Source organism: Serratia sp. NA_112.1 (assembly GCF_052691715.1).
In genome coordinates, this window is the sequence record NZ_JBQZFO010000001.1 from 396,817 (window position 1) to 509,446 (window position 112,630).

General features: G+C 55.0%; 113 protein-coding genes, 4 pseudogenes and 1 riboswitch (2 of these 118 running past the window's edge). Of the genes and pseudogenes, 58 read left to right on the forward strand and 59 right to left on the reverse strand.

The window, feature by feature from the left end; translation table 11 throughout:
- Positions 1-545: the 3' portion of a nicotinamide riboside transporter PnuC gene (gene pnuC / locus ACUTQ5_RS01990; RefSeq protein WP_445649847.1), read on the forward strand. Its footprint begins 169 nt before the window's first position; 545 of the gene's 714 nt are visible here — the last part of the coding sequence; the start codon falls outside the window, past its left edge; its stop codon occupies positions 543-545.
- Between the two features lie 37 nt (positions 546-582).
- Here the strand turns inward: pnuC and zitB are convergent, their stop codons facing one another.
- The 3 genes from zitB to ACUTQ5_RS02005 are packed head-to-tail and all read right to left on the reverse strand — an operon-like array spanning position 583 to position 5,347.
- Positions 583-1,533, reverse strand: a complete 951-nt coding sequence (gene zitB, locus ACUTQ5_RS01995; protein WP_445649848.1) for a CDF family zinc transporter ZitB — start codon at positions 1,531-1,533, stop codon at positions 583-585.
- Positions 1,533-4,745, reverse strand: a complete 3,213-nt coding sequence (locus tag ACUTQ5_RS02000; protein WP_445649849.1) for an ATP-binding protein — start codon at positions 4,743-4,745, stop codon at positions 1,533-1,535. The genes zitB and ACUTQ5_RS02000 overlap by 1 nt, the downstream gene beginning before the upstream one ends.
- Complete coding sequence (locus tag ACUTQ5_RS02005) at positions 4,742-5,347, reverse strand: response regulator (RefSeq protein ID WP_445649850.1); 606 nt, start codon at positions 5,345-5,347, stop codon at positions 4,742-4,744. The genes ACUTQ5_RS02000 and ACUTQ5_RS02005 overlap by 4 nt, the downstream gene beginning before the upstream one ends.
- 205 nt (positions 5,348-5,552) lie before the next feature.
- Here ACUTQ5_RS02005 and aroG point away from each other — a divergent pair, with 205 nt between their 5' ends.
- Complete coding sequence (aroG, locus tag ACUTQ5_RS02010) at positions 5,553-6,605, forward strand: 3-deoxy-7-phosphoheptulonate synthase AroG (protein ID WP_445649851.1); 1,053 nt, start codon at positions 5,553-5,555, stop codon at positions 6,603-6,605.
- A 430-nt stretch (positions 6,606-7,035) separates the two neighbouring features.
- Here the strand turns inward: aroG and ACUTQ5_RS02015 are convergent.
- The 13 genes and pseudogenes from ACUTQ5_RS02015 to modE form a co-directional block, all read right to left on the reverse strand.
- A pseudogene (locus ACUTQ5_RS02015) lies at positions 7,036-7,497 on the reverse strand (DUF943 family protein).
- Positions 7,498-7,607: 110 nt separating this feature from the next.
- A complete protein-coding gene (locus tag ACUTQ5_RS02020) occupies positions 7,608-8,072 on the reverse strand; it encodes a DUF943 family protein (protein WP_445649852.1) in 465 nt (154 codons plus the stop codon).
- 111 nt (positions 8,073-8,183) lie between these two features.
- Complete coding sequence (locus tag ACUTQ5_RS02025; protein WP_445649853.1) at positions 8,184-8,648, reverse strand: DUF943 family protein; 465 nt, start codon at positions 8,646-8,648, stop codon at positions 8,184-8,186.
- A pseudogene (locus ACUTQ5_RS02030) lies at positions 8,638-9,482 on the reverse strand (YPO3983 family protein). The gene ACUTQ5_RS02025 and the pseudogene ACUTQ5_RS02030 overlap by 11 nt, the downstream one beginning before the upstream one ends.
- Before the next feature lie 438 nt (positions 9,483-9,920).
- Positions 9,921-10,673: a 2,3-diphosphoglycerate-dependent phosphoglycerate mutase gene (gene gpmA / locus ACUTQ5_RS02035; protein ID WP_012005722.1), complete on the reverse strand. Its 753-nt coding sequence runs from the start codon at positions 10,671-10,673 to the stop codon at positions 9,921-9,923.
- A 214-nt stretch (positions 10,674-10,887) separates the two neighbouring features.
- A complete protein-coding gene (locus ACUTQ5_RS02040) occupies positions 10,888-11,226 on the reverse strand; it encodes a PsiF family protein (RefSeq protein WP_445649854.1) in 339 nt (112 codons plus the stop codon).
- Positions 11,227-11,422: 196 nt separating this feature from the next.
- Entirely contained in the window at positions 11,423-12,466 is a 1,044-nt protein-coding gene (galM, locus tag ACUTQ5_RS02045; protein ID WP_445649855.1) for a galactose-1-epimerase, read from the reverse strand.
- Positions 12,460-13,611, reverse strand: coding sequence for a galactokinase (galK, locus tag ACUTQ5_RS02050; protein WP_445649856.1), 1,152 nt, complete (start codon positions 13,609-13,611; stop codon positions 12,460-12,462). The genes galM and galK overlap by 7 nt, the downstream gene beginning before the upstream one ends.
- A complete protein-coding gene (gene galT / locus ACUTQ5_RS02055) occupies positions 13,608-14,660 on the reverse strand; it encodes a galactose-1-phosphate uridylyltransferase (RefSeq protein WP_445649857.1) in 1,053 nt (350 codons plus the stop codon). Before galT ends, galK begins: the two co-directional genes overlap by 4 nt.
- Positions 14,661-14,935: 275 nt before the next feature.
- Positions 14,936-15,754 (reverse strand): CPBP family intramembrane glutamic endopeptidase, encoded by an 819-nt coding sequence (locus tag ACUTQ5_RS02060; RefSeq protein WP_261090049.1) that lies wholly within the window; start codon positions 15,752-15,754, stop codon positions 14,936-14,938.
- A 329-nt stretch (positions 15,755-16,083) separates the two neighbouring features.
- Positions 16,084-16,656, reverse strand: coding sequence for a cysteine hydrolase family protein (locus ACUTQ5_RS02065; protein ID WP_445649858.1), 573 nt, complete (start codon positions 16,654-16,656; stop codon positions 16,084-16,086).
- 118 nt (positions 16,657-16,774) lie between these two features.
- The gene (gene modF / locus ACUTQ5_RS02070; protein WP_445649859.1) at positions 16,775-18,247 is read right to left on the reverse strand and encodes a molybdate ABC transporter ATP-binding protein ModF; all 1,473 of its coding nucleotides are present in this window, start codon (positions 18,245-18,247) and stop codon (positions 16,775-16,777) included.
- A 90-nt stretch (positions 18,248-18,337) separates the two neighbouring features.
- Complete coding sequence (gene modE / locus ACUTQ5_RS02075) at positions 18,338-19,129, reverse strand: molybdenum-dependent transcriptional regulator (protein WP_445649860.1); 792 nt, start codon at positions 19,127-19,129, stop codon at positions 18,338-18,340.
- Positions 19,130-19,318: 189 nt separating this feature from the next.
- Between modE and ACUTQ5_RS02080 the strand changes: the two genes are divergently transcribed.
- The 4 genes from ACUTQ5_RS02080 to modC all read left to right on the forward strand — a co-directional run bounded on the left by ACUTQ5_RS02080 (position 19,319) and on the right by modC (position 22,272).
- The gene (locus tag ACUTQ5_RS02080) at positions 19,319-19,462 is read left to right on the forward strand and encodes an AcrZ family multidrug efflux pump-associated protein (RefSeq protein ID WP_445649861.1); all 144 of its coding nucleotides are present in this window, start codon (positions 19,319-19,321) and stop codon (positions 19,460-19,462) included.
- 282 nt (positions 19,463-19,744) lie between these two features.
- Complete coding sequence (modA, locus tag ACUTQ5_RS02085) at positions 19,745-20,518, forward strand: molybdate ABC transporter substrate-binding protein (protein WP_445649862.1); 774 nt, start codon at positions 19,745-19,747, stop codon at positions 20,516-20,518.
- A complete protein-coding gene (gene modB / locus ACUTQ5_RS02090) occupies positions 20,515-21,204 on the forward strand; it encodes a molybdate ABC transporter permease subunit (RefSeq protein WP_445649863.1) in 690 nt (229 codons plus the stop codon). The genes modA and modB overlap by 4 nt, the downstream gene beginning before the upstream one ends.
- A complete protein-coding gene (modC, locus tag ACUTQ5_RS02095; RefSeq protein WP_445649864.1) occupies positions 21,205-22,272 on the forward strand; it encodes a molybdenum ABC transporter ATP-binding protein ModC in 1,068 nt (355 codons plus the stop codon). It abuts the gene before it with no gap.
- A 32-nt stretch (positions 22,273-22,304) separates the two neighbouring features.
- Here modC and ACUTQ5_RS02100 read toward each other — a convergent pair whose 3' ends face one another.
- Positions 22,305-23,129 carry a pyridoxal phosphatase gene (locus ACUTQ5_RS02100; RefSeq protein ID WP_445649865.1) on the reverse strand — a complete coding sequence of 275 codons (825 nt, stop codon included), beginning with the start codon at positions 23,127-23,129 and terminating at the stop codon, positions 22,305-22,307.
- Between the two features lie 167 nt (positions 23,130-23,296).
- On the opposite strand from ACUTQ5_RS02100, the gene pgl reads away from it, so the two are divergent.
- A complete protein-coding gene (gene pgl, locus ACUTQ5_RS02105) occupies positions 23,297-24,292 on the forward strand; it encodes a 6-phosphogluconolactonase (protein WP_445649866.1) in 996 nt (331 codons plus the stop codon).
- A 42-nt stretch (positions 24,293-24,334) separates the two neighbouring features.
- Here pgl and ACUTQ5_RS02110 read toward each other — a convergent pair whose 3' ends face one another.
- Entirely contained in the window at positions 24,335-24,817 is a 483-nt protein-coding gene (locus ACUTQ5_RS02110; protein WP_445649867.1) for a kinase inhibitor, read from the reverse strand.
- 167 nt (positions 24,818-24,984) lie between these two features.
- On the opposite strand from ACUTQ5_RS02110, the gene ACUTQ5_RS02115 reads away from it, so the two are divergent.
- Entirely contained in the window at positions 24,985-25,386 is a 402-nt protein-coding gene (locus ACUTQ5_RS02115; protein ID WP_445649868.1) for a YkvA family protein, read from the forward strand.
- Positions 25,387-25,390: 4 nt separating this feature from the next.
- On the opposite strand, the gene bioA is transcribed toward ACUTQ5_RS02115, so the two are convergent.
- Positions 25,391-26,665, reverse strand: a complete 1,275-nt coding sequence (bioA, locus tag ACUTQ5_RS02120; protein WP_445649869.1) for an adenosylmethionine--8-amino-7-oxononanoate transaminase — start codon at positions 26,663-26,665, stop codon at positions 25,391-25,393.
- Positions 26,666-26,755: 90 nt separating this feature from the next.
- Between bioA and bioB the strand changes: the two genes are divergently transcribed.
- From bioB to bioD, 4 genes are read left to right on the forward strand one after another with little or no spacing between them, the layout of a single operon-like run.
- Complete coding sequence (bioB, locus tag ACUTQ5_RS02125) at positions 26,756-27,793, forward strand: biotin synthase BioB (RefSeq protein ID WP_445649870.1); 1,038 nt, start codon at positions 26,756-26,758, stop codon at positions 27,791-27,793.
- Positions 27,793-28,944, forward strand: a complete 1,152-nt coding sequence (gene bioF / locus ACUTQ5_RS02130) for an 8-amino-7-oxononanoate synthase (RefSeq protein WP_445649871.1) — start codon at positions 27,793-27,795, stop codon at positions 28,942-28,944. Before bioB ends, bioF begins: the two co-directional genes overlap by 1 nt.
- A complete protein-coding gene (gene bioC, locus ACUTQ5_RS02135) occupies positions 28,928-29,695 on the forward strand; it encodes a malonyl-ACP O-methyltransferase BioC (protein ID WP_445649872.1) in 768 nt (255 codons plus the stop codon). Before bioF ends, bioC begins: the two co-directional genes overlap by 17 nt.
- On the forward strand, positions 29,688-30,362 hold the full coding sequence (gene bioD / locus ACUTQ5_RS02140; RefSeq protein ID WP_445649873.1) for a dethiobiotin synthase: 675 nt from the start codon (positions 29,688-29,690) through the stop codon (positions 30,360-30,362). The genes bioC and bioD overlap by 8 nt, the downstream gene beginning before the upstream one ends.
- Before the next feature lie 37 nt (positions 30,363-30,399).
- On the opposite strand, the gene ACUTQ5_RS02145 is transcribed toward bioD, so the two are convergent.
- Positions 30,400-31,110 carry an ATP-binding cassette domain-containing protein gene (locus ACUTQ5_RS02145; RefSeq protein WP_261107629.1) on the reverse strand — a complete coding sequence of 237 codons (711 nt, stop codon included), beginning with the start codon at positions 31,108-31,110 and terminating at the stop codon, positions 30,400-30,402.
- Positions 31,111-32,248: 1,138 nt separating this feature from the next.
- Between ACUTQ5_RS02145 and uvrB the strand changes: the two genes are divergently transcribed.
- Positions 32,249-34,261 (forward strand): excinuclease ABC subunit UvrB, encoded by a 2,013-nt coding sequence (gene uvrB / locus ACUTQ5_RS02150; RefSeq protein WP_445649874.1) that lies wholly within the window; start codon positions 32,249-32,251, stop codon positions 34,259-34,261.
- A 157-nt stretch (positions 34,262-34,418) separates the two neighbouring features.
- Positions 34,419-34,676, forward strand: coding sequence for a VF530 family protein (locus ACUTQ5_RS02155; protein ID WP_445649875.1), 258 nt, complete (start codon positions 34,419-34,421; stop codon positions 34,674-34,676).
- Between the two features lie 4 nt (positions 34,677-34,680).
- Here the strand turns inward: ACUTQ5_RS02155 and yvcK are convergent, their stop codons facing one another.
- Positions 34,681-35,598 (reverse strand): uridine diphosphate-N-acetylglucosamine-binding protein YvcK, encoded by a 918-nt coding sequence (gene yvcK / locus ACUTQ5_RS02160; protein WP_445649876.1) that lies wholly within the window; start codon positions 35,596-35,598, stop codon positions 34,681-34,683.
- A gap of 260 nt (positions 35,599-35,858) precedes the next feature.
- A riboswitch (molybdenum cofactor riboswitch) is annotated at positions 35,859-36,001 on the forward strand.
- On the opposite strand from yvcK, the gene moaA reads away from it, so the two are divergent.
- The 6 genes from moaA (at position 35,991) to ACUTQ5_RS02190 (ending at position 39,748) form a co-directional block, all read left to right on the forward strand.
- Entirely contained in the window at positions 35,991-36,974 is a 984-nt protein-coding gene (moaA, locus tag ACUTQ5_RS02165; RefSeq protein ID WP_012005754.1) for a GTP 3',8-cyclase MoaA, read from the forward strand. (Overlaps the previous riboswitch by 11 nt.)
- Before the next feature lie 27 nt (positions 36,975-37,001).
- On the forward strand, positions 37,002-37,514 hold the full coding sequence (gene moaB, locus ACUTQ5_RS02170; protein ID WP_445649877.1) for a molybdenum cofactor biosynthesis protein B: 513 nt from the start codon (positions 37,002-37,004) through the stop codon (positions 37,512-37,514).
- Between the two features lie 5 nt (positions 37,515-37,519).
- Positions 37,520-37,999 carry a cyclic pyranopterin monophosphate synthase MoaC gene (gene moaC / locus ACUTQ5_RS02175; RefSeq protein WP_126481028.1) on the forward strand — a complete coding sequence of 160 codons (480 nt, stop codon included), beginning with the start codon at positions 37,520-37,522 and terminating at the stop codon, positions 37,997-37,999.
- The gene (gene moaD, locus ACUTQ5_RS02180; RefSeq protein ID WP_012005757.1) at positions 37,996-38,241 is read left to right on the forward strand and encodes a molybdopterin synthase sulfur carrier subunit; all 246 of its coding nucleotides are present in this window, start codon (positions 37,996-37,998) and stop codon (positions 38,239-38,241) included. Before moaC ends, moaD begins: the two co-directional genes overlap by 4 nt.
- Before the next feature lie 2 nt (positions 38,242-38,243).
- Complete coding sequence (gene moaE / locus ACUTQ5_RS02185; RefSeq protein WP_174353495.1) at positions 38,244-38,711, forward strand: molybdopterin synthase catalytic subunit MoaE; 468 nt, start codon at positions 38,244-38,246, stop codon at positions 38,709-38,711.
- Positions 38,712-39,037: 326 nt separating this feature from the next.
- Entirely contained in the window at positions 39,038-39,748 is a 711-nt protein-coding gene (locus ACUTQ5_RS02190; RefSeq protein ID WP_445649878.1) for a Bax inhibitor-1/YccA family protein, read from the forward strand.
- A gap of 182 nt (positions 39,749-39,930) precedes the next feature.
- On the opposite strand, the gene ACUTQ5_RS02195 is transcribed toward ACUTQ5_RS02190, so the two are convergent.
- The 5 genes from ACUTQ5_RS02195 to cecR all read right to left on the reverse strand — a co-directional run bounded on the left by ACUTQ5_RS02195 (position 39,931) and on the right by cecR (position 45,761).
- Positions 39,931-41,037: an ABC transporter permease gene (locus tag ACUTQ5_RS02195; protein WP_445649879.1), complete on the reverse strand. Its 1,107-nt coding sequence runs from the start codon at positions 41,035-41,037 to the stop codon at positions 39,931-39,933.
- An 11-nt stretch (positions 41,038-41,048) separates the two neighbouring features.
- Complete coding sequence (locus ACUTQ5_RS02200) at positions 41,049-42,203, reverse strand: ABC transporter permease (protein WP_261412655.1); 1,155 nt, start codon at positions 42,201-42,203, stop codon at positions 41,049-41,051.
- A complete protein-coding gene (locus tag ACUTQ5_RS02205; protein WP_445649880.1) occupies positions 42,200-43,930 on the reverse strand; it encodes an ATP-binding cassette domain-containing protein in 1,731 nt (576 codons plus the stop codon). The genes ACUTQ5_RS02200 and ACUTQ5_RS02205 overlap by 4 nt, the downstream gene beginning before the upstream one ends.
- 9 nt (positions 43,931-43,939) lie before the next feature.
- Complete coding sequence (gene hlyD, locus ACUTQ5_RS02210) at positions 43,940-44,926, reverse strand: secretion protein HlyD (RefSeq protein ID WP_445649881.1); 987 nt, start codon at positions 44,924-44,926, stop codon at positions 43,940-43,942.
- Positions 44,927-45,071: 145 nt separating this feature from the next.
- On the reverse strand, positions 45,072-45,761 hold the full coding sequence (cecR, locus tag ACUTQ5_RS02215; protein WP_445649882.1) for a transcriptional regulator CecR: 690 nt from the start codon (positions 45,759-45,761) through the stop codon (positions 45,072-45,074).
- Between the two features lie 302 nt (positions 45,762-46,063).
- Between cecR and rhlE the strand changes: the two genes are divergently transcribed.
- The 3 genes from rhlE to dusC all read left to right on the forward strand — a co-directional run bounded on the left by rhlE (position 46,064) and on the right by dusC (position 49,491).
- Entirely contained in the window at positions 46,064-47,404 is a 1,341-nt protein-coding gene (rhlE, locus tag ACUTQ5_RS02220) for an ATP-dependent RNA helicase RhlE (protein ID WP_445649883.1), read from the forward strand.
- A gap of 117 nt (positions 47,405-47,521) precedes the next feature.
- The gene (locus ACUTQ5_RS02225) at positions 47,522-48,481 is read left to right on the forward strand and encodes a D-2-hydroxyacid dehydrogenase family protein (RefSeq protein WP_445649884.1); all 960 of its coding nucleotides are present in this window, start codon (positions 47,522-47,524) and stop codon (positions 48,479-48,481) included.
- Between the two features lie 80 nt (positions 48,482-48,561).
- Positions 48,562-49,491: a tRNA dihydrouridine(16) synthase DusC gene (gene dusC / locus ACUTQ5_RS02230; RefSeq protein ID WP_445649885.1), complete on the forward strand. Its 930-nt coding sequence runs from the start codon at positions 48,562-48,564 to the stop codon at positions 49,489-49,491.
- A 65-nt stretch (positions 49,492-49,556) separates the two neighbouring features.
- Here the strand turns inward: dusC and ACUTQ5_RS02235 are convergent, their stop codons facing one another.
- Positions 49,557-50,021, reverse strand: a complete 465-nt coding sequence (locus tag ACUTQ5_RS02235) for a FidL-like protein (RefSeq protein WP_445649886.1) — start codon at positions 50,019-50,021, stop codon at positions 49,557-49,559.
- The gene (locus ACUTQ5_RS02240) at positions 50,018-50,875 is read right to left on the reverse strand and encodes a winged helix-turn-helix domain-containing protein (RefSeq protein ID WP_445649887.1); all 858 of its coding nucleotides are present in this window, start codon (positions 50,873-50,875) and stop codon (positions 50,018-50,020) included. Before ACUTQ5_RS02240 ends, ACUTQ5_RS02235 begins: the two co-directional genes overlap by 4 nt.
- A gap of 402 nt (positions 50,876-51,277) precedes the next feature.
- Between ACUTQ5_RS02240 and ACUTQ5_RS02245 the strand changes: the two genes are divergently transcribed.
- The 14 genes from ACUTQ5_RS02245 (at position 51,278) to ACUTQ5_RS02310 (ending at position 65,480) form a co-directional block, all read left to right on the forward strand.
- Positions 51,278-51,802 (forward strand): fimbrial protein, encoded by a 525-nt coding sequence (locus ACUTQ5_RS02245; protein WP_445649888.1) that lies wholly within the window; start codon positions 51,278-51,280, stop codon positions 51,800-51,802.
- Positions 51,803-52,010: 208 nt separating this feature from the next.
- The gene (locus ACUTQ5_RS02250; protein ID WP_445649889.1) at positions 52,011-52,556 is read left to right on the forward strand and encodes a fimbrial protein; all 546 of its coding nucleotides are present in this window, start codon (positions 52,011-52,013) and stop codon (positions 52,554-52,556) included.
- Between the two features lie 54 nt (positions 52,557-52,610).
- On the forward strand, positions 52,611-55,157 hold the full coding sequence (locus ACUTQ5_RS02255; RefSeq protein WP_445649890.1) for an outer membrane usher protein: 2,547 nt from the start codon (positions 52,611-52,613) through the stop codon (positions 55,155-55,157).
- 6 nt (positions 55,158-55,163) lie between these two features.
- Positions 55,164-55,913, forward strand: coding sequence for a fimbria/pilus periplasmic chaperone (locus ACUTQ5_RS02260; protein ID WP_445649891.1), 750 nt, complete (start codon positions 55,164-55,166; stop codon positions 55,911-55,913).
- 29 nt (positions 55,914-55,942) lie between these two features.
- Positions 55,943-56,599, forward strand: coding sequence for a fimbrial protein (locus ACUTQ5_RS02265; RefSeq protein ID WP_445649892.1), 657 nt, complete (start codon positions 55,943-55,945; stop codon positions 56,597-56,599).
- Positions 56,600-56,609: 10 nt separating this feature from the next.
- The gene (locus ACUTQ5_RS02270) at positions 56,610-57,110 is read left to right on the forward strand and encodes a fimbrial protein (RefSeq protein WP_445649893.1); all 501 of its coding nucleotides are present in this window, start codon (positions 56,610-56,612) and stop codon (positions 57,108-57,110) included.
- Between the two features lie 14 nt (positions 57,111-57,124).
- A complete protein-coding gene (locus tag ACUTQ5_RS02275; protein WP_445649894.1) occupies positions 57,125-57,601 on the forward strand; it encodes a fimbrial protein in 477 nt (158 codons plus the stop codon).
- Positions 57,602-57,615: 14 nt separating this feature from the next.
- A complete protein-coding gene (locus ACUTQ5_RS02280) occupies positions 57,616-58,143 on the forward strand; it encodes a fimbrial protein (protein ID WP_445649895.1) in 528 nt (175 codons plus the stop codon).
- Entirely contained in the window at positions 58,136-59,113 is a 978-nt protein-coding gene (locus tag ACUTQ5_RS02285) for a reverse transcriptase domain-containing protein (RefSeq protein WP_445649896.1), read from the forward strand. The genes ACUTQ5_RS02280 and ACUTQ5_RS02285 overlap by 8 nt, the downstream gene beginning before the upstream one ends.
- 1,742 nt (positions 59,114-60,855) lie before the next feature.
- Positions 60,856-61,389: a hypothetical protein gene (locus ACUTQ5_RS02290; protein ID WP_445649897.1), complete on the forward strand. Its 534-nt coding sequence runs from the start codon at positions 60,856-60,858 to the stop codon at positions 61,387-61,389.
- Positions 61,390-61,691: 302 nt separating this feature from the next.
- Positions 61,692-62,720: a fimbrial protein gene (locus tag ACUTQ5_RS02295; protein WP_445649898.1), complete on the forward strand. Its 1,029-nt coding sequence runs from the start codon at positions 61,692-61,694 to the stop codon at positions 62,718-62,720.
- 81 nt (positions 62,721-62,801) lie between these two features.
- On the forward strand, positions 62,802-64,496 hold the full coding sequence (locus ACUTQ5_RS02300) for a Wzy polymerase domain-containing protein (protein WP_445649899.1): 1,695 nt from the start codon (positions 62,802-62,804) through the stop codon (positions 64,494-64,496).
- Positions 64,465-65,244 carry a LuxR family transcriptional regulator gene (locus ACUTQ5_RS02305; protein WP_445649900.1) on the forward strand — a complete coding sequence of 260 codons (780 nt, stop codon included), beginning with the start codon at positions 64,465-64,467 and terminating at the stop codon, positions 65,242-65,244. The genes ACUTQ5_RS02300 and ACUTQ5_RS02305 overlap by 32 nt, the downstream gene beginning before the upstream one ends.
- Positions 65,245-65,309: 65 nt before the next feature.
- Positions 65,310-65,480, forward strand: coding sequence for a hypothetical protein (locus ACUTQ5_RS02310; protein ID WP_445649901.1), 171 nt, complete (start codon positions 65,310-65,312; stop codon positions 65,478-65,480).
- An 80-nt stretch (positions 65,481-65,560) separates the two neighbouring features.
- Here the strand turns inward: ACUTQ5_RS02310 and ACUTQ5_RS02315 are convergent, their stop codons facing one another.
- Both ACUTQ5_RS02315 and ACUTQ5_RS02320 read right to left on the reverse strand, forming a co-directional pair.
- Positions 65,561-66,322 (reverse strand): arylamine N-acetyltransferase family protein, encoded by a 762-nt coding sequence (locus ACUTQ5_RS02315; RefSeq protein WP_445649902.1) that lies wholly within the window; start codon positions 66,320-66,322, stop codon positions 65,561-65,563.
- Positions 66,323-66,397: 75 nt separating this feature from the next.
- A complete protein-coding gene (locus tag ACUTQ5_RS02320) occupies positions 66,398-67,336 on the reverse strand; it encodes a LysR substrate-binding domain-containing protein (protein WP_445649903.1) in 939 nt (312 codons plus the stop codon).
- 81 nt (positions 67,337-67,417) lie between these two features.
- Here ACUTQ5_RS02320 and ACUTQ5_RS02325 point away from each other — a divergent pair, with 81 nt between their 5' ends.
- Positions 67,418-68,272, forward strand: coding sequence for an EamA family transporter (locus ACUTQ5_RS02325; RefSeq protein WP_445649904.1), 855 nt, complete (start codon positions 67,418-67,420; stop codon positions 68,270-68,272).
- 24 nt (positions 68,273-68,296) lie between these two features.
- On the opposite strand, the gene ACUTQ5_RS02330 is transcribed toward ACUTQ5_RS02325, so the two are convergent.
- Complete coding sequence (locus ACUTQ5_RS02330) at positions 68,297-69,196, reverse strand: LysR substrate-binding domain-containing protein (protein WP_445649905.1); 900 nt, start codon at positions 69,194-69,196, stop codon at positions 68,297-68,299.
- 132 nt (positions 69,197-69,328) lie between these two features.
- Between ACUTQ5_RS02330 and ACUTQ5_RS02335 the strand changes: the two genes are divergently transcribed.
- Positions 69,329-69,910 (forward strand): hypothetical protein, encoded by a 582-nt coding sequence (locus ACUTQ5_RS02335; RefSeq protein WP_445649906.1) that lies wholly within the window; start codon positions 69,329-69,331, stop codon positions 69,908-69,910.
- On the opposite strand, the gene ACUTQ5_RS02340 is transcribed toward ACUTQ5_RS02335, so the two are convergent.
- The gene (locus ACUTQ5_RS02340; RefSeq protein ID WP_445649907.1) at positions 69,907-71,205 is read right to left on the reverse strand and encodes an oligosaccharide flippase family protein; all 1,299 of its coding nucleotides are present in this window, start codon (positions 71,203-71,205) and stop codon (positions 69,907-69,909) included. The genes ACUTQ5_RS02335 and ACUTQ5_RS02340 overlap by 4 nt on opposite strands.
- A gap of 154 nt (positions 71,206-71,359) precedes the next feature.
- On the opposite strand from ACUTQ5_RS02340, the gene ACUTQ5_RS02345 reads away from it, so the two are divergent.
- The gene (locus tag ACUTQ5_RS02345; RefSeq protein WP_445649908.1) at positions 71,360-72,214 is read left to right on the forward strand and encodes an ATP-grasp fold amidoligase family protein; all 855 of its coding nucleotides are present in this window, start codon (positions 71,360-71,362) and stop codon (positions 72,212-72,214) included.
- Between the two features lie 15 nt (positions 72,215-72,229).
- Here the strand turns inward: ACUTQ5_RS02345 and ACUTQ5_RS02350 are convergent, their stop codons facing one another.
- Positions 72,230-73,132 (reverse strand): LysR substrate-binding domain-containing protein, encoded by a 903-nt coding sequence (locus ACUTQ5_RS02350; protein ID WP_445649909.1) that lies wholly within the window; start codon positions 73,130-73,132, stop codon positions 72,230-72,232.
- A 111-nt stretch (positions 73,133-73,243) separates the two neighbouring features.
- Between ACUTQ5_RS02350 and ACUTQ5_RS02355 the strand changes: the two genes are divergently transcribed.
- Positions 73,244-74,023 (forward strand): HalD/BesD family halogenase, encoded by a 780-nt coding sequence (locus ACUTQ5_RS02355; protein ID WP_445649910.1) that lies wholly within the window; start codon positions 73,244-73,246, stop codon positions 74,021-74,023.
- Between the two features lie 198 nt (positions 74,024-74,221).
- On the opposite strand, the gene ansP is transcribed toward ACUTQ5_RS02355, so the two are convergent.
- Entirely contained in the window at positions 74,222-75,685 is a 1,464-nt protein-coding gene (ansP, locus tag ACUTQ5_RS02360) for an L-asparagine permease (RefSeq protein WP_261095487.1), read from the reverse strand.
- A 613-nt stretch (positions 75,686-76,298) separates the two neighbouring features.
- Positions 76,299-76,736: a PACE efflux transporter gene (locus ACUTQ5_RS02365; RefSeq protein WP_445649911.1), complete on the reverse strand. Its 438-nt coding sequence runs from the start codon at positions 76,734-76,736 to the stop codon at positions 76,299-76,301.
- 127 nt (positions 76,737-76,863) lie between these two features.
- Between ACUTQ5_RS02365 and ACUTQ5_RS02370 the strand changes: the two genes are divergently transcribed.
- Positions 76,864-77,757 (forward strand): LysR family transcriptional regulator, encoded by an 894-nt coding sequence (locus tag ACUTQ5_RS02370; protein WP_445649912.1) that lies wholly within the window; start codon positions 76,864-76,866, stop codon positions 77,755-77,757.
- A gap of 24 nt (positions 77,758-77,781) precedes the next feature.
- Here ACUTQ5_RS02370 and ACUTQ5_RS02375 read toward each other — a convergent pair whose 3' ends face one another.
- Positions 77,782-78,345, reverse strand: a complete 564-nt coding sequence (locus tag ACUTQ5_RS02375) for a DedA family protein (RefSeq protein WP_445649913.1) — start codon at positions 78,343-78,345, stop codon at positions 77,782-77,784.
- A 96-nt stretch (positions 78,346-78,441) separates the two neighbouring features.
- Between ACUTQ5_RS02375 and ACUTQ5_RS02380 the strand changes: the two genes are divergently transcribed.
- The 5 genes from ACUTQ5_RS02380 to ACUTQ5_RS02400 all read left to right on the forward strand — a co-directional run bounded on the left by ACUTQ5_RS02380 (position 78,442) and on the right by ACUTQ5_RS02400 (position 84,018).
- The gene (locus ACUTQ5_RS02380; RefSeq protein WP_445649914.1) at positions 78,442-79,545 is read left to right on the forward strand and encodes an adenosylhomocysteinase; all 1,104 of its coding nucleotides are present in this window, start codon (positions 78,442-78,444) and stop codon (positions 79,543-79,545) included.
- A 161-nt stretch (positions 79,546-79,706) separates the two neighbouring features.
- On the forward strand, positions 79,707-80,636 hold the full coding sequence (gene pbpG / locus ACUTQ5_RS02385; protein WP_445650241.1) for a D-alanyl-D-alanine endopeptidase: 930 nt from the start codon (positions 79,707-79,709) through the stop codon (positions 80,634-80,636).
- A 401-nt stretch (positions 80,637-81,037) separates the two neighbouring features.
- A complete protein-coding gene (locus ACUTQ5_RS02390) occupies positions 81,038-82,042 on the forward strand; it encodes a TauD/TfdA family dioxygenase (RefSeq protein WP_445649915.1) in 1,005 nt (334 codons plus the stop codon).
- A 12-nt stretch (positions 82,043-82,054) separates the two neighbouring features.
- Positions 82,055-82,972, forward strand: a complete 918-nt coding sequence (locus ACUTQ5_RS02395; RefSeq protein ID WP_445649916.1) for an AEC family transporter — start codon at positions 82,055-82,057, stop codon at positions 82,970-82,972.
- Between the two features lie 125 nt (positions 82,973-83,097).
- A complete protein-coding gene (locus tag ACUTQ5_RS02400; RefSeq protein WP_445649917.1) occupies positions 83,098-84,018 on the forward strand; it encodes a DUF808 domain-containing protein in 921 nt (306 codons plus the stop codon).
- A gap of 35 nt (positions 84,019-84,053) precedes the next feature.
- Here ACUTQ5_RS02400 and ACUTQ5_RS02405 read toward each other — a convergent pair whose 3' ends face one another.
- The 6 genes from ACUTQ5_RS02405 to ACUTQ5_RS02430 all read right to left on the reverse strand — a co-directional run bounded on the left by ACUTQ5_RS02405 (position 84,054) and on the right by ACUTQ5_RS02430 (position 88,784).
- Positions 84,054-84,596, reverse strand: a complete 543-nt coding sequence (locus tag ACUTQ5_RS02405; RefSeq protein WP_445649918.1) for a GNAT family N-acetyltransferase — start codon at positions 84,594-84,596, stop codon at positions 84,054-84,056.
- Positions 84,597-84,721: 125 nt separating this feature from the next.
- Positions 84,722-85,750, reverse strand: coding sequence for a MerR family transcriptional regulator (locus ACUTQ5_RS02410; protein WP_445649919.1), 1,029 nt, complete (start codon positions 85,748-85,750; stop codon positions 84,722-84,724).
- Positions 85,751-85,887: 137 nt separating this feature from the next.
- Complete coding sequence (locus ACUTQ5_RS02415) at positions 85,888-86,700, reverse strand: MetQ/NlpA family lipoprotein (protein ID WP_445649920.1); 813 nt, start codon at positions 86,698-86,700, stop codon at positions 85,888-85,890.
- Positions 86,701-86,833: 133 nt separating this feature from the next.
- Entirely contained in the window at positions 86,834-87,670 is an 837-nt protein-coding gene (locus ACUTQ5_RS02420; RefSeq protein ID WP_445649921.1) for a DUF1460 domain-containing protein, read from the reverse strand.
- A 104-nt stretch (positions 87,671-87,774) separates the two neighbouring features.
- Entirely contained in the window at positions 87,775-88,317 is a 543-nt protein-coding gene (locus ACUTQ5_RS02425; RefSeq protein ID WP_445649922.1) for a GNAT family N-acetyltransferase, read from the reverse strand.
- On the reverse strand, positions 88,314-88,784 hold the full coding sequence (locus ACUTQ5_RS02430; protein ID WP_445649923.1) for an acyltransferase: 471 nt from the start codon (positions 88,782-88,784) through the stop codon (positions 88,314-88,316). Before ACUTQ5_RS02430 ends, ACUTQ5_RS02425 begins: the two co-directional genes overlap by 4 nt.
- A gap of 204 nt (positions 88,785-88,988) precedes the next feature.
- Between ACUTQ5_RS02430 and ACUTQ5_RS02435 the strand changes: the two genes are divergently transcribed.
- Entirely contained in the window at positions 88,989-89,579 is a 591-nt protein-coding gene (locus ACUTQ5_RS02435) for a Yip1 family protein (RefSeq protein WP_012005797.1), read from the forward strand.
- 54 nt (positions 89,580-89,633) lie between these two features.
- Here the strand turns inward: ACUTQ5_RS02435 and dld are convergent, their stop codons facing one another.
- The 3 genes from dld to ACUTQ5_RS02450 are packed head-to-tail and all read right to left on the reverse strand — an operon-like array spanning position 89,634 to position 92,375.
- Positions 89,634-91,331, reverse strand: coding sequence for a D-lactate dehydrogenase (dld, locus tag ACUTQ5_RS02440; RefSeq protein WP_445649924.1), 1,698 nt, complete (start codon positions 91,329-91,331; stop codon positions 89,634-89,636).
- A 49-nt stretch (positions 91,332-91,380) separates the two neighbouring features.
- Positions 91,381-92,175 carry a type I methionyl aminopeptidase gene (map, locus tag ACUTQ5_RS02445; protein ID WP_445649925.1) on the reverse strand — a complete coding sequence of 265 codons (795 nt, stop codon included), beginning with the start codon at positions 92,173-92,175 and terminating at the stop codon, positions 91,381-91,383.
- Positions 92,172-92,375 (reverse strand): ParD-like family protein, encoded by a 204-nt coding sequence (locus ACUTQ5_RS02450; RefSeq protein WP_006324220.1) that lies wholly within the window; start codon positions 92,373-92,375, stop codon positions 92,172-92,174. The genes map and ACUTQ5_RS02450 overlap by 4 nt, the downstream gene beginning before the upstream one ends.
- A 169-nt stretch (positions 92,376-92,544) precedes the next feature.
- Here ACUTQ5_RS02450 and ddlA point away from each other — a divergent pair, with 169 nt between their 5' ends.
- A complete protein-coding gene (gene ddlA / locus ACUTQ5_RS02455) occupies positions 92,545-93,648 on the forward strand; it encodes a D-alanine--D-alanine ligase (RefSeq protein WP_261089867.1) in 1,104 nt (367 codons plus the stop codon).
- Positions 93,649-93,685: 37 nt separating this feature from the next.
- Here the strand turns inward: ddlA and ACUTQ5_RS02460 are convergent, their stop codons facing one another.
- Positions 93,686-94,465, reverse strand: a complete 780-nt coding sequence (locus ACUTQ5_RS02460) for an ABC transporter substrate-binding protein (protein WP_445649926.1) — start codon at positions 94,463-94,465, stop codon at positions 93,686-93,688.
- 42 nt (positions 94,466-94,507) lie between these two features.
- Entirely contained in the window at positions 94,508-95,662 is a 1,155-nt protein-coding gene (locus ACUTQ5_RS02465; RefSeq protein WP_445649927.1) for a pyridoxal phosphate-dependent aminotransferase, read from the reverse strand.
- A 115-nt stretch (positions 95,663-95,777) separates the two neighbouring features.
- On the opposite strand from ACUTQ5_RS02465, the gene ACUTQ5_RS02470 reads away from it, so the two are divergent.
- Positions 95,778-96,707 carry a LysR substrate-binding domain-containing protein gene (locus ACUTQ5_RS02470; RefSeq protein ID WP_445649928.1) on the forward strand — a complete coding sequence of 310 codons (930 nt, stop codon included), beginning with the start codon at positions 95,778-95,780 and terminating at the stop codon, positions 96,705-96,707.
- Between the two features lie 117 nt (positions 96,708-96,824).
- Positions 96,825-99,122 (forward strand): beta-glucosidase BglX, encoded by a 2,298-nt coding sequence (bglX, locus tag ACUTQ5_RS02475; protein ID WP_445649929.1) that lies wholly within the window; start codon positions 96,825-96,827, stop codon positions 99,120-99,122.
- A 249-nt stretch (positions 99,123-99,371) separates the two neighbouring features.
- Here bglX and ACUTQ5_RS02480 read toward each other — a convergent pair whose 3' ends face one another.
- The 5 genes and pseudogenes from ACUTQ5_RS02480 to lsrK form a co-directional block, all read right to left on the reverse strand.
- Entirely contained in the window at positions 99,372-99,668 is a 297-nt protein-coding gene (locus tag ACUTQ5_RS02480; protein ID WP_445649930.1) for a hypothetical protein, read from the reverse strand.
- The gene (locus ACUTQ5_RS02485) at positions 99,665-100,300 is read right to left on the reverse strand and encodes an AAA family ATPase (RefSeq protein ID WP_153857578.1); all 636 of its coding nucleotides are present in this window, start codon (positions 100,298-100,300) and stop codon (positions 99,665-99,667) included. The genes ACUTQ5_RS02480 and ACUTQ5_RS02485 overlap by 4 nt, the downstream gene beginning before the upstream one ends.
- A gap of 276 nt (positions 100,301-100,576) precedes the next feature.
- Positions 100,577-100,918: an HNH nuclease YajD gene (gene yajD, locus ACUTQ5_RS02490; RefSeq protein WP_004942039.1), complete on the reverse strand. Its 342-nt coding sequence runs from the start codon at positions 100,916-100,918 to the stop codon at positions 100,577-100,579.
- 96 nt (positions 100,919-101,014) lie between these two features.
- Positions 101,015-101,133: pseudogene (locus ACUTQ5_RS02495) on the reverse strand (LysR family transcriptional regulator); the annotation flags it as partial.
- A 353-nt stretch (positions 101,134-101,486) separates the two neighbouring features.
- Positions 101,487-103,052 carry an autoinducer-2 kinase gene (gene lsrK / locus ACUTQ5_RS02500; protein ID WP_445649931.1) on the reverse strand — a complete coding sequence of 522 codons (1,566 nt, stop codon included), beginning with the start codon at positions 103,050-103,052 and terminating at the stop codon, positions 101,487-101,489.
- Between the two features lie 187 nt (positions 103,053-103,239).
- Here lsrK and lsrG point away from each other — a divergent pair, with 187 nt between their 5' ends.
- Entirely contained in the window at positions 103,240-103,533 is a 294-nt protein-coding gene (gene lsrG, locus ACUTQ5_RS02505; RefSeq protein ID WP_012005816.1) for a (4S)-4-hydroxy-5-phosphonooxypentane-2,3-dione isomerase, read from the forward strand.
- An 87-nt stretch (positions 103,534-103,620) separates the two neighbouring features.
- On the forward strand, positions 103,621-104,214 hold the full coding sequence (locus ACUTQ5_RS02510; RefSeq protein WP_445649932.1) for a LysE family translocator: 594 nt from the start codon (positions 103,621-103,623) through the stop codon (positions 104,212-104,214).
- Here the strand turns inward: ACUTQ5_RS02510 and ACUTQ5_RS02515 are convergent.
- Positions 104,211-105,029: an AraC family transcriptional regulator gene (locus ACUTQ5_RS02515; protein ID WP_445649933.1), complete on the reverse strand. Its 819-nt coding sequence runs from the start codon at positions 105,027-105,029 to the stop codon at positions 104,211-104,213. The genes ACUTQ5_RS02510 and ACUTQ5_RS02515 overlap by 4 nt on opposite strands.
- Positions 105,030-105,097: 68 nt before the next feature.
- Between ACUTQ5_RS02515 and ACUTQ5_RS02520 the strand changes: the two genes are divergently transcribed.
- Positions 105,098-105,316, forward strand: coding sequence for a DUF7661 family protein (locus ACUTQ5_RS02520; protein WP_445649934.1), 219 nt, complete (start codon positions 105,098-105,100; stop codon positions 105,314-105,316).
- A gap of 32 nt (positions 105,317-105,348) precedes the next feature.
- Here ACUTQ5_RS02520 and ACUTQ5_RS02525 read toward each other — a convergent pair whose 3' ends face one another.
- From ACUTQ5_RS02525 to bhsA (ACUTQ5_RS02545), 5 genes are all read right to left on the reverse strand, one after another.
- The gene (locus ACUTQ5_RS02525; protein ID WP_445649935.1) at positions 105,349-106,197 is read right to left on the reverse strand and encodes a PA4780 family RIO1-like protein kinase; all 849 of its coding nucleotides are present in this window, start codon (positions 106,195-106,197) and stop codon (positions 105,349-105,351) included.
- A gap of 123 nt (positions 106,198-106,320) precedes the next feature.
- Positions 106,321-107,811, reverse strand: coding sequence for an alpha-amylase (gene amyA, locus ACUTQ5_RS02530; protein ID WP_445649936.1), 1,491 nt, complete (start codon positions 107,809-107,811; stop codon positions 106,321-106,323).
- A 187-nt stretch (positions 107,812-107,998) separates the two neighbouring features.
- Positions 107,999-108,856, reverse strand: coding sequence for a diaminopimelate epimerase (gene dapF, locus ACUTQ5_RS02535; protein WP_445649937.1), 858 nt, complete (start codon positions 108,854-108,856; stop codon positions 107,999-108,001).
- A gap of 115 nt (positions 108,857-108,971) precedes the next feature.
- Positions 108,972-109,229: a multiple stress resistance protein BhsA gene (bhsA, locus tag ACUTQ5_RS02540; protein WP_445649938.1), complete on the reverse strand. Its 258-nt coding sequence runs from the start codon at positions 109,227-109,229 to the stop codon at positions 108,972-108,974.
- A gap of 202 nt (positions 109,230-109,431) precedes the next feature.
- Complete coding sequence (gene bhsA, locus ACUTQ5_RS02545; protein ID WP_445649939.1) at positions 109,432-109,689, reverse strand: multiple stress resistance protein BhsA; 258 nt, start codon at positions 109,687-109,689, stop codon at positions 109,432-109,434.
- A 175-nt stretch (positions 109,690-109,864) separates the two neighbouring features.
- On the opposite strand from bhsA (ACUTQ5_RS02545), the gene ACUTQ5_RS02550 reads away from it, so the two are divergent.
- Entirely contained in the window at positions 109,865-110,509 is a 645-nt protein-coding gene (locus tag ACUTQ5_RS02550; protein ID WP_445649940.1) for a TetR/AcrR family transcriptional regulator, read from the forward strand.
- Positions 110,510-110,600: 91 nt separating this feature from the next.
- On the opposite strand, the gene ACUTQ5_RS02555 is transcribed toward ACUTQ5_RS02550, so the two are convergent.
- Positions 110,601-111,044, reverse strand: coding sequence for an acetyltransferase (locus ACUTQ5_RS02555; protein WP_445649941.1), 444 nt, complete (start codon positions 111,042-111,044; stop codon positions 110,601-110,603).
- Between the two features lie 118 nt (positions 111,045-111,162).
- On the opposite strand from ACUTQ5_RS02555, the pseudogene ACUTQ5_RS02560 reads away from it, so the two are divergent.
- The 3 genes and pseudogenes from ACUTQ5_RS02560 to ACUTQ5_RS02570 all read left to right on the forward strand — a co-directional run.
- Positions 111,163-111,339, forward strand: a pseudogene (locus ACUTQ5_RS02560) (oxygenase MpaB family protein); the annotation flags it as partial.
- A 66-nt stretch (positions 111,340-111,405) separates the two neighbouring features.
- Positions 111,406-111,759: a LysR substrate-binding domain-containing protein gene (locus ACUTQ5_RS02565; RefSeq protein ID WP_445649942.1), complete on the forward strand. Its 354-nt coding sequence runs from the start codon at positions 111,406-111,408 to the stop codon at positions 111,757-111,759.
- A 108-nt stretch (positions 111,760-111,867) separates the two neighbouring features.
- Positions 111,868-112,630, forward strand: partial view of a suppressor of fused domain protein gene (locus ACUTQ5_RS02570; protein ID WP_445649943.1) — the 5' portion only. 341 nt of this gene lie beyond the right edge of the window; only the first 763 of its 1,104 coding nucleotides appear in the window; the start codon lies at positions 111,868-111,870; its stop codon lies beyond the right edge, outside the window.

Consider the following 112,630-nt stretch of genomic DNA (forward strand, 5'->3'; position numbering starts at 1 on the left):
TGTTTGCGGTGATTTTCTTTCAAATCCAGCTTTACGCCAGCCTGCTGCTGCAGCTGTTCTTTTTTGCCGCCAATATTTACGGCTGGTACGCCTGGAGCCGTCAGACTCAGGATAATCAGGCCGAGTTGAAGATACGCTGGCTGCCGCTGCCGAAGGCGCTGAGCTGGGCGGCAGTATGCGTTATCGGCATCGCCTTGATGACGTTCAACATTGACCGCGTGTTTGCCTGGTTGACGCAGGCGGCGGTGACGGTAATGCAGGGGCTGGGCCTGAGCGTGCAAATGCCGCAGCTGCAGCCGGATGCCTTCCCATTCTGGGATTCGACCATGATGGTGTTGTCGATCGTGGCGATGATCTTGATGACGCGCAAGTACGTGGAAAACTGGTTGCTGTGGGTGGTGATTGACGTGATCAGCGTGGCGATATTCGCCTACCAGGGCGTCTATGCCATGGCGCTGGAATACGTGATCCTGACGCTGATTGCGCTGAACGGTTCCTGGCTGTGGATCAAAAGCGCCGGCCGACCATTATCTTCCGCACCATAACAACGCTGGGGCGCCGAATAGGGCGCCCCAATTGATTCTAGTGATGATGTCCCACATGTGAATGCGAGTGGTCACTCGGCTCGGGGGCCCGGTTAATCCCGCAGTCGGGGGTATCACAGTGCTGATATTCCATCTGAATGGTCACGTGACCAATCCGATAGTGCTCCAGCAAATAGGCCTGAATACGGCGCAGCAGGCCATCATGGTCGTGTGGCGGTATCACCTGCGCATGCAGCGTCATCAATTTCTGTTCACCAATCTGCCACACATGGACGTGATGAATATTGCGCACGTCCGGAATATTCAGGCACAGGTCTTTTTGCAGCTTGTTGATGTCCACTTCCTGCGGCGTGCCTTCCAGCAGTTCGTGGAAGCTCTCTTTCAGCAGCCGCCAGGCGCTGCGTATCACCAGACAGGACACCAGTACCGACAATATCGGGTCAATCGGTGTCCAGCCGGTGGTCAGGATCACAATGGCGGCGGCGATGGCACCCACCGACCCCAGCAAATCCCCCAGCACATGCAATGCGGCAGCTCGCACATTGATATTCTTCTCTTCGCTGCCGCGGTGTAGCAGCCAGAAGGCGAACAGGTTAGCCAGCAGACCCGCTATGGCGATAATCAGCATTGGCGTACCCATCACCGGCTGTGGCTCGAAGAAACGCCGTATCGCCTCCCACAGGATGAATACCACGATCACCAACAGCGCCGCGGCGTTGAGGAAGGCCGCCAGGGTGGTCAGGCGCAGATAACCGAAGGTGTGGCGGGCGTTGGGCTTACGCTGTGAGAAGTGGACCGCCATCAAGGCCACCAGCAGCGCGGCGGCATCGGTGAGCATATGGCCGGCATCCGCCAGCAGCGCCAGTGAACCTGAAATTAACCCGCCGGCCACTTCGGCAACCATAAAGACCGCGGTGACTAAAAAAGCGGTCAGTAGGCGTTTACTATTACTGTCTTTTGGCAGGTGTACGTGTGGGGTGTCCGACATTATTCATCCTTATCCATAGCAAAATACGACTTGTCAGTGCTGACCAGATTATCCAGATCTATCAGTATCTGTTCCACTAACTTACTCAATTCAGTATAGGAGGCCTGAATAAATATTCCTTCACGGCCGCTGTCCGCCAGTTGTTGGCACAGGTTGGCCGCTGCAGGCTGTTGCAACATCAGCAGGCTGCCCTTGATGCGATGCGCGGTTTGCGCCAGGGTTGGCCAGTCCTGATTCTGTGCCGCCAACTCAAGCCGTTGCCGGTCTTCCCGCAGCGTCTCCTGCAGCGTTGTGGCCAAACGCAGGATCATCGGTCGCTCATTGCCGGCCATATCGACCAGGGTTTGCTGCAGGTCAGTAAGGACTAACTGCTGCTCCATCGCCTGAGGTTGCTGCGGTAGTGCCTGAGCTATTGCGGCCAGGGAAATTGGCTTGGTTAAAAAGCGATCTATCGCCACCAGCCCCGGTGGGATGCGGGTAAATTCCTGCACGTCGGCCGAGCAGAGAATGATCTGGCAGGCCGGGCGCTGATGGCGTTGTTCGTCGCGGCGTATCAGCCTCGCCAGCGTCAGGCCGTCCGGACGCGGCATATTGTAATCGATAAACAGCAGGTCAAACGGCTGCTGACGGTGGGCCTGCAACAGCTTATAGCCCTGCTCGAACAGCGTTGGCTGCAGGCCGAAGTGGCGCAATTGCCGCTCCATCAACAGCAGGTTGGTGGGGTGATCGTCGATCAGCGCTACGCGCAGGGGGGGCGGCGGCAAATTGGGTGGTGTGTCGGCCTGCTGAGTCGAGGGATCGACAGCGACCTGGCTTACCGGCACGGACAATGTCACCTGGGTGCCGATGCCGAGTTGTGATTGCAACGCGATTTGACCGCCCATTTGTTCGATAATCTCTTTACAGATAGACAGCCCCAACCCGGTCCCCTGAACGGATACACGCTGTGCACCGCGTGCGCGATAGAACGGCCGGAAGAGTTTATCTATCTCATCGGTGGCGATACCACAGCCGCTGTCGGCTACCGTCAGCCACAATTCCCCCTGCGGTGGATCCTGCTCATGCCAACCGATATTCACCTGAATGGTGCCACGCAGCGTGAACTTAATTGCATTGTTTATCAGATTGTTAGCTACCTGAAGTAAACGCTCACCATCAATGAGGACAGCGGCGGGCAGGTTGTCGGCCGCGCTGACGTTTAGCGTCACCGGGCGTTCGCCGATCAGCGGTTGATAAAGGGCGTTGATGTGGGCTATCCAGGGTTGCAGCGCCACGCTCCTGGGCACCAGCGTCAACGAACCGGTTTCCAGCCGCGCGTGATCTTGCAGGTCATTGAGCAGGTTAAGCAAAGACGACGCCGAACTGTAAATCACCGGCAAGCCCTCCGGCGTAGGCTGGCGTTTGAGCTCCAGTTCCAGCAGGCCGAGAATGGCGTGCATTGGCGTGCGCAGTTCATGGCTGACGGTGGCCAGAAACTTGCTCTTCATCCGGTTCTCGGCTTCGGCATGCTGACGAGCCTGTTCGATGACCTCACGCTCACGTTTTTCCCGACGTTGCAGGATGAAGCGGCGCAGGGTCAGCCCCAGCAGCAGCAGGATCGCCGCCGCCAACAGCGCCAGCAGCCAGGTGGTTTGCGGCTGCATGCGGTTTTCATTTACGGCATCAATCAGGTTGCTGCGATCGACAATCCATTCATCACGCAGCGATTGCAGCGTTTCAGACGGGATTTGCATCAGATTTTTATCGAGAATAGCCAACAGCAGCGGCTGATCCTGCCGCACGCCGAATGCCACCGGATAGGCGATGTTATTGGCCGCGAACGCCAGCTTTATCGCGCCGGAATAACGTGACAGGGCGACGAAGTTTGCCGAGATCACATTATCCACCAGCGCATCCAGTTGGCCGTTGGCCAGGGCGTCATACATGGTCTTGCTGTCGGCAAAACGGATCAACTCTTTGTTGGCCGGAACCAGGCTTTGCGCCAGATCACCCTGCAGCACGCCGATGCGTTTACCGGCCAAATCGCTCCAGGTGGAAATGCCGTTGGCCTGCTGACCAACATAAACTCCCCACAGCGAACGGTGGATCGGCATACTGGCGCTGTAGTGTGCTTTAACACTGCGTGCCAACGGCAGGGCGGTTCGGAAACTGGCCTGCCCGGATTGCACCAGTTGGTCGGCCTGCTCGGCGTTGCGTGCCCAAAGTGGCATAAAGCGTAGCCCGGTGTTCTGCGCGACGATATTCAGAATATCGATGGCGTATCCGCGCGCCTGTCCGCCGGAACCGCGGTAGGCGAATGGAAAATTATTCTCGATGGCGGCGTAATAAACGGTGGGATGGGTCGCTACCCAGTTTTTTTCCATCTGGGTCAGATCGGCATTGCCGGTATCGAGATAACTGGGGATCTTTTTGCTCCAGCGGCTCTGAAGGGCGTTCATATACTCCATCGGGGTATCGGCGATGGCCAGGTTGAGCGTCTCGATCAGCGTCGGGTTGGCGGAGGCAAATACGAATGACAAATTTCCGAGGTTAACGGTACTTTCAATCTGATAAAGCTGACCGAGCTGTAACTGGTCAATAATAAAACTGGCGCTGGCTTCGTCGGCAATAAAGTAGTCGCTGCTGCCGTTGAGCAAGGCATACACCGCCTGCAGATTGTTGTCGTACCGCTGCACGTGCGAGGACACCGCCTGCAACGCATGACCAGCCTGCATATCGGTCAGGGTGCTGATCGCCACCCGAGCATTGCTGGAGTTGAGCATCACCTGACGATCGTTGCTGCGGTCCCGCAGCACACGCAAATTACTGACGTAATAAGGCTGCGAAATCTTCAGGCTGTGCAGCGCTTCATTCTGCGGAATGCCATACACCAGATCGATAGTACCGTCATGCAGCGCCTGCTCAAGCTGGGCCAGATCGGCAAAGCCGTAAATCTGAAAGTGAATGCCGGTAACCTGCTGAACGTAAAAAAGATAGTCGGCGTTCAAACCGTACAAATCGTCATCCACAATGATGTTATAGGGACTGGTGTTTTCACTGATAATGCCGACATGCAAGGTGGTATCGCGCCAGGGGTTTTTCTCACTGGCGATCAGCATATCGAGCGGGATATTCAGGTTGCTGACCAACTGATAACGTACCGGCTGCGCCGCCTGTGCGACGTTGCCGAGGCTGAGCAGCAGGGTTAACAGCAACAGCAGCCCACGCATCATGGCGTCAGCTCTTTAAATACCGCCACCAGCTCCAGCAGGTTGCTGGCGCCAGTCTTGCGCAAAATATTCTTTTTGTGGGTGCTGACGGTCTTGTTGCTGATGCTCAGCATCTCGGCAATTTGCAGATTGGATAACCCTTTGCTGAGCAACCCGAGAACCTGCAGTTCTTTTGGCGTCAGCAACGAACCTTCTGTCGGCTGGGTGTCTTCCGCTATCGCCGCAGCAGGAAAGCTCAACTCGCCGCCCAGCACGGTTTCAATGGCCTGCACCAGCTGTTCCAGTCGGTTGCCCTTGTGGACAAAGCCGTTGGCGCCGGCCGCATAGGCCATACGGGCATAAATCTCTTCTTCCTGGGCGGTATAAATCAGGATCGACTGCTGTGGGTAATGGCGGCGAATTTTTTTCAGCAACTGCAGGCCGTCCACTTGCGGCAGGCCGATATCGAGGATCACCAGTGCAAAGTCGGCTGCGGCCAACTGGGTCAACGCCTGTACGTCATCCTGGACCGCCTGCAGGTGGTAAGGGCGGGAGGACTTGATTAGCGCCGCTTCCAGTGCGACATGAACCACCGGGTGGTCATCAACTAATAACAATGAGGGCATGGTTTGGCTCGGGTAACGGATCCTGGCCGCTAGCATAACCAAAAAGGAGCCACTGTGCTCTCCCGATGAAACAGCATAATCTACTGTTAATCCGGACGTTCATTCTGCAGGCGGCAAAGGTGATTTACAGCGTTATCCTCACAGGCTAAATTGGTCTGATCTACGCTCTGCGAAATAACGCCTCTCGATACCGAATGGAAAAGTGATGAACTACCTAAATGACGATTTACGCATTAAAGAAATTAAGGAACTCCTGCCACCGGTGGCCCTGTTAGAAAAGTTTCCAGCCACTGAACGTGCAGCAGAGACGGTGTCACAGGCACGCAATGCCATTCATCAGATCCTACGTGGCAGCGACGATCGCCTGCTGGTGGTGATCGGCCCTTGCTCGATCCACGATACCAAGGCCGCCAAAGAGTACGCTGGTCGTTTACTGGCGTTGCGTCAGGAACTGAGCGGCGAGCTGGAAGTGGTAATGCGCGTTTATTTTGAAAAACCGCGTACTACCGTTGGCTGGAAAGGTCTGATTAACGATCCGCAGATGGATAACAGCTTCCAGATCAACGACGGCCTGCGTTTGGCTCGTAAGCTGCTGCTGGATATCAATGACTCTGGCCTGCCGGCTGCCGGTGAATTCCTCGACATGATCACCCCGCAGTATCTGGCGGATCTGATGAGCTGGGGCGCGATCGGCGCACGTACTACCGAATCCCAGGTGCACCGTGAGCTGTCTTCCGGCCTGTCTTGCCCGGTTGGCTTCAAAAATGGCACCGACGGCACCATCAAGGTGGCGATTGATGCCATCAATGCCGCCAGCGCGCCGCACTGTTTCTTGTCGGTTACCAAATGGGGCCATTCGGCCATTGTTAACACCAGTGGTAACGGCGACTGTCACATCATTCTGCGCGGCGGCAAAGAGCCGAACTACAGTGCGGCACACGTGAAAGAAGTCAAAGAAGGCCTGGTCAAAGCGGGTCTGTCTGCACAGGTGATGATCGACTTCAGCCACGCCAACAGCAGCAAGCAGTTCAAAAAGCAGCTGGAAGTGAACGCAGACGTCTGCCAACAGATTGCCGGTGGTGAGAAGGCGATTATGGGCGTGATGATTGAAAGCCATCTGGTGGAAGGCAACCAGAACCTGGAAAGCGGCGATCCGCTGGTCTACGGCAAGAGCGTCACCGACGCCTGCATCGGCTGGGAAGACACGGAAACCGTTCTGCGCGAACTGGCGGAAGCGGTTAAGGCGCGTCGCGCCTGATAAAACAGGGCTCAGTTTGCGGAATCTCTATGGAATCTATGGGCCACCTGTTTTGCAAGACGAATTTTGAGGGGCCGGCGGTTTTGCTTAAGTCGACCCGATGTCTGTCGGGAAGTGCTTCCTTTATCCGATGAAAGCCGCTTGCGTCATCAATACGCGGTTTTTGCCAAACAGCGTATAATTTGCATATTATTCAAATAAACAGTGGGTTAGCGATTTATGCGTTAACCCACTGTTACTTGATAAACCCGGCGTCGGTAACTTACTACCACCCATGCACTTCTGCAATTTTCCATTGACGGGTTACCGGAAGGAGGTCAGGGGGTAAAGCGTGATAGCCTTCTTGATACTTGGCTATGGGCGCATGGATAATTGACGCAAGTCGGGAGTGAAGGGTATTTTCTTGCTATTACTATGTCAGAGATGGTTTTTATTCAGGTTTGCTCTTTATTATTCCCCCATTTTCTTTTATATGGTATTTTCCGCTATCCAGGATAAAAGACATACCAGTATTTTTATTTTATCTCACCATGATAATAAAATTCTTACCAATACATTTAAATTTTTTCATATCATCAAAACATCGTCCGTCATACTTGCCTTCTTCTTTATAACCTTCACCAAAATCCCAAAAGGTGATAGAAAAGAATCCATCTGATGCAGGTTCTGGGGTTTTATATTTCTCTTTTAACATTTCTTTGTTATTTAACCACCAGTTTATCTTTCCTTTATCGGTAAAAGGGAAGTTTTTAACTAAAACTGAGCTGAATTCCCCATCTTTATGGACAGCCACAATTTTTACAGGACGCAGTGACAACCAGAGGACGTAACCGAGCAATGTGCAGATAATCAGGAGTAGTGTACAAAGAGTTTTCTTATTTTGAACTTTCATTGCGCGCTCCGGTAATATCTACAGTGGTTTCCATATTTATCATACTTGGCTATGGTGGCATTACAGAAGTGAAGGGAATTTCTCCTCCTTCACTTCGGGAGGATAAAAACTTATTTATTATAAGTTTTTTCAATATTTCCATTTTTATTCATACGATATATTCCATCATGTACGGTAAAAAATGTATCATTTTTTTTGTTATTCTCAACTGAGAAGACTCTATTTTTATCAATGCAGTTAAATTTGGTTTTCATATCATCAAAACATCGTCTGTCATACTTGCCTTCTTCTTTATAGCCTTCACCAAAATCCCAAAATGTGATAGCAAAGAATCCATCTGATGCAGGTTCGGGGGTTCTATATTTTTCTTTTAACATTTCTTTGTTGCTTAACCACCAGTTTATCTTTCCTTTGTCGGTAAAAGGGAAGTTTTTAACTAAAACCGAACTAAATTCCCCATCCTTATGGACAGCCACAATTTCTACAGGGCGTAGTGACAACCAGAAGAAGTAACCGAGCAATGTGCAGACAATCAGGAGTAGTGTACAAAGAGTTTTTTTATTTTTAACTTTCATTGCGTGCTCCGGTAATTTCTACAGTGGCTTCCATATTTATCATACTTGGCTATGGTGGCATTACAGAAGTGAAGGGAATTTCTCCTCCTTCACTCCGGGAGGATAACAGACTTATTTATGATAAATTTTCATAATTCTCCCATCTTTTTTCATGCGATATATTCCATCATGTACGGTAAATAAAGTATCATTGCTTAGGTTATTCTCAACTGAGAAGACTCTATTTTTATCAATGCAGTTAAATTTGGTTTTCATATCATCGAAACACATTCGGTCATACTTTCCTTCTTCTTTATAACCTTCGCCGAAGTCCCAAAATACTATAGTGAATAAACCATAAGGTGCTGCTTTTGGTATGTTATACATGGTGTTTAATCTATCTTTATTTTCTATCCACCAGTTTATTTTACCTTTGTCAGTGAAAGGGAAATTTGTTACTAGCACATCACTGTAATTGTTCCTCTGATGGATATCTACTATTTCAATTTTACGATTAGATAACCAGATAAAATAAAAAATCAGAGCGAAGCCGATCAGGAGTAGTGTGCAGATAGTTTTCTTATTTTTAACTTTCATTGCTCGCTCCGGTAATCTCTACAGTGGCTTCCATATTGGTCATAAAGGGTTTAAATCCAAACATATTGTATCGCTGAAGCACAAACCAGATGCGGAAAAAACGAAGCCGGTTAAATTTAGAGTTTGAAATATCGTCACCGTCCAGGCCGAAGTGATCCTGTACTTTGTAATGCACAATCGCACGGTAGCGGTCATTATCAATCTGTAGTGACTTTATGGTGATATGTGTTGCCCAAGTGTCGTGAACAGTGATGCCCATGCCGTTAAAATTATCCTGGAATCTATCAAATTTAGGTAACTTTCCTCCAAGGTAGCATTGTTTAGTTCATTTTTATTTTCTATTGGATAACATTTATTTTCCCAGTCTATATTTTGGCTTAAAGATTTCCCCAATAATAAGCGTGAGCTATTATCTGGCGATCTGTCACTCAAAATATGCTCCTTCAAAGCCGCATCCAGATGCGTACTGGTGAAGGGTGAACCCTTGCCATTCTGCATATGGGTGATCATCTTTTCGATCAGCGGCTTGTAGGGACCGTATACGGAGAAAGGCTGCGAGAGGTGACGGAATTCATCAAACAGAATTTTGGCGCACGCCTCACGGGTAATTTTCTCGTCCTCTCCACGGGAACCACGCGCCAGCGATTGCGGCTGGCTGAACGGGGTGATTTTCGTCAAGGTGAACGGATTAACCCTGGCTGAGATGTCGGCTAGATTAAATGTATTTTTTAACTGTGATTCGCTTAAATCACCGTAGCGCATATCCTCCGCGGCATAGCCGTCCATTCGTTTTTGGGTTTTGAATATAGTGCAGGGAAACTCTAGTGCTGACATGGTGATACATTCCTTGTACGTCGTCCATTGCGGTCCTTTTATCCATGGATAATAGGTCATGACCGACTGCAGTGTAAATGTTGTTCAATTCTCCATGCGTAGATTCGGATTTTTGGCCGTTTCCGAACAGAAGGCCATAACGTTTATAATCGCTATTCTCTTAACCTCTCAGCAGAATGCCATCAAACTTATGTTTTTCATATTGGCTATCTGTGCTTGATACTCTCGATCCGCATGTTTATAGGCTGCGAAACTTGCCGGATTGAATTACTGGTCATTGCTCCGAATAGGGGGCTAGCCCCTGTAACTGCATCGAATTCAGACATAAAAAAATCCGGAGTCAGGGGGCTGACTCCGGATTGTCTTTTACTGCCGGGATCGTTCAAACATTCTTAAGCGATCTGCATTACCGGCCAAACCGGGATCAATGGGCGAAAATTACTTCGCTTTACCCTGGTTTGCCACGGCGGCCGCTTTAGCAGCGATCTCGTCGGCATTGCCCAGATAGTAACGTTTGATTGGCTTGAAGTTCTCGTCGAACTCATACACCAACGGCACGCCGGTTGGGATGTTCAGTTCGAGGATCTCGTCTTCGCTCAGGTTATCCAGGTATTTCACCAGCGCACGCAGGGAGTTGCCGTGAGCAGCAACGATAACGCGCTCGCCACTTTTGATGCGTGGCAGGATTTCTTCATCCCAGTAAGGGATCACGCGATCGATGGTCAGCGCCAGGCTTTCGGTCAGTGGCAGCTCTTGCTCGGTCAGCGCGGAGTAACGTGGGTCGTGGCCTGGGTAGCGCTCGTCATCTTTGGTCAGCTCTGGTGGGGTAACGGCGAAGCCGCGACGCCATTGCTTAACCTGCTCGTCACCGTATTTTTCTGCGGTTTCAGCCTTGTTCAGACCCTGCAACGCGCCGTAGTGACGTTCGTTCAGCTTCCAGGATTTTTCAGTCGGCAGCCAGGCTTGATCCAGTTCGTCCAGAATGTTCCACAGGGTGTGGATAGCACGCTTGAGTACGGAAGTGTAAGCAAAGTCAAAAGCGAAACCTTCGTTTTTCAACAGTTCGCCTGCAGCTTTCGCTTCGGTGCGGCCTTTCTCGGACAAATCAACATCATACCAACCGGTGAAGCGGTTTTCGTTGTTCCACTGGCTTTCGCCGTGACGCACCAGAACCAGCTTAGTTACAGCCATAGCTTAACTCCTTAATAATCTGACATTTCAATGATAACGAAAATCATTATATTGCCGCGGCCGGTGGCTCGGCAATCGATAGTGTTTAACCATAGCCAATTTCTTGCCGCAAAGTAAGTGCTGTGCCGAGGAAAAGCTGAATCGATCAGGCGGACGCCGGTTGGGAGTGCAGCACGGCTAAAGGGAATTCAGCCGTGCCATAGGAGCAGGGGGATCAGGCCGATTTTTTCAGGCAATTGCTCATAAAGGTTTTACGTGCGTCGCCCGTCAGGCTTTTGGTCTTGGCGTCGGCGTTACAGTTTTTCATTTTCTGCTGCTGCGGGGTCAGGGTTTTGGTCGCAGTGGTGCCTTCAGATTTCAGGCAGGTGCTCATAAAGGTAGAGCGGTCTGCACCTTTCAGCGTTTTGCTGGTGGCCTGTTGATTACAATCGGTCATGCGTTTCTGTTGTGCAGCCTGCGCCGGGGATGGCGTTTTTGCCGCAGTGTCGGCAGCCATCAGGTTGGTGCTCAGCAGTAAACCTGCCAGTAATGGAAGTGCAGTAATCAGACGCATAGGTGTTCCTTCAGCTATTGACCGGCCGGGGTGGCCGAAAATTGTGACCTTGCACAAGGTGTTGTGCTTATCACCGTAGCCTGATTCTAGTGCTCACTTTGGAATAAGGAAAGGCAGTCGCCTGTGGGGCGGAAGGGTAAAAAGGTAAGCATTTATAACAAACGGCCCCTGGCCGCGTGGCAAGGGGCGTAGCGGGTCAAATAGGATAAAACTGATAATGGGTGGCACTGAGATATTGCTGCCCTGGCTGCAACCAACAGTTGGGTTGCGGCCACTCCGGATGGTTTGGGCTGTCCGGCAAAAACTCGCTTTCCAGCGCCACACCGGCGTAATTGGCATAGCTGCCGCCGTCACGCGCCGGAGTACCGCCCAGATAATTGCCGCTGTAGAGCTGCAACGCCGGTGCGCTGGTGAACACGCTCATTTGCACCTGGCCATCGGCCGACCACAGGTGGGCTGCCGGGCAATCGAGTGCGCCACAGGTACGGTGTAGCAGATAGGCGTGGTCGTAGCCTTTTACCCGTTGCTGGTCGCGATCGCTCAAAAAATCCTGCAGCAGGGTTTTCGGGCGACGGAAGTCCATACCACTGCCTTCCACCGGAGTAAGGGAGGCGCTGGGGATACCCTCGCTGTCGACCGGCAGATAGCGGTTGGCAAACAGCTGCAGCCGCTGGTGGCGGGCATCGGTGCCGGCACCGTCCAGGTTGAAGTAGGCGTGGTTGGTCAGATTAACCGGACAGGCGCAGTCGGTGCGTGCCTGATAGCTGATTTCCAGGCGATTATCGGCGGTGAGGCGGTAGTTGACCTGCACGTCGAGGTTACCGGGAAAACCCTGGTCGCCGTCTGGCGAATGCAGCGCGTAGCTCACCTGCTGTTCATCCTGTTGAACAATCCGCCAGCGACGGGTGTTGAAGCCTTCCGGCCCGCCGTGTAATTGGTGTTCCCCCTGATTGGCCGCCAGCGGATGCGGCTTGCCATCAATCAACAGGCTGGCGTTAGCTATACGGTTGGCATAGCGGCCGACGGTAGCCCCCAGATAGGCTGCCTGCTGCAGGTAATCCGCCGGTGTCTGGCAACCCAGCAGCAGTTCACGCGTTTTGCCTGATTTCAGCGGTAGCACGGCGGAAAGCCAGGTAGCGCCCCAATCCATCAGCGTGACCGTCATTCCGCCGGCGTTTTTCAATTGGGTCAACTGGTAAGGCTGGCCGTCCGGAGCCAGCGTCTGGCTGTCGCTTAGCATGTTCCGGCCCCTTCTGATGCTTTGCAGACATAAAAGGTTTCTTTCAGCCCGTTGGTCTGCAACGGATATTCGTGCGCCACGGTTTCGCGGACCGACTCCACCAGCGCCAGCGGCATCAAGGCCACGATACAGCCGCCAAAGCCGCCGCCGGTCATGCGTACACCGCCGCGATCGCCAATAACCGCTTTAACGATCTCTACCAGCCGATCAATCGGTGGTACGGTAATTTCAAAGTCATCGCGCATTGAGGCGTGTGACTCCGCCATCAATTTGCCCATCAGTTTCATATCACCGGCGGCCAGCGCATCGGCTGCGGCCAGGGTTCGATCGTTTTCGCTGATCACGTGGCGCGCTCGTTTGGCAACGATCGGATCCAGTTCATGCTGGATCCGGAAAAACAGATCCGGGCTGACGTCGCGCAGCGCCTTGACGCCGAAGAAGCGTGCGGCCTCTTCACACTGCTCGCGACGAGTGTTGTATTCGCTGTCCACCAATCCGCGTTTCACATTGGAATTGATAATCACCACGGCAATATCTTCCGGCACCGATACCGCCCGGGTCTCCAGTGAGCGGCAATCGATCAGCAACGCATGGTCTTTCTCGCCGAGAGCGGAAATCAACTGATCCATAATCCCGCAGTTACAGCCGACGAACTGGTTCTCCGCTTCCTGACCATTGAGCGCCAGTGCTACGCCATCGAGCTGCAGGGCATACAGCGCCTGCATGGCCTGGCCAACGGCAACTTCCAGTGAGGCGGAAGAACTGAGGCCGGCGCCCTGTGGCACATTGCCGGAAATCACCAGATCCGCGCCGCCAAAATCGGCGTTACGCTGCTGCAGGTGTTTGATTACTCCGCGTACATAATCGGACCAACGTTGATTCGGATGGCTGACGATCGGGCTGTCGAGCGAGAATTGATCCTGCTGGCCTTCGTAATCGGCAGCGATTACCCGGATCTGACGATCGTCGCGTTTGGCGCAGGCGATCACCGTCTGATAGTCAATGGCGCACGGCAGCACAAAACCGTCGTTATAGTCGGTGTGTTCGCCGATCAAATTCACCCGGCCAGGGGCCTGAATAGTCAGCGTGGGCGCGTAGCCAAAACGTTCGGTAAACAGGGTATGGGTAAGGTTCTTCAAACTCATTTTTTGGCTCCGGCTTCACGGTAATGAATATCGCTAACGGCACGCAGACGTTCTGCGGCCTGTTCTGCAGTCAGATCACGCTGGGTTTCCGCCAGCAACTCATACCCCACCATAAATTTACGCACCGTGGCGGAACGCAGCAGTGGCGGATAGAAGTGGGCATGCAGCTGCCAGTGGCGGTTATCCGCATCATTGAACGGCGCGCCGTGCCAGCCCATGGAGTAGGGGAAGGAACATTGGAAAAGGTTGTCGTAGCGGCTGGTGAGCTTTTTCAGCGCCAGCGCCAAATCGCTGCTCTGTGCGGCGCTGAGATCGGTAATGCGTTGCACTGCGGTTTTTGGCAATAACAGCGTCTCAAACGGCCAGGCGGCCCAGTAAGGAACGACCGCCAGCCAGTGCTCGGTTTCCACCATCGTGCGGCTGCCGTCAGCCTGCTCGCGCTGCACGTAGTCCAACAGCATTGGGGATTGGTGCTGCTGGAAATACTCGCGCTGCAGGCGATCCTCATGTTCAGCTTCATTGGGCAGGAAACTGTTGGCCCAAACCTGACCATGCGGATGTGGGTTGGAGCAGCCCATCGCCGCGCCTTTATTTTCAAATACCTGCACCCACGGATAGCTGCGTCCCAAATCGGCGGTCTGTTCCTGCCAGGCGGCGATCACGCTTTCCAGGGCTGGCAGCGTTAGCTCCGGCAGGGTTTTGCTATGATCGGGGGAGAAGCAGAGCACCCGACTGGTGCCGCGCGCACTTTGGCAACGCATTAACGGATCCTGACTCTCCGGCGCTAGCGGGGTGTCCGTCATCAGCGCGGCAAAGTCATTGGTGAACACATAGGTGTTTTGATAATCCGGGTTTTTATCACCGGTGACGCGGGTATTCCCCGGGCAGAGGAAGCAGTTCGGATCGTGCTGGGGCAGTGTTTCAAGCTGTGCGGCTTCCTGCTGGCCCTGCCAGGGACGTTTGGCGCGGTGCGGTGATACCAATACCCATTGACCGGTCAGCGGGTTGTAGCGGCGATGGGGATGATCGATGGGATTAAAATCCGTCATGACGGTTCCTTTTTCTTGGTCGCTACGGCTGCGTGTAATCGCTTTCATATACCGCTAACGCACCTTTAACTCAGGTAAATGGATAACTATGGCCAAAAATATAGCATGCCCTTTGGAGTAAAAAGGTGATCCAGAGCGAAAAATGGAATCGTTTACACAGCATAGCACAACCAGAAGTACCACCAATACAGTAGGAACAATAGGGGAGTGAAATAACAGTCAGAAGGAAGTGATAGCGTTTTCACCGGCAGGGGGTGACCTGCCGGTTCTGAGGATCAGGGATGCTGGTACAGCGGATAAGTGAACAGCAGCAGATGGGTCAGATTAAGCCCGAAGTGGAACAGAATCGGCACCCACAGACGGCCGCTCCACATCCACGCAATCCCGTAAATCAGTCCGGCAAGCGTAGCGAAAGCCACCATCAGCATACCGCCGGCCAGATGCGCTGCGCCGAAGATCAGTGCCGCGATAATCAATGCCGGCCAGGCACCCAGCCATTGGCTAAGACGTTGCTGCAGATAGCCACGGAACAGGGCTTCTTCGGCCATACAGACAAAGAACAGGTTGGCCATGACAAACGCCAGGATCCAGGCTGGGGCATGCAGTTCAACCTTCAGGCCGCCGAGCGCCACCGCCAACAGCAGCAAGGCCGGGACGCTGATAATCAGCGCGATCCAACCGGATTTGCTCGCGCTTTTACCGGTTTGCGCGGTAAACAACGTAGGCAAACAGGCAAACAGCAGGAAAGGTACCAGCGCCTTGTCGAAGTTGTAATACATGGTAAACGGCGCGCTCAATGGGCCGGCTTTATCACCGTCAATCATCAACTGGTTATGGAACCCAGGCACCCAATGCAGGAATAGCGCCACACAGCTTGCGACCACCAGCACTTCGAGTGCAACCGCCAGATTACGCTGAGCACGAAAATGGTGTCGCAATCCTGCAAGAGCGACAATACCTAATAAACACGCCAGGCTGAGTGGGGTCAGTACCCCATGGTACATCCCCATTCCTGCCGATGCTGCCAGAATTACCCAGGCAATAAGCCGGTTAAATGGCAAAAAGAATAACGCCGTAGCCAGTACGCCCCACATAACTATGTCCCTTAAAAAAATGTACACGGTGCCCATTACCGAAGGCAATCATTGCTTTATCGGTGTGCTAATGATCGGTGAGTTGGGCACTATTTTGGATAGTAGCATAGTGAAATGACAATAGGTTGCATCACCCCTTTGAGCGTGAGCGCCGCTGGCGGTCATTTAAACGCGCAGCAAGGCCCGAGTCGTGAGGTTTGGTGGGCCAAATAAGCAACTCGTAACACAGGTGCGCGTTCAAATGGCCCCAGCCCTTCGGGTCTGCGACGGCGCCACGCACAAGGGGGAGATACAACCTGGTGGGCTGGGCAGTGGGTCAAATAGTGCGTTCAGCCCTTCATCCAGGCCGATGAACGAGTGATTTCCGCCAGATTTTGCAGAATATCCAGACTCTGCTGGTGCATCTCCAGAGTCGGTGCGGCGCACAAGTCCTGCAAGATGCTGACCTGAAAACCCGCGTCGTGCGCCTGCCTGGCGGTACTCTCTATTGCCAGCGGGGTACTGACGCCGCCCAGCAACAAATGATGGCAGTGATGCTGCAGCAGCCAGGCTAACAAATTGTTACCGGCAAAGGCGCAAACTCCGTTCTTTTCGAACTGAAAATCTGCCGGTAAGACCTGCAAATCCTTATCCCACTGGCAACCCGGGTTGCTTAAACGCAGCGCACCGATCTGTTTTAGGTGGTTGAACAGCGGAGAGTGGGCGGGAATATCGTGATAGTCATCGGCAAAGCCGATGCGCACCCAAATCACCGGAATTTTTCGTACCCGAGCGTAAGCCGCCGCGGCATTGGTGTTGGCGATCAGATTTTGCGCGATCGCCTGTTCACGGCAATGATTTGCACGTCCTTTGGGGCCAATCAGATCGTCGATAAGATCGATAATAATCAGTGCGGCGGACATAGTGTCTCCAGAAACGAATCCTTTCCCCTTATGATAAAAGGCCAAATGTGATGTGTTACCGGGGAAGTGTTGCCGGATATGTCGTCGGATGAGTGGTAAAGCCACCCATCCGGATTTTTCAGATTAGTGTATCGCGTTGGTAGCGGTAGCCGTCGCCGTCAGGCACAAAGCTCAGGCGGTGGGTAATACTCTGTGGCGCGTCCTCTGCATGGTGCGAAACAAACAACAGCTGGGTTGCGCCCTGGCCGATCAACACGTCGACAAAACGGCGCACCAACTGGCGATTGAGCGGATCCAACCCCTGTAGCGGTTCGTCGAGTATCAGCAGCGCCGGGTGCTTGACCAGCGCGCGGGCAATCAATGCTAACCGCTGCTGGCCCCAGGACAGGCTGTGGAACGGGACTTCACTCTTTGAGCCGCCCAGTCCCAGCAGTGCCAACCATTGGTCGGCCAATTGCCGCTGGCGATCGGACACTGCCTGATAAATGCCAATCGAATCGAAGAAACCGGACAGGATGACGGTACGCACGCTGGCGCTGACGCGGTAGTCCAGGTGCAGGCTGCTGCTGACGTAGCCGATATGGCGTTTGATATCCCAGATGGTTTCCCCGCTGCCGCGACGGCGGCCGAACAGGGTGAGATCGTTACTGTATCCTTGAGGATGATCGCCGGTGATCAGGCTGAGCAGGGTGGATTTACCGGCGCCGTTCGGGCCGACGATCTGCCAGTGCTCACCGGGGTTAACCTGCCAGTCGAGATGATTGAGGATCTGTTGATCGTTATAGCTGACCACGCCATCGCGCAGGGTGATTAATGGTTGGTCTGCTGGCAGCGTGGTTTTTTGCGCCGGATCCTCGGTTTCCGGCAGCGACAGGCCATCCAGGTTTTCACTGTGTGCCAGTTGAGCGACCAGTGCGTCTGCCATCACCTGCTGCCGCGTTCCCTGGCTTGCCAAAGTACAGTCTGCCAAGACGCCCACCTGACGGATAAAACCCGGTACTTCGTCAAAACGGTTGAGTACCAGCACCAGGGTATAGCCATGCCCCGAAAGGTCGCTCAATAGCGCCGCCAATTGCGCACGCGAATTGACATCCAGCCCGTCAAAAGGCTCATCAAGGATCAGCAGGTCGGGTTGCGGCATCAGCGCCCGACACAGCAAGGTTTTGCGGGTTTCGCCGGTAGAAAGATATTTGAAGCGGCGTGACAGCAGCGGGGTAATACCGAACTGTTCGGCCAACTGCGCGCAGCGGGCTGGGTCCTTGAGTTCTTCCTGAATGATTTCCGCCACGGTGCGGCCGGTATCTTCTTCGCCAGGGCTAAGCAGGTCGGTGTTGTTGCGTTGCCATTCGTCGCTGACCAGTTTTTGCAACTGCTCGAAAGATATACGCACCGCATGGCGGAAATCGCTGCGCCGCTCGCCGCTCAATAACACCAGCTCATCGGCCAGTGCGCGAGCCAGGGCTGATTTACCGCTGCCGTTGGCGCCGACAAAGGCCCAGCTGTCGCCAGCCTGAATATCCAGCGTATCCAGCGTCAGGGTGCGGGTATCGCTTAAGCGGAATGAACCTTGCGAAATGTGCAACGACGACATCACCTGTTCCTTTTTATGCAATTATTTTGTTTAGAAATAGGCGCATTGCGGGGTGATGTCAATCGGCAAAAATGCAACGTTACGTTGCGTTTAACACAACGTGGCGACAATCACCCGATCGGCGTTAAACAAGGCGTATACCGCGCTGCCGGGCTGCAGTTTAAGCTGCTGTAACTCCGGGGTGGTCAGGGTGGAGCACAGGATTTCGCCCCCGGTTAGCCTGACCAAAACTTCGCTGTGATCGGCACCTGGCTGGATACTGGCCACCATGCCTGACAGTGAGTTGTCTGCCGCGCCGGCCAGTGCCGGATCGGTGCTCAGCTTTACCCACGGCGCTTTAATCAGCGCCAGCACTTCCTTGCCGGGCGAGAGCTGCAGCCGATCGGCGCTTTGTTGGGTAATGGCTGCGCTGAGGCGGGTTTTGCCGTCATTAAGTAAAATATCCAGATGTTGCTGCACTTGCTGATGGTCGCGTTCGATCACCGTACCGAAAAATTGGTTGCGCGCGCTGGTTTGCAGCGAAAAACGTGAGATGGCCGCCAGCAGGCTGTCGAGAGGCAGGTTGTCTTGCTGCAGTACGTCGAAGGCTTTTTGCTGAATCTGCCCCAGCAGATCGTAAAGCTGGATCAGCCGCTCACCATAATGGGTTACCTGGGCACCGCCGCCGCCTTTGCCGCCGGTAGCGCGTTCCACCACTGTCTGCTCTGCCAATTGGTTCATTTCGTTAATCGCGTCCCAGGCACTCTTATAGCTGATGCCTGCCAATTTAGCCCCCTGACTGATGGAGCCGGTGTGTCGGACCTGCTTAAGCAGCGCGATACGGCGCGGATCGGCGAACAGTTTTTGCTGGAGTTTTAGAGTAAGAAGAATTTCGGCCTGCATAACACGTCCTGTCGGCTGCAAAAGGGTTATTGTCGCTGATTTGTGGGCAAAGCGCCAAATGGCACGTTTGGCCGGTTACAAATTTCGCCCTGTCTTTAAAATAACCACGTTTTAGTGTGTATTTTGGTTTAAAGTAAAACACAGATAGCGGTGTTAATTACCGCTCAATGGCAGTTAAGTGAGGCTATCATGATGGATTTATTGATAAGTTTGCTGTTTGCCGTAGTGATGGTGCCAATTGTCATGGCCATCATTCTCGGTTTGATCTACGGTTTGGGCGAGGTGTTCAACGTCTTCTCCAAAGCGGGCCATGCTAAAGAGAACCGCACCTAGTACCACCTCTCTTCTATACTCTATAGCTTTCAAGTTGCAGCTAGGCGGCCAGCTTGCCCATCTCCAGGCACTTACTCGAGATCGTGCCTGGGGTGAGCAAGTGCAGATAACAACGCTGCAGCTTGAAAGATGACGGGTATATACCCGCCGGCGTGGTTCGGCGGGTATTTCTCAAGTTATCTCCCACTGTGCCGATAAACCGCATGACAAGCTTCTGTGCGACGTTATATTATTTTTTATATAACGAAGGGTGATAATGCACGTTAACTTGCGGAGAAAACAATGAAACAGCAATGGACCAAGTGGGTCGGCGGTATCGTATTGATGTCCGGTATGGTTATGCAGGCTTCTGCGGCGGAAAAAGTGACCGTTTTTGCAGCGGCGTCGTTGACTAACGCCTTGCAGGACATCGCAACGGAGTACCAGAAGGGCAAGGATGTTCAGGTCGTCTCCTCATTCGCTTCTTCTTCCACGCTGGCACGCCAGATAGAGCAGGGCGCTCCGGCCGATTTGTTCATCTCCGCCGATCAGCAGTGGATGGATTATGCCATCGACAAACAGCAGATGGTCAAAGACACCCGCTATACCTTACTGGGTAACGAATTGGTGCTGATCGCTGCCAAAGATGCCAAACAGGCTAAAATTACGCTCGATAAGCAGACTGACTGGACGAAGCTGCTCAATGGTGGCCGCCTGTCGGTAGGCGACCCGGATCACGTACCGGCCGGTATCTATGCCAAGGAAGCACTGCAAAATCTGGGGGCCTGGACTGCCCTGGAGCCTAAACTGGCACGTGCCAACAACGTACGCAGTGCCATGACGTTGGTGGAGCGTGGTGAAGCGCCGCTGGGCATTGTTTATGGCTCAGACGCGGTAGCCAGTGATAAAGTCAGCGTAGTGGCCATCTTCCCGGAAGACAGTCACAAACCGGTTGAATACCCGATGGCCATCGTGAAAGGTCATCAAACACCGGCCGCCAGCGCGTTCTACAGCTACCTGAAGAGCCCGGAAGCGGCGGCTATTTTCAAACATTATGGATTCTCCCCGCGTAAATGATTTTGAGTGAGTACGAGTGGCAGGCGGTTGAGCTGAGCCTGAAAGTGTCCTCCGTTGCAGTGGTGTTCAGTTTACCTTTTGGCATTCTGATGGCCTGGGTGTTGGTCCGCTGTCAGTTTCCCGGCAAGTCGCTCCTGGACGGTATTATTCACCTGCCGCTGGTGCTGCCGCCGGTGGTGGTGGGCTATTTATTGCTGATCTCCATGGGGCGGCGCGGGGTGGTCGGTGAATGGCTGTACCACTTGTTCGGTTTCAGTTTCAGCTTTAGCTGGCGCGGTGCCGCACTGGCTTCCGCAGTGATGGCGTTTCCGTTGATGGTACGCGCCATCCGGCTGGCGCTGGAGGCGGTAGATACTCGTCTGGAACAGGCGGCCCGTAGTCTTGGTGCCAACCCATGGCGGGTATTTTTTACCATTACCTTGCCGCTCTCGCTACCGGGATTGATCGTTGGCGTAGTGCTGGGTTTTGCCCGTTCGCTGGGTGAGTTCGGCGCTACCATTACCTTTGTTTCCAATATTCCCGGCGAGACGCGTACCATCCCGTCGGCAATGTATACCCTGATTGAAACGCCGGGGGCGGAATCTGCCGCCGCACGCCTGTGCGTGATTGCCATTGTGCTGTCACTGGTTTCACTGATGGTTTCCGAGTGGCTGGCCCGCTGGGGACGCAAACGGATGGGTGTATAAATGCTGGAGCTGGATTTTTCCCAACGCCTTGGCGATCTGAACCTCAACGTGCGCGCCGAGCTGCCTGCTCAGGGCATTACCGCGATTTTTGGCCTGTCCGGCGCCGGTAAAACCTCACTAATCAATGCCATCGGTGGCCTGACCCGCTTACAGCAGGGGCGTATCGTGCTCAATGGCCGCACGCTGGTGGATACCGAGCGTGGCCTGTGCCTGCCGCCGGAAAAACGCCGCATTGGCTACGTGTTTCAGGACGCGCGTCTTTTCCCGCATTACCGGGTGCGCGGCAACCTGCAATACGGTATGGCGGCCGGTATGCGCGCGCAGTTCGACAGTATTGTCGAGCTGCTGGGCATCGGTCCGTTGCTTAATCGTCTACCGTTGACGCTGTCTGGCGGTGAAAAACAGCGGGTGGCGATTGGTCGCGCCTTGCTGACCGCGCCGGAGTTGCTGTTAATGGACGAGCCGCTGGCCTCGCTAGACATGCCACGCAAGCGCGAACTGTTGCCCTATCTGGAACGCTTGGCGCAGGACGTTAATATCCCCATTCTCTACGTCAGCCACAGCATGGACGAAATTCTGCGCCTGGCGGAACAGGTGGTGGTGCTCGATAGCGGCCAGGTGAGAGCGTTCGGCGGGCTGGAAGAAGTGTGGGCCAGCAGCGCATTGCGGCCCTGGTTGCAGCGAGAGGATCAGAGCAGCGTGTTACGCGTCAGCGTGATTGAACATCACACGCGTTATGCGATGACGGCGCTGGCACTGGGTGATCAACGTTTGTGGGTCAGCGGTGTCGACGCCGCCCTGGGTGCCCAACTGCGTATCCGTATCAACGCCGCCGATGTTTCGCTGGCGTTGCAACCGCCGGTCAACAGCAGTATCCGCAACGTCTTGCCGGCCAGGGTGACCGAGTGCCTGGAGGTTGACGGGCAGGTGGAGGTGAAGCTGGCGGTAGGAGAAAGCGTACTGTGGGCGCGGATTACGCCGTGGGCGCGAGACGAACTGGCGATCCGGCCGGGGCAGTGGCTGTATGCGCAGGTGAAAAGCGTGTCGATCAGCCGCGAAGCGCGTTGAATTCGGCCCTCCCGGTGGGGAGGGCAATGGCATTACTGACCCAAGACGCGAGTGCGGATGACTTCGGCAATGCCTGGCTGCAGGTGATCGGCAATCACCAGATCGGCACGTTGTTTGATGGCGTCATCGGCATTGCCCATCGCGACGCCCAGGCCTACCGCTTCCAGCATGCTGAGATCGTTGTAGTTATCCCCGAAGGCCACCACCTGGCTCATGCTTAAACCCTGCGACTCTACCCATTGCTGCAGGCGTTTTCCTTTGCTGTTACCGCCTTTGGCAATATCGACCTGATCGTGCCACGACCATTCGCAGGCCAGCCCCAGCTCTTTTTCTACCGTTTCGGCAAAGCTACGCAGCGCAGGAATATCGGCGTGCGAGGTGGCGAACTTCCAGATCGACTGCGCATCATCGGCCGCCTGAACCAGGCTGTTAACCTGCAACAGCGTTGGGCGTTGCGCCGGTGGCAGGGTTTCGGCCCAGGCCAATGAACGGATGACGTGACCGCTCGGCTCCTGATACAGCATGGCGTCGTCTACGTACATCAGGCCATGAATGTCGCTTTGTTTCAGCATCTGCAACACCAGCTTGGCCTGATCTTTTTCCAGCGGATCGGCCGCCAGCACTTTTTTCTGCTGGAAGTCATACAAATAGGTGCCGTTACAGCAGATTGCCGGAGTGTCTATCTCCAGCGCCTGATAGAACGGGTGGATCGCCACATGATGGCGACCGGTGACTACCACTACCTTGATGCCGGCGGCGCGCGCCTGGGCCAGGGCTGCCAGCGACTGCGGTAAAATGCGTTTTTGGTTGTCCAGCAAGGTGCCATCCAGATCGAGGGCAATGACGCGGTAGCTCATAGGGATCTCATTATCGTTAGCAACAAAATTAAACCGATAGTACACCGGATAAGCGACGGATAAAACCGCACAGATTTCATCTGCAACGCGTCACGGATGTGAGGTAAGCTAGGGGAAACCGAAAAACCTGAAACCGGTTTCTCTTTTACCCTGTTCAAGGAGAATACATGAAGCAAATCGTTTATGTCGCCAGCCCGGAAAGCCAACAAATTCACGTGTGGCAGTTAAGCGACGCGGGTGCGTTAGAGCTGCTGCAAACCGTCGAGGCCCCGGGCCAGGTGCAACCGATGGCGATCCACCCGGACAGAACGCATCTGTACGTGGGTGTGCGCCCGGCTTTCGGTATTGTCAGCTATCGCATTGAGTTGGACGGCAGATTGCAACAGGCCGGTATGGCTCCCTTGCCTGGCAGTCCGACCCATATTTCTACCGATTTGCAGGGGCGCTATCTGTTTTCCGCTTCTTACAGCGGCAACTGCGCCAGCGTCAGCCCTATCGGCCATGACGGCGTGGTGGTAGCGCCTATCCAGCAGATCGACGGTTTGACCGCTCCGCACTCGGCCAATATCGACCCGACCAATCAACTGTTGCTAGTCCCCTGTCTGAAAGAAGATCGCATCCGCCTGTTTAATCTGGACTTGCAAGGCGAACTGACGCCACACAGCCAGGAAGCGGTGGCGACTGCCAGTGGTGCCGGCCCACGTCATATGGCATTCCACCATAACGACAAATATGCGTACTGCGTCAATGAGTTGGATGGAACGGTAGACGTGCTTGCCATCAGCGAAAACGGCGGCAAATATACTCTGGTGCAAACGCTGGATATCATGCCGGCTGATTTCAATGGCACCCGCTGGGCGGCGGATATTCATATCACGCCGAACGGCCGCTACCTGTACACCAGTGACCGCACCGCGAGTATCCTGACTATTTTCAGCGTGTCCGAAGATGGCAGCACCTTATCGGTGGTGGGTTATCATCCGACCGAAGAGCAGCCGCGCGGCTTCAATATCGACCACAGTGGTCGCTTCCTGATTTCATCCGGCCAGAAGTCCGGTCATATTGGGGTGTATGAGATTGATCAGGCCAGCGGCAAGCTGACCACATTGGCACGGTACCCGGTAGGCAAGGGCCCGATGTGGGTAAGTATTTTGGCTAAGTAAAACTTGGGGGCGAAGACATTCGCCCCTTTTTTTGCCAAAAAATCAGCTGTATTTCACCGTCAGCGTAGCGCTGCCGAGGCTATGGAAGTGCACGTTAAAACCAACCAGTGCGCCGCTGGAGCCTTCATCCACCTCAATGCTCTCTACGTCCAGCGCATGCACGGTGAAGTGATAGCGGTGACTTTCGCCCTGCGGTGGGGCCGCGCCGCCGTAACCGGCAGAACCAAAGTCGGTGCGGGTCTCAATAGCACCGGCCGGTAAACCGCCTTTGCCGGAGCCTGCACCGGCCGGCAGTTCACGCGTTGCCGCCGGGATATTGGCCACCACCCAGTGCCACCAGCCGGAGCCGGTTGGGGCATCGGGATCGTATACCGAAATCACGAAACTCTTGGTGCCTTCCGGCACGCCATCCCAGGCCAGATGGGGTGACAGATTATTACCGTGATAGCCCATGCCGTTAAACACCTGACGCTCCGGCATTTTTGCGCCGTCCTGCAACTCATTGCTGTACAAACGAAAAGTCATGGTGATTCCCTGTTGTCGGTAAAAGCAGAGCCCCTAAGCTAGACTGTTTTGCCGGAACAACACAAGCTGCATTGTATCTCGCCAGTAGCCTGATCTATGAGTTACCATAATTAACTGCGAAGCTACATTCGCGATAATTATCATTCACAGTTCGATATAAAGTAATCATGATTTCATTCAAAAAACGCACGCCGTGGTTTGGCTGGCTGCGCCGGTGGGCCAGGGGTGTCAAGCGCGACATTTATGCATTGTGGCTGGCTGCTCGCGACCGGCGCACACCCTGGTATGCCAAATTGGTCGCTCTGCTGGTTGCGGGTTATGCGGTATCGCCGATAGATTTGATCCCGGATTTTGTTCCGGTATTGGGCTATCTGGACGATGTGATTATCGTGCCGCTGGGCATTATGCTGGCGGTGTGGCTGATCCCCAAACCGTTGATGGTGGAGTTTCGCGAGAAAGCACAACGACGCATTGATAATCCAACCGGCCGGATGGCGGCGGCGATGATTATTTTGCTGTGGGTGGGATGCCTGGTGTGGCTGGCCCGTTATCTGGACCAGCATTGGTAAGCTATTACTCTACCGCGGCCGTTACGGCGGCGGTCAAACGGCTGAGCTGCTCGGCTTCAATGATGTACGGCGGCATTAAATAAATCAGTTTGCTGAAGGGCCGGATCCACACGCCGCGCTCGACAAAACCACGCTGTAGTTGCGCCACATCTACCGGCTCGCGCATTTCGACTACGCCGATCGCCCCTAACACCCGCACATCAGCCACCTTTGGCAGTGCCTTCAGCGGCAACAGTTGCTGTTTCAACTGGCTTTCGATAGCGGCGACCTGCTGTTGCCAGCGGTTTTCTGCCAACAGCGACAGGCTGGCGTTGGCCACCGCGCAGGCCAACGGGTTGCCCATAAAGGTAGGCCCATGCATAAAGCAACCGGCGGCACCGTTGCTGATGGTTTCCGCCACGTGGCGCGTGGTCAGGGTAGCAGACAGCGTCATATAACCGCCGGTCAGCGCCTTGCCCAGGCACAGAATATCCGGCACCACGTCGGCATGTTCACAGGCAAAAAGCTTGCCGGTGCGACCAAAGCCGGTGGCAATTTCATCGGCAATCAGCAGCACCTGATGACGATCGCAGAGTTCACGCACCCGCTTGAGATAGGTCGGGTGGTAAATGCGCATGCCGCCCGCCCCCTGAACCAACGGTTCGAGGATCACCGCCGCCACTTCCCCGGCATGCTGTTCCAGCAGCGCGGCGAACGGCGCGACATCGCTTTCATCCCAGGCCTGCTCGAAACCGCACTGCGGCGCGGTAGCGAACAGGTGCGGTGCCAGGTAACCCTGATACAGGCTATGCATCGAGTTGTCCGGGTCGCACACTGACATGGCACCGAAGGTATCACCGTGATAGCCGTGCCGCAGGGTCAGGATCCGTTGCCGCCGCTCCCCGCGTGCCTGCCAGTATTGCAGCGCCATCTTCAGCGACACCTCTACAGCCACGGAGCCGGAATCTGCCAGGAATACGCATTGCAGCGCCTCCGGTGTCATCGCTATCAGTTTACGGCACAGAGCGATGGCGGCGGGATGGGTAATGCCCCCAAACATCACGTGCGACATCTTTTCCAACTGTTGAGTGGCGGCCTGGTTCAGTTGCGGGTGGTTATAACCGTGAATGGCCGCCCACCAGGAGGACATGCCGTCAATCAGACGCCGACCATCGGCCAGTTGTAATTCAACCCCGCAGGCGGCTTCTACCGGGTAGCAGGGCAACGGGTGGCTCATGGAAGTGTATGGGTGCCAGATATGGCGCTGATCGAATTCAAGGTCAGAGGCAGTGATAGACATAATTGTAAACCAAATCATATTCGTAATGGTTGACAGTATATCCACAATATCTAAACTGACGACACTTTTTTCATTTTTGGAGACGCCGTGATGGCCGATCGCATTCACTGGACGGTGGGTCTTGCCCAGACCCTGTTTGATAAACCTTTGCTTGAACTGTTGTTTGAAGCCCAGACGGTTCACCGCCGCCACTTTGACCCGCGTCAGGTGCAGGTGAGCACGCTGTTATCAATCAAAACCGGCGCATGCCCGGAAGACTGCAAGTACTGCCCGCAAAGTTCGCGCTATAAAACCGGCCTGGAGTCGGAGCGACTGATGCAGGTGGAGCAGGTGCTGGAGTCGGCGCGTAAGGCCAAGGCGAATGGATCGACCCGTTTCTGCATGGGGGCGGCGTGGAAAAACCCGCACGAGCGCGATATGCCTTACCTGCAGCAGATGGTGCAAGGGGTGAAGGCGATGGGCATGGAAACCTGCATGACGCTGGGCACGCTTGATGGCACGCAGGCGGAACGGCTGGCGGATGCCGGGCTGGATTACTACAACCACAACCTGGATACTTCGCCGGAATTCTACGGCAACATCATCACCACCCGTAGCTATCAGGAGCGTCTGGATACCCTGGGTAAGGTGCGCGGAGCGGGCATTAAAGTCTGTTCCGGCGGCATTGTCGGGCTGGGTGAAACGGTGCGTGACCGCGCCGGGCTGCTGGTGCAGTTGGCCAATCTGCCGACGCCGCCGGAGAGCGTACCGATCAACATGCTGGTGAAGGTCAAAGGCACGCCGCTGGCAGATAACGAAGACGTCGATCCCTTTGATTTCATCCGCACCATTGCGGTGGCACGCATCATGATGCCGGCTTCTTACGTGCGCCTGTCCGCCGGCCGTGAGCAGATGAACGAGCAAACTCAGGCGATGTGCTTTATGGCCGGTGCCAACTCCATCTTCTATGGCTGCAAACTGCTGACTACGCCAAACCCGGAAGAAGACAAAGATCTGCAACTGTTCCGCAAACTGGGCCTGAACCCGCAGCAGACCGAAACCGAACACGGCGACAACCAGCAGCAACAGGCGCTGGCTGCGCAGTTGATGCAGGCGGATACCGCTGAGTTTTACAACGCGGCACTGTAATGAGCTGGCAACAACGCATTGAACAAGCGCTGGAGGAGCGGCAGCAGAGCGCCGCTTACCGCCGTCGCCAGGTGAATCAGGGCGGCAATGGTCGCCATATTCAGCTTAATGGCGAGCAGTACCTGAATTTTTCCGGCAATGACTACTTGGGCCTGAGTCAGAATGCCCAGGTGATTGCGGCCTGGCAGCAGGGCGCGCAGCAGTACGGTGTCGGTAGTGGTGGCTCTGGCCATGTTACCGGTTTTTCTACGGCACATCAGGTGCTGGAACAGCAACTGGCAGACTGGCTTGGCTACCCGCGTGCATTACTGTTTATCTCTGGCTATGCCGCCAACCAGGCGCTGCTGGCGGCCCTGATGCAGGCAGAGGATCGCATTTTAGCCGATCGACTCAGCCATGCTTCTTTGCTGGAGGCCGCAGCTCACTCACCGGCCCAACTGCGTCGTTTTCGTCATAATCAGCCACAGGCGCTGGCTGATTTACTGGCCAAACCCTGCGACGGCCAAATGTTGGCGGTGACCGAAGGGGTGTTCAGCATGGACGGTGACAGTGCGCCACTGGCGGAGCTGCACCGTTTGACCCGCGCGGCGGGTGCCTGGTTGATGGTTGATGACGCGCACGGCATTGGCGTGCACGGTGAGCAGGGGCGCGGCAGTTGCTGGCAGCAGGGCGTCCGGCCTGAACTGTTGGTGGTTACTTTTGGCAAAGCTTTTGGCCTCAGCGGCGCGGCGGTACTGTGCGATGAATCCCTCGCTGAATATTTGCTGCAGTTTGCCCGCCATTTGATTTACAGCACCGCGATGCCACCGGCGCAGGCCTGTGCATTGCAGGCGGCGTTGCATTGCATCCGGCAGGGCGATGAATTGCGCGCCCGACTGCAGGATAACATTCAGCGTTTCCGCCAGGGGGCGGCCCAGTTGTCGCTGACCCTGACGGAGTCGGTTACCGCCATTCAACCTTTGCTGGTGGGCGATAACCAACGAGCTCTTGATCTGGCGCAAAGCCTGCGCGAACAGGGCCTGTGGGTGAGCGCTATCCGCCCGCCAACGGTGCCGCCGGGCGGTGCGCGCTTGCGTATTACCCTGACGGCGACGCATCAGCCGCAGGATATCGATCGTCTGCTGGAGGTATTGCATGATGTCAGCGTATGAATCAGTCAATAAGCAGGCGGTGGCCTCGGCCTTCAGCCGTGCCGCGAGCAGCTATGACGCGGCTGCGGTACTGCAGCGGGATGTTGGTGAGCGCTTGCTGGGGATCGGATTGGAGCACCCTGGCGCGCAACTGCTGGATGCGGGCTGTGGTACTGGTCACTTTAGCCGCTGCTGGCGTGAACTTGGCAAACAGGTTACTGCACTGGATCTGGCACCGGGCATGCTGGCATTTGCCCGTCAGCAGCAGGCGGCGGATCATTATCTGCTGGGGGATATTGAGAATGTGCCCTTGCCCGACGCCGCCGTGGATATCAGCTTCAGCAGCCTGGTGGTGCAATGGTGCAGCGACCTGCCGCGAGCGCTGTCGGAGCTATATCGGGTCACCCGGCCCGGCGGGGTGATCCTGTTTTCTACGTTGGCACAAGGATCGCTGGGCGAACTGGGCGACGCCTGGCAGCAGGTGGACGGCGAGCGTCATGTGAATGATTTTCTGCCGCTGACGCAGATTAGCGCCGCCTGCGCCGACTACCGTCACCAGTTGGAAGTGGAGTGGCAAACTCTGAATTACCCGGATGTGATGGCGCTGATGCGATCGCTCAAGGGGATTGGGGCGACCCATTTGCACCAAGGGCGTGATGCCGGGCTGCTGTCACGCCGACGGCTTGCGGCCTTGCAGGCGGCTTACCCCCGCCAGCACGGGCAGTTTCCGCTCAGTTATCATTTGGTTTATGGAGTGATTTATCGTGATTAAGCGTTGGTTTGTCACCGGCACCGATACCGAAGTGGGTAAAACCGTGGCCAGCAGTGCCTTGTTGCAGGCCGCCAATCTGGCAGGCTACCGTACTGTAGGTTATAAACCGGTGGCTTCCGGCAGCGAGATGACCGCCGAAGGCTTGCGCAACGGCGATGCGCTGGCGCTCCAGGCTAACGGCTCGGTTGCGCTAAGTTACCAGGAGGTAAACCCTTACGTTTTCGCCGAACCGACTTCACCGCATATTGTCAGCGCCGATGAAGGGCTGCCGATAGAACTGGCCCAGCTTTCCGCCGGGCTACGCCATCTGGAGCAAAAGGCCGATTGGCTGCTGGTCGAAGGCGCCGGGGGGTGGTTTACGCCGCTTTCGGAACAGCATACTTTTGCCGACTGGGTACAGCAGGAGCAACTGCCGGTGATTTTGGTGGTGGGCATCAAGCTGGGTTGCATTAACCATGCGCTGCTGACTGCACAGGCTATCAAACAGGCGGGATTGTCGTTGGTTGGTTGGATCGCCAATGACGTCAGCCCTCCGGGCCGTCGCCATCAGGAATATCTGGCCACGCTGCGCCGTATGCTGCCCGCGCCTTTGCTCGGTGAAATCCCCCATCTGGCCGAACCCGAACGGCAGACTTTGGGGCACTATCTGGATTTAAGCGTTTTATAAATGAACGGGGGGAAGCATTGTCCCCCAGTTCACAGCCTCAAACTGCCAGATAGGCATTAATCAATTCCTCGTCCAACTGTTCCAGCGTGCCATCTGCTACGCTGCGTCCCTGATCCATCAGACAGAAACGGTCCGCCACCCGACGAACAAACGGCAGCTTGTGCTCCACCAGCAGGATGGTCATACCCAGCTCGCGGTTAAGCTTGCGGATCACGTTGCCGATATCGGCGGCGATCGTTGGCTGTACACCGCTGGTGGGTTCATCGAGGATCAACAACTCAGGCTCCAACACCAGGGCGCGACCAATCGCTAGTTGTTGTTGTTCGCCGTCACACAAATCCCCGGCTCTGCGGCTGCGCATCTCTCTCAGGTTGGGGAACAGGTGATAAATTAAAGGCGGAATGCGGCGGTTTTTATCGCGGCCGGCCATCAGCGCTACCTGCAGGTTTTCCTCTACGCTGAGCTGCGAAAAGATTTGCCGCCCTTGCGGCACATAGCTGATCCCTAGCGCGGTGCGGGTTTCCACCGGTTGTTGCAGCAGGTTTTGTGGTGGTTCATCCGCCAACTGCCAGGTCATGCTGCCACTGACCACCGGCAAATGGCCCATGATGCAGTTCACCAGCGTGGTCTTGCCCACGCCGTTACGACCGATCAGCACCGTGCACTGGCCGCGCGGCAACTCCAGATTGATGTCCCACAGGGTATGGGTTTGCCCGTAAAACTGATTCACTGACCTTAAACTCAACATCTGGCATTCTCCTCAAAGAATCGTATTCCACTCCTTACTACCGTTTTCGCAGTAGCGGTTTCTTTCCCGAGTGTTTTAATGTCCAGAATAAAGTGCTGAATGACTGCCTTTTACCAGGCAGTTTAAATTCGGGTAAAACAAGTGACACATAGGCAAAAATCGCAGTTATTTTCGGCTTGTCCCCGCTCTTTAGTCTTTATCGAGTAAAGAGCGGTTGTGTTACTCCCGTCGTGCCGCTAAATGACAGCGGATCATTCCGCCATTACGGCCCGGATATTTATCCCGAACGTACTTTTGCCGCCCAAAGGTAATGCAACCCTTGGGCCAACTTTATAAAACCGCGGAAAACAGGATTGTTATTGCCTTGTTAACGGTTTTGCGCGCCAGGGCAGGCATGGCGGACCAAGTGAAAATAGCGGGGAAAGTTAACGCGGACAATTTTTGCACTCTTCCAGTGCTGCGAAGAATGCTTATGGTGCAAACTATTTCGCCGGTTGCAGCAAGATGCATCAGGTGGCGGCAACAATGAGATAAATCCGTTTTTGGCAATGGGGCTTTTTAGCATTAATCGGCATAACCAAAGCGATATTATTGTGAAAAAATAACTAAAAAAGCCATCTTGGCGGGCAGAAACGGCAAAAAGCGTTCTTTCTGCAACTCCCAGCCGGGGCGGGGTGGTGAGAGTTATCCACTATTCCTGTGGATAACCTTGTGCATTAGATTTAGAAAACCGGTTTAAAGCGAGAGCGGACGCGGGTTGTGTTCGCTTTGTCCGCAATCTCGTCTTTTTTATAAAATTATTAATTATCAATATATTAACTAAAATCAAGCGGCTGATGTATCGATGAAGTTTCTATGTATGATTTTTGGCCGCAGTGCTATCAATAAGTTAATTCGTGACGGATTTTGGGGATAAATCTGTTATTGACAATAAAAATGTCACGCGGCTGTAACCCCTACGGTGCATTCAGCCTGATTTGACGCACGCTAAAGCGACGAATCGCTTGAAGCTGGTTTTATATCCAGTATCATGGGCACTGGCAAAAATCGCCGGGGCTTTCCATAATTAGAGGCCATTCATCGAGCATTAGCTCTATGGCCGCCTGAGCGCGCACATCTCCACAGGGTAGCCGAGTCCATGAGTAAAGTTTTCAAACTGCATTCCGAATTCAAGCCGGCCGGCGATCAGCCGCAGGCCATCAGCAAACTGGAAGAGGGCCTGGAAGACGGTCTGGCACACCAGACGCTGCTGGGCGTCACCGGTTCGGGCAAGACATTTACCGTCGCCAATGTGATAGCCGATCTGAACCGGCCCACTATGGTGCTGGCACCTAACAAAACGCTGGCGGCGCAGCTGTACGGCGAAATGAAAGAGTTCTTTCCCGAGAATGCGGTCGAGTATTTTGTTTCTTACTACGACTACTACCAACCGGAAGCCTACGTACCCAGCTCCGACACCTTTATCGAAAAAGACGCCGCGGTGAACGAACACATCGAACAAATGCGTCTTTCCGCGACGAAAGCCTTGCTGGAGCGCCGCGATGTGATCGTGGTGGCATCGGTATCGGCGATCTACGGTCTGGGCGATCCTGATCTGTATCTGAAGATGATGCTGCACCTGACCAAGGGCATGATCATCGATCAGCGTTCGATCCTGCGCCGTTTGGCGGAGCTGCAATATGCCCGTAACGATCAGGCCTTCCAGCGAGCGACCTTCCGCGTGCGTGGCGAGGTGATCGACGTCTTCCCGGCTGAGTCTGACGAACTGGCGCTGCGCATTGAACTGTTTGATGAAGAGGTCGAGCGGCTTTCGCTGTTTGATCCTTTGACTGGGCAGATCGAGCAGGTGGTGCAGCGCTTCACTATTTATCCGAAGTCGCACTACGTGACGCCGCGTGAGCGGATCCTGCAGGCGATGGAAGAGATCAAAGTGGATCTGGCCGAACGGCGCAAGGTGCTGTTGGCCAATAACAAGCTGCTGGAAGAACAGCGTCTGACGCAGCGCACCCAGTTTGATCTGGAGATGATGAACGAACTGGGCTACTGCTCCGGCATTGAAAACTACTCGCGCTACCTGTCCGGACGTAAAGAGGGTGAGCCACCGCCGACGCTGTTTGATTATTTACCGGCGGATGGCCTGCTGGTGGTAGATGAATCCCACGTCACCATTCCGCAAATCGGCGCTATGTACAAGGGCGACCGTTCGCGTAAAGAGACGCTGGTGGAATACGGTTTCCGCCTGCCGTCGGCGCTGGACAACCGTCCGATGCGTTTTGAAGAGTTCGAGGCATTAGCACCACAGACGATCTACGTGTCTGCCACGCCGGGCAAATATGAGCTGGAGAAGTCCGGCGACGATATTATCGATCAGGTGGTGCGCCCTACCGGCTTGCTGGATCCACTAATAGAAGTCAGGCCGGTGACCACTCAGGTGGATGACCTGCTGTCTGAAATTCGCAAGCGGGTGGCAATCAACGAGCGCGTACTGGTCACTACCCTGACCAAACGCATGGCGGAAGACCTGACCGAATATCTCGAAGAGCACGGCGAACGGGTACGTTATCTGCACTCGGACATCGATACCGTGGAACGGGTCGAAATCATTCGTGATCTGCGCCTGGGCGAGTTTGACGTGCTGGTGGGTATCAACCTGTTGCGTGAGGGGCTGGACATGCCTGAGGTGTCGCTGGTGGCGATTCTGGACGCGGATAAAGAAGGCTTCCTGCGCTCCGAACGTTCGTTAATCCAGACCATTGGCCGTGCGGCACGTAATCTCAATGGTAAAGCGATCCTCTACGGTGACAGAATTACCGACTCTATGGCCAGGGCGATTAGCGAGACCGAACGCCGTCGCGCCAAACAGCAGGCGTTCAACGAAGAAAATGGCATTGTACCGCAGGGCCTGAACAAGAAAGTTTCCGATGTTCTGCAGTTGGGCAAACCGGGCAATCGCGGCAAGGGCCGAGGGAAGGGCAAGGCGGCGGAAAACGTCGGGCAATACCAAAACCTCACGCCAAAAGCCCTGGATCAAAAAATCCGCGAGCTGGAAGCGCAGATGTATACCCACGCACAGAACCTGGAGTTCGAGTTGGCGGCGGGCTTGCGTGACGAGATACACCAGTTGCGTGAGCAGTTTATCGCCATTTCTTAAGGCACAGAGACACCAGAGGGTGTTTCAAGGGAATACCCAATGGATTTCGAGTTGCAGCCAACAACGCTGTAGTTTGAAAGACAAAGGGTATAAATTTCTTGTCGCCTCCGCCAAAGCTGATTATGGTGTGCGGCCATTTGACTACTGCGAGCCACACATGACCCAACACCAGTCCAAAGACCCGATGCACGGCGTCACTCTGGAACAACTTTTGAATAAACTGGTGGAGAACTACGGCTGGTCAGGGCTGGCCGAACGCATTCGCATCAACTGCTTCAGCAGCGATCCCAGCATTAAATCCAGCCTGAAATTTTTGCGCCGCACGCCGTGGGCGCGCAAGCAGGTAGAAGATCTTTATATCGATATGGTCGAGAAGGCCGCCAGCGATAATCCGTGGTTGCGCGGCGGCCAGTAAAGCCTTAACCGCGGGCACCCAGCTCGATCAATGCCTGATCCAGCGCCTGGCGTAGCAACTGACGGTCGTGGCGGTAAGGGATATCCGCCGCTTCCAGCGGTTGTTTAATCACTACCCGATCCTGTACTTCGCTGGCATCGACCGCCGGACCAACAATCAGCGCGTCGATCATCTGGCGGCCAATTTTCTCCTCCATCAGCTCCAGCTTGTTCTTCAGCGTCAAGGCGGCTGCCGCGACGCTCAGTTCGCGCCCCAGATTGCCGATATAAATCATATTGGCGCTGCTGCGGCGCAAGGCCTGCGTCAGGTCATCGAGCAGCAGCAGCGGCATGAGGCTGGTCAGGAAGCTGCCTGGCCCAATCAGGATCACATCGGCCTGCGCAATGGCATCCAGCGCCTCTCGCGTGGCGTTGACGCGCGGTGACAGCATCAGTTCCTGCGGCATGTCAGTCAGTTGATCGACGTTCACTTCACCATAGACGTGGTTGCCTTCATGGTCGTGTGCCATCAGATCTACCGGCTGCTCAGACATTGGGATCAGCGCCGCGTCGACCTTCAGCAAGCTGCGTACCAAATTGATCGCTTCCAGTGGGCGCACGCTGAGATGATCCAACGCCTTCAGCATCAGGTTACCGAGGTTATGCCCCGAGAGTTCGCCATTGCCGCTAAAGCGGTACTCGAACATCGCCGAGGCCACGCTCGGTTCGGTGATCAACTGATTCAAACAGTTACGGGTATCGCCCCAGGCAATGCCGCCTTCCGAGCGGCGAATACGGCCAGTGGAACCGCCGTTATCGGTGGTGGTGACAATACCGGTTAAACGGGATCCTAAAGACGACAGGGAAGACATCACGCGGCCAAGACCATGGCCACCACCTAATGCCACCACCCGATCGAGATCGGCCAGGGTACGATTACGCATAAATTTCCTTACAAAGGGGCTTAACTGCCCGCATAAAGTAGCGGATTTGGCGTAAAAACGCGAAAAAGAGTGTGATTTGCGTGATTCTGGTCAATTCGTCTGCGTAAAGGACGTTTATCATGGTTTACCTGATTTGGAAGCGCGTAAAAACGCTGTATACAAAAATATATAGCGAGATTGGGCGTTGGCTATCGCCTTTGTTTAGCGCTAGAATTCTGATGAAAACCACGGTTTCGTTCCGGCTACTCAGTCTGCGGGAACTGAAACCAAAACTCCTAGCCTCTGGGCCTACGTTGTTCTTGAGAACAATATGGCGCTTGGGCCGTGGCGAAGTCAGCCACCAGGGTGCAGAGTGGAAACGCTCGCATCTCCCGACTTTGGAAGGTGTTATGGTGCCGCAACTCATTGATGCTTATGAGCGCAAGTTCTATTACTTGCGCCTGTCGATCACCGACGTGTGTAACTTTCGTTGCACCTATTGCCTGCCGGATGGCTATCGCCCTAACGGCAGTCCGAAAACCTTCTTGTCACTCGATGAGATCCGCCGGGTTAGCCGTGCCTTCGCCGAGCTGGGCACCGAAAAGGTGCGCCTGACCGGCGGTGAGCCTTCGCTGCGTCGCGATTTTACCGAGATCATTGCCGCCGTGCGTGAAAACCCGGCCGTTCGCCAGCTTGCCGTGACCACCAATGGCTACCGTCTGGCGCGCGACGTTGCCGCCTGGCGTGACGCCGGCCTGACGGCGATTAACGTCAGCGTCGACAGTCTGGATCCCCGTCAATTTCACGCCATTACCGGCCAGGACAAATTCCGCCAGGTGATGGAGGGCATCGATGCCGCCTTTACCGCCGGGTTCAGCAAGGTCAAGGTCAATGCGGTGCTGATGCGTGACGTTAACCATCAGCAACTGGGCGCTTTCCTGCACTGGATAAAAGACCGTCCGATCCAACTGCGTTTTATCGAACTGATGGAAACCGGCGAGGGTGGCGACCTGTTCCGCAAACACCACGTGTCTGGCGAAGTGATCCGTTCGCAACTGGAACAGCAAGGTTGGCAACTGCAACCGCGCGGCCGCAGCGACGGCCCGGCGCAGGTGTTCAGCCACCCGGATTACCAGGGCGAAGTGGGTTTAATCATGCCGTACGAAAAAGATTTCTGCGCCAGCTGCAACCGACTGCGGGTTTCCGCCATCGGTAATCTGCACCTGTGCCTGTTCGGTGAGCAGGGTATTAACCTGCGCGATCTGCTGGTGAATGACGGCCAGCTTGAAGAGTTGAAAGATCGCATTCAGGGTGGACTGCGGACCAAAAAGCAAACCCACTTCCTGCACCAGGGCAACAGTGGCATCACGCAGAATCTGTCGTTTATCGGCGGATAAATTTTTCCAATTGCACGGGAGTAAGCAATGAGTCATGCCAGCAGTGAATTCATTCCGGCGCATATCGCTATTCTGACCGTTTCGGACAGTCGCGGTGAAGCGGAAGACACCTCGGGCCAGTATCTGCAGGAAGCGGCGCTTGAAGCCGGGCATCAGGTGGTGGATCGCGCCATCGTCAAAGACGATAAATATCAAATCCGTGCACGCCTCTCCGCGTGGATCGCCGACGAACAGGTTCAGGCCGTGCTGATCACCGGGGGCACCGGTTTTACTGCCAGGGACAACACCCCGGAAGCGCTGTTGCCGCTGTTCGATCGTGAAGTGGAAGGGTTCGGTGAACTGTTCCGCATGGTGTCCTACGAAGAGATTGGCACCGCCACTCTCCAGTCGCGCGCATTGGCCGGCATGGCCAACCAGACTGTGATTTTTGCCATGCCGGGCTCGACTCGCGCCTGCCGCACCGCCTGGGAACGCATTATTGAAGAGCAGTTGGACGCGCGTCACCGCCCGTGCAACTTCCTGCCACATTTGAAGAAATAGAAACTATGACGCAGCTGACTCACATTAACGCCGCGGGCGAAGCCCATATGGTTGACGTTTCCGCCAAGGCAGAGACGGTGCGCGAGGCGCGCGCCGAGGCCTTCGTTGAGATGTTGCCGACCACGCTGGCGATGATTATCGATGGCAGCCATCACAAGGGCGATGTGTTTGCTACGGCGCGCATTGCCGGTATTCAGGCGGCGAAACGCACCTGGGAGCTGATCCCGCTGTGTCACCCGCTGATGCTGAGCAAGGTTGAAGTGCAGTTGGAGGCGCAGCCGGAACACAGCCGGGTGCGGATTGAAACCTGCTGCCGGTTGACCGGCAAGACCGGCGTCGAAATGGAAGCGCTGACCGCCGCTTCGGTGGCCGCGTTAACCATTTACGACATGTGCAAGGCGGTACAAAAAGACATGGTGATCGGCCCGGTGCGGCTGCTGGCGAAAAGCGGTGGTAAATCCGGTGATTTTAAGGTGGAGCTATGATTAACATTCTGTTTTTTGCCCAGGTGCGCGAGTTGGTCGGCACTGGCGATCTGTCAATGCCGGCGGACTACCCAACGGTAGAGGCGCTGCGTAAGGCGCTGTGCGAACGCGGCGATCGCTGGGCGCTGGCACTGGAGTCTGGCAAGTTGCTGACGGCGGTGAACCAATCCCTGGTGGCGGCCGAACATCCGCTGCGTGCCGGTGATGAAGTCGCTTTCTTTCCACCGGTAACCGGAGGTTAATGGTGGAAAATACCCGTATCCGCGTGGGGGAAGCGCCGTTCAACGTTGGCGAAGAATACCAGTGGCTGGCGCAGTGCGACGACGACGGTGCCGTGGTGACCTTTACCGGCAAGGTGCGTAACCATAATCTGGGTGATAACGTCAGTGCGCTGACGCTGGAACACTACCCAGGCATGACCGAAAAAGCGCTGGCGGAAATCGTGGACGAAGCACGCAGCCGCTGGCCATTGCAGCGCGCGACGGTGATCCACCGCGTGGGTGAGCTGTTTCCTGGTGATGAGATTGTGTTTGTCGGCGTAACCAGCGCCCATCGCAGCATGGCATTTGAAGCCAGCGAGTTCATCATGGACTACCTGAAAACCCGCGCCCCGTTCTGGAAACGCGAAGCCGTTGGCCAGGGCGACCGCTGGGTTGACGCACGCGATAGCGATCGTCAGGCGGCGGAACGCTGGCATAAAGCGGTTAAATAACCGGTAAACAGCAGAAACAAATCAATACCTTTGCAACTTCCGACTTAGACTTTCTGTGGTACGCTTACAGTAGGTAGATCCCTTGGATACCCTATGAGTTTCACGTTACGGCTAGGCACCCAGCTCGCTCATCCCCAGGCGCTTATTCAGTAAGTAACTGAGGTGAGCGACAAATCTGTCGGGAACAGATTTGAACGCTGCTTGAAGCGGCCCTGAAAGGGCAAGGTCCATGGATGGGCCTTGTAAGCAGGTAACAACGCTGTTGCTTGAAAGGCGACGGGTATACGGGGATTCAAATCTTGTTTCACATATAAAAGGTAACCGTCATGGACCGATATCCACGCTCTAATGGTTCAATCGTCGAACGTGCCAACAGCGGCATTCAGGCTTACATGGCGCAGGTATATGGCTGGATGACCTGTGGCATGCTCTTGACGGCGTTTGTATCCTGGTACGCTGCCAACACGCCCGCGATCCTTAACTTTATCTTCTCCAGCCAGATCACTTTCTTCGGTCTGATTATCGTGCAGTTGGGGTTGGTGTTTGTGATTTCCGGCATGGTCAACCGCCTCAACGGTACGGTAGCTACCGCGCTGTTTATGTTGTATTCGGCGCTGACCGGATTGACGCTTTCCAGTATTTTCATCGCCTATACCTACAGCTCGATTGCCAGCACCTTTGTGGTCACCGCCGGTATGTTCGGTGCGATGAGCCTGTACGGTTATACCACCAAGCGTGATTTGAGCGGTTTCGGCAGCATGCTGTTTATGGCGCTGATCGGTATCGTACTGGCTTCGCTGGTCAATATCTGGCTGAAAAGCTCCGCGCTGATGTGGGCGATTACCTACATCGGGGTGGTGGTGTTTGTTGGCCTGACGGCGTACGACACCCAAAAACTGAAAGCGATGGGCGAACAGTTGAACACCGATGACAAAGACAGCTTCCGCAAGTACGCCATTGTCGGCGCGCTGACGCTGTATCTTGATTTCATCAACCTGTTCCTGATGTTACTGCGCATTTTCGGCAACCGCCGCTAACACTGTTTTAACCGGGCTGCGACACGGCGCTCTTGCCCACCGTACGCTGCTCGAAATGCTCATTGACTCTGTGTCAACTGCGCTTTCTGCGCTGCGGGCGTTGACCAATAGCTTGGTCTCGCGACGGTTAAACTCAGTGTTAGACAATGGGGGTTCAGTTCAAATGTACTGAACCCCTTTTTTTATGCAATTTTGCGGCGGAACATGGCGTAAGCGGCGCTGCCGGTGGTGGCGGTGATCGCCAGTAGCGGCCACAGGCTATGCCAGATGATGCTGAAACTGGCGTCCTTCAGGTAGATCTGTTTGGTGATGTCGGTGAAGTGGCGAATGGGATTGGCCCAGGTGAGGTTTTGCAGCCACACCGGCATGTTCTCCACCGGCGAGACATAACCGGAAAGCAGGATCGCCGGCATCATAAATACGAATACGCCGATAAACGCCTGCTGCTGGGTGGCGCACAGCGACGAAATCAGCAGGCCGAACCCCACCAAAGACAATCCGTAAATTAGCATGGTGCCGTAGAACAGCAGCAGCGAACCGGCGAATGGGATCTGATAGATAAAGATACCGATCAGCAACACGACGCTGGCCTGGAAAGTGGCGACAATCAGCGCCGGAACCGCTTTACCGATAAAAATCTGCCAGGTGGTCAACGGTGACACCAGCAGTTGCTCCAGCGTACCCTGTTCGCGTTCACGCGCTACCGACAACGCGGTGACAATCAACACGCCGATGGTGGTGATCATGGCGATCAGCGACGGCACCACGAACCATTTGTAATCCAGATTCGGGTTATACCAGTTGCGCACCACCAGTTCGCTGTTGTTGGGTTTGGCACGGTTACCGATCAGCTCATTTTGATAGTCCTGCACAATTTGCTGCACATAGTTGGCGGCGATTTGTGCGCTGTTGGAGTTGCGTCCGTCGAGCAACAGTTGCAGCGGGGCCGTATTGCCGCTCGCGATATCACGCGAGAACTGGGCCGGGAAGCGGATCACCAGCAGCGCTTTTTGGTTGTCGATGGTGGTTTGTATTTCTTGCGGGCTGCGCAACAGCAGCACATGCGAGAAGGCTTTCGCTTTGGCAAAGCGCTGGGTCAGTTCGACCGAGGCGTGGCCGCTGTCTTCGCTGTAGACCGCGATGGTGGCGTTGGTCACCTCCAGCGTGGCGGCGAACGGGAACAGCAGCACCTGCAGGATAACCGGCATAATCAGGATGGCACGGGTCTGCGGATCGCGCAGCAGCGACTGCATTTCTTTTATGATTAACGTCCAGAGACGGTGAAACATCGTCTTTCCTCTTAATCCAGCCGCCGCTGGGTTTTCCAGGCCGTCAGGCCGATAAACACCACCGCCGAAGCGATCAGGAACAGCAGGTTAATCATCAGCACCGTGCCGATATTGCCCGCCAGGAACAGCGTTTGCAGCGTGCTGACGAAATAGCGTGCCGGAATGATATAGGTTACGGCGCGCACGATGGCCGGCATGCTGTCGATCTGGAAGATAAAACCGGACAGCATGATCGATGGCAGAAAGGCGGCGTTCAGCGCCACCATCGCCGCGTTGAACTGGTTGCGGGTAATGGTGGAAATCAGCAGCCCCATGCCGAGCGTACTGGCCAGGAACAGGCTGCTAATGACGAATAAAATCAGCAGCGAACCGCGATAGGGCACGCCGAGTACCCACACCGACACTGCCATGCACAACACCATGGCGATCATGCCGAGGAAATAGTAGGGCACCAGTTTGGACAGCAGCAGCTCGGCGCGTGTTACCTGGGTGGAAAGCAGTGCCTCCATGGTGCCGCGTTCCCACTCGCGGGCAATTACCAGGGAGGTGAGGATAGCGCCGATCACCGTCATGATAATGGTGATGGCACCAGGAATGATGTAGTGTCGGCTGATGGCCGCCGGGTTGAACCAATAGCGCATTTGCACGTCGATTAAGGGTTTTTCCTCGTGTCCGCGATCGGTGGCGCGTTGCTGCTGCCAGACTTGCCATACCCCCTGGGTATAGCCCTGAACAAAGTTGGCGGTGTTTGGCTCGCTGCCGTCGGTAATAATTTGAATCGGTGCGCTGTCGTGCGGCCGCGCCATACGTTGGGCAAAATCGTTGGGGATCACCACCAGCCCGCGAATGCGTCCGGCCTGCATCAGTTGGATCAGCTGCTGACGGTTGTCGCTGATGGTTGGTTCGATATAGGGCGAACCAGCAAAAGCATTGGCCAAATCACGCGCCTCTTCGCTCTGTTGTTCCATCAGGATGCCCAGCCGCAGCTTGCTGGAGTCCAGATTGATGCCGTAGCCAAAGATAAACAGCAGCATCAGTGGAATGACAAAGGCGATCAGCCCGCTGCTCGGATCGCGCAGGATTTGCCGCGTCTCTTTCAGGCACAGTGCGCGCAACCGCCGCCAGGAAAAACCACTGTCGTCGCGGGTGGCTATTTTTTCGCTCATGGCTGCTCCTCCTGATCGTAACTCTGCACCAGTTCGATAAACGCCTGTTCCATAGATGGGTTGGGGTTATCGCTGCTGGCGACCTGGTGCTTGAGCTCGTCCGGCGTGCCAGCTTTGATAATCTTGCCGCGATACACCAGCCCGATGCGGTCGCAGTATTCCGCCTCATCCATAAAGTGGGTGGTGACCATTACCGTCACGCCTTTATCCACCATGCCGTTGATGTGCAACCAGAACTCGCGCCGGGTCAGTGGATCGACGCCCGAGGTCGGTTCGTCGAGAAACAGAATATCCGGCTCGTGCATCAGGGCGCAGGCCAGCGCCAGCCGCTGTTTGAAGCCCAGTGGCAGCGAGTCCGGCGTTTGGCTGAGGATTGGGCCAAAGTTGAAGGCGTTGGACATCTCGCTGATTTTATCGCGCTGCGCCTTGCCGCTCAGGCCATAAACGCCGGAGAAAAACTTCAGGTTCTGCGCCACCGTCAGGTTGCCGTACAGCGAGAATTTCTGCGCCATATAGCCCAGACGCTGGCGCGCCTTGCCGGAGCTGGTTTTCAGATCCATCCCCAGCACCAGCGCCTTGCCTTCGGTGGGTACCAGCAACCCGCACATCATTTTAAAGGTGGTGGACTTACCGGCACCGTTCGGGCCGAGCAGGCCGAAAATTTCCCCGCGCTGCACTTTGAAGTCCACGTGATCGGTGGCGGCGAAATCGCCGAATTTCTTGGTCAACCCCTGCGCTTCAATCACCGTTTGCGAGCTTTCACCCTCGACGGTCGGCATGATCTCCGCCAGCGCCGATTTACTGTTTGGCCCGCCGCCGAGCAGGTCGATAAAAGCATCTTCAAAGCGAGGATCCGCTTCGCTCAATTCGGCATCCGGCAGATCCAATTGCTGCATTACCTGCCGATGGTCTTCGCCTTGCTTGAGGATCAGCCGCAGGTATTTCCCCTGGAGAGCGCAGTCGGTGACCGACGGCAGGCAGATTGCCCGTTGCAGCAGGGCGCGGTGGCTACCGGCCGGTGGCGCGATCAGCACCGTGCGCCCGGCCATTCTCTGGGTAAGATCTTTCGGCGCACCGCTGAACAGCAGCTCCCCTTCGTTAAGCAGCAGCACTTCACGGCACTGCTCGGCCTCGTCAAGATAGGAGGTGCTCCACAGTATCAGCATGCCGTCGTTGGCCAGCTCATGCACCATGCGCCACAGTTCGCGGCGCGAGATCGGATCGACGCCGACGCCGGGCTCATCGAGCAACAGCACCTGCGGTTGGCCCACCAGCGTGCAGGCCAGCCCGAGCTTTTGCTTCATGCCGCCGGAAAGCTTGCCCGCGAGGCGGGTGGTAAAGCGAGTGAGATCGGTGAAGGTCAGCAGCCGCTCGAAGGTTTGTTTGCGCAGATCGCCGGTGACCCCGCGCAGATCGGCATACAACGTCAGGTTTTCCATGACCGTCAGATCTTCATACAGCCCGAACTTTTGCGGCATGTAGCCAAGGATGGCGTGCAGTTGACGATCTTGCGCGATCGGATCCAACCCGGCGACGCGCAGCGTACCGCTACTGGGTTTCAACAACCCGGCCAGCATGCGCAGCAGCGTGGTTTTGCCGGCGCCGTCCGGGCCAACCAGCCCGGTGACCGCGCCGCTGGTCAGCCGGGTGGTCAGGCTGGCGACCGCCGGTTTTGCCAACGACGGGAAACGTTTTTCCAACGCCTCCAGTTCAATGACCTGTTCCATCACCGGCCCTCAAGGTTTGGCAAAACGAACGGTGACCGGCATGCCCTGGCGCAACGCGTCATCGGCGTCGGTGACGATCACTCGCAGGCGGTACACCAAATCGGTGCGCAGGTCCGGGGTTTCGACGCTTTTCGGCGTAAATTCGGCGGTCGGCGACACAAAGCCGATTTTGCCATGGTAAGGCTTGTTCGGCCTGCCATCGGTATAAATTTCCAGTTCGGCACCCGGCACAGCTTTACCCAGGCTGGATTCGTTCACGTAGGCGCGCACCCACACCGGGCGAGTCAGCGAAAGCGTAAACACCGTGCCACCGGCGCTGAGCATGGTGCCCGGCTCGACCGCACGCGTCAGCACCGTGCCGGCGGACGGGGAAACCAGGCTGGTGTCGTGCAAGTTAAGCTGTGCCTGAGCCAGTGCGGCTTCATTTTGCGCCAGATTGGCTTTGGCTTCTTCTATCTCCTGCGGGCGGTTGCCGCTGAGGTATTGTGACAGCTTGTCTTTCGAGGCCTGCAGGTTGGCCTGCGCCTGATTGCGTGAGGTGCGGGCATCTTCCAGTGCGTCGGCAGAGGTGGCATTCTTTGCCCACAGGCCCTGTTGGCGCTTGAGGAAACTTTCGGCATAGCTAAAGGCGGACAGGCGTTGCGCCATTTCCGAACGTACCTGGGCAATTTCTTCTGCGCGGTAACCGGCCATCAGCAGCGCCAGCTTGGCTTTGGCGCTACCGACGTTAGCCTGCGCCTGCTGTAGCGCGTTGAGATAAGGAGCGTCGTCCAGTTTGCCGAGCAATTGTCCCGGTTGCAGGATATCGCCTTCATCCACCGTCAGCGACGCCAACCGTCCATCGACGCGGAAGCCCAAATTCACCGTGCGAATATCCACGTTACCGTACAGCGTCAGCGGCTGGTCTTGTTGCTGTTGGTAATACCAAAAGCCGTAACCGGCCGCGGCGATCAGCACGATAGTCGCCACAATGAGGGCACTGCGTTTCTTGTTCATAACACTCCTGCCTATAAAGATTAAACCCAATGAATTTCACGTTACGGCTAGGCGACAAGTGCGTGAGTCCCCAGGAGCTTGCTCAAGTAAGTGACTGGGGGGAGTGCACGAAGTCAACAACGCCGTAGCTTGAAATACGCAGGGTTTACGCGCCATAACGCTGGCGCAGCCCATTAACCAGAAGATCTATGTGTTCCGCCAGCACATCGCTGATTTGCGCCGCTTCGGCCGCACCTATCTGCTGCCAGCCAGCCTGCCGACGCACGGTTTCCCGCGCGATGCGAAACGACAGCACTTCGCCGATCAGCGCGTGGGTATGCAGCACAATTTTGGTCGAATGCGGATCGATGCCGGTGTAGGCCGCCAACAGGCGGCAAAGCTTGTTATGCAGCGGTGCCACCACCTGCTGGTGGATCAACGGGTAAGCATCGGTGGGGGAGAGCTGCTCGCGCGACATGATTTTGCTCAGGTTCAGCGTCTGCGGTTGGGTCATCAGGTCGCTGAACGCCAGCAGGCCGCGTTTCAGGTGTTCGAGGTAGTGTTCCGGCAGACGTTCAACTTCGGGGCATTGCCAGAAGCGGTCAATCTCTTCGGCCAGTGGGCGAAACGCCTGCTGGATAAAATCGGCAATCCACTGGGCGACTGCCAGATACAGGCCCTCTTTGGAATTGAAGTAGTAGGTGATGGCGGCGATATTGTGCCCGGCGCGCTGGGCAATATCGCGGGTGGTGGCACCCTGAATACCGTATTCACCGAACATTTCGATGGCGGCGGCAATCAACTGCTGACGCGCTTGCTCACCCCGTGCCCGGCCGGCAGTCTGATTATTTGGCATTGATGGCGCTCGCAAAAGCTAATCAATCATATGATTAACTTTATGTCAGATTGCACGAAATGCAATCAGTAACCGCGGTTTATTTAAGGGTACCTTTTCGGATTCGGCTGAATTTTCGGCATATTGTGCTCTGAGTCACTTAATTTGCCTTTTCTTGTTCGACTTCTGCTACACTCGCCCGCTTGGTGCACTGCAGTTTGTGCCAATCCCTCGTGGTCATGCAAAATGTCCCGTCTGATAATCCTCCCAGGAAACTGCACCGAACACTGTTAGGTTAGGGGGGATCTGGAGTTTTTCTCTTTATGTCATTTGAAACCCTCGGCTTAAGTGCTGAAATTCTGCGCGCTGTTGAAGAACAGGGCTATCGCGAACCTACGCCAATTCAGCGCCAGGCTATTCCTGTCGTATTGGAAGGTCGTGACCTGATGGCCAGCGCCCAGACCGGTACCGGTAAAACCGCTGGCTTTACCCTGCCGCTGTTACAGCTGCTGAGTAAGCATGATCATCCGATCAAAGGCCGTCGCCCGGTACGTGCGTTGATCCTGACGCCAACCCGTGAACTGGCGGCGCAGATCGGCGAAAACGTCGAAGCTTACAGCAAACACCTGCGCCTGCGTTCGCTGGTGGTGTTTGGCGGCGTGAGCATCAACCCGCAGATGATGAAACTGCGCGGCGGCGTCGACATTCTGGTGGCAACACCGGGTCGCCTGCTGGATCTGGAACACCAGAACGCGGTTGATCTGTCCAAAATTGAAATTCTGGTGCTGGACGAAGCTGACCGCATGCTGGATATGGGCTTTATCCATGATATCCGCCGCGTGCTGGCCAAGCTGCCTGCCAAGCGTCAGAACCTGCTGTTCTCAGCGACCTTCTCCGACGATATCAAAGCGTTGGCGAACAAGCTGCTGCACAACCCGGCATCGGTGGAAGTGGCGCGCCGCAACACCGCGTCCGAGCAGATCGAACAAAGCGTGCACTTCGTCGACAAGAAGCGTAAGCGGGAACTGCTGTCGCAGATGATCGGTGAAGGTGACTGGAAGCAAGTATTGGTGTTCAACCGCACCAAGCACGGCGCTAACCACCTGGCCGAGCAGCTGAACAAAGACGGCATCACTGCCGCAGCGATCCACGGTAATAAAAGCCAGGGCGCACGTACCCGTGCATTGGCCGATTTTAAAGACGGTAAAATTCGCGTGCTGGTGGCAACCGATATCGCGGCGCGCGGTCTGGACATCGACCAACTGCCACACGTGGTGAACTACGAGCTGCCTAACGTGCCGGAAGATTACGTGCACCGCATCGGCCGTACCGGCCGTGCAGAGCGTACCGGTGAGGCTATCTCGTTGGTCTGCGTGGATGAACACAAACTGCTGCGCGACATCGAGCGCCTGCTCAAACGTGAAATCCCGCGTATTGCCCTGCCAGGCTACGAGCCGGACCCAAGCATCAAGGCGGAGCCGATCATCAACGGTCGTCAGGGTGGCGGACGCGGCAACGGCGGCGGTCAACGCAGCGGTAACGGCGGTGGCCATAGCGGCCAACGTGAAAACCGTGGCGGCGGTAGTGCTCGCCCTCAGAGTGATGGCAAACCGCGTTCAGGTGCTCCGGCACGCCGTCCGCGCAGCCGCAAACCGGGCGAATAATATCGCCTGTTGCAAGACGCTATCAGGCCACCTTTATAGGTGGCTTTTTTTATGTCTGGCGGAAGTGAATTTTCGTACTAGGATAGACGGGGTAACTCAATTTATCTGGAGCCGGTGATGAAACTGAAGTGCGCAATTCTTGATGATTATCAGCAGGTGGCGCTCACCATGGCGGACTGGTCGACGCTAGCCGGGCGGGTCGAGGTGTTCGCCATGAGCCAGCACTTTACCGATGAGGCGGAACTGGCGGTGCACCTGCAAGACTGCGACATGCTGGTGATCATGCGCGAGCGCACGCCGATCACCGCCACGCTGCTGGCCCGTTTGCCGAAGTTAAAACTGCTGATCACCTCCGGTATGCGCAATGCCTCTATCGATCTGGCCGCCGCCGAACAGCGTGGCATTGTGGTTTGCGGCACCGCCAGCGGTTCGGCCGCGCCGATGGAGCTGACCTGGGCGCTGTTGCTGGGGTTGGCAAAGCACACGGTGGCGGAAAACACCGGGCTGCGCAATAACGGCCCCTGGCAACAGGCGCTTGGCGTCACCCTGCAAGGCAAAACGCTGGGCCTGCTGGGGCTGGGCAAGATTGGCAGCCAGATGGCCAAGGTGGCGCAGGCGTTCGGCATGCGGGTGTTGGCCTGGAGCCAGAACCTGACGGCGGAAAGAGCCGGGCAGCAGGGCGTTGCGCTTGCCGAGTCGAAACGGGCGCTGTTTGAGCAGAGCGATTTTGTCTCCGTCCATGTGGTGCTGAGCGAACGCAGCCGCGGGCTGGTGGGGCGCGATGAACTGGCCGCGATGAAGCCTTCCGCGTATCTGATCAACACCTCGCGCGCGGCGATTGTCGATCAGGCGGCATTGATAGAAGCCCTGCAACAACAAAGGATCGCCGGGGCCGGGCTGGATGTGTTCGAAGTCGAGCCTCTGCCGCCCGACGATATCTTCCGCCGCTTGCCCAACGTGCTGGCGACGCCGCACCTGGGTTACGTGGCCGATGACAACTACCGTATCTACTTCCGCGAGGCGATTGAGGACATCGAGGCGTTTCTTGCCAATGAACCGATACGCCGTTTGAGCTAGCCGGCTTTTATTCCCCTGGACGCTTGTCTGATACCGGCATTCGCCCGTATCATTGCGCGTCTTTTTTAGCAGGGGTAATCATGCGCGTATTATTGGCTCCGATGGAGGGCGTTCTCGATTCTTTGGTGCGTGAGTTGCTCACCGAAGTGAACGACTACGACCTGTGCATCACCGAATTCCTGCGCGTGGTCGATCAGCTGTTACCCGCCAAGTCTTTCTATCGTCTGTGCCCCGAACTGCATCATGCCAGCCGCACGCCGTCCGGCACCCTGGTGCGCATCCAATTGCTGGGCCAATATCCGCAGTGGCTGGCGGAAAACGCCGCCCGTGCGGTTGAACTCGGGTCCTATGGCGTCGATCTCAACTGCGGTTGCCCGTCCAAGCTGGTTAACGGTAGCGGCGGTGGAGCGACGCTGCTCAAGGATCCGGAGCTGATTTATCAGGGGGCCAAAGCGATGCGTGCGGCGGTGCCGGATCATCTGCCGGTGACGGTAAAAGTCCGGTTAGGTTGGGACAGCGACAGCCGCAGTTTCGAAATTGCCGACGCGGTCCAGCAGGCGGGCGCCACTGAACTGGCGGTGCATGGCCGTACCAAAGAGGACGGCTACAAGGCCGAGCGCATCAACTGGGCGGCTATTGGCGAGATCCGCAAGCGGCTGACCATTCCGGTGATCGCCAACGGCGAAATCTGGGACTATCAAAGCGCGCAAGATTGCTTGCAAACCACTGGCTGTGATGCGGTGATGCTGGGGCGCGGCGCGCTTAACGTGCCGAACCTGAGCCGGGTAGTGAAGTACAACGAACCGCGCATGCCGTGGCCGCAGGTGGTGCAGCTGCTGCAAAAATACGTTCATCTGGAAAAGCAGGGCGACACTGGCCTTTATCACGTGGCGCGTATCAAGCAGTGGCTGGGGTATTTACGCAAAGAGTATGCCGAGGCCACCGACCTGTTCGGCGAAGTGCGCACCTTGAATAATTCAAAAGATATCGCCCGGGTAATTTGCCGCTGAAGTGAGAAAAGCGGCGGGTTACCCTGATGATAACCCGTGATAATTTATTTCATTGGCAGGAATTATTATTTTTTTGCACAAATAAGATGCGGGGTATTAATGGTTTTTATCAAAATCGCATTATCTTTCAAGTGCGCTATTTCTATATGAAAATCAACGCCAGGTGAGTCGATCAAGATATCCCTTGACCAGATGTCTTCTGGGGTCGTGTCTATGGAGTGTTTGACTACTTTAGTTATTTTCACGGTTTTAACCTTATTGGTTTCATTAGGCGAAAGCGAGAAGTAGCTACTTCTGGAGAGCCAGTAGCTATGTTCTCTCGTTTTAACCGTACCAATGATGTTGAAAAAGCCTTCCGTATCATCTGTTAGAAAAAAATTCACCCGTCCAATAAATGAGGTGAAGTCGTTATCTCTTTCTATCAGCATTTGGTATTGTGATGCGCACTTAAACAATTCATCGGCGCGAATAGATGATGAAAAAAATACTAAAAACAGAATAGCATTAAAGGCTATGAGCATCTTTTTCATTTTAATACGTCTCTCTGTATTTTAAGGTTTAAGCAATTATCATAATGGTTTTCGTTGTTTTTACTGCAAACTGAAATCAGCTCAGCTCTTTGTAATTTTCTATCAAATCTGTCTTCTGAGTAATAAACGTCCTTCTCACTGCTTGCGCAATCAATATTTTTATCATTTAGCACGTCTATTACTTTTTGTGTATGGCTAGCATCTGTTTCAGCATGGCCAATAACGTAAATATCACAGTTACCCAGCTCAGACACCTTAGTGTAGGGGGCGTAATTATGGTGTTCTTTATACCTGGATATCAGTATTGCTATCAGTAATGCCCCCACGGCCAGCACTATAAAGACGGTGATTTTTTTGCTTTTTGTAAATGAGCGAAGGTAAAAGCGTTTTTTTGAACCCTCTTTTTCAATCATTTTTTCTTCTACTTCTACTTCTACTTCTACTTCTACTTCTACTTCTACTTCTACTTCGTTATTGGGGCTGTCTCCCTGATTGTCCATCGGTTCTGAGGGCAGCAACATGGCTTCTGCAAGAACAATATCGGCTTCAAAGCGAAACCCCAGTTTAGGAATGGTCACGATAATTTCATTCACTAGCCCCAAAAGTGCGAATGCCTTACGCAGTTCGCTAATGTAATTATTTAATCCGGCATTGGAAGCGGTGAAACCATAGGTGGTCCATACCCTTTCCAGGAGATCATCCCGGGTAATGTTTTTCTTGTTGTTCTGTATGAGTTCCAGCAATAACCGGCTTGCCGGTTTAGTCAGTCTGGTGACAACCTGGTTGTTCTCATAAAGAAACAATGTCAGTTCTTCAGAGTTAAAAACAACGATTTTATTTATTATGTATTTCATATTTATAAGTTTTATGTGGATTGGCAGGTGTTGTTGTTAGCCAACATCCTAACGAAGATGACTTGATTTTCAAGAAAAATCTTATTTAAGTCATAAGATTTTTCCAAGGGTGATAATTTACTGTTTTTATGCTGGTTCAATAATCTGGTTACTTCCATTATCTTGATAATTTTCAGTGCAAAAATATAATTAATAGCATTTTTGTAGGTTTTAATATTGTAAATATTAAATTATTTAGTTTATTTTGCTGTTTGGTTTCTGGCGGGGGTATCATTTTCACATCGCCAAAACAGGGGGATAGCAAGATTCTCTGTAGTGGTGAACGTGAACAAATAAAGAGTGGCTGCGTAAGCACAAGGACTCTTTCTTTATTAAACTAATTGTATATATGGAATTAACACAATGAAACTGAACAAAATCATGCTGGCAGCCGTAATGACTCTGGGCACTATCTCTATGGCTAACGCCGCAAACCAGGGTTCCGGTACCGTGACCTTTAAAGGTTCTATCATTGATGCACCTTGCTCTATCGAACCAGGTAGCCTGGATCAGACCGTGAAGCTGGGCGCTATCGCCTCTGCACAGCTGAAAAACGGTGGCAAGTCTGTGCCGCAGGATATCCTGATCAAGCTGGTCGGTTGTGATGTGCAAACGGCTAAAGACGTGACCACCACTTTCAGCGGTACCGAGTCTGAAGCAGCGCCTGGCCTGTTGGCAATGAAAGGTACTGCACGCGGTGCCAGCATCGCCATCAACGACCTCGACGGTAAACTGCTGCCGTTGACCAAAGCCAGCAAGGCGCAAAAAATTGAAGACGGCCAGGCTACCCTGCGCTTCAGCGCACACCTGCAGGGCGACGGCGCATCGGCTGCCATCACCCCGGGCGAATTCAACTCTGTTGCTGACTTTACCCTGGCGTACCAATAAGCCCACGGCGATTAATTCGCACAGTTAATTGCATGCGGGGCTACCCGCATGCTGCTTATACCCTAAATAGTTCGAGTTGCAGGAAGGCGGCAACTGAGCGAATCCCGATGAGCTTACTCAAGTAAGTGATTCGGGTGAGTAAAGGCAGCCAACACACCTGCAACTTGAAGTATGACGGGTATATTAACGTGTTATGTGGGGAGAGGGTATGCATTTACAGCATGGCAAAAGGATATTGCACAGTGCGGTGTTCGTTAATCTGTTGCTGTGTTCCTCTTTGGTGCACTCTGCCAATCAGGGGCGTGGCGAGGTTACCCTGAATGGCAGGATTATCGCCTCCGCCTGCGCCATTGATACCGAAAGTGTAGACCAAACTATTACTATGGCGACATTGCCCGTCAGCCAGATTATTCGTGACGGCCAGGGCGAGTTGCATGAGTTTACTATTAAACTGGTGAATTGCACGTTAGAGAAATTCAACCCTGCGCTGGATGACTGGCGATATTTTACCGTGACCTTTGACGGCAGAGAAGATGCCGGGTTATTTGGTGTTGATGGCAACGCAAAAGGCATTGCTCTGCAAATATCCGATACGCGAGGGAATGTCGCCACACCGGGTATACCTATGGAAAAAAATGAAATTCAACCCGGCACCATGGCATTTAATTATGGCCTGCGGTTGATGGGAAATAATCAGGCAATGAAGGCCGGGAGTTATTATTCCACCGTGCGCTTTAAAATGGATTATTACTAAACCTGCCTGAATGCGGTAACTGCGAATTAAATAATTATTGATAAGGGTCTGCGGATGTCAACTACTCCGTCATATGGCTGTATAGGGAAAATACGACCGCGAATTTTGGGGCTGTTGATCGCCTTTATTCTGGCGGGGAATGCTGCCTGCGCCGCAGCTGCTGATATTGAATTCAATACTGACGTACTGGATGTGACGGACCGCGCCAATATTGACCTGGAACAGTTTTCTCGCGGCAACTTTATTATGCCCGGCGATTATCTGTTTGCCGTGCATATTAATAAACAGACATTAACCGATCAGCCGGTGGCGTATTACCCGCCGGACGACGATGCCAAAGGCAGTGAAGCCTGCATCACCCCGCAGTTGGTTGAACAACTGGGGTTAAAAGAATCGGCATTACTCAAATTGACCTGGTGGCACCAAAATCAGTGTCTGGATCCCCATAGCCTGGAGGGGATGGACGTGCGCGGCGATTTAGGCGCGGCGGCACTGTACCTGAATATTCCGCAGGCGTATCTGGAATATACCGCAGAAAACTGGGACCCGCCTTCGCGCTGGGACGAGGGGATCCCGGGTGTGCTGTTTGATTACAACCTGAATGCGCAAAGCCAGCGCCAGCAAAAGCAGGGCACACAGAGCTATAACCTCAGCGGCAACGGCACGTTGGGCGGCAACCTGGGGGCCTGGCGCCTGCGGGCCGACTGGCAATCGCGGCTGGATCACCAGGGCGGCTCGGGCGAGCCGACCCGCACCAGTTGGGACTGGAGCCGTTACTACGCCTACCGCGCACTGCCGAAGCTGGGCGCCAGGCTGACGATGGGCGAGGACTATTTAAACTCCGACATCTTCGACAGCGTGCGTTTTGCCGGTGCCAGCCTGGTGACCGACGACAACATGCTGCCGCCCAACCTGCGCGGCTATGCACCGGAGGTGACCGGGGTGGCGCGCAGCAACGCCAAGGTGATTATTCGCCAGCAAGGGCGCGTGTTGTACGAGACCCAGGTGGCGGCGGGGCCGTTCCGCATTCAGGACATCAACGACGCGGTCAGCGGCCAGCTGGACGTGCGGGTGGAAGAGCAGGACGGCAGCGTGCAGGAGTTCAAGATGGACACCGCCAGCATCCCGTACCTGACCCGGCCCGGCTCGGTACGTTACAAAGTGGCGGCCGGTCGGCCGGCGGACTGGGAGCACCACAGCGACGGGCCGATGTTCGGCACCGGCGAGTTTTCCTGGGGCGTGAGCAACGGCTGGTCGCTGTACGGCGGCGGCGTGGCGGGCGGCGATTACAACGCGCTGGCGCTGGGCGTGGGGCGCGACCTGATGATGTTCGGCGCACTGTCTTTCGACGCCACCCAGTCGCGCGCCAACCTGCCGCAACAGGGCACGTTGAGCGGCGGCTCATACCGCCTGAGCTATTCCAAGCGCTTTGACGACTACGACAGCCAGGTGACCTTTGCCGGCTACCGCTTCTCGGAGCGCAACTATATGTCGATGGGCGAATACCTGGATGCGCGCCGCGACGGTACGCGAACCAACAGCAGCAAGGAGATGTACACCATCACCTTTAACCAGCAGTTCCGCGATCTGGGGTTGAGTGCCTATCTCAACTACAACCACCAGACCTACTGGGACAGACCGGCGAATGACCGTTACAACCTGACGCTGTCGCGCTATTTCGACCTGGGGCGCTTCCGGAATATCAGCCTGTCGCTGACCGGTTACCGCAATAAATATAACGGCACCAACGACGACGGCATGTACCTGTCGCTGTCGCTGCCGTGGGGCAGCAACGGCTCGCTGAGCTATAGCGGCAGTTACAACCGCAACGATAACAGCCATCAGGTGGGGTATTACGACCGGCTCAATGAGCGCGACACCTACCAGGTGAGCGCCGGCACTGCGCGCAGCGGCGCGACCGCCAGCGGCTACTACAGCCACAGCGGCGATCTCAGCCAGGTGAACGCCAGCGCCAGCTACCAGGCCGGGCAGTACAGCTCGCTGGGGCTGTCGATGCAGGGCGGCGCGACCGCCACCCTGAAAGGGGCGGCGTTGCACCGCAGCAGCATCAGTGGCGGCACCCGCATGTTGCTGGATACCGACGGCGTGCCGGGGATCCCGATCCGCGGTTACAGCTCACCGACCCTGACCAACGCCTTCGGCAAAGCGGTGGTGGTGGACGTCGGCAGTTACTACCGCAACCAGTTCAGTATCGATCTGAACACGTTGCCGGAAAACGCCGAAGTCAGCCAGAGCGTGGCGCAGGCCACCCTGACCGAAGGCGCCATCGGCTACCGGCACTTCGAGGTGATCGCCGGCGAGAAAGCGATGGCGGTAGTGCGGCTGGCGGACGGTTCTGCCCCGCCGTTTGGCGCCACGGTGCGCAACGGCAAGCGGCAGGAGGTGGGCATCATCAATGACAACGGCGAAGTGTACCTGAGCGGCATCAACGCCGGGGAAGCCATGAGCGTGAGCTGGGGCGGCGCATCGCAGTGCGGCTTTACCCTGCCGCCGACGCTGTCGCCCAGCCAATTAACCAATCTGTTACTGCCTTGCGGCCCGATGGCCAACGGCAAGGCGTTAAACACTGTTAAAGAGTAGAGAGCAATGAAAACCAATAATCTAGTGACATTAATTGCCGGCGGCCTGGCGGGCCTGCTGTGCGCCCAACAGGCATCGGCCGCCATCGCGCTGGACCGCACCCGGGTGATCTTCAGCGGTGGCGACAAGTCGGTGAGCATGAGCATCAGCAACGAGAACAAGCAGCTGCCTTACCTGGCGCAGGGCTGGATCGAAGACGCCAACGGCAAAAAAATCACCAGCCCATTGACGGTATTGCCGCCGGTGCAACGCCTGGAGCCGGGGGCCAAAAGCCAGGTGAAGGTGCAGGGGTTGCCGGCCGCCAATACGCTGCCGCAGGATCGCGAAACGCTGTTCTACTTCAACCTGCGCGAGATCCCGCCGAAGAGCGACAAGCCGAATACGCTGCAACTGGCGCTGCAAACCCGCATTAAGCTGTTTTACCGGCCGAAGGCGATTGCGATAGCCAACCCGGAAGCCAGCGCGCCGTGGCAGGAAAAACTGACCCTGACCAAACAGGGCGACAGCTACCAGGTGAATAACCCGACGCCGTATTACGTGACGCTGGTTGACGCCAGTAGCAAAAAAGGCGGTGCCAGCGCACCGGGCTTCGAACCGCTGATGGTAGCGCCCAAGGGCAGTGCGCCACTGAAGGTCGCCGCCTCTGCGTTGGGTAACGCGCCGGTGCTGACTTACGTCAACGACTACGGCGGCCGCCCGCAACTGAGTTTTAACTGTAACGGTGCAAGCTGCCAGGCGGTGGCGGGCAGCAAGTAAGGCTCACTGACACAACAGGTGGATAAGCGATGCGAACAACATCCCGGCGATGGAACGGCGGCGGTTACCACCGCTATGAATGGTTATATGCCCTGGTGATTACCGCAGCGGCACTGATGGTGCCATTGTGCGTCTGCGCGATGCTGTGGCTGATGCCGTCAGCCCTGGCAGCGGACAACGGGCAGGTGGAAGGTGCCCACGGCGTGCTGCATGTGCGCGGCGAACTGACCGAAAGCGCCTGCCGGCTGGAGATGGCAAGCGCGTATCAGGCGGTGCAACTGGGCAATACGGCTACTGCGCAACTGGCGAAGGTGGGCGATCGTGGCGTGCCGGTAAATGTGCAGCTGCAACTGCGCGACTGCCTGCGCGGCCCGGCCGCCAACCGGGATCAGCGTACCGGCAACCTGCTGTGGAGCGCCCAGCAGCCGGCGGTATCGGTCAGCTTTATCGCCCCGGCGGATGCCGACAACCCGGAACTGGTGAAGGTGCACGGCGCTTCCGGGCTGGCGTTGCGCATGAGTGATGAGCGCGGCAGGGATATCCGCCTCGGCAGCCGGGGCGCGCCGTTGGCGCTGGCGGTGGGGCAAAACACGCTGAACTACCGCATTACACCAGAGCGCACCCGTGCGCCGTTGCTGCCCGGCGCCTATGCGGCGGTGGTGGATTTCCAGCTCAGCTATGACTAAGGGAATGGGCATGAAAGCAAGGTTAAAACGGTATTTGCCTGGCTGCGGGCTGGTGATGTTGGTGTCGTTGTACGGTCCGCTGGCACAGGCGGCCAGCACCACCATCAAGGTGACGGTGACCATCGTCGCGCCACCGCCGTGCGTGATTAACAACAATAACCTGATTGAAGTGAGTTTCGGCAACGACGTCATGACCACCCGCATCGACGGCAGCTACAAGAAACAGCCGGTGGTGTACTCGGTGGAGTGTAAAAACGCGCCGAAAAACGCGATGAAACTGCAAATTCAAGGGACCGGTGCCGGCTTTGACGCCGAGGTGCTGAAAACCAACAAGGACGCTCTGGGGGTGGCGCTGCTGCGCAACGGCAATCGGCAGCCGATCAACACCTGGGTGAATTTTACCTACCCTAATCTGCCAACGTTTGAGGCGGTGCCGGTCAAACAGGCCGGGGCGACGTTGAGCGGCGGGGCTTTCTCCGCCGGGGCGACCATGAAGGTGGAATACCAGTGAAAGGGGCTGAGGCAATGGCGCGATATGGCAGCATTTTTCTGTTAATGGCCCTCGGCGGCCCGGCCGTGGCGGCGGACAACATGAAATTTTCCGGCACCCTGATCGAACCGCCGCCGTGCACCATCAACGACGGCGGCGAGGTAGATGTGAATTTCGGCAACCGTGTCGGGGTGACCAAAGTGGATGGCGTTAACTATCTGCAACCGGTGAACTACCGGATCACCTGCAGCCCCGGTGCCGGGGCATGGAATATGACGCTGGAAGTGGTTGGTACCCCGGCGGATTACGACGAGGCGGCAGTTGAGAGCAACATGGATGACCTGGCTATCCGCCTGCTGCAAAACGGCAAGCGATTTACCCTCAATAAGCCGATCCCCATCAAGCTGAACGCGCCGCCAACGCTTGCGGCGGTGCCGGTCAAGCGACCGGGTGCAGCGCTGAAAGAAGGGGCGTTTGAAGCGACGGCTACCCTGCTGGCGGTGTACCAATGAGCCGGAGAATAGCCATGGTTAACAAGGTGGCCTGGTGCGCAACGGCGGCACTGCTGCTGTGCAGCCAATGGAGCCTCGCGGCGGAGAATATGCGCCTGCACGGCGCGCTGGTGGCGGAACCCTGTGTGATCCCGCCGGGTGATGAAACGGTGGTGCTGGATTTTGACACGGTGATCGACAAGTACCTGTATATGAACACCCGTACCCCCGGCCAGCCGTTCAAGCTGCATCTGGCGCAGTGCGATCTCAGTTTGGGTAAAACGGTCCGGGTGACCTTCAGCGGCACGGAAAGCGCGGCGCTGCCGGGGCTGCTGGCACTGAACGGTGCCAGCCAGGCCAGCGGCATCGCCATCGGCATGGAGACCCCGCAGGGCGAGCCGTTGCCGATTAACCGGCAAGGCAAGGCGCAGGCATTGGTGAGCGGGGCCAACATTCTGACGGCGCAGGCCTACGTGCAGGGTGAACCGGACGCGCTGAAGCATAAAGCCATCGAACGCGGGCCGTTCAGCGCGGTGGCGACCTTTAGCCTGGAATATGAATAACCACGCGGCGGCATGGCAAGCCGCCTGGCGCTGGCTGTGCCAACGTCGCCGCCATGCGCCGCCCAATGCCGACATCTGGCATTTGCGCTTTCACTGGGCGCAGCAAGGGGAACAGCTCTGGCAGCAACTGCAAAACGGGCGTTATCGCCTGGCACCGATGCAGGTGTTGCGGCGGGGTGGCCGCAGTTGGGTGCAGTGGTGTGCGCAGGATGCGCTGATATTGAAGTGGGCCGCGTTATTGGTGGAGCCGCTGTTGCCAAAACCCGCTCGTTGCATGCACTTGCGCGGGCATGGCGGTAGCGTGGTTTCGGCGGCGGAAGTACGGGTAGCCCTGGCCGGCGGAGAATACGCTTTTGTCTACCGAACGGATATTCGCGGTTATTACCGGCACATCCGTAAACAGCAGGTGATCAGTCAACTGAAATGGCATGTGGCCGACCCGGTATTGTTTGATGTGATTCAGCAATACGTGCACTACAGCGTAGAAGATGGCGGTGAGTTTTATACCCCGCCCAACGGCATCTGCCGGGGTTGCGCGCTGAGCCCGTTGATTGGCGGCAGCTTGTTGCATCACGTAGATAATTATTTTAATGCGCAGGAGGGCCTGTGGTATGCGCGATATATGGATGACTTTTTGCTGTTTACCCGCACCCGCTGGCAACTGCGGCGCAGCGTTAAGCGGCTGCATGAATTTTTTGACCTGGGCGGCTTTGAAACCCACCCGGACAAAACCCAACTGGGCAGGATTGCACAGGGTTTTGACTGGCTGGGGGTATGGTTTACCCCCACGGGGGCCACCATAGCGCCCAGAGCGCTGGAAAACCATCGTGCACGACGCGCGCGGCTTTACGAGCAAGCTCGCAGGCAGAAGCTGTCGAAGGCAGAGACTGAGTTGCGAGTGCGGACGTACGAGGCACGGTGGACATTATGGGCACGGAGGATGTTGGGGAATAATTTCGATTGTCAATGACATACGAATTAATTAATCACATCCGGCACTCACTATAGGTCTAAGGTGCTCGACCTGCCCGATTTTCTCATACCATACAACGGTGGCACTGCCATGACCAGAAAAACACAATATACTCTTCTCTCCCTGATCCTCGTGATATGTGGGTACTCGACACCGACGTGGTCGGTCCTCTGGCCTGTTGCGACAGAGGCCAAGATCGTATCGTGCAAGGACGGCCCCCAGGGGGCTTGTAGTGGGGCCGTCATGTACTCGGGGCAAATTGCACTGATTGAGTCCGGAGTCCCACGGATTACCCGTCCAGACTCGGAGGAAGCTTTCGCCCTGTATGGTCTTCATTGCGAATATGGGGGGCCTGGTCTCAGATTCTCGGGCTGCAAATGGACAAACAACAACGAACACCGTCCTACCATGAGCAAACAATGTAAATTTCGCAACCGAAAACTGGCGGACTGGTCTATTCGGGATCCCTCCGCGTGCACGTTTGGGACTACATGGGGCGCACACGCAGGGGCTGGCCCGGGCGGAGAATGTGTGATGGCGGGTGTACTCTGGGGTGGTGGACTACACACACCCTACGGAGATATCTGGCCCGACGTCGCGGCAAACGCGGGGTCCCGTTTTTGTATCAAATCCTCTCCTCCGTCGACCCGATGTTCGGTCGGGACTCTCGACCTGGCTGATCACGGCGTGTTGCAGAATGGGGCTTGGTCTGAACGCGTCCGAACTACGGCGATCGACTGTGGGGGGAGTCCCAAAGTCGAAGTGGTGGGGGCAGATGAGTTCAACCTCGCACCGGGGGTTCTGGCGTCGGTCAAAACACACGTCGTCGGGGACTCGCAGCTGCAAGTCACCACGCGCGTGGCCGCGTCAACGGGAGAGCCGGGTATGTATTCGGGGACGGTGGTGATCGCGGTCTCTCCGAATTGACTGTGGATGCGTTCACCCCTATGGGTCAATAGACAACGATCACGACGTACAGCTCTCCGTGCTACGGTGATGCCGTGATAGCTCCCGGAGTGAACCCTCTGCTGCACAGGACTTGGGGGGGCCTGTTGTTTACGGCGGGATGGCAATTGGGGCGCGGGGCGAGTCAATATGCTGTCTTGGCAATAGTCCCGTGCTCGGGCGATGTGAAAAATAATCCGTTGACCCTGTCCACAATGGCTGCGGGGTGGTGGGGGCCCGACGGAAATCGTGATGTAGTGTCCAATTCGATTTGGTGTGCGTGCGAGGAGTGCAATCCCCCCTTGTAACCAAGGTGTGCTTCGAGCCGGACGGCGGTTAAGAACCAGGCGTGTGATGCCGATAGCAAATTAGCTGTTGCGCTGATCTTCTCTTCGCCCGGCGGCGGGCTTGGTTGAGAGTAATACCGCTCTGGATCTGGGTAACGGTGCGTATTTTAGTATTAAGGACCAGGAAAGGAAAATCGCCTTCGAAACGCCAGGCAAGTTTTGGGATAACGTGCAAAGCGGCAATCAGCAGACCGTCACTTCAAACCTAACTTAGCGCTGTGGAGGTATTAAAGATGGGTGTGGCCGGGAAAAGTATCGTGTTGTACGGTAATTCTCGTTAAGTTTTACAATAGCCGATATTTTCAAAATCACAATGGCGTTATTGGTATACCCGTCATACTTCAAGTTGCAATGCTTTGACTAGGGGATTCTCAGACCTGCCGCCTTCCTACAACCCGAATTGTTTTGGGTGTAGCGCCATTTTTTTATAATATTGCCAGGTTTTTTATGATATTCGATCGTGTTTTTTTCTTATTTATATTTTTGCTTTTTATTCCGCTGGCTATATATATCCCCAACCCCGGCGGGGTTGGGTTGGCGCTGCCATTTAATTTGCTGGTCTACGCAGGAACGGCATTATTAATGGGCGTTTGCTGGCGGGCAACACCGTTGCGCCGGATGGTGATAACGCCGACCTGTCGCGCCATATTTGTTGCATGTTCAGTGCTGGCGCTGCCGCTGATTTTTACCCGGCCCGAACGGCAAAGTGCCGCCGTTTGGCGGTTGGATGGTTTATTCACCGGGGCGGCGTTCTATTTCACCTGGCTGCTGATGCGCATGTCCGCACGCCAGCCCCATGCGATGTTGTATGTGATTTTATCGGCGGCTGCGGTCCAGGCGTTAATCGTGCTGTTGCCGCTGTTTGCGCCAGCGATTGCACAATACTGGGTCACTCCTGCATGCTCACATGTATTCGGTATTTTCCAGCAGCCCAACGCGAGCAATATTCGCCAACTGGGGTTCCGACCCTATCGAGGTTAAGCGTAAAAATGGTGAATGCCTGCCAATAACGCGTTTTTATTAATTTGAGTCTGAAAGCCACAGACAGGAGAAATATCGGTAACTGGAAAGTCAGGGTAATGCGTTTATTCAGATAATGAATGAAGGATTGATCTGCGGACAATCGCTCCGTAGACAGTATTGGTAGGAATGTAGTTAAAATAATAACATGTATGATTCGATTGTTTCTTTATTTTCATCCAGGGTCTGTGATTTAACCTAACGTGAGCATGGTATCAGCGGGTATTTCCTTAGGGAGCTGCAACGCGTGTTCACGGCGGTTCGTGGTTTCGGGCCGCAGGTTTTTGGACATTCGGCGCTTACGCGCCGATGTGAATAAAACCACTGGAGATAGCGTGATGAAAATAGGGAAGAGGGTTATTGCTCATTTGGGGTTGTGTGGTGTTTTATTGGCCTGCGGCCGGGGAGTACTGGCGCTGGAATGTCATCTTGATAGTGAGAATGGCATCACCGAAGAAAGCGAAAATATCGGTACTTTGACCGTGGCCGCAGATTTGCCGTTAGGTAGCCGTCTATGGACGTCAAGAATTATGACGCGCAACGTAGTGTGTTGGGCTGAAGGCAGCACCAAGGGCGAGTGGGTTTATTTCTATGGTAACCCGGTGGGGGATGTGGTGCGCCCCGGCATTGGTATGGGGTTGATTTATAACGATGCGGATCTCGGTATCGTCAAGGCCGGCAGCAAGCTGCAAACCGACATGTGGCGCTTGAAAAACAAACCGGAAAAGGGGCAGGTCAAATATCAAATTTATTTGGAGAAAACCGGCGAAATAAAAGAGGGAGGCAATGATAGGGTGGCTGTGTTCCAACTGGATGGGGTGGGGGGCATTAACCCTACACAGGGGAAAAATTACCGCTATATCTTGCAAGGGATGGCGGGAATCAAAGTCTCGAACTGTTCGGTTACCATCAATGTGCCGCGTGAAATTGATTTTGGCGTTATCTCATCGGTTACGGCACCGGGATTGATCGCCACCAAACCCTTGAGCGTGACGGCGGTTAAGAGCCAGGCTTGCGATGCCGGCAGCAAATTAGCTGTTGCGCTGATCTTCTCTTCGCCCGGCGGCGGGTTGGTGGAGAGTAATACCGCTCTGGATCTGGGTAACGGCACTTATTTTAGTATTAAGGGCCAGGCAGGGAGAATCGCCTTCGAAACGCCAGTCAAGTTTTGGGATAACGTGCAAAGCGGCAGTCAGCAGACCGTCACGTATCAAACCGAACTTAGCGCGAAGGAGGTATTAAAGATGGGCGTGGCGGCTAAAAGCATCGTGCTGTACGCCAATTATCGTTAAGTTTTACGCTTAGCCGATATTTTCATAATCACAATGGCGTTATTTCTAACGCCATTTTTTTATAATATTGCCAGGTTTTTTATGATATTCGATCGTATTTTTTTCTTATTTATATTTTTGCTTTTTATTCCGTTGGTGATATATATTCCCAACCCCGGCGGTATCGGATTGTCGCTGCCATTTAATTTGCTGGTCTACGGCGGTGCGGCCCTATTAATGGGTGTTTGCTGGCGGGCAACACCGTTGCGCCGGATGGTGATAACGCCGACCTGTCGCGCCATATTTGTTGCATGTTCAGTGCTGGCGCTGCCGGTGATATTTACCCGGCCCGAATGGCAAAGTGCCGCCGTTTGGCGGCTGGCGGGCTTATTTGCCGGAGCGGCGTTCTATTTCACCTGGCTGCAGGTGCGCATGACCGCACGCCAGCGCCATGCGGTGTTGTATTTGATTTTATCGGCGGCGGTGGTGCAGGCGATAATGGGGGGAGTGCAGCTGTTTGCGCCTCAGCTTGCTCAATTCTGGGTGCCCGCAAACGGTGGGCGCGCTCTGGGGATTTTTCAGCAGCCCAACGTCACTGCCAGTTTTATCGCGACCGGATCCGCGCTGGCACTGGCGGCGTTTGTGTTGCCTGGCTTTCAGCTCTCAACGTTGGGGGCTGAACGCTGGCGCCGCCGTGCGCTGGCTGCGGCGTTGGTGCTGTTGCCGATGCTGCTAGTGTGGTTGCAATCCCGCACCGGTTGGCTGGCAGGCGTTTTGGTGTTAGGCGCAGTTCTCCTGTGCTTTGGCCGCCGTTATCCGCGGGCTGTAACGATTGCTTCAGTACTGGTTGTGAGCGGTGTCATCGCCGCAACCATGGTGCTGTGGTTGGGGAGCGATATGCGTTACACCAGTCATACTGGCTCCAATCAGGCGCGCTTCGCGATGCTGAGCTCTACGTTGGCGATGATCGCCGAAAAACCGATCCTTGGCTGGGGGTACGGCGGCTTCGAATACAACTTTCAACACTTTCGTCTGGCGCAAGGTTTATCCACGCATGGCGTGGGGATTGCTCGTCACCCACATAACGAATTGCTGTTGTGGTGGGTGGAAGGGGGCATGGTCGCGCTGCTGGGTATGCTGCTGTTGGTGTGGGCGGGCTTCAAGCTGGCAGCCCGTGCCTGCTGGCATGACCAGCGGACTTCTGCCTGCGGCAAAACATCGGCGGGCGAGGCGCTGGCATTGTGTGTGGCGCTGCTGCCGATTGCGCTGCATAGCCAAACCGAATACCCGTTTTACCTGTCGGCACTGCACTGGCTGGTGTTCCTGCTGCTGCTGGCAATGCTCGATCGGCTGGTCGGTCCGCGCCTTGGCTCCGGTACGGGGTTAAAACGCTGGCGGCTGCCGATGCTGGCCCTGTCACTGGCGGCGCTGTTCGTGATGGTGGCCGGGTTTTACAGCGGGCAGGTATTGACCCAGGCGGAACGCGGCGGGTTGCAGGAGATGCGGCAGGTGGACGCCTTGCCGGGCTGGGCCAGCTGGATGCATGACGATCGGCTGGAGTTTGATCGCCAGTTGGCAGGCTTGCTCGCCTTTAACCGAACGCGTGACGAGCAGCGGCTGGAAACCTATGCCCAGTGGGCGCAGCGTTATCTGAATCACCGCATTGATAAAAACGTTTACGCCAACCTGTTGGTTATCTTGTATCAACAGCAACAATATGTTCGGGCCGATGAACTGCGGTATGAGGCGGCGTTATTGTTTCCTCATGACAGGCGGTTTGCGCGTTCAAGCTTCTGACGGCAATAGGCGTATACCCTTCATACTTGATGCTGCATTTTTGTTGGCTGCGTCTGTTCGCCTAGGTCACATAGTTATCTATGCTCCCAGGGTCTTGCAGACTGGCCGCCTCAATGCAACTCCAATTATTTTGGGTATAGATCACGGTCTACCCCAGATATCTGTTTTACTCTCTAGCGTGTTTATTGATATGAAAAAAATATTATTGATGAGTCAATGCCAGTTCACGAGGCTGGCATTAAAGGCCGTGTTTGAAAATAAAACAGGCTATGAAATGGCATTTATTGGGCCGGATTATTTTAGCGGGGGTGATGTTGGTCAGGCGATAGTGTTAATTCATATTACCGATGACGACTACCCAACCATTTTACCCTTGCTAAGGAGTCCTCATTTTTGCGGACATCGGGATATCATCTTCATTGCGCAAAAGCGGGTTATCGCGATCATGGAATATTTATCCATGAAAACGCTCAGGTTTATCGAGGAGGATGCAGGCGTTGAGGTGTTTGAACGTGAAGTCATAGAAGGAGGAGATTTTTCTGGCCCTAAAGGCAATCGTGAGGTTTTATCTTTTATTGAATATAATGTTCTGAAACTTACCTTGTCAGGTTTGAGTCCAACTACCATTGCCTTCAGAACAAGCAAGAGCATAAAAACCATCAGCAGCCAAAAAATCAACGCGCTGAAGAAGTTGGGTTTAGATAACACCCCCTATTCGTTAGTCAAGTTGTCGAAGATATTTAATTAATTTTATACCGGAAGTCTGCTGTCTGAGTGGCGGTGGATGGCATTTTATTATTGAAGGATATGAATATGTTAAGAAATCAATGGGTGACGCAAAAGTCTCGTGAAATGGCGCTGCACTATATTGCACACGCCGGGGTAGTGTATTCACCAGAGGAATTTATAAAAAAGGTGAGTGAAATGGAAAGCGTGTTTGCGCGCATTTTATTAGCTGAAAAGAATGGAAAGCCTGGCGCATAACCTGAACACTCTTCATCTGTAGCACTATTAGTGCGCAGCTATTTAGCGGATGAAGTGCTTCATCCGCCGCGGTGGTATTCTCAACTTTCTAGATCAATCCCAAAATAACGCATCAGCGCTGCACGCCGTTCATCTTCGGAATGCAGCGTCGATTCATGGCGCTGGTGATCTTCGGTGATGATCAGTTTGTTCTCGCTGAGGGTCACCCGGCCATTTTCCGTTGGCCGCGAGCACACCAGCCGCTGGGTAAAATGCGACTGTGGCGAGGTGCTGTGGTAGTGGCACATGCCGTCGAATTCACTCGGCTCACGGGCTTGCAGGGTAAAGCGGTACAGGGTTTTGGCATGCGAGCGGTGATCACCGTTTCTGCGCTCCAGGTAATAGGTCTCGCCTTCCTGTTCTAAATGGAAGGTGCCGCTGGTCTGCGGTTGCTGCTCGGTGGTGGTGATCTTCAGCGGCGTCAGGAACGAGTCGCCAAACCCCACGTCCACCAGATACGGCTGATCCAGCGCCACCTTCAGCGCCATATGGTCGAAGGGCGCGCCGAAGCTGCCGTCGCGGGCGCGGATCTCGCCGGAAATAAACTGCACGTTAAAACCGATGTCCTGCAACAGCAGAGCAAACAGCCGGTTCAGCTCATAGCAAAAGCCGCCGCGGTTGCGTTCGACAATTTTATTAAACAGCGCTTCTTCTTCCAGATGGATCCCCTGCTGATAAATAATGCTCAGGTTTTCAAAGGGGACCTTCAGCATATGGCCGTGGTGTAACTGTTGCAGCGTCGCAAGGTCGGGCTTGGGGATGCCTGCGAATCCAAGATGTTGCAGGTAGCGTTGTCTGTCCACGGCTTATCTCACAGCAGAAAAATTGAACATAAAATAGTTGGGTTTGGCAAAGTTGTGAGGGCAATAAGTGCTATGTCAGAACGCCGGGGGTTTGCCTGCCACTTGCAGCAGGAGATTGACCCAGCGACGGGTGGTGGTGCTAACGAACGCGCTGTCCGCCCAGCACAGACGATATTGATAGGCGCAAGGTAGTTGCCCGTGCTCGCCAAACACCGGCACCAGCTTGCCTGCGGCTAATGCATCCTGCGCGACGGCCAGGCTGCCGAGTACGATGCCGTTACCTTCTATCGCTTCCTGCAGGGCATGGCCGACGCTGTTAAAGGTGAGAATACCGCGCGGTGCCGTGGTGCCTTCGCCAAAGGCGGCGAACCAATCTTGCCAGCCGGCGATGCCGATCTTCTGCCCGTCCTTCCAGGGCGAGTGGATCAACTGCGACAGCGCCAAATCGGCGGCCGTGATACGGCTGGGATGTGCGGCGAGAAAGGCCGGGCTGGCTAACGGCGCAAAGGCATCGGCGAGCAACTCGCGGGAGTGCGGTGGCGGGTTGGCCGCTGGGCTATAACGGATGGCAATGTCCGCCTCGCCATTGGCCAGGTCACGCAGGCTTTCATTGGCATCCAGCACCAGTGAAACATCAGGATCGGCACGGCGCAGTGCCGGCAGGCGTGCAGCCAGCCAATGGCTGGCAATGCCCAGCGTGCAGGTCAGCTTCAGCGTTTGCTTTTGTTCTGGCCGGACGCGATCGCTGGCTTTTTGCAGCAACGTCAGTGCGCGGGTCACGTCGATAGCCAGTTGTTTGCCGGTGTCGTTGAGTGCTACCGCGTTCCCCTTGCGGTGAAACAGCTCGACGCCCAGCTCGTTTTCCAGATGACGTATCTGGCGGCTGACCGCTCCCAGCGTGACGTTCAACTCTTCCGCTGCCTCGGTAAAACTGGCGCAGCGCGCCGCTACCTCGAAAGTATGCAAGGCTTTCAGGGAGGGCAGGCGAGGTTGAGCATTCAGCTTGAGTTTCATTCAACCATATTGCCAATCTATCGATGTTCCACAAGTGATTTTTTGCTTACTTTTAGGGCAAATATTTGACGGGAGTATCGCGTGGACATTGTGATGGGGCTGGCCGCCGCGCTGTGCTGGGGGGGCACGGATTTTTTGGTCGGTATCAACGCCCGATCGGTGGGGGTGCGCAGGGCGGTATTTTTTTCGCAGGCGATTGGCTTTGTGATTTTTACGGCCTTATTACCGGCAACGGCGGTTCCTGTCTTTGCGACTTCCGGCATGGTTTGGGGGCTGGCATTGCTGGCCGCTGCCCTGATCGTCGGCGGTTCACTGGCGTTGTCACAGGCCTTCGCTATTGGCAAGGCGGCGATGGTGGCCCCTCTGGTCACCAGCTACGGTGCGGTTACCACGCTGTTGTCGTGGCTAAGTGGTGAACCTTTGGGGGGGCTGACGCTTACGGGGCTGGTTATTTGTTTGCTGGGGGTGATGCTGACCGCCGTCAGCCCTGCTCGGCAGCCGGACAACTCTTCGTCGGCCTTACCGGCGATGGCTTTCGCGCTGATCGCCGCAGGCTGTTATGGCACCGGTTTTTGGCTACAGGGGAAATACACGCTGCCGGTGCTGGGGCCGAGTGTCAGCCTGTGGCTCGGCTATACGCTGGGGTTAACGGCCCTGCTGGCGCTGAGCGCTAACCGGCGTGCATTGCTGGCACGTCCAGGCTGGCGGCAGGGCGGGCTGTTGCTGGCTGCCAGTTTGCTCAATCTGGGTGGCTTTAGCGCCTTTGCCGTAGGGGCCGATGGCGGATCGGTGGCTGTGGTAACGGTGCTGAGCACCCTGTCTGGCGGCATTGCTGCGCTGCTGGGTGCCTTGCTGCTGCGTGAGCGGCTTGCCGCCATACAGTGGCTGGGTGTGTTAACGGTCTTGGCCGGTGCCGTGGTACTGCATTGGCATTAAGCTCCAGGCTCAGTCAATAAGTCCTTACTCCAGCGTACCGGGGTGCATATTTTTCTGCATCCAGTGGCGTAATGACACGACGTCGGGGCGTTCGGCAGTGTCTTCCAGCGCCACCAGATAATAATTCGCACCGGGCAAAGACAAATCGAAAGGCGCCACCAGCATTTTGCGTTTTATCAAATCTTCTGCCAGCAACTTACTGGCAATAACCACCCCTTGCCCTGCCACGGCGGCCTGCAACGCATGGGTTTCATCGCTAAAATACAGGCCTCTGGCAATATTCAGGTTCTCCGGCCCGTAACCTTGCCGCCAGTGTTTCCAGTCAGGATTTTCAGCAGGCACATGCCTGTTCTCGACGTGAAACAGCGTCGTGCGATGCAGGTCATTCAGGGTATTCAAGGCCAGTGCCGGGCTGGCAACCACGATAAACCGATCTTCATATAGCAAGGTACTGTGAAGGCCCATTTCCGCGGTTTCACGATAACGTATTGCCACGTCGACGGTACGCTGCGTTAAGTCGACGCTTTGCACGCTGGTATGCAGGTGTAAATCAATCTCGGGAAATTGTGCCTTAAAGCTTTCAAGGCGCAGCACCAACCAATTGGTCAAAAAGTTCGAGGTGGTGGTAATGGTCAGCGCCGGAGGTTGTCTGGCCTGATCAATTTTTTTTACCGACTCTTCCAGGGCGGTAAAGGCGGATTGGGTGCCCGTATACAGCAAGTGTCCGGCCTCGGTCAACTTCACTCCCTGCGCGTTGCGTTCGAATACGCGGCACTCCAGCATGGATTCAATCAAACGGATTTGATGGCTGACAGCGGTGGCGCTGACATTCAGTTGCCCGGCAGCCTGCTTGAAGCTAAGACAATCGGCCACCGCATGGAAGGCGCGCAGTGCGCCCAGAGGCGGTAAACGGGAAGATTTCATGATGAGTTATTTTCATCCATGGGTGAAAACTCTGACTTTGATTGCCTGATTATATATGCGATAGGCTCAACATACCTCCTTGTAAGGATGAAATAAATTTTCTATCGCCGCTTTTATATAGTGAGGATCATTATGAGCACGTCTCCTTTATCCGTCCCTTTTGCCGCGTCTGCGCAACAGCAGGCACAAACCAATGCGGGTATTCTTTTAGTCAGTGGGCTGGTCGCGCAAGTTGCACTGTTACTAAAACTCTATGTGCTGGAGAACCCGCTGCAGCTGATCGCTTTGCTGGCATGCCTTGGTATTGCCTTTGTTTTGGCCATATTTTTAATGCAGCTGAAAGTGTTCCAGAGCAAAAGTCGCCTGAGCCTGGTACGCCATGGGTTTGTCATCAGTGCCGTCGGCACCTTGCTGCTGATCCTGGTCTTGCATGGTCTGCCAAACGAGCTGCAGCTGTTTTCGGCAATGGCGATTTCCGGCCTGGGTCAGGGAATGGTTTACAGCGCCGCGATACGTCGAGGCACTAACAGCGACGGCCATGCTCTGCGCCGACGCGCGTTGCTGATTGCAGGGAGTGTCCTTACGGTTGCGGCTGTCCTGCTGATCCAATCGAGTTTTAGCGGAGTAACGGGGTTTCCCTACGCTTTTGCCATGTTGATTGACCTGTCGCTGCTTGCGGCCTTGTACGTAAGGGTGGTCGAGCTGGAGAGCTAGCCGTGGGTATGGCTAACCGGTCGCCGGATATAGGTCAAAGGATTCAGCGAGCGCAGGTGCATCTGCAATACGGTGCCACGGCGGAAGAAGTAGTTGAGGAGAGTCAGCGACAACAACTCGGTCAGCAGGGTGCTGTAGGCCGCGCCCATCATGCCGTATTGGCGGATCAGACAGTATGACAGCGGAATATTGATGATAAATACCAGGAACATCTTCTTCGACAAGAAGCCGTAGCCGGAGAAAATCACAATGTATTTGTAGGCCAGAGTACCCAGAGCGGAAAGCAGGGTGGCAACTGCCAACACCCCCATCGCCGGGTAAGCCGCTAAATACTGCTCGCCGTACAACAGCACAATCACCGGTTTACCGAGCAAAAAGATGCCGGCGACGATCGCGGCGGCAATCGCCAGCACCAGCCCATTAAGTTTGGCGGCGGTGCGCATGGCGTCATCACGCTGATAAGCGAATATTTTGGCGAAAAACGAGGTGATAGCCGCGTCGGTGACAAACATCCAGGCGGTGGCCAGCGTAATGGCAACGGAGTAAATGCCCAGCGCTTCGGCGGAGACGAACCACATCAGGAACAGCTGCGCCAGCCGGGTGTAGATGGCGATGGAGACATTGGAGACCGCCAGGGGCAGGCCGCTGGCGAGCAGATAGCGCACGTATTTGCGGCGAACGCGAGCTGGTGCGACAAAGCGCGGATTACGGCGGTGATAGATATGGTGGCGGATCAGATAGGGGATCAAATAAACCATCACGATCGGGATCGCCAGGTAATACAGGTGCAGATCAAAATAAACGATCAGATAACGCACCAGCAGCGCACTGCCCAGGCCGCTGACGTTGGCCAGCGTATTGAAGCGCGACTCCAGCCGGGCATCATGATAGATGGTAAAGACGTCTCTGAGTGAGAAGAAGCTGGCGACAAAGGTGGCGGCGCAAAAGTAGAAGGTGATGAAATCTTCCCGTAGCCCGGTGTAAATCAATATTGCCGCCGAGAACAACACAAAGCAGCCCTGACGCAGCCGGTTGGTGGAAAACATCAAGGCAGTTCCCGAGGCCGGGTTGCGGCTAATCCGCTTGAACAGCACGGTATCAGAACCCAGCAGTGCCAGCGTTTGAGTAATGGCGAAAATCGCGGTGGCAAAGGTGATTTTGCCAAAGCTTTCCGGGCCGATATATCTCGCCATATAGGCGGTGATAAAAATGACGCCAAGGATAGACACCATTTTTTCGGATATCATCCAAAACGCATTTCTCACGATCTTGATATCTATGAATTTTAATTTCATGGGGACTTTCCCTGTCGCACCTTATAATAGGAATCATCCGATTATTTCCTTACCCTCTGTAAGGAATGACTCACAGGGTTTTATAATTAAGATGCAATAATCGGAATGTCAGCAGTATTTATCCCTATGCTAGATTCATGGAAGAAAGAGAAGAATGAGAAAACTCGCAAAACGACTCTATCGGGCCGCGCCCGATTTTATCTATTATCAAGTCAGCCACTACCTTTCCCATGGTGCCTGGATTAACTTCAAACACCCCAAGACATTTTCAGAGAAAATTTATCGGAGAATGCGCTACCCATGCCGTGATTTCAGTATGTTAGCGGACAAGGTGGCAGTCAGAGACTATATTGCACAGCGGGTATCGGAAAAGTACCTAACCCCCATCATTATGATTCGCGATAATTTCACAGAAAAAGATTACCTTTCCTTGCCTCAATCTTTTGTTATCAAGACTAATAATGCCTCGCAACAGGTCAAGATAGTCAAAGATAAAAGCGAAGTTACTTTCTCCGATATTGAGAAAATTCTTAACGAATGGTCTGAAATAACCTACTGGAAAAGGTTTCGTGAAAAACACTACGCTAATATCCCGCAGAAGATTATCGTCGAACAGCTATTGGATATTGAAACGGCAGGTGAATTGATTGACTACAAGGTGCATGTTTTTAACGGTAAACAGGCTTATTTATTCGTAGAGCTGTTGCGTGGCGGACCTGAGCCGACTTCATTGGAATTTTTAGACGAGCATGCTCATCACTGTTTCTTTACCCAAGCGGATATCCCGCAGGTCAATACTCTGTATGAAAAACCGGCGTTCTGGCATGAAATGATCCGGGTAGCGAAAGCCGTTGCGGCAGACTTGGACTATTGCCGCGTCGACTTCTACCTCACCCGCGAGCAAATCTACATTGGTGAACTGACGCTGACCCCCGGTGCCGGCAACGAGGTTTACCTGCCGGGTGCGACCAACCTGCTGCTGGGCGAGATGATGTCCAAAATCGGCTAGTGGCTGCTGTAGCCTTTAGCGGTCACTGTCCACTGGCGCGATGCTTTGCAGCCACCTGAGAAATTCGGCCGCTTTGGGTTTTTCCAGCGTGCGCTGTGGATACACCAGGTAGTAAGGCTTGCTGAGCGACAGTATAGGTTCTGCCAGCGGCACCAGCGTCCCTTTGGCCAGTTCGCGCTGGATCAACCTCTGTTGGCCGAGCAAAATGCCGTGGCCCTCGACCGCGGCGTCAATCGCCAGTGAGGTCAGGTTGTAGGTCAGGCCACGCCGCTGTGGCGGCGGCAACCCGGCGGCACTGAACCAGTCATGCCAGCCCGGCAGGAACTGACTTTCCTTGCCCCAATCCACATGGATCAGCGGCTGTTGGGTCCAGTCGCCGCAGGCCTGCAATTGTGGGCTGCAAACCGGTTGTACGCAGTCCTGAAACAGCCGCACCTTTTCCAGTAGCGGGTAGCCCTGATCGCCAAAACACAGGGCAAAGTCCGCCGCGGAAGCGGCGAAATCGACTTCGGCATGGGTGGCGTGCAGGCGGATATCCACCTGTGGATGCCGGGCCAACCAATCGCCGATCGCCGGGTTCAGCCATTTTGACGCCAATGCCGGCAAGGCGAATACCGTTAGCGTTTCCTTGCCCCGCTGGCGATCGACATGCTGTTGTGCCACGCGCAACGTTTCGAAGGCCTGATGCACGTAGGCCAGGTAGTCCGTTCCCTGTTCGGTCAGCGTCACGCCGCTTTTAGCGCGGATAAACAGTACAATACCCAGCTGTTGCTCAAGCTGGCGGATCTGTTGGCTGACGGCGGCGGCGGTCAACGCCAGGTGATCTGCTGCTTTGGCCAGGCTGCCGGTGCGGGCGGCGGTTTCAAATGCCAGAATGGCGCTCAGTTTGGGCAGACGAGGACGGGAAGTTGGGCTCATGGTGGCTATCACTAAGAATTGGTTGGCTCATCCTTAACGTATTTTTGTTATTACGGCAATCCGGCTTTCGCTACAGTGGGTTATCCGGCCGCTATGCCTAAGGAGTCTCTGATGCAGCCACTCGCTCATATCGTTGATTTATCCGCCAACCCGATTGGTGATCCGGCCTTTCAGGCACAATGCAAAGCTACGCTGGATACGGCGGGAGCGTTGGTGCTGCCGCGCTTTCTGACGGCGGCGGCGCTGGCGACTATCCGTCTGGAAGGGGCGGAGCACAGCCATGCGGCGTTTTATGCCGCCAGCAAGCATAACGTCTACCTCAGGCCGCAGGATGAAACTCTGCCGCCGGATCATGCACGCAACCGGCTGGTGGTCTCGTCCAAGGGCTGCATTACCGATGAGGATATCCCACAGCAATCGCCGCTGCGCACACTGTATGACGCGCAACCGTTCCGCGATTTTCTCTGCGCGGTGTTGGAAGAACAGTGTCTGTATCCCTACGCCGATAGTCTGTCTTCGATCAATCTGCACTATGCCCATCATGGGCAGGAACTGGGTTGGCATTTCGATAACTCGTCGTTCGCCATCACGCTGTTGATCCAGAAACCGCAGGCCGGTGGGCGCTTTGAATATGTGGAAAACCTGCGCGATGCCGACCGCGGCGAGATGAATTACGCCGGGGTTTCCCAGGTGCTGGACGGTGAACGAGCGGTGAAGCCGTTGGCGATGGAAGAGGGGGATTTGGTGCTGTTCCGTGGCCGCAACGCCATGCATAGGGTCACGCCGACCGAAGGTGACATCACCCGGATGCTGGTGGTGCTGGCTTATAATGCGCAGCCGGATATCGCGCTGTCGGAAAGCGCCAGAATGACCTTTTACGGCCGGGTATAGGGGAGTAAAACTGCCCCGGTTGGGGCAGTTAGGTTGCTGACAAAGCAGGAAAAAGCGTGGTTTTTCCTGCTTTGTGGTGATCGGCCGAAAATCAATAAATTGATTTTCCTGATTTTTATTTATCGACCTCTACTCGCTCTGGGTAGGAATGAGGTTTGTCATCAGTCTGACTGCCCCGGTTGGGGCAGTTTTAAAAACTCAGTGATGGGCTTCTTCGTGCGCCTGCTGTTCCAGTTTCACTTCCTGCGCACGCTTGCGCAGGCCGAACCAGCCCAGCACCAGCAACACAACCAGCACCGGAATGGTTGCAATGGTCCAGGTGCCGTTCGGGTAGTCAAACGCCATCATGACCACCACCGCCAGCAGGAACGCCAACGTCAGCCAGGAGGTGACCGGTGCGCCAGGCATCTTGAAGGTCACCGGCTTGGCACGACCTTCACGCACCGCCTTACGCAGACGCATCTGGCAGACGATGATAAAGGCCCAGGAGCTGATAATGCCCAGCGAAGCGATGTTCAACACGATCTCAAACACCTGTGAAGGCACCAGATAGTTCAATATCACCCCGAGCACGTAGATACCGCAGGTCACCAAGATCCCGGCGTAAGGCACCTGCTGGCTGCTCATTTTGGCCATAAATTTCGGCGCCGAGCCGCCCATCGACAGTGAACGCAGAATGCGGCCGGTGGAGTACAGGCCCGAGTTCAGACTGGAGAGTGCGGCGGTCAGCACCACAATATTCATGATAGTGCCGATATAAGGCACGCCCAGTTTGCTGAAGAAGGTGACGAACGGGCTTTGGCCTGCCTGGTAGGCGTTCCACGGCAGCAGCAGCACCAGCAGCACCACCGAGCCAACGTAGAACAGACCGATGCGCCAGATAACGCTGTTGATAGCTTTCGGCAGCATTTTGGCCGGATCCTTGCACTCGCCGGCGGCGGTGCCGATCAGCTCAATCCCGGCGAAGGCGAAGATTACCCCTTGCACCAGCACCAGTGCAGGCAGCAGGCCATGCGGGAACATGCCGCCGTTTTCGGTAATCAGGTGCAGGCCGGTGGTGTTGCCCGCCACCGGGGTGCCGGTGCCGAGAAACACCACGCCGACCACCAGGAACAGCGCGATGGCGACCACCTTGATCAGGGCGAACCAGAACTCCATTTCGGCGAACCACTTCACGCCGATCATGTTCATGGTGGCGACCACCCCGAGGGCGCAGAGGGCAAACAACCACTGCGGCACATCGGCAAAGGTACCCCAATAGTGCATATACAGCGCTACTGCTGTGATGTCGACGATGCCGGTCATCGCCCAGTTGAGGAAATACATCCAGCCGGCGACGTAAGAGGCTTTTTCACCGAGAAACTCGCGGGCGTAAGAAACAAAGCTGCCGCTGGTAGGGCGGTGCAAAACCAGTTCGCCCAATGCCCGCAGGATGAAGAAAGAGAAGATACCGCAAACCAGATACACCAATGCCAGCGCCGGCCCTGCCAGTTCCAGCCGGCCGCCGGTGCCGAGGAACAGGCCGGTGCCTATTGAACCGCCGATGGCTATCATTTGAATCTGCCGGTTGCCCATGCTTTTGTGATAACCGGATTCGTGAGAGTCTAACCAACGTCTTCTGGCTGCATGTTGCTCATGCGCCGATTTTTTTTGTGATTGCATCGTTCGTCCTGTTTTACCCGTCTGTAAAATTATCCTGCCCCAGCTTCGGAGCAAACGATTGCTACGAACAACCGTGATGAGAATGAGGTCATGGCATCATTCTGTTGTTTATACCCGTCATACGTGAAGCTGCATCTGCGTTAGCTACGTTTGCTCACCCCAGTCACTTACCTGAGTAAGCTCTTGGGGATTTACAAACTTGCCGCCTTGATGCAACTCCAATTATTTAGGGTAGATACCCGTCGTGTTTCGATCTTCAGCAATGAAATTCATAGCGTATATTATATGAACAGCTGCCGTTAAATAACGGCGAGGCATGCTACCTTTTCTCTGGAAATGTGGCAAAAAATCCTGCGTATAAATCGTGAATAATTGTGTTTATTTTTTGTTCTGTATACAAAAGATCATATTATTCAATAAGATGATTGATTTTATCAAGACGAAAATAACGAGGAATAAAAAGTGATGAAAATCACATAATAATAATTACCGTGCGAAATACAGGGGATTTTGCTTATTTATTCGCGATGAGAATAAAGGGGGGGGGAATAAACTTCACTTCGCCTGCGGCGATATTGCCACAGGCGAGGAACATCATGGGGAGGGGCTGATGTTAAGCTGATTCTCCGGCCGGCAGGGCCGAGGTTGGCAAACCGAATATCTTGTCGAACGCCCAGTTAAACGCAAAGGTGTAGCACGGGATAATGACGATTAGCGCCATATCCAGCAGCAGCGCCTGCCACAGCGTAATTCCCATCCACCAGGCGATCAGCGGGATCAGATACACCACCAGCGTTAATTGGAAGCCCACGGCATGGATAATGCGGCGCTTGAGCGAACGGCCCCGCGTTGCCTGGCGGCTTTCCCACAGTTCAAACAGTGAGTTATAGATGAAGTTCCAGCTGACGGCGATGGTGGTGATGATCACTGCCAGCGGCCCGGTACTGCTGGGGGCGGTGCCGGAAAGCAATGCCAGCCCGAGTGCGGAGATCGCCATACCGATAATTTCATAGGCGGTGACATACACCAGTTTGCGTTTAACGCCTTGCATTACTCATCTCCTGACTGATTTTTTAGATATAGGGTCGGATGACCTTTTGCCGTCTGACGAGTAAGATACCGTCAATCATATTGATAGAAAAAGTCAGGAGCTGTCAGTTTTTCTGACAGGTTATGCAATGAACTTTTCCAGCGATAACATTGAGCTGTTTTTGGCGGTACTGGATCGCGGGTCGTTTTCCGCTGCTGCCCGCTCGCTGCGGCGTGTCCCTTCGGCGGTCAGCATGGGGATCGCCAACATGGAGGCGGAACTGGGGTTTCAGCTGTTTGATCGTTCACATCGCGAACCGTTACCCACCCCGCTGGCGTTGGCACTGGCACCGCATGCGCGGCTGATCGCCGGCCAGCTTAAACAACTGCGGAATCACGCTATCGAATTATCTCAGGGGCTGGAGAGCACCCTCTCGGTGGGGGTCGCCTCGGACATCAACAGCAGCGGCCTGCTGGCTGCAATCAAAACGCTGGCGGAACGCTACCCGTTGCTGAATATCGAAGTGCTGACCGCTCCGCAGGACGACGTGTTGCATATGCTGCATCAGGGCAGGATTGGCGTTGCTTTGGCATTCGGTGGGCTTAATATCAACAGCCAGGAGCAGTTCCACTTCGTCGGTGCTGAATCACTGGTTGCTACGCTCTCACCTTCGCACCCGGCGCTGAACGGAGCGGCAGACGAGCTGTTTCTCGAAGATCTGGTTAACGTACGGCAGATTATGGTGGCCAGCCGCGATTTGCCGATTACCGATTTGCGGCCGCAGGTGGCGGAATCCTATTGGCGTACTGACAGCCTGCCGATGGCGCTGAGCATGGTGGAGGCCGGTTTGGGCTGGGGTAATTTCCCGCTATCGTTGACTGCGCCCTTATTGGCGCAACAGCGACTGGTCAGGCTGAAATTCAAAAACACCAAAAACGAACTGCGCCTGCCGATGCATCTGATCTGGCTGAAAAACAGGCCGCTGGAGAAGGCCGCCCATGAACTGGTGGCGTTAATGCGGGACAGGCCGCAAGCGGAATAATCCCCGCAGCCTAAACCGATAACCTTAGTCGCCATGGCGGCGGTGCCACCAAAATCGCAGCAGCAAGATGACGGCGATCACCAGCGCGCAGAACAGCATGCTGGTCAGCCGTTTGTCGAAGCCCGAGATAAACCGGGTGATGGCTTCACCGCCGAAATAGCCCAGCAACACGAAGATCGTCGCCCACAGGACGGCGCCCAGAATATTCAACGGGACAAAGCGCGACGGCGGCAGCTTGCTGGCACCGATTAACACCGGGCCAATAATGCGAAAGCCGTACATAAAGCGCACGCCAATCACGAACAGCATCGGGTGGTGGGCAATTAGCTTTCTGGCGCGATCAATACGCTTTTCCTGGCTCTTCATGCGTGAAATCACCTTTCCGCCGAAGCGTCGACCGAGGAAATACAGGATCTGATCCCCTAATGTGCCCCCCAATGCCACCACCGCTATCACCCAGGGCAGATGCAGTAACCCTTGATGCGCCGCAATCCCCCCCAGCAGGGTGATGGTTTCGCCTTCGGCCAGGCAGCCGATAAACAGCGCCCAGTAGCCGTAACTCGTAATGTAGTGGGCCAAATCCGCCATAGGGCTCCCTTTATGTCTTTAATTCAAAAGGGTCAGTATACTCTCTGTCAGTCAGCCGCGCCCTGTCGGCGCGACGCAGCCGTAGAGGAGTAACAGATGTATCAGGATTTTGAGAGCGAACTGGACTGGGCGATGCGCCATATGTCACGCACACGGGCGGCGGTTGCGGCGCTGCCCGATTTGAACGGCGTGCGGCTGGCATGCAACATGCACCTGGATTTGAAAATGGCGCCGCTGGTGGCGGGGTTACTGGACAAGGGCGCGGCGGTTTATCTGACCACCTGCAACCCGACCACGGTGCAGGATGACGTGGTGGCCTGGCTGGAACGGCGCGGCGCACAGGCTCACGCCTGGCGTGACATGAGCGATGCGGACTGGTCGGCATCCTTCGATCGTGCATTGTCCTGGGAACCGACCCACCTGTGCGAAATGGGCGCGGATCTGACCACCCGCCTGCACCAGTCGGCCGCAGGTCCGCAGATTGTCGCCGGGCTGGAAGCCACCGGTTCCGGCATCAGCCGGCTGAATGGCATGGCGCCGCGCTACCCGATCTTCAATTGGGACGATCTGCCGGTGAAAGAAGGACTGCACAACCGTCATATGGTCGGCCTCACCGCCTGGCACACCTTCTTCCAGACTACGCATCTGACGCTGCATGAAAAATGCGTGCTGGTGATTGGTTATGGCCTGGTTGGGCAGGGCGTTGCGGCGGCGGCGAAAGCCTACGGCGGGCAGGTTGTCGTGGCGGAAATCGATCCGGCGCGGGCATTGCAGGCGCGTTACGACGGCTGGGCGGTGGTCGATCTGGCTACGGCGGTTATTCAGGCGGACGTGATCGCCACGGCGACCGGGGCGAAAAACGTGCTGTCGGCGCGGCATCTGCAGCAGGCGAAGGACGGGGTGTTTATTCTCAATGTAGGTCATGTGACGGCAGAGATTGACGTTGGCTTCCTGCAAAACCTGCCTCACAGCGAGCCTATGCCATTTGTAAACGCCTACCAACTGGAAGAGAAGACGCTGTATTTACTGGCCAATGGCTCGATGTTCAACCTGACGGCGGGCTACGGTGACAGTCTTAATGCCTTTGATGTGACGCTGGCGGTGATGGCGGCGGGCATTGGCCATATTGTCGGTGACGGTGCCCGGCAGCAACCCGGTTTATATCTGTTGCCGCAGTCGGCCTGGCAGCCGGCGCTGTAACTTTTCTCCCGCGGGCGCCGATCCCAGAGCGCTCGCGGTTTGCGCAATTTTCTGTTCGACAGAATTTGTCACAAATCGGCACGTATAATCCCAGTGCCAACTTCAAACGCCTCACATATAATTCGGCCAAATAAGACCTTCATCTTCTTCGTCACAGAGTAATTCATGTGAAAATACGTGTTTTGGTACTAACCCTGCTCGCTTTGCAGGCAGGAGCAGGCATCGCGCCGCGCGCGCTCGCCAGCGAAAATAACGCCGCCGTTCGGGCCAGCCAGCCTGAACTGGCTTCCGGCAGTGCCATGGTTGTGGATATGCAGACCCACAAGGTGATGTATGCGCGTAACCCGGATGAAGTGGTGCCGATCGCTTCGATCACCAAGCTGATGACCGCGATGGTCACGCTGGATGCCCATTTGCCGCTGGATGAAATGTTGTCGGTGGACATACATCAGACGCCGGAGATGAAAGGGGTCTATTCGCGCGTTCGTCTGAACAGTGAAATCAGCCGTAAAGATATGCTGCTATTGGCATTAATGTCGTCGGAAAACCGTGCCGCCGCCAGTCTGGCGCATCATTATCCGGGCGGTTACGGTGCCTTTATCAAAGCGATGAATGCCAAAGCCAAATCGCTGGGAATGACCAACACGCGTTACGTGGAGCCGACCGGGCTGTCGATTCATAACGTTTCGACCGCACGCGACCTGACCAAGCTGTTGATTGCCACCAAGCAATATCCGCTGATTGGCCAGCTCAGTACTACCACCGAACGCATGGCGAGTTTTAAGGATCCGAACTACACATTGCCGTTCCGCAATACCAACCATCTGGTATACAACCAGAAATGGAATATCCAGTTGACCAAAACTGGCTTCACCAACGAAGCGGGGCACTGCCTGGCGATGCGGACCATGATCGGTAGGCGTTCGGTTTCGCTGGTGGTGCTGGATGCTTTCGGCAAGTACACCCACTTTGCCGATGCCAACCGCCTGCGCACCTGGATAGAAACCGGTAAGGTGACGCCGATCCCCGCGGCGGCACGTGATTATCGCCGTCAGAAAGATGCCCGTCTGGCGAAGAACGAAACCGAATAATATGTTCTGCGGCCTGCGGAGTTTTCTGCAGGTCGCGTCTCCCCCTAATGCAGCCCTATCCTTGCCGTCAGCGATATCTCCGATTACCTTGGCTAGAGTCGCGGTGCTAGTTCATCCGCTATCATTAATGAATACTTTATCGTCGTGAGGACAGCCTCCCATGAGCAAGGTTTCCACTTTTGTCATGTTCTAGGGCAATGCCCATGGCGGGGTAGGGAGAGATTACGTCTGACGCGTTTTTAACCGGCTGTTTTAAATGAATTAATGGAGGTTTCTGCGCCCAGTGATTAGGATCACGCTTTTAGTTAATAAATCTTTATGATTTTGCTTACGGAATGTTAACATGCGCGCCGTATCATTAGATGTTCTAATGATACCGATGTTTTCAAGGAACAAGCAAAATGGACTATCAGAACGTTTTCCCATTGACGGATCAGGAAAAAAACGAATTATCGTTGGCATTGGATAAAATAACTTACGATCCTGCCGGTGGCGATGCTTATATTCATGCTATCCGATCGGCAATGATGCATTATTTACCTCATCGCGTAAGTGCTGCGTTGGGAAAACAAAAAGCTTCGATCAAACCCAGACCCTATTTTATTCTAAAAAATGCGCCAATAGATAAAGAGGTTTTTTTCTCACCCTGCCCGAATGAATATACACCATCTGCAAAATCAGGAAATATCAGTGAAAACCTGCTGGTAGGTATATCTACTCTTATCGGTGAACCTTACTCCATGTATTTTGAAGGGAAGGAGATTATCAATAATTTGATCCCCAAGCGGGAGGCGAAAAAAGAATACACCGGGTTGGGCTTTGATGTGGAATTGGATTTTCATATTGAAAACGCGGCACTGAAACATCTTGAGCAGTTTAACGTATCCCCGATGGGCCTGCTGCTAGCGGGCGTGCGGCGTGATCCGCAAAGCCCGCTGACGCGCATTTCCGATTCACGGTTGGCGATCGCCCAACTGAGTCAGGAAGATATAGCGATTCTGGCCAGCCCGCTGTACAGCATCAAGCTGCCTTACCGTTGGCGCCAGTCCACTCAGGGTGGCAGGGAGGAAACCGCACTGGTGCCGTTGATTTCGCAAAACCATATTCTGCCGGATGTCAGCGCCGTCTTCTATCCGGGAATGATCTCTGCCAGCACGTCGCGAGCGGAGGTTGCGCTGGAGCGTTTTTATGGCCTGATTAAAGAAAATGCGGTCGGCATAGATATCTGCCCTGGCGATTTGGTTTATATCGATAATCGATTTGCTTTGCATTCGCGTGATAAATTCACCCCTTCTTATGATGAGAACGACACGCCGCTACGTTGGGTACAGCGAGTTTTCGTTTCAGCCAGTTTGTGGAACCATCGTAATCTTAATCAGATTGAAGACCGCATTTTTTCGATTTAAAGGCGATTGTGTATGTTAAACGTTTTTCTTTCTATTTTACCTATTTTCCTATTAATTGTATTTGGCTTTCTCTCTAAGGTATATGTCAAGGATGTCGCCGTTTTTTGGGGGTTCTCAGATAAGTTTGTTTATTATCTTTTCTTCCCGGCATTATTGATTCTGGATATTAGTGAGGCGAACTTTAGCGGCGCGGACAGTTTTTATCCCGTTATGGCGACTATCATATCGACTCTGCTCATTGCCTTGATTATCTTTGCGGTGAAGTTCTTTGTTGATACCTCACCCGATCTCTTCACCTCAATTTTTCAGGGGGGAGTCAGGTATAACTCTTATGTGTTTATCGCGTTGTCTCAGTCGCTGTTCGGCAGTGAGGGCGTAGCGCTGTCCGGTTTTTTCGTGGCCTACATGATCATTCTGACCAATATACTGAGCGTGCTGGTGATGAATCACTACGGTACCGGCAGCAAGAAAAGTCTGAGCGGCGCGGTATTGGCCCTGACCAAAAACCCCTTGATTATCGGTGCCTTGTTGGGTGTCCTGATGAACTTGCTTAACCTGCATATCACCGGTGCCATCAAACAGTTGTTCCAGTATCTGGCCAACGCCGCCACACCGCTGAGCCTGATGTCGGTCGGCGCGGGGCTGATTGTCAGCATGCATATTCGCAAAATGGTTTCCATTTCTTATGCGACGCTGCTCAAACTGGTGGCGATGCCACTGATCACCATTGCGCTGGTGAAGTATTTTGGTGCCACAGGCGTGCCGGCCAGTATAGCTATCCTTTATTCCGCCGTTCCCTGCGCCGGTAACGCCTATATTTTGGCGCGGCAGATGGGGGGCGATCATGAAGCTATGGCGTCCATCATTACCTGGACCACGCTGTTGTCAGTCATGACCGTCACTTTCATTCTGGGAAGCGTGGCGATTTAACTCACAGGCCGGGAGCTGTTGGTTCTGCTCCCGGTATTTTCCGCCATCATCCGATACCCATTCCAGGACGTTTAACGCTATGCTAAACGGGTAACGACCAATGAATTTGAAAAGGATGAACCGCTTTGGCTGGAAGTAGCTTACTGACTTTAATCGACGACATTGCTTCGCTGCTGGACGACGTCTCGTTGATGACAAAAATGGCGGCGAAAAAAACCGCCGGGGTACTGGGGGACGATCTGGCGCTCAATGCGCAACAGGTTTCCGGAGTCAAGGCCGATCGCGAGCTGCCAGTGGTGTGGAGCGTGGCCAAGGGCTCGTTTATCAACAAGCTGATTCTGGTGCCGCTGGCGTTACTGATCAGCGTATTCGCCCCTTGGGCAATTACGCCGCTGTTGATGGTGGGCGGTGCCTACCTGTGCTACGAAGGGTTTGAGAAAGTCTTTCACAGCCTGACCCACAGCAAGCAGGCGGGTGAGGAAAAGAAAGAGGCGCTGGATGCCAACGAAGATGTGGCGGCCTACGAACAACGTAAAGTGAAAGGGGCAATACGGACTGACTTTGTGCTGTCCGCCGAGATTATTGCCATTACGCTGGGCACCGTAGCGGGAGCCACCTTCAGCCAGCAGGTGATCGTTTTATGCGGTATCGCCATTGTGATGACGGCGGGGGTTTACGGCATCGTGGCCGGCATCGTCAAACTCGACGATTTGGGGCTGTATCTGAGTCGTAAAAGCAGTGCGTTGGTCCGTTCTATCGGTAACGGCATAGTCAGTGCTGCACCTTACCTGATGAAGACTCTGTCGATCGTTGGCACCATCGCGATGTTTATGGTCGGTGGCGGCATCCTGACCCATGGCCTGCCGCCGATACATCATCTGTTTGAGGACTGGGCATCCTATGCCACCGTAGTGCCGACCTTCGGCCAGATCTTGCAGGGGGTTATTCCTGCCTTGCTCAACGTGGTATTTGGTTTGATTGCCGGCGGCGTGGTGCTGCTGGTGGTTTCAGCTCTTGGTGCCATTCGTGGCCGTTTAAAAGCCTGATGATCTTGCCGGGTGCCTCTGCCGCACCCGGTTTATCAGTTCTGCGGCAAGTTATCGCTAGCTTCCCCCAGCGTGCGCTGCATGATGTGAGTATCACGCCACTCGCCCAGTTTAAAGCCCACCGCCTTTAGCGTGCCCACGCTGCAAAATCCCAGAGTCTTATGCAGAGCCAGCGAACCCTGATTCTCTTTGGCATTACCAACGGTAGCCAACATCTGGCGCCAGGGACCCAGCTCGCAGCGGACGATCAATTCGGCCAATAACAGTTTGCCAATACCCTGACCTTGTTGCCCGTCGGCAATATATACCGATTCCTCTACGGTAAATCGGTAGGCCGGGCGGGGTCGGTAAGGGGTAGCGTAACAGTATCCCACCACCTGACCCGCCCGTTTGGCCACCAGCCAGGGCAGCCCAGCCTCCTGCACCTTACTGAGCCGCTGTTGCATTTCTTCCAGCGTTGGCGGCTCTTCTTCAAAAGATGCGGCACCGTACAACACATGATGGGCGTAAATCTGTTGCACAGCGGCCATGTCATCTGGCGTGGCGTCGACGAGCAACAGCGGAGCAGAATGAAGCATGCTGGTTCCTGTTTACCTTAAAGATCATAAGATAAGCGCATTATGCGCCGCCTTTATCAACGAGGTAAATTGGGCTTTCTTATGCCGGAGATAAGAAAAACCTATGGTCGTGTGATGACGATTCATCATGTACCGCGCATTAACTGCGCCACCGCCTGCTGCAAATAACGCAGCAACGCTGGGGTCAGCCAGGTGCCCTCGGCCAGCGTGGGTTCCCGCTCCATGGCCTGGTGAATTTTCATCTGGGTGGCCGGGTTGGTACCTGCATAGGACTGGAACAGCTCAAGCCATTGGGTTGCTAGCTGTTTCGCCTGCCCGGATTCCGGCGGTACGCCGTCATTGAGCGCCTGATGGAAGCGGGCGATCAGCGCCGGCCACTCCTGCAAGCGGGTAAAATAGTGTTGGCGTACATAGGCGTATTCTTCCTTCGACAGGTATTTCTGGTAGATGGACAGCTTGGTTTCGGCAAAGGCCCGGGTCACATAGTCAGTCATTGCCGGGGTGATACCGGTTTGTTCGCGCATGGAGGGTTCGTCGGCATGCATGGTGTTAAGCCGGGTGAGAAACGCCGGGTTACCTGCGGTATCGCGTTCCAGCATCTGCATCCAACGCCGGGCCAGAGTCTGTGCCTGTAGCGTTTGTGGGGCAACGCCACTGTCGATTAACTGGCGCATGTTGCTGACCAGTTCAGCCCATTGCTGATTGCGCATGGGATCGGCCTGATAGAATGGCAGTTGTGCCAGTTCGTCGGCGGTAAAATATTTGTCGTACATGGTCATTAACTCCAATGTCGTCAGCCAGTCGTTCAGTTCAGGTTCTTCCCCGGCGGTGAGCTGTGCATGCATCTGTTGCAAACGATCGCGCAGCGCGGCGGTCTGCGCCAGTTGCTGCTCCAGCATGGCAATTTGCTGCTCAATCACCGTCGTTAACGTCATCCCCGAACGTGCCAGAATTGCCCCGACTTCCGCCAGCGGGATCCCCATTCGGCGCAGCGCCTGAATATGGTGCAAGCGGCTAAGATCAGCCCGGTTATATAAGCGATACCCGGCGTCGGAACGCGCAGAAGCAACCAGCAAACCAATGCTGTCGTAATAATGCAGCGTCCTGACGGTGATGCCGGAACGGCGGGCCAGTTCGCCAACTTTCAATAGCATGTGATGCGCTCCTCCCTTGTGCGTGCAGAAATACTAAAGCCTGACGTGGCGTGAGGGTCAATAGGGGGAATGTGGATATTTTCGGGGGGAGTTGCGGGCTCCATTAATAGAACCCGCAATTGAAATCAATGGGTTGATTACCAGCCTTTTACCGCGCCGCCGTTGAAGATTTTCTCGGCGGCACTGGCGACCTCATCCGACTCGTAGGCCTTGATGAAGTTTTGCACGTTCGGCGCATCCTTGTTGTCTTCACGCGTCACGATAATGTTGGTGTACGGCGAATTCTTGTCTTCGATAAAGATGCCGTCTTTGGTTGGCGTCAGACCGGTCTGGTTGATGTAAGTGGTGCTGATGACGGCGACGGTGACTTTAGGGTCATCCAGCACCTGCGGCAGTTGCGCACCTTCCAGTTCCATAATCTTGTAGTTATGCGGGTTGGCGCTGATATCCAGCGAGGTTGGCAGCAGCCCTTTGCCCGGTTTGAGCGTGATCAGACCGGTTTTCTCCAGCAGCAGCAGTGCGCGGCCGAGGTTGGTGGGATCCAGCGGGATGGCGATCACTGCACCGTCCTGCAATTCTTTCAGTGATTTGATTTTTTTCGAATAGCCGGCCATCGGGAACACGAAGGTATTACCCACTGCCACCAGCTTGTAGCCGTGATCTTTATTCTGCTGTTCGAGGAACGGCCGGTGCTGGAACACGTTGGCATCCAGCTCGCCTTTATCGGTAGCCTCGTTGGGCAGCAGCGAACCACTGAAACCGACCAGTTCGACCTCCAGGCCGTACTTCTCTTTAGCCACCTGTTTGGCCATTTCCGCCACGTCCTGTTCTGCGCCGTTGATGACCCCGACCTTGATATGATTCTGATCGGTTTTTTGGTCGCAGCCTTGCAGCGCCAGTACGGCGGCGAATGCCGCCAGCAGTGGGGTATAACGCCAGTTTTTGGACATCGACCTCTCCCTGAAAAAAACAATGAAATTAGTTGGTTTTGTGCTGTTAGCTAAGCCTGAACCCGTGGGGAAGTCAAACACCTGCTCAGCACAAAGGCTTCTAACTAATAACAGGAAGTTTTAGTGCGCGCCCTTATTTGGCGCGAAATACCACAATGCCCGGCGTGGCCAGTACGTAATCCATAAAGGGCGAGTCCACCACCTGCATATTTTCTTTGCGTGAAGAGGCGTTACGCAGCACCGGGCCGTTTTCGGTCATGATATAGATGCCGGTATGGGTGACGTCCAGCCCGGCCAAATGGGTGTAAATGCCGATGTAATCGCCGGTGTGCAACTGGGCCAGTACCTTGTCGTCAATAAAATCGCTGGGCAGGTAGGTGATATTGCGCTGAACGTTTTTCAGCCCCGGCAGATAGCTGCTGCCGTCTGACTTTTGGTTCAGGTTTTTCACCAGCGTGACCGTATGCGGGCTGAGTGAGGCGGTGATATCAGTGACGTTGGTTTTGGCCTGATGTGACCAATCGCTAAAGAAATGCTTGCGTTGCAGGAAGCTGATTTCACCACTGGCATAACGTATGTGGGTCAGCCGCTGGACAAAATCGGTCTGGTTGCTCGCCTGGCGTAGGGCATCGACGTAATCGATATAGGTAAAACAGTCCAAACCACGGAAGTCGATCACCAGCTTTTCCGGCGTATCCTGCGAGCCAATCAGCATGTTGGCCACGTAAGACGTCCCAAGGAAGGGGCGGGACAGCAGATCGATCATGTGGCCGATATCCTGCTGCTGCTCTGCCTGTGCAGCGGCGCGCAGGGCGAGAAGCTGATTGAGTTTGTTTAACGTCTGGTTATCCATGCTGGCCTTGAGATCTGCAGGTGGGGTAATAGTGGGTTCAGGCGTTTGCCCAACGGGAATTTTATCTGCACAGCCGCTGAGTGCAATAGCCAATATTAATGAAACAACCTTGTACATTTTCCCCTCCGATGGTTTTGGCCCGTGATGGTGAAAATGATAACAGCTCTCACTATTGCCTGGAGGGGCAATGCTTAAACATAGTCTTAACGTTCGGTTAACACTTAATAACCGATTTCACTGTTAAACGGCAGGTACCAGAATAGGGCGATTTCGTGATCGGCGATGTCCGGTTGAGCTCGATACAGCAGGTGGTCGATGCCGCCGAGGATAAAGCCAAAGCGTTGATAACAGCGGCAGGCGGGCAGATTGGTATTTTGCGTTTCCAGCATCAGCCCGGCGGTTTCGTGGCGTTGAGCCCAGTGCCGGGCAGTTTCCAGCAATGCGCTGGCAACCCCCAGGCGGCGTACGTGGGCGCTGACCACGATTTCTTCAATCAGCGCATAGCCGTTCCAGTTATTGCTCAGTGTAATATGGCCGACCGGCTCGCCGCGATGATGGGCCAGAAAGGTGTCGCTTTCATCGTTGACGAACGGGGCCAACGGGTAGTTCTTGCGAAAGGGAGTAACCGGCAGCAACGGCCAACTGTCGATCGGCGCATCAAAAACGGGTTGGGCGTAGTGGGTGATGTGAAAGCTAAAGTCGCAACCGGTCAGGTAGCCGTCGGGTAAACGGCTGGCCGGGGCAATTTGGATCGCCTGGCTCATGGGGCAAGCTCCCTCAGCAAACGCGCCGGGTTACCGGCATAGATCCCTTTACGGGTGATGTTTTTGGTGACCACTGAACCGGCACCGATCACCGCACCGCTGCAGATTTCCACCGCCAGCACCGTGGCACCGGAACCGATGGAAACACCATCGCCAATTTGCGTTCGGCCCCAACTGCTTGCATCGGCATTGGGCGAGCCATCTTTAAACAGATCGTTGGCGAAGGTGACGTTGTGGCCGATAAAGCAGTCCGCGCCAATAGTGACATATTCACAGATAAAACTGTGTGACTGAATTTTGCTGCGGGCACCAATGCTGACGTTTTTTTGGATCTCGACAAAGGGCCCGACGAACACTCCATCGCCGAGTCGGCAGCCATACAGATTACATGGCTGAACCAGGGTGACATTTTGACCGGCGTCGACATCGACAATACCGGCCTGAAGAACACGAATGGCGGATGACATGACATTCCTCACGGCAGTGACACAGGGGGAATTATAAAACAAACTTTCGCCACGTCTGTGCTTTACCGAACGTTTTTTCAGCGAAAGACTATAATTAGTACAGGGGAGAGAGCCCCGTGGCCGCAATCCTCGCACGGTTAGCAATCCGTCAGAGGGGTAAATTCGTTCGCCGAGCGCGACCTACGGCGATGGAGGAGGTGTCTCATGGTTAGTCATGTTTGGGGACTTCTGGCGCATCCAAGCACCGAGTTCGAACAAATCAAAAGCGAGAACGAAAGCGTCTCGCACCTTTACACCCACCATGTACTACTGCTGGCGTTGATACCGGTTGTCTGCGCCTTTATCGGTACCACCCAACTGGGCTGGCTCTCCGGCGAAGGACAGGCTATCCGGCTCGACATGTTCACCGCATCTTATACTGCGGTGGCTTTCTACCTGCTGATGCTGGCGGGTGTGGCCATCATGGGGAAAGTGATCCACTGGATGGCACGGCGTTATGAAGTGCGTCCGAGTCTGCATCGCTGCATGGTGTTTGCCGGCTATATCGCTACCCCGATGTTCCTCAGCGGCATTGTGGCGCTGTATCCCGTCGTGTGGCTGTGTCTGTTTGTTGGCGTGATTGGCCTGTGCTATTCCGGCTATCTGCTGAATCTGGGTATCCCGCACTTCCTGAATATCGACAGTAAGGAAGGGTTTATCTTCTCCAGCTCTACCTTTGCCATCGGCATCTTGTTGCTTGAGTTGCTGCTGGGGGTAACGGTGTTGCTGTGGGGGTATGGTTCCTGGTTATTCTAAACTCTGTTTTGATATTGCCCCTCACGCCGGTCTGGCGTGAGGGGCTTTTGCTATTCAGGAGGCCCAGTTTTTCCGCTTGCTGGTTTTGCCCAGGCCCGGATTAAAGCTGTTGGTCGGATCGGCAGAACGGTAGAACGCCTGCAGGTCAGGCTTGGCCGGGTATAGATGGCCGACGTTATGTTCCGCCGGGTACTCAGCGCCGCGCTGGTCGAGGATCGCCAGCATTTTCTCTTTCAATGCGTGGCTGTCGACGCCTTTTTTCACCACATAATCCTGATGGAATACGTGACACATAAAGTGGCCGTAATACAGTTTGTGCACCAACTGGCTGTCGATTTCCGGCGGCAGGGTTTCGAACCAGTCGGTGTCGTTACGGCGCAACGCGATATCCAGTGCCAGAATATCTTCTACCTTGTCGGCGTGCACCGCATGGTAACGCACGGCGGCACCGGCGGCGGCAAAGCGGTGCAGGAAGGCTTTCTTGCCCTCGTCCGGTGTGCAGGTGAAAAACTCGCCGTCGGCCTGGGCAAAGTACTGTTTCAGGTACTGCTGCGCTTCTTCAACGCCTGGACCTGCCATTTTCAGCAGCAGGTGATGTTCAAAGCGTTCGCGGTAGTCTTTCATCCGTTTCGGCAGGTGGCTGGGGGCCAGATGGCTCAGGCCCTGCATCAGCCGGTCGGTCAGGTTGTGCGGCAGTAATGGCAGCTTGTTAAGGCTGGCATCCATACGGCCTTTCAGGGTGAAGAAGCTGGGCATCTGGTCGGTGCCGAGCTTGTCTATCATCATAAAGGTATCTTTGCCGTACACTTCGGCAATATCAAAAATATCCCGGTGCATATACTCGCCGGCTACCGGCAGGTTGTCGAACTGGCTCAGCATATGGCGGCGCAGTTCGGTCAACACGGCGGTGTCGTTGGTACCGATATAAAACACCTGTTCCTTGCCTTCTTTCTCGAAGGTGTCCAGCCGTACCGCAAACACCGCCAGCTTGCCGGCGCAGCCGGAGGCCTCGTACAGGCGGCGCTTGTCGGCATTAAACCGGGAGGGCGTATCGGCATCGACGTCGCGTACCCGGCTGGCGTATTCGTTGTCGGAAGCACGCAGTTCGCCGTGCTCGACATCCTCCGGCCGGTAGTCGCCTTTTTCCAGCCGGGTGAGAATTTCCTCCGGCGTATCGCCCAGGTTAATGCCCAAATGATTCACCAGCCGCAATTGACCGTCTTCCCCCAACTGGGCATACAGCGCCATCTCGGTGTAGGCCGGGCCGCGTTTGACCAGCGAACCACCGGAGTTATTACACACGCCACCGATCACCGACGCACCGATACAGGAGGAGCCAATCACCGAATGCGGTTCGCGGCCATAGGGTTTGAGCAATTTTTCCAACTGATTAAGGGTACTGCCGGGGAAACCGACCACCTGTTTGCCGTTATCCAGCACCTGCACGTGGTTGAGCCGCAGGGTGCTGATAATGACGACATCGCGGTCGTAGTCATTGCCGCTAGGGGTTGAACCTTCGGTCAGGCCGGTATTGGCCGCCTGCATGATGACAATTTTGTCGGCAGCGACGCAGGCCTCCAGCAGTTGCCAGAGCTGCAACAGGCTGGTCGGGAACACCACCGCCAGTGCCTGGCCAACGCCGGAGCGGAAGCCTTTGCGATAGCGTTCGGTGCTGCGTTCGCCGGTCAGCAACTGCGGGCTGCCGACGATGTTTTTAAGCTGATTGAGAAATGCCTGGTTGGACTGCGTCATACCGATCTCCCTTCGAATAATTAAGTTAATAACTTATTAACTGAGTGGCTTAATAACGTTCTGCAAAACCGGCCTGGCGTTCTTCGTCCCGCAGCGTCAGGATCTCCACGCCATCGGCGGTGACTGCCACGGTGTGTTCCCATTGGGCCGACAGTTTTTTGTCGCGGGTCACCACCGTCCAGCCGTCTTTCTTCTGTTTTATCCGGTGGTCGCCCTGGTTAATCATGGGCTCGATGGTAAACACCATGCCTTCCTGCAAGACCATTCCGGTTCCCGGCTGGCCAAAGTGCAGCACCGTCGGCTCTTCGTGCATATCTTGGCCGATACCGTGACCGCAGTACTCACGCACAATACTGTAGCCGGCCTGTTCGGCGTGCTGTTGAATGGCGTGGCCGATATCACCCAACGTCGCCCCCGGTTTTACTGCCCGGATGCCTTGCCACAACGACTCATACACGTTGTTCACCAGTCGTTTGGCCACCGGCGTGGTCTGGCCGATGCAGTACATCTTGCTGGAATCGGCGATATAGCCGTCGTTTTCCAGCGTAATGTCGACGTTAACAATCATGCCGGAGCGCAAGATTTTGCTGACCGTCGGAATGCCGTGGCAGACAACGTCGTCAATTGAGGTATTGAGCACATAAGGGAAATCGTATTGCCCTTTGCTGGCCGGGCGCGATTTCAGTTCATTGACAATAAAGGCCTCGGCGCGGTCGTTGATCTCCATAGTGGAAATACCTTCGACAATCACCTCATCGAGCATAGCAAACACCTGCGCCAGCAGGGTGCCAGAGTGGCGCATTTTGGCAATCTGTTCCGGCGTTTTGATCACAATCTCTTTCACCCGACAATCTCCTTCAACGTCAGTGCGTTATCTTTCATCATTTTTTTTACCAGTTGGGGATAGGTCAGTTCCGGATGGAACTCCGCCAACATGCCGATCTTGATCCAGTATTCCGCCTGCGCGTTGATCGAACGCGTCATCGTCAGGCTGGCGAGGCGCAGATCGTCATGCAGCGCGTCAGAAATTTTCACAATGCCCATCGTTGGCTCCAGAAGTGATTTATATACGAAGTGTATATGGTTTGGATGCTGCACATTTTGCTTTCTGTGGCATGGGAATATTCTTGTTCACAGTGATTGTCGCCGCCCGGCAATGCGTTTATTGTGATAAACGACTTTTTTGCACTGATTTTTCAGAAGGATTTAGGGCGTGAGCAAATTACGTGTTGGGGTGATCTTTGGCGGTAAATCGGCGGAGCATGAAGTTTCGCTGCAGTCGGCAAAAAACATTGTGGATGCAATCGACAAAGAGAAGTTTGACGTCACGCTGCTGGGGATCGACAAGCAGGGACAATGGCACATTAACGATGCGTCCAATTACCTGCTGAATGCGGAAAACCCGGCGCTGATCGCGCTGAACCGCTCAAATAAAAATGTGGCGCTGATCCCCGGTCAGGAGAAACAGCAACTGATCGAATCAGGTAACGCCGGTGCGCTGGGCCAGCTCGATGTCGTGTTCCCAATCGTACATGGCACCTTGGGTGAGGACGGTTCGCTACAGGGGCTGTTGCGAATGGCTAATCTGCCGTTCGTCGGTGCCGGCGTGTTGGGGTCGGCGGTCAGCATGGATAAAGACGTGACCAAACGCCTGCTGCGTGATGCCGGGCTGGCGATAGCGCCGTTTGTGACGCTGACCCGCAGCAACCGCGCCAAATTCGGTTTTGACCAGCTCAGCGAACGTCTGGGGCTGCCGCTGTTTGTTAAACCGGCTAATCAGGGCTCTTCGGTAGGCGTTAGCAAGGTGCAGGATCGCGCCGGTTTTGAGGCTGCGGTGGCGCTGGCGTTCAGCTTCGATCATAAGGTGCTGGTGGAGTCGGCGATTGTTGGCCGTGAAATAGAGTGCGCGGTATTGGGCAACGACGAACCCCAGGCCAGCCTGTGTGGCGAAATCGTGCTGAGCGACGCCTTCTATTCCTACGACACCAAATACATCAATGAGCAGGGCGCTCAGGTGATAGTGCCGGCGGCGATTGAGCCGGAGGTGAGCGATAAAATCCGCGACGTGGCGCTAAAAGCCTTCCGGGCGCTGGAGTGTTTCGGGCTGGCGCGCGTCGATGTTTTCCTGACGCCGGACAACAACGTGGTGATCAACGAAATCAACACGCTGCCAGGCTTCACCAATATCAGCATGTACCCCAAACTCTGGGCCGCTAGCGGTGTGAGCTACAGCCAACTGATCACTCGCCTGATTGAGCTGGCGCTGGAACGTCATCAGCAGGATCGCGCTTTGAACAGCTCGGTGTTTGATCGGTAAAACAATCAGGGGCGAAGTGATTTTCGCCCCTGATTTCTTACTTCACTGTCACATCAATATCGCCAAAATATTTCTTCGCCAGCTCACCCACGGTACCTTGCTGTTTCACTTTGACGATCGCCTCATTCAGCTTTTTCTTCAGTGCGTCATCACCCTTACGCAGACCGAAGGCAATGCCCTCACCGAGAATTTTGTCGTCGCTGACCGCATCACCGACAAAGGCGAAACCCTTACCATCCGGGTGCGCCAGGAAACCGCTTTGGCCTGATGGTGCCATCACCAGCGTTGCGTCGAGCCGCCCGGCGGTCAGGTCAAGATAAACCTGGTTCTGATCCTGATAGGACACCACGTCTACACCCTGCGGTGCCCAGTGGGCCTTGGCATAGGTTTCCTGAATCGAGCCTTGCAGCACGCCGATGTGTTTGCCCGCCAGCGAGGTGGCGTTAGGCATCAGACCGCTGTCAGTCCTGGCGATCAGGCGATTCGGCACCTGATAGATTGAATCGGTAAAGTCTATTGCCTGACGACGCTGTTCGGTGACGTTCATCGCCGAATTGATAGCATCGAACTTGCGAGCCTTCAGCGCCGGGATCAGGCTGTCGAACGAGGTCTCGACCCAACTGCATTTTAGCTGGGCGGCGGCACACACCGCGTTGCCCAGATCGATATCAAAGCCTTCGAGCTTGCCGCTGGCTGATTTGGATTCGAACGGGGGATACAGCGCTTCCAGCCCGAAGCGCATTGTGTTTTCCGCCGCCAGCGTGGAACCGGCGGCCAGCAGGCAGCCTGCGGCGATCAACGTTTTCAGTGATTTCATAGTTGGAGCCCTTTTCCCATGGTCAAAGCAAAAATAAATTTCTTATACCTGACACAGACGGCGTGCGCCCTCCAGCAGGGTCTCATTGTCTTTTGAAAAACTCAGTCGAATGATGCCAGTGTTGGTGCCGTCGCTGTAAAACGCCGACAGCGGGATCGTCGCGACTTTGGCTTCGCGGATCAGGCGCACCGCAAAATCGTTGTCGCTTTCGTTACTGAAACCGCTAAAGCGGGCCAACATAAAGAAACTGCCACGGCTGGGCAGCAATTCAAAACGCGAATCCTGCAGCGCGCTCGCCAGTAAATCACGTTTTTGTTGATAGAAGTCTGCCAGACCCAGATAACGTTGCGGATTGCCCAGCGCCTCGGCGAAGGCGTACTGCATCGGCGTATCGGCGGAGAACACCATAAACTGGTGCACCTTGCGGATCTCGTCCATCAATGCTGCCGGCGCCATGCAGTAACCGACACGCCAGCCGGTCACGTGATAGGTTTTGCCAAACGACGACACTATCACGCTGCGTTCGGCCAGCTGTGGGTGGCGCGCCATACTGTGGTGAATATCGCCGTCGAACACCACATGTTCATAAACCTCGTCGGACAGAATGACGATATCGGTGTTGCGCGTCAGGGCGGTCAGCCGTTCGATGTCATGCTCGCCAAACACGCTGCCGGTCGGGTTGTGTGGACTATTGACGATGATCATCCGTGTTTTGCTATTAATGGCGGCGGCGACTTCGTCCCAGTCAATATGCAGATCCTGCAGCGACAGTTTGATGGCGACCGGGATCGCGCCTTGCAAGCGCACGATTGGCGCATAGCTGTCGAACGCCGGTTCAAAATAAATCACCTCATCGTCCGCATGCACCAGCGCGCTGATGGCGGAATACAATCCTTCACTAGCACTGGCAATAACCGTGATTTCTTCGTCTGCGTCATAGCGTGCGCCATACAAACGTTCAACTTTATCCGCCAGTGCGGTGCGTAATGCCGCCACGCCGCTCATCGGTGCGTACTGGTTATGACCGCTGCGCATGGCTTGTGCCACCGCTTCGACCAACTGCGGTTCACAGGCGAAGTTCGGTGCGCCCTGCGACAGATTCAACGCCTGATGTTCGGCGCTAAGCTGGCCGATAACGGTGAAAATAGTGGTGCCGACGTCCGGCAACTTCGAGCGGTGTGAGCAGGCGCTCTGCATGAGTAGCTCCAGGGAAGTGGGAGGTATCGTTTGATTAAGCATCACAGTGGGTGGGCCAACAAGGGAAAGTTTGTCATACTAGCCATGAGTTAATCTCATGGCTTGAGAGGCCGTTATGTCAATACCCTTACCTTCGCTCGACGTATTGAAAACCTTTGTGGTAGTGGCGCAACGGCTTAATTTCACCCATGCCGCCCAGAGTCTGCATCTGACGCAGGGCGCGGTCAGTCGGCAGATCCTCGGTCTGGAGCAACATCTGGGTTACCCGTTGTTCAGCCGCCGGGCACGCGGGCTGACGCTGACCCCGCAGGGCGCAATGCTGCTGGCACCGGTACAGCAGGCACTGGGTCAGTTGGATGAGGCACTGGTGCGGGTGGGGGCGCAACCGGGCACTCTGCGCATCAAGTGCCCGACCTGTGCCATGCGCTGGGTGTTGCCGCGCATTATCCGGTTGCAAAATGAACGGCCGGAAATGCATATTGAGCTGACCGCCTCGGTGTCGCACGGGCTGGATTTTGGCGCAGAACATTTTGATGCCGCGGTGGTATTCGGTCAGCCACAGGGTAAAAAATTGCGGGTGCATCATCTGTTCGATGAAATTCTCACACCGGTCTGCACGCCGTCTTACCTGCCCGACTTGTCACGTCCCCCCACGCCAGCCGATTTGGCGGATAAAACCCTGCTGCACCCCACTCGCGATCGCCGCGATTGGCTGTTGTGGCTGAAGGCGACGGGGAGCGATGCGTTGCCATCCGGCAAGGCGCAGCATTTCGATACGCTCGATCTGGCGATGAGCGCCGCATTACAGGGGTTTGGCATCGCCATCGGCGACCTGTGCCTGCTGGAGGAAGATATCCAGGCTCAGCGTATCGTCACACCGTTCCCGCTCAGCGTGGTCAGCGGCGCAGCCTATTATTTGGTCTATCCTGAACAGGCGGTGGTGCCGGTGGCATTGACCGAGCTGGTCAATTTCCTCAGCGATGAAGCGGCGCAAAGTCGTCGCCGGCTGCAAAACTATCGACCGGCCTCCGCTAACAGCTTGTAACTTTTAACATTACAAATTATTTCTGCACCGAAAAGGAGTTATGGCACACTGCCTTTTCACATTGATAAATCATCTCCGTCGCCGCCTGCGGCGGGAACATGCCTGAGATTAAATAATATGAAATGGCTTTGTGTGGTGAGTATGTTGTCCGGTCTGGCCATCAGCCCGGTTTTTGCGCAGGAAAGCGCCGTAATCCAGGGCGTTAATGCTCAGCAGCGCGACGCCTTTGTCAGCAACCTGCTGAAACAGATGACGCTGGCCGAAAAAATCGGTCAGTTGCGCTTAATCAGCGTCGGGCCGGATAACCCGAAAGAGGCGATCCGCGACGGCATCAGCAAGGGGCAGATTGGCGCCATCTTCAATACCGTTACCCGACCGGATATTCGCGCCATGCAGGATCAGGCTATGCAGCTCAGCCGCCTGAAAATTCCGTTGTTCTTTGCCTACGATGTCGTGCACGGCCAACGCACCGTGTTCCCGATCAGCCTCGGGCTGGCGGCCAGTTTTGATCTCGAAGCCATCGCCCTCAGTGGCCGGGTATCGGCACAGGAGGCCAGTGATGACGGTCTGAACATGACATTCTCGCCGATGGTCGATATTACCCGCGATCCCCGCTGGGGCCGAGTTTCGGAAGGTTTTGGTGAAGATACCTGGTTGGTATCCAAAATTGCCAAAGTGATGGTGGATGCCTATCAAAACGGCGACCCATCCAAGCCCGGATCAATCATGGCCAGCGTGAAGCATTTCGCGTTGTACGGTGCCACCGAGGGTGGCCGTGATTACAATACCGTCGATATGAGTCCACTGAGAATGTACCAGGACTACCTGCCGCCTTATAAGGCCGCGGTTGATGCCGGTAGCGGCGGAGTGATGGTCTCGCTCAACTCGGTGAACGGTATTCCGGCCACCGCTAACCCTTGGCTGCTGAAAGATTTGCTGCGCGATCAGTGGGGCTTTAAGGGCATTACCATCAGCGACCACGGCGCGATTAAGGAACTGATCAAACACGGCGTAGCCGCCGACGCGCGCGATGCGGTGCGCCTGGCAATCACTTCCGGCGTCGATATGAGCATGAGCGACGAGTATTACGACCAATACCTGCCGGGGCTGGTCAAAGACGGGCTGGTATCGGAAAGCGACATCGATCGCGCCTGCCGCGACGTGCTGAACACCAAATATGATATGGGCCTGTTTAAAGACCCTTACACCCACCTTGGCCCGGTCGGTTCTGATCCGAAAGACACCAATGCCGAAAGCCGTTTGCACCGCGCTGAAGCGCGCGTGATTGCGCGTAAGACCATGGTGTTGCTGAAGAATGATAAGCAGACGCTACCGCTCAGCAAGCAGGCGACCATTGCGCTGGTCGGGCCGATGGCCGACAGCCAGCGTGACGTGATGGGCAGTTGGTCGGCGGCCGGGGTGATTAAACAGTCGGTCACCCTGCGCGAAGGGCTGGAACGTGCGGTGGGTGACAAGGCGAAAATCCTCTATGCGAAGGGGGCCAACGTCACTCAGGACAAGAGCATTATCGACTACCTGAACGAGTATGAGCCGGCGGTAACGTTTGATACCCGCTCGCCGCAGCAGATGATCGATGAGGCTGTGCAGGCAGCGAAGAAAGCCGATGTGGTGGTAGCGGTGGTGGGTGAATCGCAGGGGATGGCGCACGAAGCTTCAAGCCGTGCCGACATTACCATTCCACAAAGCCAGCGTGACCTGATCGCCGCGCTGAAGGCGACCGGTAAACCGTTGGTGCTGGTGCTGATGAACGGTCGACCGCTGGCGCTGAGCTGGGAAAGCCAACAGGCGGATGCGATGCTGGAAACCTGGTACAGCGGCACCGAGGGCGGTAATGCGGTGGCCGACGTGCTGTTTGGCGACTACAACCCGTCGGGTAAGTTGCCGATGACCTTCCCGCGTTCGGTCGGGCAGATCCCGATGTACTACAACCATCTCAATACTGGCCGTCCGTTTGGCAAGGAAAACCCGGGCAAATACACTTCCCGCTACTTTGACTCACCGAATGGCCCGCTGTATCCGTTTGGTTATGGCCTGAGCTACACCAGCTTTAGCCTGTCGGGTCTGAAACTTTCCAGTCCGACGATGGCGCGCAACGGCAAGATAACTGCCAGCGTCACGCTCAAGAACACCGGTAAATATGATGGTGCCACCGTGGTGCAGTTGTATTTGCAGGACGTGACTGCTTCGGTCAGCCGCCCGGTGAAAGAGCTGCGTAACTTTAAAAAGGTGATGTTGAAAGCGGGGCAGTCGCAGACCGTTGAGCTGCCTATTACCGAAGAGGATCTCAAGTTCTATAACGCCAGCCTGAAATGGGGCGCGGAACCGGGCAAGTTTAACGTGTTTGTCGGCCTGGACTCTGACGACGTACAGGCGCAGAGCTTTACGCTGAAGTAATATCTAATGACCCTCTCTCGCTGCGGTGGGAGAGGGTTTTGTTGGCATTACCATGCCAACATTTCTTGTTTATCGGGTGTTGGATATCGTGCTGATGGGGCGCGTGCGTTACGTGGGGTTGTTCCGTTCTCCCTCGGCGCAGGATCAGTAACTGGCTAAACAGGGGCGGGGGATACTGCGGGAACAGGGATTTTTACCTGCCAACGTAATAAATTAGTGGCTTATTAAGCTGGCAGGTTGTGAAGCTAATTACAGCTTCTTCAGCAGTTGCAACAGTTGCTCTTCACTCTTTTCTGCCAGCCCGTCGATCGCCAGCTTGATGATATCGGAACGGGTAATGCGCACCACGCCGTTGCGTGCTGCCTGCACAATGATTTCATCAATGGCGTCGACGTGGTTATCGGTCAGGCTGACCGAAATAGCTTTATAAGTGCGTTTGCGGCCCTGCGGTTTGGCTTCCGGGGCGGGAGCCAGCAGGGTGTGCGAAGTGGCGCTGTTGATGAATTCGTCTTCCGACATGCGCTGGGTTGGGGGGCGTTTTTTCACAGGATCACCTCCTTCACCAGGCTTTCGATTTCCGCCTGCGCTTTTAGGTTATTCGCCTCATGCACGGTGATGGCTTCGCCCCAGGCATCGCGGTAAATCTTGCGGTCGCACAGACGGTGACTGACCAGCGTCAACTCCGGATATTCGCTAAGCACCTGAGCCGCTTCATTGGCTTCATTGATGAAGATATTGGTCGGGCACATGTTCAGCACAATGTAGCCTTTCACCTTCTCGTTATATTCTTGTGCCGTGGCAAACATTTCTGACAGATAACCGACGGTGTCCAGATCCATCTGTGATGGGCGTAGGGGGGAAAGGAACAAATCGGCGGCCAGCAGGCCGGAACGCAGCTCGGCGCTGTCGCGACCGGCGGTATCGACAATCACGTAATCGTAATGGCGATCCAGTTCCAACAGGGTCTCTTTGATTTTGCCTGAGGCAGCCACCACCGGGATATGCGGCAGGCCTTCGACATTCTGACGGTCGTTGTACCAGGTCATGATTGATTTCTGATCGTCAGCATCAACGATGATGGCGGTTTTGCCCTGTTTGAGGATCAGATATCCGGCGATATTGACCGCCTTGGTCGATTTCCCTACGCCACCTTTTTGCGAACCAATCAAAACAATCATGCTGCCATCTCTCAATTTATTAAGTTGATAACTTATTAAGCTAACAACTTGTTGGGTTGGTAATTAAACAAGTTAGTAATAACAACGCTTGAACAATATGCACCAACGGCGGCGGCTTGCCAAGCCAGTATGCGGTTAACTTTACAGCTTATTTTGCTGGCAACTTAATAGCCGGGTAAGTAAGAATGCTCTGGGAAGTGATCGTGCGGAGGGAGTTTTTTTAATTTAGCAGCTCAATAACTTATTAAGCTGCTAATGATGAAGGGGCGGCAAAGGTTACTTTTTCAACATCGACTTCAGATTGGCGAACGGGTTATGGGTAGCTACCCCGACGTCTTTTTGCGCGTCTTCACCGGCAATTACCGTGGAGCCGTACTGATCGGCTTCGGTGTATTTGGAGTGCTCATGGTCGTGACAATACAGGCACAGCATTTCCCAGTTGCTGCCGTCCTCCGGGTTGTTGCTGTGGTCGTGATCGATATGGTGAACCGTCAGTTCGCGCAGGTTGGAGTAAACAAACTCGCGCGAGCAACGCCCGCAGACCCAGGGAAAGATTTTCAATGCTTTTTCGCGGTAGCCGGTCTCCAGCCTCGCGTAGTTTTTGGGAATATATGCCATGGTGTGTGCCCGTCGGGTGATAACAATAATGGGTAAATAATACCACAACGCGTCGGATTACAGCGTGCGGCACATTACCGCCTGCTGCAGTTTCGACTAGTTGAAGGCTTCCACCGCCCAATCGATAAACACCCGCAGCTTGGCGCTTAGGTGGCGGTTGGAAGGATTGACCACATACATCTGTTCCGAGGGGGTTGCCAGTCGTTCACCGAGGAAGGTGCCGAGCAGGCCAATTGGCAGAAACTCGGTGGTGACCATCACAAAGCAGGCGACCGCCAGTGAGAAAATCGTCAGCCAGGCTGACGGTGCAGGTTTATCATTGTTATTCAGCATAATACCGCTTGTCCCAGGTCAAGTTGTAAACCGCGCGCTGGGCGCGGAGTGACAGAGAACACAATTTATGCAGGCAATGGCGGCGGATAAATCCGTTTGCGATAGTTACACTGTTTCTGTGGAGGAATAATCACGCGAGGCAAGTAAAACGGCGGTCGGCAGCCAATCGGCAGGCCAAATGCTTAATGGGCATAAGCTTGGGTGACGGACACAGCAAGCTGTGCCCGAACCCGATTCATAATCCCGGCGCTTTCCACATCGAAGTGGTCAGGCCATGGTCTACCAGCGTTAGCTGGTCTGCATAGACCTGCTGCCAGGTTTCTTTTTGCCGTTGGTACCGTTCATGATTGGCCATATTCGGCTGATACTCACGCTCCCAACGCACCAGTTTTTCGCCGGTTTGGGCCAGCGACTCATACAACCCGGCCCCCACTCCCGCAGCAATCGCGCAGCCCAGCGCAGTGGCTTCTTTTACCACCGGCACGCGTACCGTCAGGCCAGTCACGTCACTGAGAATTTGGCTCCACAGCTTGCCCTTCGAACCACCACCAGCGAACACCAGTGAACGTGCCTGTACGCCGGAGAAACGGGCGATCTGCTCCAGATTGCAAGCCGAAACAATCGCTGCATTCTCTTCCAGTGCACGAAACAGTGTTTGTTTATTGCAGCGTTCCGGATCGAGCGACAGGTTAATAAACGAAGGTGCGGCGTGGTACCAGGTCTTGAAATGCATGGCATCGGAGAAGATTGGCATCACTCCGTAGGCCCCTGGGGGGACACGCGCTGCCATCTCTTCCATCAGGCTGTAGGCATCCACGCCCAGCCGTTCCGCCATCAACTTTTCTTCGGCGCAGAAGGCGTCGCGGAACCAGCGCATGGTTAATCCGGTGAAGAAGCTGATCGACTCTGCCTGCGCCATACCAGGGATCACATGCGGATTGATACGGATATTCATCTCCGGATCGGTAGCCGGCTCTGGCAGATTGACGATTTGTTGCCAGAAGGTGCCACCCAATACCGCAGTTTGCCCTGCATGCACTATCCCCAGCCCCAGACTGCCCAACTGCACATCGCCGCCGCCCATCACGACCGGCGTACCGCGTAGCAGGCCACTTTGTTGGGCCGCCTGTTCGGTAACCTGCCCCAGTACGCTGCCGGTTTCTTTCACCGGCGACAGCATATCGGCGCGCAGCCCGGCCATGTCGAGCAACGCCGGTCGCCAGTCACGGCTGACCAGGTCCAGCATGCCGGTAGTCCCGGCGTTGGAAGGATCGACCGCCAGTTCACCGCTTAGCATATTCGCCAGCCAGTCGCTGATCATGGTCAGCGTTGCGGCCTGACGATAAATGTCCGGCCGATGATGCGCCAACCACAGCAGGCGCGGCATGGCGCTTAACGCCAGCGTTTGGCCTGAATATTGGTACACCTCACGTTCGAAATTATGGTTATGCAGCTCCTTCAGCTCGCTGACTTCCTCGCTGGCGCGGGCGTCAACGTTGGCGCAGGCCCAGATTGGCGTGCCGTCGCGATCGTAAAGCACTATGCCTTCACGCATCGAGCAACAGGCTATGGAACGGATCTCCTGACCAGAGAGACCGGCGTTCTGCAGCGCCTGGCGAATGCACTGACAGGTCAGTTGCCAGTTGTGGGCCAGATCAAACTCCATCGAGCCAGGTACCCCCGGCACCGCCAGATGTCGCCATTCCGCCTGGCCCTGGGCGATCTGATTGCCTGCCAGATCGAAGATGACCGCGCGAATGCTACCGGTGCCTGCGTCCAGTGCCATCAAATAGTTATCCATAGCTCACTCTCTCTGGGGATGGGATCTTAACTATAGATGCGAGGCTCTTGGTGCTGGTGGGGGAAAGGGTGGGGCTGGCAGGATTTGTGAACTGTACTGCAAAATTGCCGTTGCGGGGGGTAAATCAGCGGGAATAAACCTATGGTTGGAAAGCACATTGATCGTCAAGGTGAAACAAGGAGCCGCCATGCACGTCACTCTGGTAGAAATTAACGTTAAACAAGACAAAATCGACGAATTTATTGAGGTGTTTCGCGCCAATCATCTGGGGGCGATCGAAGAACCGGGTAATCTGCGTTTTGACGTATTGCAGGATGAAACCATCCCGACGCGTTTTTATATCTATGAAGCTTACCGGGACGAGCAGGCGGTCGCCGCCCACAAAAAGACGCCGCACTATCTGCAATGCGTGGAAAAACTGGAAGCCTTGATGACCGGGCCACGCAAGAAAACTAGCTTTATCGGCCTGATGCCGGGTTAGGCCAGTACGTCAGGGTAATTTTGTTCAATACATTGCTTACTCGGGTCGTCAGTCTGGCATCTGTGAATTCTTTCTCAGGTGCCCGTAATGAATATTTATCTTTCGATGGCCGCTTTTGCGCTGGCCTCTTCCATCACTCCCGGTCCGGTCAATATCGTGGCGCTGAGCGCTGGGGCGCAATTTGGTTTTAGCGCCACCTTGCGGCATGTTTTTGGTGCCACGCTGGGTTTTACCCTGCTATTGATTCTGATTGGGCTGGGGTTGAACCAGTTACTGACGCTGTGGCCGGTGCTGACTCAGGTGATCCAATGGGCGGGTATCGCCTTTTTACTGTTTATGGCTTATCAATTGGCCTTTGGCGATGGACGACTGGGTAACGGCAGTCAGTCGCAAGCCCCCTCGTTCTGGTATGGCGCCTTGCTGCAATGGCTTAACCCTAAAGCCTGGCTGGCGTCGGTGGCCAGTCTGGGGGTGTTTGTCGCCGACGGTGACCGGTTGTTGCTATGGCAGTTCGCGGTGATTTATTTTGTCATCTGCTATGTCTCGGTGGCCTGCTGGGCCTACACCGGCGCGATGCTGACCGGTGTATTGCAACAGGCTCGCAATGTGCAGCGTTTTAATCGTTTGATGGCGTTGCTGTTGGCGGTCAGCGCCTGTTATTTGCTGGCCGACGGCGTTTAGCGCGGATTTTGGTACTGGCCGGGGGTGACGGCCAGTAGCTGTTTGAAGGTGCGTTGAAAGTGCGCCTGGTCGGCAAAGCCGCTTTCGCTGGCGGCCGCGGCGATCGGATAGCCCCGTTTCAGCAGCCGATGGCCGAACTGAATACGCTGATTGACCAGGTAGGCGTGCGGCGTCATGCCGTAACGCCGCTTAAAGGCGCGGATTAAGTAAGAGGGTGAGAGTGCTGCCGCCTGGCAGATAGCTTCCAGCGTCAGTGGTTGGGTGCAATGTTGGCTGATAAAGGTTGCCGCCGCCTTGAGTCTCGGATGCTCGGCTTCGGCTGCTGATAGGCGAACATCGCCCTGACAGATTTGTAGCTCGGTGAAGTATTCCACCAGGGCGATCTGTTTTTCCAACTGGCAATGCTGCGGGTCGATCAGTAGGGCATACAGCCGATTCAGACCATCGAACAGGGGCGCGGCACGGCTCATTACCCGATCAAACGGAATAAAACCACCGTCGCCACCGACGATCTCCTGCTGCAGTTTACCCAGCCAGGTGGCATCAATATAAAACATGATGTATGACCAGCGCTGGTCACCGATGGGGTTGCAAGCGTGGGCCTGCTGCGGGTTAATTATCACCACGTCACCGGTGCTGACCTGCAGTTGTTGGTGGCCGTTAATATAAATGCTGGTGCCGCCGGTGATAGCCCCGATGGAGAAGATTTCATGGCTATGCAGGGCGTAACAAACTTTGCGGCCATCTTCAATGGCGCGAGCTTCCACAAAAGGGAGCTGCGGATCTCGCCAGAATTGCGGAGCGGTAGCGGTCATTAACTTTCCTTTCAGAGTCGGCAGGGCTAGCTTGTTATAGCGTAAAATGAACCTGAGAGGGAATGCGGATGATGATTTTCAATGTGTTTGGCCGCTTGCTGGGCGTAAAACGAGTAGGGACGCAATGGCAGTTATTTCGCGTGACGTTGCCGGAGCGTAAGTATGCGCGTAGCTACGATATCGTATTGCCAGATGAGTTAACCGAGGGAGAGATTGCCGGTTATTTGGGGGACATTTATCACGAGGAGGCGACTGAACACCATCCCGACGCCTTCAGGATTGAATAAACCCCGGCCACAGAGAAGTGACCGGGGGGCTTTTAATCTTCTTCGTTGCGGGCCATCAACTGGCGTTGATGTTCTTCGCTGGCTGCCTGGATCTCCTCCAGCACTGAACCGACATCGGCGCGTTTGTTGCTTTCGGCAAACTTGCCGGTCAACACGCTGGCCGGCGTCAGGTTGCCTTCCTGATATAGCGCCCAGATTTCTTTGGCGTATTTGCTACCCAGCAGTTCCGGCGCATACTGGCCGTAAAACTGCGACATGTTGTTGATATCACGTTCGAACATGCTTTTGGCGTGGTTGTTGGCAGCGGCATCCACCACCTGCGGCAGATCGATAATCACCGGCCCATCTTTGTCCATCAGCACGTTGAACTCCGACAAGTCACCATGTACCAGCCCGGCGCACAGCATGCGTACTGCGTAATTCATCATCAGTGCGTGATCGGCCCGCGCCTGCTCCGGCGTTAAGGTAACATCGCTCAGACGCGGGGCTACCAGGCCTTCTTCGTCGGTGATCAGTTCCATCAGCAGCACGCCATCCAGACAGATATCCGGCTGCGGCACGCGCACGCCCGCTTTGGCGAGCAGGTACAGCGCGTCAACCTCGGTGTTCTGCCAGGCTTCTTCCTGCTGCTGGCGACCGAATTTCGACCCTTTGCTCATGGCACGCGCATCGCGGCTATTACGCACCTTGCGGCCTTCCTGATAGTTCACGGCCTGCTTGAAGTTACGCTTGTCTGCTTCTTTGTAAACTTTGGCGCAGCGGATCTCTTCGCCGCAGCGCACGATAAAGACGTCGGCTTCTTTGCCACTTTTCAAACGACGAATGACGTCGTCGATTAAACCATCATCTACCAATGGCTGGAGTCGTTTTGGAATTTTCATGCAGCCTTGTACCCTATTTAGGCTCCGGTGTGAATGGTTTGCTAAGGTGTTGCCTCAATTTAGACCAGAAAGGCAAAATTTAGTTTGCCGCCGCTGCGACACATGGCCGCAACGGCGCACCTGCTACAGAGTTTCTGCCAGTACCCAAACGCTGACGCTGCCGCCGTTAACCGGGAAAGTGGCATTCCCCTGCTCGTCGGTGGTGACCTCATCCTGACGGTTACCGAGCAGGTCGCGCCAGTTTTTATGCGCCAGTTCAGTGCCCAGTGAAACCGCCTTGCCGCTTTCAGCCCCGTTGGTGAGCACCACTACGCAACCAGGGGCGTCGGCGGTACCGCTGCGGCTGAAGGCCACGCAGTTTTTATCATCAAAATAATCGGTTTGCACGCCGTTGGCAAAGCGTTGTCGCGCCTGAATCAACTTTTCCAGTTCAGGGATGACCGGCATATCAATCAGGTATTCCTGGCCGTCGCTGCCTTTATCCTTATAGCTGGCACCGAACAGGTCAGGATAGAACACGCAGGGCACGCCTTGTTCGCGCAACAGGATCAGGGCGTAGGCCAGCGGTTTGAACCAGGGTTCGACCGGTGCCTCCAGCGATTGTAGCGGTTGCGTGTCGTGGTTGGCGACCAGCGTGACCGAATGGGCCGGATCGGCCGCGGTCAAGGTGTCGGTGAATATCTGCGCCATGTCGAACCCGTCACCCTGTTTCGATGCCCGATGAAACTTCAGGTGCAAGGCTACGTCGAACAACATCACTTTGCCCTCGACCAGGTCAATATACTGCTGTAGCGCAGCCAGATCGTGTGACCAATATTCAGCGACAATAAACAGATCGCGCTGCGCGCTGTCGCGTACGTGGTCAGCCCACTCTTTAAAGAACCAGGCCGGAATGTGTTTGGCTGCGTCCAGGCGGAAACCGTCGCAGGGCAGGGTTTCAAGCAGCCAGCGTGCCCAGTATTTTAGTTCTTCCACTACCGCCGGGTTGCGAAATTCGACGTCCGCACCCATCAGATAATCATAATTGCCTTTTTCGTCGCCAACCTGGTCGTTCCAGCCGTCGTCACCGTAGTCATTGGCGATTTTGAACACGCCTTTTTCATCGGGCTGTTCAACGTAATCCACCCCGCCGAAACATTTGTAATCCCAAATGAATTTGGAATAGGCACCTTGTCTACCGGGGAAGGTGAAGCGGGTGTAGGCCAGGGCGTCGAAGCCCTGGTCATTAATATCGTTGCGGTTGTTGGCATCCGCCTTGTACACGTGCACCTGTTCTTTTTCGTCGGCACCGAGCTTATGGTTGAAAACCACGTCATAAATCACCCGCACGCCGTTGTCGCGAAGCGTATTCACGGCATTTGCCAACGCCTCTTTATCACCGTATTTGGTGGCGCGGCTGCCTTTTTGATCAAACTCACCCAGGTCGAACAGATCATAACTATCGTAACCTACCGAATAGCCGCCGGAAGCGCCCTTATAGGCGGGAGGCAGCCACAGATCGGTGATGCCCAGCTCGGCAATGTGCGCTGCGCGTTCGGCTGCCTCTGGCCATAACTGACCGCCATCCGGGTAATACCAATGGAAAAACTGCAGCAAGGTAGTTTTTTTCGTCATGAGCAAGCCGTCCTATTTGCCAGAAGGAGGTGCAGAATGAGCGGTGGCCCACCCCATACCGTTACAGCATGGGCTACTTTTGACAAAAGGGAAACTCGGTTTGAGAGGCTAATGGTGCCACCCTGAGAGGTTACCGCAAATTAGAGGGCGTTCATGCAGAACTGCACAGATTTATGCCTCGGCAATATCACCGCAACGCATCCTCGCCGCCGATAAAGCAGTCTTCATCCAGTGTCAAACTGGCAATCTTATGTACCGGTCCGAGCATACTGACTTGAAAGTCGCCACTGAAACTTATCTGCAGTAGGCCGCCTGGCATGTGGACGATAACCTTATCATCCACCTGATTCAGCTTGCGCATCACACTGGCCGCTGCACAACTGCTGCTGCCAGAGGCCATAGTAAAACCAGCACCCCGTTCCCAGATGCCAATGCGTAACGTATTGCGATCTATCACTTCAACCAACTGCACATTGGTTCGCTTGGGGAACAGTGGATGATGCTCGATCTGTGGCCCTAGCCGGTGAACCTGTGCCAAATCAAGCCGGGCGACCGGTACCACGCAGTGTGGGTTACCCATCGACACCAGAGACACGCTGAGGGTTTCCTCTGCTAATGAAAGCGGGTAGTTAAGTGCTTCGGGCAAATCGATCAGCGCCGGCAGCGCTGTTGGATTGAAATTGGCGCGGCCCATATCCACCTGAACTTGGTGTTTATCTTCGTTAACCTGGCAGCGCACATCACCACCTGCGGTATGTACCCAAAACGGCAGGTGATTGACTCGGCCTATATCGAAAAGATAACGGGCATAAATGCGCAGACCGTTGCCACTTTTCTCCGCTTCTGAGCCATCTGGATTAATGATGCGTAGCGTAGGGTTTATGCTGTCTCCGCTGTCGATCAGCAAACCGTCCGACCCAATACCGTAATGGCGGTGACACAAGATGCGTATTTGTTCGTTGGTCAGTTGTGTGGCGACAGAACGGTGGCACACCAGGTAATCATTACCCAGTCCGTGATATTTATGGAAAAGCAATGGCGTCATGGTATCTGTCAGATTTTGTTGTGGCAGGGAATCACAGATTACAACAGATTTTCGGCGGGACAATAAAACAAGAGGCAGCCAAGGCTGCCTCTTTGCATAATGGCTAACTCAGCAATTAATTGTAGATGATCGCAGTACCGTGCAGCTTGTTGTCACCGGTAGTTGAGATGATCTGGAATGATTTGGCGCCGGCTTCATCCGCTTTGGCAGCCAGTTTGTTTTCCAGGCTGGTCAGGTCGGAAGCACCGCTAACGGTAACCACCCCGGCTTTTTGCAGATCAGCCGGTTGAGCATTAACCAGTTCGGCGGCGAAACTACCGAATGAAGCAGAAGCCAGGGCGATGGCGGCAATGGTGATTTTCAGGTTTTTCATGGTCTTATTTCCTATCTTGGTATTCTGTACGATGTTTTCATTGGGGTCGTTAAATTAATTAACGATCGATAATTTAATGTTAGACGCCACTTCGGCGCTTTGCAAATATTTTTTTAGTGTTCGTTAATTAATTTTTTGTTCTCGTCGTTAACCGGAAGCATAACGGTCATTACCAGCCGGAAAGCTTAAATTTAACTTATTGTTATTTATAGATTACTGCGGTGCCATGCAGTTGATTGTTGCCACCGGCACCAATGATGCGGAATGATTTTGCACCGGCTGCATCTGCTTTGGCTGCCAAATCGGCTTCCAGCGAGCTGATATCGGAAGCACCGCTGACGGTGATCACGCCGAGTTTTTGCTGATCTGCCGGTTGGTTGTGAACCAAGTCAGCAGCGAAGCTACCGAAAGAAGCAGAGGCCAGTGCGATGGCGGTAAGAGTAATTTTTAAGTTTTTCATGATGTTAATTCCTATATCAGAAGCGTAAATTGGGTTGGTTAATCTTTGTTGTCATAATTACTTAACGATCGATAACTAAATGTTAATCGCTTCTCGACGGCAGCGCAATATTTTTTTATAATGATCGTTAATTTAATTGCCAAGCCCTGCTGTGGAGCGGGATAAGAGAGGGGCTATGAGTATCAATGAAGAAGTCTGCGCCAAAAAAACGCGTGGCAGACCGAAGCAGTTTGATCGCGACCGTGCGCTGGACAGCGCGCTCGATCTGTTCTGGCGGCACGGTTATGACTCTACGTCGTTGGCCGATCTGGTAGAAGTCACCGGTGCCAAAGCACCAACGCTGTACGCCGAGTTCGGTAACAAGGAAGGGCTGTTTCGCGCGGCGGTGGAGCGATATCTGCAAAAATACACCACCTATACCAATCAATTGTTGGAGCGGGATTTGCCGATCGCGGAAATCGTTGAGGCTTATGTGCGCTCTTCAGCGGAAGTGTTTACCGATCCGGATACGCCGTCCGGCTGCTTTATGGTCTGTGCCTCTGCGGCGCTGTCTTCATCTTCCGATGAAGTAGCCGAGATGCTGCGTAAAAAACATCATTCGAATGAAGCCAGCCTGCGAGCCTGTTTTGACCGCAAGGTACAGCAGGGGGAGTTATTGGCGAAAACCGATACCGCACTGTTGGCGAAATATATCGTTTGTACCATTGAAGGGATGTCGGTTCAGGCACGTGAAGGGGCTAGCCGTGAGGATTTATATCGCTTGCTCGATGCGTTGATGCTGGTTTGGCCGCGTCTCAGCCAGGTGGGCAATAAGGTTTAGGGTAAGAAATTTGGCCAGAGGTCGCAGCGTTGCGGCCTCTATTGGTTTTGCGCTAAAACTACAGCCAAGGTGAGCCTGGCCACCGGGTTTTTTAACGCTTGTCGAGCTTCATGTGCAGCAGCGGGAAAGGATTGCCCTGACCGTCGAGTGCCGAACGGCCGGTAATTTCAAAACCGTAGTGGCGGTAAAAACCGCTGGCCTGCGGGTTCTGTTCATTAACATCCAACTGCAACTCATCATGTAGCGTTTCGGCGTGGGCCAGCAGCGCTCTGCCGACGCCTTTGCCACGCTGCTCCTCATCGATAAACAGCATTTCTACCTTATTACCGCTCAGCCCGATAAAACCGCAAGGATGACCGGCTCGATCTTCTGCAACCCAAACGTCGACCGCCGGCAAATAGTCGTTAAGCACCAACGGGTAGAGTTGGGCGATATTCTCTTCGGTGAGAAAATGGTGGGTGGCGCGGACCGAACGCTGCCAAATCTCAGCCAGTTGCGCATTGTCTTGTGCTGCGCGTGCTCGGATAGTGATCATAGAAACTCCTGTGGTGATTTACTTATTTTAAACGCGACCCCAGAGTCTGGCGACAGTCAGCGCAATAAAAGTTTCTAGTTTGGGTGACTGCCGTCGTTCGGGCAGATAGACCATATGCCTCGATCTACTACCGGAGTGGGCGTAGCAGCAGTTTGGTTTTTCTCCCGGCGTATTGCGGCAAAAACGGGTGCAGGCCGGTGTCAGTGGCGTAGGTAAAGTGTTGCGTGGCTCAATGCGTAACGGCTCCTATCAACGGGCGCTACGACGAATTAACAAAACCGTCGTAGCGCATTGACCATCACCGCAGGTTAGCGGGGAAATTTCCAGGCAGCTCGCTGGCGGGACAGTTAATCACCTGCTATTGAATGGCCCGCTGACTCAGGCCGAACGGGGGCGTTTTTATCGCGAGGTGATTACCGATCCTCTGCAGCAAGCTGATGCTGCGTGGAGTTTTACCACCTTTGACGCGGCGATACAGGCGATATGCCATGGGGTGGGACACGGCTGGCTGCCACAGAACCGGATCACCGGGCTGCTGGCCAGTGGTGAATTGCAGTCCTTGCCGCTTGCCGGGCAGCGGATCCGTGCCACGCCACTATATTTAATTTATGGAAACCCTCAGGGGTATTTTGATTTGACGACCAGAGCCATGGCGGAAATGATTACCAGTGCGGTGCAATCCGACGATCAATTAGCCAATAGCCCGAAATTTTGAGACTTTTACGGGTGATCCGGCCGCTAATGCGCTTTACACTGGGCCAAAGCCAATTCCTATTTTTTAGCGTGCAGCGTTATTCTGCGCCTTGACCCTATTTGAGGTTATATGAACGAGTTACACGTACTTGCTGAAGTCAGTAATGAGAACCAGACGCTGGTGGCGGTGGTTCAGCAAGATAGTCGGGCTGCCTATTTTTATATTTATCCTTCAGAAGAAAATAGCGAACGTTTCCAGGTGCGTGCCTGCTGGCTGCGTAATCTGGCGGCCGCGCCGCAGAAGGAAGACAGCGCGGCGCTGGCGCTGGGGCAGCCACCAATGCTGGCGGCTGAGTTTTGCCGCAATCTGGAGGGGGAAGCGCCACTGAACCCGGAAGGACTGATGGTGGTCTGGACGGAGAGCGACGACGGTGCAGCGCTGTGGTATTACGGCCAATTGCTGGCGGTGATCCCTGGCTGGAGCCTGTATATCGACCACTCGGTGTGCTACTCCGCCAGTTGCATTAAGGAAAGCCCATTGGCTTACCCGTTGGGATCCGCCTCCACCAATACCCAGTATGCGCTGGCGGAAAAAACCCGCCAGTTCTGGCGCAGTTGGCAGCGGGAAGAGGGTAACCCATGGCCAAAAATGCAGAACGACTATCAGGCGGTTTACGATCAGCATTTTGGCCCTTCGGTGAAATACTACGCGATCGATCAGGGCAAGTGGCCACCGATGGCTATCACCCAGCATGAGCGCGACGGCATCTACTATTTTCTTACCATGGGTGTCAGTATCCGCCCGATGCCGTGGGTAGAGATCCTGTTTAACGACGACGCCTCCCGTTATCGCCGCATGGAAATGGGCATCGCCATCGACGGTCAGTACATGA

Bases quoted from the DNA above. Each gene is read 5' to 3' on its own strand.
- ACUTQ5_RS02430 (WP_445649923.1), bottom strand. From the start codon at position 88,784: ATGTCATCCGCCATTCGTGTTCTTCAGGCCGGTATTGTCGATGTCGAC.
- aroG (WP_445649851.1), top strand. From the start codon at position 5,553: ATGAACTACCTAAATGACGATTTACGCATTAAAGAAATTAAGGAACTC.
- ACUTQ5_RS02425 (WP_445649922.1), bottom strand. From the start codon at position 88,317: ATGAGCCAGGCGATCCAAATTGCCCCGGCCAGCCGTTTACCCGACGGC.
- galK (WP_445649856.1), bottom strand. From the start codon at position 13,611: ATGAGTTTGAAGAACCTTACCCATACCCTGTTTACCGAACGTTTTGGC.
- ACUTQ5_RS02225 (WP_445649884.1), top strand. From the start codon at position 47,522: ATGAAACTGAAGTGCGCAATTCTTGATGATTATCAGCAGGTGGCGCTC.
- ACUTQ5_RS02435 (WP_012005797.1), top strand. From the start codon at position 88,989: ATGGTTAGTCATGTTTGGGGACTTCTGGCGCATCCAAGCACCGAGTTC.
- ACUTQ5_RS02465 (WP_445649927.1), bottom strand. From the start codon at position 95,662: ATGCAGAGCGCCTGCTCACACCGCTCGAAGTTGCCGGACGTCGGCACC.
- ACUTQ5_RS02195 (WP_445649879.1), bottom strand. From the start codon at position 41,037: ATGTTTCACCGTCTCTGGACGTTAATCATAAAAGAAATGCAGTCGCTG.
- ACUTQ5_RS02290 (WP_445649897.1), top strand. From the start codon at position 60,856: ATGATATTCGATCGTGTTTTTTTCTTATTTATATTTTTGCTTTTTATT.
- ACUTQ5_RS02520 (WP_445649934.1), top strand. From the start codon at position 105,098: ATGATGATTTTCAATGTGTTTGGCCGCTTGCTGGGCGTAAAACGAGTA.
- ACUTQ5_RS02320 (WP_445649903.1), bottom strand. From the start codon at position 67,336: ATGAAACTCAAGCTGAATGCTCAACCTCGCCTGCCCTCCCTGAAAGCC.
- ACUTQ5_RS02460 (WP_445649926.1), bottom strand. From the start codon at position 94,465: ATGAAATCACTGAAAACGTTGATCGCCGCAGGCTGCCTGCTGGCCGCC.
- ACUTQ5_RS02060 (WP_261090049.1), bottom strand. From the start codon at position 15,754: ATGTGGGGCGTACTGGCTACGGCGTTATTCTTTTTGCCATTTAACCGG.
- bioA (WP_445649869.1), bottom strand. From the start codon at position 26,665: ATGTCTATCACTGCCTCTGACCTTGAATTCGATCAGCGCCATATCTGG.
- ACUTQ5_RS02260 (WP_445649891.1), top strand. From the start codon at position 55,164: ATGAAAACCAATAATCTAGTGACATTAATTGCCGGCGGCCTGGCGGGC.
- ACUTQ5_RS02525 (WP_445649935.1), bottom strand. From the start codon at position 106,197: ATGAAAATTCCAAAACGACTCCAGCCATTGGTAGATGATGGTTTAATC.
- ACUTQ5_RS02000 (WP_445649849.1), bottom strand. From the start codon at position 4,745: ATGATGCGTGGGCTGCTGTTGCTGTTAACCCTGCTGCTCAGCCTCGGC.
- ACUTQ5_RS02275 (WP_445649894.1), top strand. From the start codon at position 57,125: ATGGCGCGATATGGCAGCATTTTTCTGTTAATGGCCCTCGGCGGCCCG.
- bhsA (WP_445649938.1), bottom strand. From the start codon at position 109,229: ATGAAAAACCTGAAAATCACCATTGCCGCCATCGCCCTGGCTTCTGCT.
- ACUTQ5_RS02420 (WP_445649921.1), bottom strand. From the start codon at position 87,670: ATGTACAAGGTTGTTTCATTAATATTGGCTATTGCACTCAGCGGCTGT.
- rhlE (WP_445649883.1), top strand. From the start codon at position 46,064: ATGTCATTTGAAACCCTCGGCTTAAGTGCTGAAATTCTGCGCGCTGTT.
- gpmA (WP_012005722.1), bottom strand. From the start codon at position 10,673: ATGGCTGTAACTAAGCTGGTTCTGGTGCGTCACGGCGAAAGCCAGTGG.
- ACUTQ5_RS02335 (WP_445649906.1), top strand. From the start codon at position 69,329: ATGAGCACGTCTCCTTTATCCGTCCCTTTTGCCGCGTCTGCGCAACAG.
- ACUTQ5_RS02020 (WP_445649852.1), bottom strand. From the start codon at position 8,072: ATGAAAGTTAAAAATAAAAAAACTCTTTGTACACTACTCCTGATTGTC.
- ACUTQ5_RS02040 (WP_445649854.1), bottom strand. From the start codon at position 11,226: ATGCGTCTGATTACTGCACTTCCATTACTGGCAGGTTTACTGCTGAGC.
- ACUTQ5_RS02415 (WP_445649920.1), bottom strand. From the start codon at position 86,700: ATGTCCAAAAACTGGCGTTATACCCCACTGCTGGCGGCATTCGCCGCC.
- ACUTQ5_RS02305 (WP_445649900.1), top strand. From the start codon at position 64,465: ATGACAGGCGGTTTGCGCGTTCAAGCTTCTGACGGCAATAGGCGTATA.
- ACUTQ5_RS02375 (WP_445649913.1), bottom strand. From the start codon at position 78,345: ATGGCGGATTTGGCCCACTACATTACGAGTTACGGCTACTGGGCGCTG.
- ACUTQ5_RS02515 (WP_445649933.1), bottom strand. From the start codon at position 105,029: ATGACCGCTACCGCTCCGCAATTCTGGCGAGATCCGCAGCTCCCTTTT.
- ACUTQ5_RS02395 (WP_445649916.1), top strand. From the start codon at position 82,055: ATGTTAAACGTTTTTCTTTCTATTTTACCTATTTTCCTATTAATTGTA.
- ACUTQ5_RS02155 (WP_445649875.1), top strand. From the start codon at position 34,419: ATGACCCAACACCAGTCCAAAGACCCGATGCACGGCGTCACTCTGGAA.
- ACUTQ5_RS02080 (WP_445649861.1), top strand. From the start codon at position 19,319: ATGATGGATTTATTGATAAGTTTGCTGTTTGCCGTAGTGATGGTGCCA.
- zitB (WP_445649848.1), bottom strand. From the start codon at position 1,533: ATGTCGGACACCCCACACGTACACCTGCCAAAAGACAGTAATAGTAAA.
- modA (WP_445649862.1), top strand. From the start codon at position 19,745: ATGAAACAGCAATGGACCAAGTGGGTCGGCGGTATCGTATTGATGTCC.
- ACUTQ5_RS02450 (WP_006324220.1), bottom strand. From the start codon at position 92,375: ATGGGCATTGTGAAAATTTCTGACGCGCTGCATGACGATCTGCGCCTC.
- ACUTQ5_RS02190 (WP_445649878.1), top strand. From the start codon at position 39,038: ATGGACCGATATCCACGCTCTAATGGTTCAATCGTCGAACGTGCCAAC.
- ACUTQ5_RS02200 (WP_261412655.1), bottom strand. From the start codon at position 42,203: ATGAGCGAAAAAATAGCCACCCGCGACGACAGTGGTTTTTCCTGGCGG.
- moaB (WP_445649877.1), top strand. From the start codon at position 37,002: ATGAGTCATGCCAGCAGTGAATTCATTCCGGCGCATATCGCTATTCTG.
- ACUTQ5_RS02340 (WP_445649907.1), bottom strand. From the start codon at position 71,205: ATGAAATTAAAATTCATAGATATCAAGATCGTGAGAAATGCGTTTTGG.
- ACUTQ5_RS02110 (WP_445649867.1), bottom strand. From the start codon at position 24,817: ATGACTTTTCGTTTGTACAGCAATGAGTTGCAGGACGGCGCAAAAATG.
- ACUTQ5_RS02410 (WP_445649919.1), bottom strand. From the start codon at position 85,750: ATGCTATTGAAAGTTGGCGAACTGGCCCGCCGTTCCGGCATCACCGTC.
- ACUTQ5_RS02485 (WP_153857578.1), bottom strand. From the start codon at position 100,300: ATGATTGTTTTGATTGGTTCGCAAAAAGGTGGCGTAGGGAAATCGACC.
- ACUTQ5_RS02365 (WP_445649911.1), bottom strand. From the start codon at position 76,736: ATGCAAGGCGTTAAACGCAAACTGGTGTATGTCACCGCCTATGAAATT.
- ACUTQ5_RS02390 (WP_445649915.1), top strand. From the start codon at position 81,038: ATGGACTATCAGAACGTTTTCCCATTGACGGATCAGGAAAAAAACGAA.
- ACUTQ5_RS02235 (WP_445649886.1), bottom strand. From the start codon at position 50,021: ATGAAAAAGATGCTCATAGCCTTTAATGCTATTCTGTTTTTAGTATTT.
- ACUTQ5_RS02370 (WP_445649912.1), top strand. From the start codon at position 76,864: ATGAACTTTTCCAGCGATAACATTGAGCTGTTTTTGGCGGTACTGGAT.
- ACUTQ5_RS02350 (WP_445649909.1), bottom strand. From the start codon at position 73,132: ATGAGCCCAACTTCCCGTCCTCGTCTGCCCAAACTGAGCGCCATTCTG.
- lsrK (WP_445649931.1), bottom strand. From the start codon at position 103,052: ATGGATAACTATTTGATGGCACTGGACGCAGGCACCGGTAGCATTCGC.
- dapF (WP_445649937.1), bottom strand. From the start codon at position 108,856: ATGACGCCATTGCTTTTCCATAAATATCACGGACTGGGTAATGATTAC.
- modC (WP_445649864.1), top strand. From the start codon at position 21,205: ATGCTGGAGCTGGATTTTTCCCAACGCCTTGGCGATCTGAACCTCAAC.
- bhsA (WP_445649939.1), bottom strand. From the start codon at position 109,689: ATGAAAAACTTAAAAATTACTCTTACCGCCATCGCACTGGCCTCTGCT.
- ansP (WP_261095487.1), bottom strand. From the start codon at position 75,685: ATGCAATCACAAAAAAAATCGGCGCATGAGCAACATGCAGCCAGAAGA.
- ACUTQ5_RS02005 (WP_445649850.1), bottom strand. From the start codon at position 5,347: ATGCCCTCATTGTTATTAGTTGATGACCACCCGGTGGTTCATGTCGCA.
- hlyD (WP_445649881.1), bottom strand. From the start codon at position 44,926: ATGAACAAGAAACGCAGTGCCCTCATTGTGGCGACTATCGTGCTGATC.
- ACUTQ5_RS02065 (WP_445649858.1), bottom strand. From the start codon at position 16,656: ATGTCCGCCGCACTGATTATTATCGATCTTATCGACGATCTGATTGGC.
- ACUTQ5_RS02270 (WP_445649893.1), top strand. From the start codon at position 56,610: ATGAAAGCAAGGTTAAAACGGTATTTGCCTGGCTGCGGGCTGGTGATG.
- ACUTQ5_RS02025 (WP_445649853.1), bottom strand. From the start codon at position 8,648: ATGAAAGTTAAAAATAAGAAAACTATCTGCACACTACTCCTGATCGGC.
- amyA (WP_445649936.1), bottom strand. From the start codon at position 107,811: ATGACGAAAAAAACTACCTTGCTGCAGTTTTTCCATTGGTATTACCCG.
- ACUTQ5_RS02145 (WP_261107629.1), bottom strand. From the start codon at position 31,110: ATGTTGAGTTTAAGGTCAGTGAATCAGTTTTACGGGCAAACCCATACC.
- ACUTQ5_RS02355 (WP_445649910.1), top strand. From the start codon at position 73,244: ATGCAGCCACTCGCTCATATCGTTGATTTATCCGCCAACCCGATTGGT.
- galM (WP_445649855.1), bottom strand. From the start codon at position 12,466: ATGCTAAGCGACAGCCAGACGCTGGCTCCGGACGGCCAGCCTTACCAG.
- ACUTQ5_RS02310 (WP_445649901.1), top strand. From the start codon at position 65,310: ATGTTAAGAAATCAATGGGTGACGCAAAAGTCTCGTGAAATGGCGCTG.
- modE (WP_445649860.1), bottom strand. From the start codon at position 19,129: ATGCAGGCCGAAATTCTTCTTACTCTAAAACTCCAGCAAAAACTGTTC.
- galT (WP_445649857.1), bottom strand. From the start codon at position 14,660: ATGACGGATTTTAATCCCATCGATCATCCCCATCGCCGCTACAACCCG.
- ACUTQ5_RS02285 (WP_445649896.1), top strand. From the start codon at position 58,136: ATGAATAACCACGCGGCGGCATGGCAAGCCGCCTGGCGCTGGCTGTGC.
- ACUTQ5_RS02550 (WP_445649940.1), top strand. From the start codon at position 109,865: ATGAGTATCAATGAAGAAGTCTGCGCCAAAAAAACGCGTGGCAGACCG.
- bglX (WP_445649929.1), top strand. From the start codon at position 96,825: ATGAAATGGCTTTGTGTGGTGAGTATGTTGTCCGGTCTGGCCATCAGC.
- bioC (WP_445649872.1), top strand. From the start codon at position 28,928: ATGATGTCAGCGTATGAATCAGTCAATAAGCAGGCGGTGGCCTCGGCC.
- dusC (WP_445649885.1), top strand. From the start codon at position 48,562: ATGCGCGTATTATTGGCTCCGATGGAGGGCGTTCTCGATTCTTTGGTG.
- ACUTQ5_RS02115 (WP_445649868.1), top strand. From the start codon at position 24,985: ATGATTTCATTCAAAAAACGCACGCCGTGGTTTGGCTGGCTGCGCCGG.
- ACUTQ5_RS02510 (WP_445649932.1), top strand. From the start codon at position 103,621: ATGAATATTTATCTTTCGATGGCCGCTTTTGCGCTGGCCTCTTCCATC.
- yvcK (WP_445649876.1), bottom strand. From the start codon at position 35,598: ATGCGTAATCGTACCCTGGCCGATCTCGATCGGGTGGTGGCATTAGGT.
- yajD (WP_004942039.1), bottom strand. From the start codon at position 100,918: ATGGCATATATTCCCAAAAACTACGCGAGGCTGGAGACCGGCTACCGC.
- ACUTQ5_RS02300 (WP_445649899.1), top strand. From the start codon at position 62,802: ATGATATTCGATCGTATTTTTTTCTTATTTATATTTTTGCTTTTTATT.
- bioF (WP_445649871.1), top strand. From the start codon at position 27,793: ATGAGCTGGCAACAACGCATTGAACAAGCGCTGGAGGAGCGGCAGCAG.
- modF (WP_445649859.1), bottom strand. From the start codon at position 18,247: ATGTCGTCGTTGCACATTTCGCAAGGTTCATTCCGCTTAAGCGATACC.
- lsrG (WP_012005816.1), top strand. From the start codon at position 103,240: ATGCACGTCACTCTGGTAGAAATTAACGTTAAACAAGACAAAATCGAC.
- ACUTQ5_RS02470 (WP_445649928.1), top strand. From the start codon at position 95,778: ATGTCAATACCCTTACCTTCGCTCGACGTATTGAAAACCTTTGTGGTA.
- ACUTQ5_RS02555 (WP_445649941.1), bottom strand. From the start codon at position 111,044: ATGATCACTATCCGAGCACGCGCAGCACAAGACAATGCGCAACTGGCT.
- ACUTQ5_RS02245 (WP_445649888.1), top strand. From the start codon at position 51,278: ATGAAACTGAACAAAATCATGCTGGCAGCCGTAATGACTCTGGGCACT.
- ACUTQ5_RS02100 (WP_445649865.1), bottom strand. From the start codon at position 23,129: ATGAGCTACCGCGTCATTGCCCTCGATCTGGATGGCACCTTGCTGGAC.
- ACUTQ5_RS02330 (WP_445649905.1), bottom strand. From the start codon at position 69,196: ATGAAATCTTCCCGTTTACCGCCTCTGGGCGCACTGCGCGCCTTCCAT.
- uvrB (WP_445649874.1), top strand. From the start codon at position 32,249: ATGAGTAAAGTTTTCAAACTGCATTCCGAATTCAAGCCGGCCGGCGAT.
- dld (WP_445649924.1), bottom strand. From the start codon at position 91,331: ATGACGCAGTCCAACCAGGCATTTCTCAATCAGCTTAAAAACATCGTC.
- ACUTQ5_RS02240 (WP_445649887.1), bottom strand. From the start codon at position 50,875: ATGAAATACATAATAAATAAAATCGTTGTTTTTAACTCTGAAGAACTG.
- moaD (WP_012005757.1), top strand. From the start codon at position 37,996: ATGATTAACATTCTGTTTTTTGCCCAGGTGCGCGAGTTGGTCGGCACT.
- modB (WP_445649863.1), top strand. From the start codon at position 20,515: ATGATTTTGAGTGAGTACGAGTGGCAGGCGGTTGAGCTGAGCCTGAAA.
- ACUTQ5_RS02250 (WP_445649889.1), top strand. From the start codon at position 52,011: ATGCATTTACAGCATGGCAAAAGGATATTGCACAGTGCGGTGTTCGTT.
- bioB (WP_445649870.1), top strand. From the start codon at position 26,756: ATGGCCGATCGCATTCACTGGACGGTGGGTCTTGCCCAGACCCTGTTT.
- moaC (WP_126481028.1), top strand. From the start codon at position 37,520: ATGACGCAGCTGACTCACATTAACGCCGCGGGCGAAGCCCATATGGTT.
- ACUTQ5_RS02265 (WP_445649892.1), top strand. From the start codon at position 55,943: ATGCGAACAACATCCCGGCGATGGAACGGCGGCGGTTACCACCGCTAT.
- cecR (WP_445649882.1), bottom strand. From the start codon at position 45,761: ATGCCAAATAATCAGACTGCCGGCCGGGCACGGGGTGAGCAAGCGCGT.
- ACUTQ5_RS02380 (WP_445649914.1), top strand. From the start codon at position 78,442: ATGTATCAGGATTTTGAGAGCGAACTGGACTGGGCGATGCGCCATATG.
- ACUTQ5_RS02255 (WP_445649890.1), top strand. From the start codon at position 52,611: ATGTCAACTACTCCGTCATATGGCTGTATAGGGAAAATACGACCGCGA.
- ACUTQ5_RS02345 (WP_445649908.1), top strand. From the start codon at position 71,360: ATGAGAAAACTCGCAAAACGACTCTATCGGGCCGCGCCCGATTTTATC.
- ACUTQ5_RS02205 (WP_445649880.1), bottom strand. From the start codon at position 43,930: ATGGAACAGGTCATTGAACTGGAGGCGTTGGAAAAACGTTTCCCGTCG.
- ACUTQ5_RS02405 (WP_445649918.1), bottom strand. From the start codon at position 84,596: ATGCTTCATTCTGCTCCGCTGTTGCTCGTCGACGCCACGCCAGATGAC.
- ACUTQ5_RS02280 (WP_445649895.1), top strand. From the start codon at position 57,616: ATGGTTAACAAGGTGGCCTGGTGCGCAACGGCGGCACTGCTGCTGTGC.
- pgl (WP_445649866.1), top strand. From the start codon at position 23,297: ATGAAGCAAATCGTTTATGTCGCCAGCCCGGAAAGCCAACAAATTCAC.